This window comes from Massilia sp. CFBP9026 (genome assembly GCF_034045165.1).
GTDB classification, from domain to species: domain Bacteria; phylum Pseudomonadota; class Gammaproteobacteria; order Burkholderiales; family Burkholderiaceae_D; genus Telluria; species Telluria arenae.
Map to the genome: position 1 here is coordinate 282,783 of NZ_JAXCWH010000006.1, position 115,343 is coordinate 398,125.

General features: G+C 66.0%; 100 protein-coding genes, 1 tRNA gene and 1 riboswitch (2 of these 102 cut by a window edge). Of the genes, 67 read left to right on the forward strand and 34 right to left on the reverse strand.

Annotated elements, in window-relative coordinates:
• Nucleotides 1-408, reverse strand: partial view of an SDR family oxidoreductase gene (locus SOM28_RS16780; protein ID WP_320468781.1) — the 5' end (the start) only. It extends 423 nt beyond the left edge of the window; 408 of the gene's 831 nt are visible here — the first part of the coding sequence; the start codon lies at nt 406-408; the stop codon falls past the left edge of the window.
• Nucleotides 409-523: 115 nt separating this feature from the next.
• Between SOM28_RS16780 and SOM28_RS16785 the strand changes: the two genes are divergently transcribed.
• The 11 genes from SOM28_RS16785 (at nt 524) to SOM28_RS16835 (ending at nt 13,726) form a co-directional block, all read left to right on the forward strand.
• Complete coding sequence (locus tag SOM28_RS16785) at nt 524-1,423, forward strand: LysR family transcriptional regulator (protein WP_320468782.1); 900 nt, start codon at nt 524-526, stop codon at nt 1,421-1,423.
• Nucleotides 1,424-1,568: 145 nt separating this feature from the next.
• A complete protein-coding gene (locus SOM28_RS16790) occupies nt 1,569-1,904 on the forward strand; it encodes a DUF2946 family protein (RefSeq protein WP_123070697.1) in 336 nt (111 codons plus the stop codon).
• A gap of 81 nt (nt 1,905-1,985) precedes the next feature.
• Entirely contained in the window at nt 1,986-3,221 is a 1,236-nt protein-coding gene (locus SOM28_RS16795) for a TolC family protein (protein ID WP_320468783.1), read from the forward strand.
• On the forward strand, nt 3,218-4,408 hold the full coding sequence (locus SOM28_RS16800) for an efflux RND transporter periplasmic adaptor subunit (protein WP_320468784.1): 1,191 nt from the start codon (nt 3,218-3,220) through the stop codon (nt 4,406-4,408). Before SOM28_RS16795 ends, SOM28_RS16800 begins: the two co-directional genes overlap by 4 nt.
• Nucleotides 4,409-4,430: 22 nt before the next feature.
• The gene (locus tag SOM28_RS16805) at nt 4,431-7,616 is read left to right on the forward strand and encodes an efflux RND transporter permease subunit (protein ID WP_320468873.1); all 3,186 of its coding nucleotides are present in this window, start codon (nt 4,431-4,433) and stop codon (nt 7,614-7,616) included.
• Nucleotides 7,617-7,741: 125 nt separating this feature from the next.
• Nucleotides 7,742-8,605 (forward strand): STAS domain-containing protein, encoded by an 864-nt coding sequence (locus SOM28_RS16810; protein WP_320468785.1) that lies wholly within the window; start codon nt 7,742-7,744, stop codon nt 8,603-8,605.
• A 10-nt stretch (nt 8,606-8,615) separates the two neighbouring features.
• A complete protein-coding gene (locus SOM28_RS16815) occupies nt 8,616-8,972 on the forward strand; it encodes an STAS domain-containing protein (RefSeq protein ID WP_027867697.1) in 357 nt (118 codons plus the stop codon).
• Nucleotides 8,972-9,439, forward strand: a complete 468-nt coding sequence (locus SOM28_RS16820; protein ID WP_320468786.1) for an anti-sigma regulatory factor — start codon at nt 8,972-8,974, stop codon at nt 9,437-9,439. The genes SOM28_RS16815 and SOM28_RS16820 overlap by 1 nt, the downstream gene beginning before the upstream one ends.
• The gene (locus tag SOM28_RS16825) at nt 9,427-10,455 is read left to right on the forward strand and encodes an ATP-binding SpoIIE family protein phosphatase (RefSeq protein WP_320468787.1); all 1,029 of its coding nucleotides are present in this window, start codon (nt 9,427-9,429) and stop codon (nt 10,453-10,455) included. The genes SOM28_RS16820 and SOM28_RS16825 overlap by 13 nt, the downstream gene beginning before the upstream one ends.
• Nucleotides 10,452-11,825 carry a sensor histidine kinase gene (locus tag SOM28_RS16830; RefSeq protein ID WP_320468788.1) on the forward strand — a complete coding sequence of 458 codons (1,374 nt, stop codon included), beginning with the start codon at nt 10,452-10,454 and terminating at the stop codon, nt 11,823-11,825. The genes SOM28_RS16825 and SOM28_RS16830 overlap by 4 nt, the downstream gene beginning before the upstream one ends.
• The gene (locus SOM28_RS16835) at nt 11,822-13,726 is read left to right on the forward strand and encodes an ATP-binding response regulator (RefSeq protein WP_320468789.1); all 1,905 of its coding nucleotides are present in this window, start codon (nt 11,822-11,824) and stop codon (nt 13,724-13,726) included. Before SOM28_RS16830 ends, SOM28_RS16835 begins: the two co-directional genes overlap by 4 nt.
• Nucleotides 13,727-13,844: 118 nt before the next feature.
• Here SOM28_RS16835 and modC read toward each other — a convergent pair whose 3' ends face one another.
• From modC to modA, 3 genes are read right to left on the reverse strand one after another with little or no spacing between them, the layout of a single operon-like run.
• Nucleotides 13,845-14,921 (reverse strand): molybdenum ABC transporter ATP-binding protein, encoded by a 1,077-nt coding sequence (gene modC / locus SOM28_RS16840; protein ID WP_320468790.1) that lies wholly within the window; start codon nt 14,919-14,921, stop codon nt 13,845-13,847.
• Nucleotides 14,918-15,601, reverse strand: coding sequence for a molybdate ABC transporter permease subunit (modB, locus tag SOM28_RS16845; RefSeq protein WP_123067852.1), 684 nt, complete (start codon nt 15,599-15,601; stop codon nt 14,918-14,920). Before modB ends, modC begins: the two co-directional genes overlap by 4 nt.
• Nucleotide 15,602: 1 nt before the next feature.
• Nucleotides 15,603-16,346, reverse strand: coding sequence for a molybdate ABC transporter substrate-binding protein (gene modA, locus SOM28_RS16850; protein WP_320468791.1), 744 nt, complete (start codon nt 16,344-16,346; stop codon nt 15,603-15,605).
• Between the two features lie 100 nt (nt 16,347-16,446).
• Here modA and SOM28_RS16855 point away from each other — a divergent pair, with 100 nt between their 5' ends.
• Complete coding sequence (locus SOM28_RS16855; RefSeq protein WP_320468792.1) at nt 16,447-17,259, forward strand: TOBE domain-containing protein; 813 nt, start codon at nt 16,447-16,449, stop codon at nt 17,257-17,259.
• 114 nt (nt 17,260-17,373) lie between these two features.
• Here SOM28_RS16855 and SOM28_RS16860 read toward each other — a convergent pair whose 3' ends face one another.
• Nucleotides 17,374-18,504 (reverse strand): NADH-dependent flavin oxidoreductase, encoded by a 1,131-nt coding sequence (locus SOM28_RS16860; RefSeq protein WP_267876044.1) that lies wholly within the window; start codon nt 18,502-18,504, stop codon nt 17,374-17,376.
• Nucleotides 18,505-18,711: 207 nt separating this feature from the next.
• Nucleotides 18,712-19,764 carry an alpha/beta hydrolase gene (locus SOM28_RS16865; protein ID WP_123068063.1) on the reverse strand — a complete coding sequence of 351 codons (1,053 nt, stop codon included), beginning with the start codon at nt 19,762-19,764 and terminating at the stop codon, nt 18,712-18,714.
• Nucleotides 19,765-19,876: 112 nt separating this feature from the next.
• On the opposite strand from SOM28_RS16865, the gene SOM28_RS16870 reads away from it, so the two are divergent.
• Entirely contained in the window at nt 19,877-20,779 is a 903-nt protein-coding gene (locus tag SOM28_RS16870) for a LysR family transcriptional regulator (protein WP_312518510.1), read from the forward strand.
• Between the two features lie 255 nt (nt 20,780-21,034).
• Here the strand turns inward: SOM28_RS16870 and SOM28_RS16875 are convergent, their stop codons facing one another.
• From SOM28_RS16875 to SOM28_RS16885, 3 genes are all read right to left on the reverse strand, one after another.
• Nucleotides 21,035-21,316, reverse strand: coding sequence for a PAAR domain-containing protein (locus tag SOM28_RS16875; RefSeq protein ID WP_123067859.1), 282 nt, complete (start codon nt 21,314-21,316; stop codon nt 21,035-21,037).
• A gap of 118 nt (nt 21,317-21,434) precedes the next feature.
• Nucleotides 21,435-22,844 carry a M16 family metallopeptidase gene (locus tag SOM28_RS16880; RefSeq protein ID WP_123067860.1) on the reverse strand — a complete coding sequence of 470 codons (1,410 nt, stop codon included), beginning with the start codon at nt 22,842-22,844 and terminating at the stop codon, nt 21,435-21,437.
• Nucleotides 22,845-22,854: 10 nt separating this feature from the next.
• Entirely contained in the window at nt 22,855-24,240 is a 1,386-nt protein-coding gene (locus SOM28_RS16885) for a M16 family metallopeptidase (RefSeq protein ID WP_320468793.1), read from the reverse strand.
• Between the two features lie 291 nt (nt 24,241-24,531).
• Between SOM28_RS16885 and SOM28_RS16890 the strand changes: the two genes are divergently transcribed.
• Entirely contained in the window at nt 24,532-25,320 is a 789-nt protein-coding gene (locus SOM28_RS16890; RefSeq protein ID WP_123067862.1) for a GIN domain-containing protein, read from the forward strand.
• A gap of 24 nt (nt 25,321-25,344) precedes the next feature.
• Nucleotides 25,345-25,968, forward strand: a complete 624-nt coding sequence (locus SOM28_RS16895; RefSeq protein ID WP_320468794.1) for a tetratricopeptide repeat protein — start codon at nt 25,345-25,347, stop codon at nt 25,966-25,968.
• Nucleotides 25,969-25,972: 4 nt separating this feature from the next.
• On the opposite strand, the gene SOM28_RS16900 is transcribed toward SOM28_RS16895, so the two are convergent.
• The gene (locus tag SOM28_RS16900) at nt 25,973-27,154 is read right to left on the reverse strand and encodes a GDSL-type esterase/lipase family protein (protein WP_320468795.1); all 1,182 of its coding nucleotides are present in this window, start codon (nt 27,152-27,154) and stop codon (nt 25,973-25,975) included.
• Nucleotides 27,155-27,395: 241 nt separating this feature from the next.
• Here SOM28_RS16900 and SOM28_RS16905 point away from each other — a divergent pair, with 241 nt between their 5' ends.
• From SOM28_RS16905 to SOM28_RS17035, 27 genes are all read left to right on the forward strand, one after another.
• The gene (locus SOM28_RS16905; protein WP_320468796.1) at nt 27,396-27,914 is read left to right on the forward strand and encodes an Rv1443c family protein; all 519 of its coding nucleotides are present in this window, start codon (nt 27,396-27,398) and stop codon (nt 27,912-27,914) included.
• 72 nt (nt 27,915-27,986) lie between these two features.
• The gene (locus SOM28_RS16910) at nt 27,987-28,937 is read left to right on the forward strand and encodes an MYG1 family protein (RefSeq protein ID WP_320468797.1); all 951 of its coding nucleotides are present in this window, start codon (nt 27,987-27,989) and stop codon (nt 28,935-28,937) included.
• Between the two features lie 75 nt (nt 28,938-29,012).
• On the forward strand, nt 29,013-29,999 hold the full coding sequence (locus SOM28_RS16915; RefSeq protein WP_320468798.1) for an NAD(P)H-quinone oxidoreductase: 987 nt from the start codon (nt 29,013-29,015) through the stop codon (nt 29,997-29,999).
• 161 nt (nt 30,000-30,160) lie between these two features.
• Nucleotides 30,161-30,907, forward strand: a complete 747-nt coding sequence (tpiA, locus tag SOM28_RS16920; RefSeq protein ID WP_320468799.1) for a triose-phosphate isomerase — start codon at nt 30,161-30,163, stop codon at nt 30,905-30,907.
• Between the two features lie 101 nt (nt 30,908-31,008).
• Nucleotides 31,009-31,458: a preprotein translocase subunit SecG gene (gene secG, locus SOM28_RS16925; protein ID WP_123067869.1), complete on the forward strand. Its 450-nt coding sequence runs from the start codon at nt 31,009-31,011 to the stop codon at nt 31,456-31,458.
• Nucleotides 31,459-31,755: 297 nt separating this feature from the next.
• Nucleotides 31,756-31,840, forward strand: a tRNA-Leu gene (locus SOM28_RS16930).
• Nucleotides 31,841-32,011: 171 nt separating this feature from the next.
• Nucleotides 32,012-32,371: an NADH-quinone oxidoreductase subunit A gene (locus SOM28_RS16935; RefSeq protein ID WP_109347068.1), complete on the forward strand. Its 360-nt coding sequence runs from the start codon at nt 32,012-32,014 to the stop codon at nt 32,369-32,371.
• Between the two features lie 3 nt (nt 32,372-32,374).
• Nucleotides 32,375-32,851 (forward strand): NuoB/complex I 20 kDa subunit family protein, encoded by a 477-nt coding sequence (locus SOM28_RS16940; protein ID WP_005666428.1) that lies wholly within the window; start codon nt 32,375-32,377, stop codon nt 32,849-32,851.
• Nucleotides 32,852-32,869: 18 nt separating this feature from the next.
• On the forward strand, nt 32,870-33,463 hold the full coding sequence (locus tag SOM28_RS16945; RefSeq protein ID WP_320468800.1) for an NADH-quinone oxidoreductase subunit C: 594 nt from the start codon (nt 32,870-32,872) through the stop codon (nt 33,461-33,463).
• A complete protein-coding gene (locus SOM28_RS16950) occupies nt 33,463-34,716 on the forward strand; it encodes an NADH-quinone oxidoreductase subunit D (RefSeq protein WP_123067871.1) in 1,254 nt (417 codons plus the stop codon). Before SOM28_RS16945 ends, SOM28_RS16950 begins: the two co-directional genes overlap by 1 nt.
• 21 nt (nt 34,717-34,737) lie before the next feature.
• On the forward strand, nt 34,738-35,214 hold the full coding sequence (nuoE, locus tag SOM28_RS16955; RefSeq protein WP_147933134.1) for an NADH-quinone oxidoreductase subunit NuoE: 477 nt from the start codon (nt 34,738-34,740) through the stop codon (nt 35,212-35,214).
• A complete protein-coding gene (gene nuoF / locus SOM28_RS16960; RefSeq protein WP_123067873.1) occupies nt 35,211-36,506 on the forward strand; it encodes an NADH-quinone oxidoreductase subunit NuoF in 1,296 nt (431 codons plus the stop codon). The genes nuoE and nuoF overlap by 4 nt, the downstream gene beginning before the upstream one ends.
• 21 nt (nt 36,507-36,527) lie before the next feature.
• Nucleotides 36,528-38,870, forward strand: a complete 2,343-nt coding sequence (nuoG, locus tag SOM28_RS16965; protein ID WP_320468801.1) for an NADH-quinone oxidoreductase subunit NuoG — start codon at nt 36,528-36,530, stop codon at nt 38,868-38,870.
• A complete protein-coding gene (gene nuoH, locus SOM28_RS16970) occupies nt 38,870-39,961 on the forward strand; it encodes an NADH-quinone oxidoreductase subunit NuoH (RefSeq protein WP_123067875.1) in 1,092 nt (363 codons plus the stop codon). The genes nuoG and nuoH overlap by 1 nt, the downstream gene beginning before the upstream one ends.
• Nucleotides 39,962-39,970: 9 nt before the next feature.
• Entirely contained in the window at nt 39,971-40,459 is a 489-nt protein-coding gene (gene nuoI, locus SOM28_RS16975) for an NADH-quinone oxidoreductase subunit NuoI (protein WP_123067876.1), read from the forward strand.
• A gap of 23 nt (nt 40,460-40,482) precedes the next feature.
• Complete coding sequence (locus tag SOM28_RS16980) at nt 40,483-41,163, forward strand: NADH-quinone oxidoreductase subunit J (RefSeq protein WP_123067877.1); 681 nt, start codon at nt 40,483-40,485, stop codon at nt 41,161-41,163.
• Nucleotides 41,160-41,468 (forward strand): NADH-quinone oxidoreductase subunit NuoK, encoded by a 309-nt coding sequence (gene nuoK, locus SOM28_RS16985; protein ID WP_123067878.1) that lies wholly within the window; start codon nt 41,160-41,162, stop codon nt 41,466-41,468. The genes SOM28_RS16980 and nuoK overlap by 4 nt, the downstream gene beginning before the upstream one ends.
• 39 nt (nt 41,469-41,507) lie before the next feature.
• On the forward strand, nt 41,508-43,619 hold the full coding sequence (gene nuoL, locus SOM28_RS16990) for an NADH-quinone oxidoreductase subunit L (RefSeq protein WP_320468802.1): 2,112 nt from the start codon (nt 41,508-41,510) through the stop codon (nt 43,617-43,619).
• 22 nt (nt 43,620-43,641) lie between these two features.
• Nucleotides 43,642-45,144 (forward strand): NADH-quinone oxidoreductase subunit M, encoded by a 1,503-nt coding sequence (locus SOM28_RS16995; protein ID WP_320468803.1) that lies wholly within the window; start codon nt 43,642-43,644, stop codon nt 45,142-45,144.
• Nucleotides 45,145-45,150: 6 nt separating this feature from the next.
• Nucleotides 45,151-46,665 (forward strand): NADH-quinone oxidoreductase subunit NuoN, encoded by a 1,515-nt coding sequence (nuoN, locus tag SOM28_RS17000; RefSeq protein WP_183407308.1) that lies wholly within the window; start codon nt 45,151-45,153, stop codon nt 46,663-46,665.
• 3 nt (nt 46,666-46,668) lie between these two features.
• Nucleotides 46,669-46,995 (forward strand): DUF2818 family protein, encoded by a 327-nt coding sequence (locus tag SOM28_RS17005; RefSeq protein WP_320468804.1) that lies wholly within the window; start codon nt 46,669-46,671, stop codon nt 46,993-46,995.
• 190 nt (nt 46,996-47,185) lie between these two features.
• Entirely contained in the window at nt 47,186-47,740 is a 555-nt protein-coding gene (locus SOM28_RS17010; RefSeq protein ID WP_320468805.1) for an NUDIX hydrolase, read from the forward strand.
• Between the two features lie 29 nt (nt 47,741-47,769).
• Nucleotides 47,770-48,459: a hypothetical protein gene (locus tag SOM28_RS17015; RefSeq protein WP_320468806.1), complete on the forward strand. Its 690-nt coding sequence runs from the start codon at nt 47,770-47,772 to the stop codon at nt 48,457-48,459.
• Nucleotides 48,456-49,193 (forward strand): 2-C-methyl-D-erythritol 4-phosphate cytidylyltransferase, encoded by a 738-nt coding sequence (gene ispD, locus SOM28_RS17020; protein ID WP_320468807.1) that lies wholly within the window; start codon nt 48,456-48,458, stop codon nt 49,191-49,193. The genes SOM28_RS17015 and ispD overlap by 4 nt, the downstream gene beginning before the upstream one ends.
• A 19-nt stretch (nt 49,194-49,212) precedes the next feature.
• Nucleotides 49,213-49,731 (forward strand): 2-C-methyl-D-erythritol 2,4-cyclodiphosphate synthase, encoded by a 519-nt coding sequence (gene ispF, locus SOM28_RS17025; protein WP_123067886.1) that lies wholly within the window; start codon nt 49,213-49,215, stop codon nt 49,729-49,731.
• A 56-nt stretch (nt 49,732-49,787) separates the two neighbouring features.
• Nucleotides 49,788-51,053, forward strand: a complete 1,266-nt coding sequence (locus SOM28_RS17030) for an MFS transporter (protein ID WP_320468808.1) — start codon at nt 49,788-49,790, stop codon at nt 51,051-51,053.
• 2 nt (nt 51,054-51,055) lie between these two features.
• Nucleotides 51,056-51,364 carry a hypothetical protein gene (locus tag SOM28_RS17035; protein ID WP_320468809.1) on the forward strand — a complete coding sequence of 103 codons (309 nt, stop codon included), beginning with the start codon at nt 51,056-51,058 and terminating at the stop codon, nt 51,362-51,364.
• Between the two features lie 41 nt (nt 51,365-51,405).
• Here SOM28_RS17035 and SOM28_RS17040 read toward each other — a convergent pair whose 3' ends face one another.
• Nucleotides 51,406-51,591 (reverse strand): hypothetical protein, encoded by a 186-nt coding sequence (locus SOM28_RS17040; RefSeq protein WP_123067889.1) that lies wholly within the window; start codon nt 51,589-51,591, stop codon nt 51,406-51,408.
• 6 nt (nt 51,592-51,597) lie between these two features.
• Nucleotides 51,598-51,957: an NADH-quinone oxidoreductase subunit A gene (locus tag SOM28_RS17045; RefSeq protein WP_109347086.1), complete on the reverse strand. Its 360-nt coding sequence runs from the start codon at nt 51,955-51,957 to the stop codon at nt 51,598-51,600.
• Between the two features lie 238 nt (nt 51,958-52,195).
• Here SOM28_RS17045 and SOM28_RS17050 point away from each other — a divergent pair, with 238 nt between their 5' ends.
• The gene (locus SOM28_RS17050; RefSeq protein ID WP_320468810.1) at nt 52,196-52,750 is read left to right on the forward strand and encodes an NADPH-dependent FMN reductase; all 555 of its coding nucleotides are present in this window, start codon (nt 52,196-52,198) and stop codon (nt 52,748-52,750) included.
• A 33-nt stretch (nt 52,751-52,783) separates the two neighbouring features.
• Complete coding sequence (locus tag SOM28_RS17055; RefSeq protein ID WP_320468811.1) at nt 52,784-53,695, forward strand: ion transporter; 912 nt, start codon at nt 52,784-52,786, stop codon at nt 53,693-53,695.
• 58 nt (nt 53,696-53,753) lie between these two features.
• Here the strand turns inward: SOM28_RS17055 and SOM28_RS17060 are convergent, their stop codons facing one another.
• Nucleotides 53,754-54,566, reverse strand: a complete 813-nt coding sequence (locus SOM28_RS17060) for a hypothetical protein (protein WP_123067892.1) — start codon at nt 54,564-54,566, stop codon at nt 53,754-53,756.
• A gap of 192 nt (nt 54,567-54,758) precedes the next feature.
• Here SOM28_RS17060 and SOM28_RS17065 point away from each other — a divergent pair, with 192 nt between their 5' ends.
• The gene (locus tag SOM28_RS17065; RefSeq protein ID WP_320468812.1) at nt 54,759-55,346 is read left to right on the forward strand and encodes a phasin family protein; all 588 of its coding nucleotides are present in this window, start codon (nt 54,759-54,761) and stop codon (nt 55,344-55,346) included.
• A gap of 2 nt (nt 55,347-55,348) precedes the next feature.
• Here the strand turns inward: SOM28_RS17065 and SOM28_RS17070 are convergent, their stop codons facing one another.
• The 3 genes from SOM28_RS17070 to SOM28_RS17080 all read right to left on the reverse strand — a co-directional run bounded on the left by SOM28_RS17070 (nt 55,349) and on the right by SOM28_RS17080 (nt 58,432).
• Nucleotides 55,349-56,569, reverse strand: a complete 1,221-nt coding sequence (locus SOM28_RS17070) for an acyltransferase family protein (protein ID WP_320468813.1) — start codon at nt 56,567-56,569, stop codon at nt 55,349-55,351.
• A gap of 79 nt (nt 56,570-56,648) precedes the next feature.
• Entirely contained in the window at nt 56,649-57,374 is a 726-nt protein-coding gene (locus tag SOM28_RS17075; protein WP_123067895.1) for a LytR/AlgR family response regulator transcription factor, read from the reverse strand.
• On the reverse strand, nt 57,362-58,432 hold the full coding sequence (locus tag SOM28_RS17080; protein WP_320468814.1) for a sensor histidine kinase: 1,071 nt from the start codon (nt 58,430-58,432) through the stop codon (nt 57,362-57,364). Before SOM28_RS17080 ends, SOM28_RS17075 begins: the two co-directional genes overlap by 13 nt.
• Nucleotides 58,433-58,563: 131 nt before the next feature.
• Between SOM28_RS17080 and SOM28_RS17085 the strand changes: the two genes are divergently transcribed.
• Nucleotides 58,564-60,990 (forward strand): hybrid sensor histidine kinase/response regulator, encoded by a 2,427-nt coding sequence (locus tag SOM28_RS17085; RefSeq protein WP_320468815.1) that lies wholly within the window; start codon nt 58,564-58,566, stop codon nt 60,988-60,990.
• A gap of 5 nt (nt 60,991-60,995) precedes the next feature.
• Here SOM28_RS17085 and SOM28_RS17090 read toward each other — a convergent pair whose 3' ends face one another.
• The 3 genes from SOM28_RS17090 to ribA form a co-directional block, all read right to left on the reverse strand.
• Nucleotides 60,996-61,958: an FHA domain-containing protein gene (locus tag SOM28_RS17090; RefSeq protein ID WP_229415102.1), complete on the reverse strand. Its 963-nt coding sequence runs from the start codon at nt 61,956-61,958 to the stop codon at nt 60,996-60,998.
• Nucleotides 61,959-62,014: 56 nt separating this feature from the next.
• Complete coding sequence (locus SOM28_RS17095) at nt 62,015-63,490, reverse strand: S1 family peptidase (protein WP_123071988.1); 1,476 nt, start codon at nt 63,488-63,490, stop codon at nt 62,015-62,017.
• 83 nt (nt 63,491-63,573) lie between these two features.
• On the reverse strand, nt 63,574-64,263 hold the full coding sequence (ribA, locus tag SOM28_RS17100; RefSeq protein WP_320468816.1) for a GTP cyclohydrolase II: 690 nt from the start codon (nt 64,261-64,263) through the stop codon (nt 63,574-63,576).
• 241 nt (nt 64,264-64,504) lie between these two features.
• Between ribA and SOM28_RS17105 the strand changes: the two genes are divergently transcribed.
• Nucleotides 64,505-66,787 (forward strand): ATP-binding protein, encoded by a 2,283-nt coding sequence (locus SOM28_RS17105; RefSeq protein WP_320468817.1) that lies wholly within the window; start codon nt 64,505-64,507, stop codon nt 66,785-66,787.
• A 180-nt stretch (nt 66,788-66,967) separates the two neighbouring features.
• Here SOM28_RS17105 and SOM28_RS17110 read toward each other — a convergent pair whose 3' ends face one another.
• The 3 genes from SOM28_RS17110 to SOM28_RS17120 all read right to left on the reverse strand — a co-directional run bounded on the left by SOM28_RS17110 (nt 66,968) and on the right by SOM28_RS17120 (nt 69,040).
• Nucleotides 66,968-68,284, reverse strand: a complete 1,317-nt coding sequence (locus SOM28_RS17110) for a hypothetical protein (protein WP_320468818.1) — start codon at nt 68,282-68,284, stop codon at nt 66,968-66,970.
• A 62-nt stretch (nt 68,285-68,346) separates the two neighbouring features.
• Entirely contained in the window at nt 68,347-68,745 is a 399-nt protein-coding gene (locus SOM28_RS17115; RefSeq protein WP_123071992.1) for a response regulator transcription factor, read from the reverse strand.
• Nucleotides 68,746-68,818: 73 nt separating this feature from the next.
• Nucleotides 68,819-69,040, reverse strand: coding sequence for a DUF3820 family protein (locus tag SOM28_RS17120; RefSeq protein WP_320468819.1), 222 nt, complete (start codon nt 69,038-69,040; stop codon nt 68,819-68,821).
• A gap of 65 nt (nt 69,041-69,105) precedes the next feature.
• On the opposite strand from SOM28_RS17120, the gene SOM28_RS17125 reads away from it, so the two are divergent.
• Nucleotides 69,106-69,522, forward strand: a complete 417-nt coding sequence (locus SOM28_RS17125) for a DUF1810 domain-containing protein (RefSeq protein WP_320468820.1) — start codon at nt 69,106-69,108, stop codon at nt 69,520-69,522.
• Between the two features lie 19 nt (nt 69,523-69,541).
• Here the strand turns inward: SOM28_RS17125 and SOM28_RS17130 are convergent, their stop codons facing one another.
• Both SOM28_RS17130 and SOM28_RS17135 read right to left on the reverse strand, forming a co-directional pair.
• Complete coding sequence (locus tag SOM28_RS17130; RefSeq protein WP_147933159.1) at nt 69,542-69,967, reverse strand: DUF7684 family protein; 426 nt, start codon at nt 69,965-69,967, stop codon at nt 69,542-69,544.
• 61 nt (nt 69,968-70,028) lie between these two features.
• Complete coding sequence (locus SOM28_RS17135; protein ID WP_320468821.1) at nt 70,029-71,969, reverse strand: PAS domain-containing hybrid sensor histidine kinase/response regulator; 1,941 nt, start codon at nt 71,967-71,969, stop codon at nt 70,029-70,031.
• A gap of 212 nt (nt 71,970-72,181) precedes the next feature.
• Between SOM28_RS17135 and SOM28_RS17140 the strand changes: the two genes are divergently transcribed.
• The 10 genes from SOM28_RS17140 to SOM28_RS17185 all read left to right on the forward strand — a co-directional run bounded on the left by SOM28_RS17140 (nt 72,182) and on the right by SOM28_RS17185 (nt 89,067).
• Nucleotides 72,182-73,687, forward strand: a complete 1,506-nt coding sequence (locus tag SOM28_RS17140; RefSeq protein ID WP_320468822.1) for an NYN domain-containing protein — start codon at nt 72,182-72,184, stop codon at nt 73,685-73,687.
• 99 nt (nt 73,688-73,786) lie between these two features.
• A complete protein-coding gene (locus SOM28_RS17145) occupies nt 73,787-74,218 on the forward strand; it encodes a hypothetical protein (protein ID WP_320468823.1) in 432 nt (143 codons plus the stop codon).
• Nucleotides 74,219-74,298: 80 nt separating this feature from the next.
• Entirely contained in the window at nt 74,299-75,771 is a 1,473-nt protein-coding gene (locus SOM28_RS17150) for a sodium:solute symporter (RefSeq protein ID WP_320468824.1), read from the forward strand.
• 34 nt (nt 75,772-75,805) lie between these two features.
• The gene (gene sppA / locus SOM28_RS17155; RefSeq protein ID WP_320468825.1) at nt 75,806-77,662 is read left to right on the forward strand and encodes a signal peptide peptidase SppA; all 1,857 of its coding nucleotides are present in this window, start codon (nt 75,806-75,808) and stop codon (nt 77,660-77,662) included.
• 252 nt (nt 77,663-77,914) lie between these two features.
• Complete coding sequence (locus SOM28_RS17160) at nt 77,915-79,240, forward strand: efflux RND transporter periplasmic adaptor subunit (RefSeq protein ID WP_320468826.1); 1,326 nt, start codon at nt 77,915-77,917, stop codon at nt 79,238-79,240.
• A 160-nt stretch (nt 79,241-79,400) separates the two neighbouring features.
• Complete coding sequence (locus tag SOM28_RS17165) at nt 79,401-82,496, forward strand: efflux RND transporter permease subunit (protein ID WP_320468827.1); 3,096 nt, start codon at nt 79,401-79,403, stop codon at nt 82,494-82,496.
• Complete coding sequence (locus SOM28_RS17170; RefSeq protein ID WP_320468828.1) at nt 82,493-85,759, forward strand: efflux RND transporter permease subunit; 3,267 nt, start codon at nt 82,493-82,495, stop codon at nt 85,757-85,759. Before SOM28_RS17165 ends, SOM28_RS17170 begins: the two co-directional genes overlap by 4 nt.
• Nucleotides 85,756-87,189, forward strand: coding sequence for an efflux transporter outer membrane subunit (locus SOM28_RS17175; protein WP_320468829.1), 1,434 nt, complete (start codon nt 85,756-85,758; stop codon nt 87,187-87,189). The genes SOM28_RS17170 and SOM28_RS17175 overlap by 4 nt, the downstream gene beginning before the upstream one ends.
• A 51-nt stretch (nt 87,190-87,240) precedes the next feature.
• Nucleotides 87,241-88,215, forward strand: a complete 975-nt coding sequence (locus SOM28_RS17180) for an HDOD domain-containing protein (protein WP_320468830.1) — start codon at nt 87,241-87,243, stop codon at nt 88,213-88,215.
• Between the two features lie 39 nt (nt 88,216-88,254).
• Entirely contained in the window at nt 88,255-89,067 is an 813-nt protein-coding gene (locus tag SOM28_RS17185; protein ID WP_320468831.1) for an EcsC family protein, read from the forward strand.
• On the opposite strand, the gene SOM28_RS17190 is transcribed toward SOM28_RS17185, so the two are convergent.
• On the reverse strand, nt 89,060-90,361 hold the full coding sequence (locus SOM28_RS17190; protein WP_320468832.1) for a GGDEF domain-containing protein: 1,302 nt from the start codon (nt 90,359-90,361) through the stop codon (nt 89,060-89,062). The two genes, SOM28_RS17185 and SOM28_RS17190, sit on opposite strands and share 8 nt — an antisense overlap.
• Nucleotides 90,362-90,518: 157 nt before the next feature.
• On the opposite strand from SOM28_RS17190, the gene SOM28_RS17195 reads away from it, so the two are divergent.
• From SOM28_RS17195 to SOM28_RS17205, 3 genes are all read left to right on the forward strand, one after another.
• Nucleotides 90,519-92,657, forward strand: coding sequence for a S46 family peptidase (locus SOM28_RS17195; protein WP_320468833.1), 2,139 nt, complete (start codon nt 90,519-90,521; stop codon nt 92,655-92,657).
• 158 nt (nt 92,658-92,815) lie between these two features.
• Complete coding sequence (pnuC, locus tag SOM28_RS17200) at nt 92,816-93,409, forward strand: nicotinamide riboside transporter PnuC (protein WP_123070895.1); 594 nt, start codon at nt 92,816-92,818, stop codon at nt 93,407-93,409.
• Nucleotides 93,406-93,924, forward strand: a complete 519-nt coding sequence (locus SOM28_RS17205; RefSeq protein ID WP_320468834.1) for an ATP-binding protein — start codon at nt 93,406-93,408, stop codon at nt 93,922-93,924. The genes pnuC and SOM28_RS17205 overlap by 4 nt, the downstream gene beginning before the upstream one ends.
• A 3-nt stretch (nt 93,925-93,927) precedes the next feature.
• Here the strand turns inward: SOM28_RS17205 and SOM28_RS17210 are convergent, their stop codons facing one another.
• Nucleotides 93,928-95,067, reverse strand: coding sequence for a hemin-degrading factor (locus tag SOM28_RS17210; RefSeq protein ID WP_320468835.1), 1,140 nt, complete (start codon nt 95,065-95,067; stop codon nt 93,928-93,930).
• Nucleotides 95,068-95,322: 255 nt separating this feature from the next.
• Between SOM28_RS17210 and SOM28_RS17215 the strand changes: the two genes are divergently transcribed.
• Nucleotides 95,323-96,267, forward strand: a complete 945-nt coding sequence (locus SOM28_RS17215; RefSeq protein WP_229415027.1) for an HDOD domain-containing protein — start codon at nt 95,323-95,325, stop codon at nt 96,265-96,267.
• A 47-nt stretch (nt 96,268-96,314) separates the two neighbouring features.
• Here the strand turns inward: SOM28_RS17215 and SOM28_RS17220 are convergent, their stop codons facing one another.
• A complete protein-coding gene (locus tag SOM28_RS17220) occupies nt 96,315-98,441 on the reverse strand; it encodes a TonB-dependent siderophore receptor (protein WP_320468836.1) in 2,127 nt (708 codons plus the stop codon).
• An 81-nt stretch (nt 98,442-98,522) separates the two neighbouring features.
• Nucleotides 98,523-98,620: riboswitch (TPP riboswitch) on the reverse strand.
• 61 nt (nt 98,621-98,681) lie between these two features.
• Nucleotides 98,682-99,575, reverse strand: a complete 894-nt coding sequence (locus SOM28_RS17225) for a DUF535 family protein (protein ID WP_320468837.1) — start codon at nt 99,573-99,575, stop codon at nt 98,682-98,684.
• Between the two features lie 293 nt (nt 99,576-99,868).
• On the opposite strand from SOM28_RS17225, the gene SOM28_RS17230 reads away from it, so the two are divergent.
• Nucleotides 99,869-100,576, forward strand: a complete 708-nt coding sequence (locus SOM28_RS17230) for a glutathione S-transferase (protein ID WP_320468874.1) — start codon at nt 99,869-99,871, stop codon at nt 100,574-100,576.
• Here SOM28_RS17230 and dkgB read toward each other — a convergent pair whose 3' ends face one another.
• On the reverse strand, nt 100,577-101,377 hold the full coding sequence (gene dkgB / locus SOM28_RS17235) for a 2,5-didehydrogluconate reductase DkgB (protein ID WP_320468838.1): 801 nt from the start codon (nt 101,375-101,377) through the stop codon (nt 100,577-100,579).
• 21 nt (nt 101,378-101,398) lie between these two features.
• The gene (locus tag SOM28_RS17240) at nt 101,399-102,604 is read right to left on the reverse strand and encodes an MFS transporter (RefSeq protein ID WP_320468839.1); all 1,206 of its coding nucleotides are present in this window, start codon (nt 102,602-102,604) and stop codon (nt 101,399-101,401) included.
• 121 nt (nt 102,605-102,725) lie between these two features.
• Here SOM28_RS17240 and SOM28_RS17245 point away from each other — a divergent pair, with 121 nt between their 5' ends.
• Nucleotides 102,726-103,622: a LysR family transcriptional regulator gene (locus tag SOM28_RS17245; protein ID WP_123070903.1), complete on the forward strand. Its 897-nt coding sequence runs from the start codon at nt 102,726-102,728 to the stop codon at nt 103,620-103,622.
• Here SOM28_RS17245 and SOM28_RS17250 read toward each other — a convergent pair.
• Together SOM28_RS17250 and SOM28_RS17255 are read right to left on the reverse strand one after the other, a co-directional pair.
• A complete protein-coding gene (locus SOM28_RS17250) occupies nt 103,619-105,931 on the reverse strand; it encodes a putative bifunctional diguanylate cyclase/phosphodiesterase (RefSeq protein WP_341850609.1) in 2,313 nt (770 codons plus the stop codon). The two genes, SOM28_RS17245 and SOM28_RS17250, sit on opposite strands and share 4 nt — an antisense overlap.
• 168 nt (nt 105,932-106,099) lie before the next feature.
• The gene (locus SOM28_RS17255; RefSeq protein WP_123071245.1) at nt 106,100-108,595 is read right to left on the reverse strand and encodes a TonB-dependent receptor plug domain-containing protein; all 2,496 of its coding nucleotides are present in this window, start codon (nt 108,593-108,595) and stop codon (nt 106,100-106,102) included.
• 390 nt (nt 108,596-108,985) lie between these two features.
• On the opposite strand from SOM28_RS17255, the gene SOM28_RS17260 reads away from it, so the two are divergent.
• Nucleotides 108,986-109,876: an alpha/beta fold hydrolase gene (locus SOM28_RS17260; protein ID WP_320468841.1), complete on the forward strand. Its 891-nt coding sequence runs from the start codon at nt 108,986-108,988 to the stop codon at nt 109,874-109,876.
• Nucleotides 109,877-110,062: 186 nt separating this feature from the next.
• Here the strand turns inward: SOM28_RS17260 and SOM28_RS17265 are convergent, their stop codons facing one another.
• Entirely contained in the window at nt 110,063-111,445 is a 1,383-nt protein-coding gene (locus SOM28_RS17265) for an ATP-binding protein (RefSeq protein WP_320468842.1), read from the reverse strand.
• Nucleotides 111,438-112,088, reverse strand: a complete 651-nt coding sequence (locus SOM28_RS17270) for a response regulator transcription factor (RefSeq protein WP_307719559.1) — start codon at nt 112,086-112,088, stop codon at nt 111,438-111,440. Before SOM28_RS17270 ends, SOM28_RS17265 begins: the two co-directional genes overlap by 8 nt.
• A 159-nt stretch (nt 112,089-112,247) precedes the next feature.
• Between SOM28_RS17270 and SOM28_RS17275 the strand changes: the two genes are divergently transcribed.
• The gene (locus tag SOM28_RS17275; RefSeq protein WP_320468843.1) at nt 112,248-115,118 is read left to right on the forward strand and encodes a TonB-dependent receptor; all 2,871 of its coding nucleotides are present in this window, start codon (nt 112,248-112,250) and stop codon (nt 115,116-115,118) included.
• Between the two features lie 56 nt (nt 115,119-115,174).
• Nucleotides 115,175-115,343: the 5' end (the start) of a glycoside hydrolase family 97 protein gene (locus SOM28_RS17280; RefSeq protein ID WP_320468844.1), read on the forward strand. 1,886 nt of this gene lie beyond the right edge of the window; 169 of the gene's 2,055 nt are visible here — the first part of the coding sequence; it begins with the start codon at nt 115,175-115,177; its stop codon lies beyond the right edge, outside the window.

Consider the following 115,343-nt stretch of genomic DNA (forward strand, 5'->3'; position numbering starts at 1 on the left):
TTCCGACGAGACCTGGATCACCCGTCCGCCACCTTGCGCGCGCAGATGGGGCAGGGCGGCGCGGATCAACTGGATCGATCCGAGCAGATTGGTATCGAGCTGTCGCTTCACTTGCGCGTCGGTCAACTCCTCGGCCGCGCCGAACAGGCCATAGGCCGCATTGCTGACGACGACATCGATGCGCCCCAGTTCCGCGAAGGTGCGCGCCATCACGCTGCGGATCGCCGCATCGTCGGTGACGTCGAGCTGCGCTACCCACAGCTGCCCGGGATGCCGTTCCTGCAGCTCGGCCAGCACGGCAGGATTGCGCAGCGTGGCCGCAACGCGGTCGCCCCGCGCCAGCAATTGTTCGGTCATGATGCGGCCAAAGCCGGTCGAGGTGCCGGTGATGAACCAGGTGCGTTGCATGGTCGTTCTCCTTGTCTTGGTGGTCGCCGGATGGCTGCCTTGAAAACAGAATAGACGAACGCATTGCTGTTATCATCCATCCAATCTCGCATGCATTAGTGAAGGAGCGCCATCAATGTCCCAGCCCGACCTCGACAGCCTGCGCGCCTTCGTGGCCATCGTCCATCGCCGGAGCTTTCGCAAGGCCGCCGACGAACTCGGCGTATCTCCCTCGACCCTGAGCCACATGATGCGGGTGATGGAAGAAAAGCTGGGCGTGCGCCTCCTGAACCGCACCACCCGCAGCGTGGCGCCGACCGAGGCCGGTGAGCACTTCCTGCGCCGGCTCGAACCGGCGCTGCGCGAACTGGGCGCCACGCTGGAAGACGTCAACGGTTTTCGCGAGCGACCAGGCGGCAGCCTGCGCATCAACACGGCCGAACCGACGGCGCGCTGGCTGCTCCAGCATGCGGTGCCGGTGTTCCAGGAACGCTATCCGGAGGTGTCGCTCGACCTGTTCGTCGAGAATGGCCTGGTCGACATCGTCGCCGCCGGCTTCGATGCGGGCGTGCGATTGCTCGAGGCGGTCCCGCAGGACATGCACGTCGCTCCGTTCGGCGCGCCGGTGCGTTTCATGCCGGTCGCATCGCCCGCCTACCTGGCGGCGCGCGGCACGCCGCAGGTGCCAGACGATCTGCTGCAGCACCAATGCATCCGCATGCGCATGCAGAGCGGGAAGATCTATCGCTGGGAGTTCGCGCGCCACGGCCAGGCCTTCGCGCTGGACGTGCCGGGCACCCTGGTCCTGAACCAGGTCGGGCTGATGGCCGAGGCCGCCATCGCCGGACGTGGCATCGCCTACGTGCCGGACACGACCGTGCGCGATCATTTGCAGGAAGGCCGCCTGGTACCTTTGCTGGAGGACTGGTGCGAACCGTCGTCCGAGCTGGCGCTGTACTATCCGGGACATCGCCACGTGCCGGCGGCGCTGCGCGCCTTCGTCAAGGTGCTGCAGGAGGTGTACGCACCGGCGTGAATCCTGGATCGATTCCGTTACGCGATATGCGGGAATCGCAGCGAACGGTACGAATGTGCTTGACCCTGTAGCGGCTACAGGGTATTTAATAGCTGGTAGAAAAAATTGGCCGACCGGCCCTGCGCTACCTGACCACCCTGACGCGATGCGACGCCTGCTCCTGATACTCCTGCTGCTCATGATGCCACTCCAGGCCGCCTGGGCCGCCGGCGCGCCGTATTGCACTCATGACGAACAGACCATGCATCCGGGTCACCACGTTCACAAGCATCCGCCATCGAGTAACCAGGACGATGGCACACCGGGCGAGCATTGCGACGATTGCGACGCCTGCCACCACCTGACGGCGAGCGCCGTGCTGTCCGCACAACCCAATCTGCCGCTGCCCAAGGGCGCCCCGCATATGCGTGGTGAATTGCGGCGCTACGTCTCCCACGTCCCCGACCTGATTCCTCCGCCAGACCGCCCGCGCCGCGCCTGAGGCGGCGGGGACTTTCACAGAGCCGCGTGACGCGGCAACGCCATCGCACCCGCCGGACATCCACTCGTTCGGAGCATCATCATGAAACATCGTTTGACACCGCTGCTGGCGGCGTTCGCGCTCGTCTGCGCGTGCGTGCCCGCAGCGGCATGGTCATCACCATTGACCCTGGAAGCGGCCATCGACCTGGCCCTGCGCGCCAACCCGACCCTGCGCGCGGCCGGCAGCGAAGTGGCGGCGCAAGAGGGCGCGCTGACCCAGGCCGGGACGCTGCCCAATCCCGAGCTCGAGCTGCTGCGCGAAGGCGAGGGTAGTGGCAACCGCACCACGACCGCCACCCTGAACATTCCCATCGAACTGGGTGGCAAGCGCAGCGCGCGGGTCGATGCGGCACGTCAGGAAAGGCAACTGGCGACGATCGCACTGGAGACGGAACGGGACAAGGTCCGCGCCGATACCGCCGCCGCCTTCCACGACGTCGTCGCGGCGCAGGAACGCGAGCGCATGGCCCAGGAACTCGTCGCGCTCGCCGGCCGCGCGCTGGGCGCAGCCGGCAAACGGGTCGAGGCCGGGACCTTGTCGCCGGTGGAAGAGACCCGCGCCCGCGTGGCCCAGGGCAGCGCCCGGATCGAGGCGCTGCAGGCGGGGCGCGACCTGGAAGGCGCGCGCATCCGCCTGGCCGCCCTGTGGGCCGGCGATGCGCGCCAGCTCACCATCGTCGCGCCGCAAGCCGCCGCGCTGCCCCTGGCGCCGCCGCTGGACAAGCTGCTGGCGCAGCTCGACCAGGCGCCCGCGATGCGCCATGCGCGCACCGAGGTGGGCCACCGCGAGGCGCTGGCGCGGCTCGAGCGCGCGCGGCGCACGCCCGACGTCAACGTGATCGTCGGCGCCCAGCGCGAAGGGCCGGACACCCGCAACCGCGCGGTGCTAGGTTTGTCGGTGCCGCTGCCGCTATTCAACCGCAACGACGGCGCCGTGCTCGATGCGCTGCGCCGGGTCGACAAGGCGCGCAGTGAGGCAGATGCGGCAGGAGCGCGCCTGCGCGCCGAACTGGCCCAGGCGCATGCGCGGCTGACGGCAGCGCTGGCCGAATGCGCGCTGATTGCCGACGAGGTGCTGCCCGGCGCCGAAGATGCCCAGCGCGCTGCCAACCGCGGCTTCGAGCTGGGCAAATTCGGACTGATCGACGTGCTCGACGCCCAGCGCGTGCTGGCCCAATCGAAGAACCAATACCTGAACGCCGTCGCGGAGAGTCATCGCGCGGCGGCCGATATCGCACGGCTGCTGGGACATGCAGCCGTCCAGGAGAATCCATGAACAAGCAGCAAAGCAAGGTCATCGCCATCATGCTGGCGATCGCCATCTTCCTCGCCGCCATCGTGCTGTTGCGCGACCGCGCCCCAGGCGGTGCGGATGAACACGACCATCAAGAGAAGCAGGAACACACGGACGAACACGGCGAAGAAGGTCACGCGGACGACGGCGTGATCCGCTTCACCGAGCAGCAGGTCGGCGTGGCCGGCATCACGATCGCCAAGGCCGGCCCGGTCCACCTGGACACCTTCATCCGCATGCCCGGCCAGATCGCGCTCAATGAAGATCGCACCGCCCACGTGACGCCGCGCGCCGCCGGGGCGGTCAGCGAAGTCAATGCCACCCTCGGCGAGAAGGTGCGCAAGGATCAGGTGCTGGCCAGCGTCGCCAGCGCCGACGTGGCGGCCCAGCGCGGCGCGCTGACGACGGCCGAGCGCCGGCTCGCGTATGCGCGCAAGATCCATGCGTCCGAAAAAATGCTGTGGGAAGAGAAGATATCGGCGCGCCAGGACTTGCTGCGCGCCGAACAGGAATTGCACGAAGCGGAGATCGCCGTGCAGAGCGCGCGCCAGCAGTTGCAGGCGCTCGGCGCACGCGACGCCGGTTCGTCCAATCTCCTGAAAATCCGGGCGCCGTTCGATGGCGTCATCGTCGAAAAACACATCACGATGGGTGAAGTCGTGGGCGCCGATACCCGCGTGTTCACGCTTACCGACCTGTCGACCGTATGGGCCGACGTGGTGGTGCCGGCACGCGACCTGGACATCGTCCGGGTCGGCACCGATGCCGTGATCCGCTCGATCGCATCGAACACGACGGCGCCGGGCAAGGTGTCGTATGTGAGTTCGCTGGTAGGCGAGGAATCGCGCTCGGCCAAGGCGCGGGTGGTGCTCGACAATCCGGGCGCGGCCTGGCGTCCGGGGCTGGCGGTGAACATCGACATTGTCACCGGCTCGAGCGACGTGCCGGTGGCGGTGGCGCGCCAGGCGATCCAGACGGCGGACGGGCGGCAGGTCGTCTACAAGCGGGTCAAGGAAGGTTTTGTCGCGCAGCCGGTGGCCACCGGCCGCTCGGATGGACGCTTCATCGAGGTCACCTCCGGCTTGAACGCGGGCGACGCCTATGCGGCGGCCGGTAGTTTCGCGGTCAAGGCGGAGCAGGGCAAGGGGGAGGGCAGTCATGAACACTGAGCAGCCGAACCAATCTACAACCCTGTTCGACCGCCTGATCGCCACCGCGATCGCGCGCCGCTGGCTGGTGATGCTGGCCGTGCTGGCGATGGCCGGCATCGGCGTCTACAACTATGGCCGCCTGCCGATCGACGCGGTGCCGGACGTGACCAATGTCCAGGTGCAGATCAATACCGCGGCGCCGGGATATTCTCCGCTCGAGACCGAGCAGCGCATCACCTATCCGGTCGAGGCGGTGCTGTCGGGCCTCCCGCATCTTGAACAGTTCCGTTCCCTGTCGCGTTACGGCCTGTCGCAGGTGACGGTGGTGTTCGAGGAGGGCACCGACATCCAGTTCGCGCGCCAACTGGTCAGCCAGCGCCTGCAGGACGCGCGCGAAGGCCTGCCTGCCGGCGTGATCCCGACCCTCGGCCCGATCGCGACCGGCCTGTCCGAGATCTACCAGTGGACCGTGGAGACCGAGCCGGGCGCGAAGAAGCCGGACGGCACGCCGTACACGCCGACCGACCTGCGCGAGATCCAGGACTGGATCATCAAGCCGCAGCTGCGTACCGTGCCGGGCGTCACCGAGATCAACTCGATCGGCGGCTTCGACAAGGAATACCTGGTGGCGCCGAACACGGCCACTTTGTCGTCCTATGGGCTGGAACTGGCCGACATCGTGAATGCGCTGGAGCGCAACAACAGCAACGTCGGCGCCGGCTACATCGAGCGCGAAGGCGAGCAATACCTGGTGCGCGCGCCGGGCCAGGCCGCGTCGATCGACGACATCGGCAATATCGTCGTTACCAGCATTCGCGGCATCCCGGTGCGGGTGCGCGACGTGGCCGAGGTGACGATCGGCCAGGAGCTGCGCACCGGCGCCGCCACCGAGAACGGGGTCGAAGTGGTGCTCGGCACCGTGGTGATGCTGATCGGCGAGAACAGCCGCGCGGTGTCGAAGGCGGTCGACGCGCGCATGCTCGAGATCAACCGCAGCCTGCCGAAGGGCGTCAAGGCCGTCACGGTGTACGACCGGACGGTGCTGGTCGAACGGGCCATCGCCACGGTGCGCAAGAACCTGGTGGAGGGCGCGATCCTGGTGGTGGCGGTGCTGTTCTTCTTCCTGGGGAACCTGCGCGCTGCGCTGCTCACCGCCATGGTGATCCCGCTGGCGATGCTGTTCACCTTCAGCGGCATGGTCGGCAACAAGGTCAGCGCCAACCTGCTCAGCCTGGGGGCGCTGGACTTCGGCATCATCGTCGACGGCGCCGTGGTGATCGTCGAGAACTGCGTGCGGCGCCTGGCCGCGGCCCAGCACCGGCTGGGACGGGTCCTCACGCGCGAGGAGCGCTTTGCCGAGGTGTTCGAGGCGGCGCGCGAGGCGCGCCGGCCGCTGATCTACGGCCAGCTGATCATCATGATCGTCTACCTGCCGATCTTCGCCCTGACCGGCATCGAGGGCAAGATGTTCCACCCGATGGCCTTCACCGTCGTGTTCGCGCTGCTGGGCGCGATGATCCTGTCGGTGACCTTCGTGCCGGCCGCCGTGGCGCTGTTCATCGGCCGCTCTGTCGAAGAAAATGAAAGCCGCGTGATGGGCGCCGCGCGCCGCTGGTATGCGCCGGCGCTCGACTATGCGCTGGCCAACCGCGCCGTGATGCTGGTGTTCGCGGCCGTGGTGATCGCGCTTGCCGCCCTGATGGCTACGCGCCTGGGTACCGAGTTCGCGCCCAACCTCGACGAGGGCGATATGGCGGTGCTGACGATGCGCGTGCCCGGCACGAGCCTGACCCAGTCAGTGAAAATGCAGCAGCAGATCGAGACCACCCTGATGAGCGAATTCCCCGAGATCGCGCGCGTGTTCGCCCGCATCGGCACCGCCGAGATCGCGTCCGATCCGATGCCGCCCAATGTGGCCGACAGCTACATCATCTTCAAGCCCGAGAAGGAGTGGCCCAAGCCGAGGCGTTCGCGCGCTGAAGTGGAAAGCGCGATCCGCACGACGCTCGAGGGCCTGCCCGGCAATAATTATGAGTTCAGCCAGCCGATCCAACTGCGCGTGAACGAATTGATCTCGGGCGTGCGCAGCGACGTCGCCGTCAAGCTGTTCGGTGACGACCTGGGCGTGCTGGAGGCCACCGCGGGCGAGATTGCCGCCACCTTGCGCCGGGTTCCGGGCGCCAGCGAAGTGCAGGTGGAGCAGACCAGCGGGCTGCCGATGCTGCAGATTCGCGTGGACCGCGAGCGCGCCGCACGCATGGGCCTGAACATCGGCGACGTGCAGGAAATGATCGCGACCGCCACCGCCGGCCGCGCCGCCGGCACCCTGTTCGAGGGCGACCGCCGCTTCGACATCGTGGTGCGCCTGCCGGAATCCGTGCGCGGCGACATCGACGCGCTGCGCCGGCTGCCGGTGGCGCTTCCGGGCAGTGCGGAGGGAACCCGCAGCTTCATCGCCCTGGGCGAGATTGCCACCTTCGAGGTGGCGCCGGGCCCCAACCAGCTCAGTCGCGAGCAGGGCAAGCGCCGGGTGGTGGTCAGCGCCAATGTGCGCGGGCGCGACATCGGTTCCTTCGTCGCCGTGGCCCAGGAGCGCATCGCGCAGGAGGTGCGCATCGCGCCCGGCTACTGGATCGCCTGGGGCGGCCAGTTCGAGCACCTCGCGAAGGCGGCCGAGCGCCTGCAGCTGATCGTGCCGGCCTCGCTGCTGCTGGTCTTCGTCCTGCTCTACCTGGTGTTCAACAATGTGCGCGACGGCCTGCTGGTGTTTACCGGGATCCCGTTCGCACTGGCCGGCGGCGTGGCGGCCCTGTGGGCGCGCGGCATTCCGCTGTCGATTTCGGCTGCGGTGGGGTTCATCGCCCTGTCCGGGGTGGCGGTGCTCAACGGCCTGGTGCTGATTTCCTTCATCCGGGGGCTGCGCGAGGATGGGATGTCGGTGCCGGAGGCGGTGCGCCAGGGGGCGCTGGCGCGCCTGCGGCCGGTGCTGATGACGGCGCTGGTCGCTTCGCTCGGCTTCGTGCCGATGGCGCTGGCGGTCGGCACCGGGGCCGAGGTCCAGCGGCCACTGGCCACGGTGGTCATTGGCGGGGTGCTGTCGTCGACCGTCCTGACCCTGCTTTTGTTGCCGGTTTTGTATGAATGGACGCATCGGGAACGGCCTATACGGGTCGTTTCGCCATTCGTGCGTGGGTTTTTTCGCGGGGACAGCAAAAATATCCCATAGACAACCGTGCGCCACATATTGCTCTATTTGAAAATGGTATAGTTGGATGTTTAACAGAATTCGCCCGTGCCGGCGGCCAGCCGGCCCCGGCGCAGCGCCAATCACCATTACAAGGGATCAGACAGATGAGCATGAAGGATTACGCGGATCGCATCAGCCAGACAATCCTGGACCAGGAGGCCGCCATCGGCGCCGAATGGCTCGCCCAGCTCGAAGCGCTGAGCGTGCGCAGCAACGCCGCCGCGCGCGAGCAGCTGCGCTCGCACTGCAACCAGTTCCTGAAAGCGTTCGCCGCCGCCACCCGCAGCGGCGAACTCGAGAACATCCAACACCGCTCGTGGGATGAGGTGCGCGACCTGCTGGCCGAGATCTCGTCGACCCGCGCCAAGTCGGGCTCGACTCCGAGCGAGACCGCCACCTTCGTATTCTCGGTCAAGCAGCCGCTGTTCAGCCGCCTGCAGGAGGCGTTCGCGGACGATCCGGCGGGACTGGCCGCGGCGACGTGGATCACCACCAACCTGCTCGACAAGCTGGGCCTGTACACCATCGAGGTGTTCCAGAAGACCAAGGACCAGATCATCGTACGCCAGCAGCAGGAGCTGCTCGAGCTGTCCACGCCCGTGGTCAAGCTGTGGAACGGCATCCTGGCGCTGCCGCTGATCGGCACCCTGGATTCGGCCCGCACCCAGGTGGTGATGGAAAACATCCTGCAGAAGATCGTCGACACCGGCGCCATCATCGCCATCATCGACATCACCGGCGTGCCGACCGTCGACACCCTGGTGGCGCAGCACCTGATGAAGACCATCGCCGCCGCGCGCCTGATGGGCGCCGACTGCATCATCAGCGGCATCCGTCCGCAGATCGCGCAGACCATCGTGCACCTGGGCGTGAACCTGGAAGACGTGATCACCAAGGCCACCCTGGCCGACGCCTTCCTGGTGGCGCTCGAGCGCACCGGCGCCGCAATCACCATCAAGCAAGCCTGAGGTCCGCGCCATGGAACGCATCCCGATCCTGCGCATGGGCGACCTGCTCCTGGTGACGATCCAGGTCGACATGCACGACCGGCTCGCCATGCAGCTGCAGGACGACCTGACCGAGCGCATCGTGAGCGACGGCGCCAAGGGCGTCCTGATCGACATTTCGGCGCTCGACCTGGTCGACTCCTTCATCGGCCGCATGATCAGCAATACCGCCGCCATGGCGCGCGTGCTGGACGCGCGCACCGTGGTGGTGGGCATGCAGCCGGCGGTGGCGATCACGCTGGTCGAGCTGGGCCTGACCCTGCACGGCGTGAAAACCGCGCTGAACGTCGAGAAGGGCATGGCCCTGCTCGGAAAGAGCTATAAATAATGGTCGGCGCGCATACCGATGCGGTCCAGTTCGAGACGCATCTGCTCGACCATCACCGCCAGCAGCGCACGGCGCGCGTGACCCTGCCGTTGCGTTCGGACGTCGACGTGGTGGGCCTGCGCAAGCAGGTGCGCGAGCGCGCGGTGGCAATCGCGCTGTCGCTGGTCGACCAGACCAAGCTGGTGACGGCCGCCAGCGAACTGGCGCGCAACACGATCAAGTACGGCGGCGGCGGCGAAGTGCATTTCGATGCGCTCGACGACGGCCTGCGCAAGGGCATCGGCCTGCTGTTCGTCGATGCCGGGCAAGGCATTCCCGACATCGACAGTGCCTTGCGGGATGGTTTTACTACCGGAGGTGGCCTGGGCCTGGGCCTGGGCGGCTCCAAGCGCCTGGTCGACGAATTCGACATCGACAGCCGTCCGAAGGAGGGCACCGCGGTGCTGATCGTCAAATGGAAACGCTGATCAGTTCGCAGTCCCCGCAGTATGTCTTCGCCGTTTCCCACGCCAGCGACGTCGCCGCGGTGCGCCGCGCCGGACAGAAGGTGGCCGATTCGCTGGGTTTCAACGAAACCCGCGCCGGCCAGCTGGCCCTGATCATTACCGAAGCGGCCACCAATATCCTCAAGCACGCAGGCGAGGGCGAAATCCACGTCGGTCCCGCGCAGTCCCCTAGCGGCATCGGCGTCGACGTGCTGGCGCTCGATAAAGGTCCGGGCATCGCCGACCTCGCCAGCAGCCTGGTCGACGGCGTCTCGACCGCCGGCACCGCCGGCACCGGCCTGGGGGCCCTGCACCGCCTGTCCGACGAATTCGATGTGTATTCCACGCCCGGCGAGGGCTCCGTTTTCTTCATGCGCCTGTGGCGCGACGTGCCCGGCCCGACTCCTTGCGGGGTCGAGGTGGGCGCGCTGTGGACGCCGATCCGGGGCGAGGAGGCTTGCGGCGACGGCTGGGCGGTCGCCTGCGAGGCTTCCGGCGCGACGCTGCTCGCCGCCGATGGACTGGGACACGGTCCGGACGCGGCGCGCGCCGCCAACGCCGCCATCGGCGCCCTCGAGCGGCGCGGACCGGTCGGGGCGAGCGAGATGATGCACCTGGCGCACGAGGCCTTGCGGCCCACGCGCGGCGCGGCGCTGGCCGCCGCGCGCATCGATTTCGATGCCGACGAGCTGCGCTTCGCCGGTGTCGGCAATATCGGTGCGGTCGCGTTCGACCAGACGCGCCGCGCACTGGTGTCGCACAACGGCATCGTCGGCCACAATATGCGCAAGATACAGGAGTTCGCCGTGCCGTTCGGTCCCGGCGCGCTGTGCGTCCTGCATTCGGACGGCATCGAGACCCGCTGGGACCTGGACAAGTACCCGGGTCTGCAGGGACGGAGTCCGGCCCTGATCGCGGCGGTGCTGATGCGCGACTACATCCGCGGCCGCGACGATGCGATGGTGCTCGTGGTGCGGCGCCTGGCGGGGGCGGGATGACTGCCCAGCGCATCCTGAACGTCGGCCTGGACAGCGACCAGGACGTGGTGCTGGTGCGCCAGCGCGCGCGCCAGATCTCGGCGCTGCTGGGCTTTTCGCAGCAGGACCAGGTGCGCATCGGCACCGCCGTCTCGGAAGTCGCGCGCGGCGCCAGTCTCCAGGGCCGCGGCGGCAGGGCGCTGTTCCAGCTGGGCGAGAAGGATGGTCGCCAGTACCTGGAGGTGCTGCTCAGCGGCGGCGCGGGTAGTGGCAGCCCGGCCGCGACCGACGAGGTCGAATCGCTGCGCGAACTGGCGATCGTCACCGCACACCGCCTGATGGATGCCTGCGAGGTCGATCCCGGCGAGGCCGGCGCGTCGACCGTCACGGTACGCAAGATGCTGCCGCGTCACGAACATGTGACGGGCGCCAGGCTGGCCGAAATCGGCGCGCGCCTGGCCGACACCCCGGTATCGAACCCGGTGCACGAGCTGCAGCTGCAGAACCAGGAATTGTTGTCGACCCTGGCCGAATTGCGCGAGCGCCAGGACGACCTGATGTCGCTGACGCGCGAACTGGAAGACACCAATCGCGGTATCGTGGCCTTGTACGCCGAGATCGAGGACAAGGCCGAGCGCCTGCGCCGCGCCGACGAAATGAAGTCGCGCTTCCTGTCCAATACCAGCCATGAATTGCGCACACCGCTGTCGTCGATCCGCGCGCTGGCCCAGCTGCTGCTGGACCGCATGGATGGCGACCTGACCGACGAGCAGGAACGCCAGGTGAAGTTCATCTCCACCGCGGCGGCCGACCTGTCGGAGCTGGTCAACGACCTGCTCGACCTGGCCAAGATCGAGGCCGGGCGGGTCGAGACTCACGTCGAGCCGGTGGTGGTCGAGAACCTGTTCCGCGCCCTCAAGGGGATGCTGCGTCCGCTGGTGGACGAAGCACGCGTGGAGCTGATCTTCGAGCCGTCCGGCATCGAGGAGCCGTTCTATTCCGATGAAGGAAAAATCTCGCAGATCCTGCGCAACTTCATCTCTAACGCATTGAAATTCACCGAGCATGGCTCGGTGCTGGTATTCGCGGCTCACGATCCGGAAGCCGACACCATCGCCTTCGCGGTGGCCGACACCGGCATCGGCATCAGCCAGGACAATCTGCAGCTGATCTTCGAGGAGTTCAGCCAGATCGAGCATCCGCTCCAGCGCCGCAGCAAGGGCACGGGCCTCGGCCTGCCGCTGTGCCGCAAGCTGGCCGACCTGCTCGGGGGACGGGTCGACGTATCGAGCACGCCGGGCGTCGGCTCGACGTTTACACTGACCTTGCCGCGCACCTTGCCCAACACTACGCCGAAACCGCCCATGGATCCTGATGGAACCGCATCATGAATAGTCATCCGACCCAGATTCTCAACGTTGACGACAACGATGGGGCCCGCTACGCCAAGACCCGCATCCTGCAAAGCGCCGGTTTCGACGTCATCGAGGCCGCCAACGGCACCGATGCGCTCGACATGGTCAAGCGTCTGTCGCCGGCGCTGGTGCTGCTCGACGTCAAGCTCCCCGACATCAACGGCATCGAGGTGTGCCGCCGCATCAAGGCCGAATCGGACAGCAGCAGCGTGCTGGTGCTGCAGACCTCGGCCGCGCTGACCGGCCGCGCCGACAAGATCCGTGGCCTGGAGGGCGGCGCCGACAACTATCTGGCGGCGCCGATCGAGGCCGATGAGCTGATCGCCAACGTCAACGCGCTGCTGCGCATGCGCCGTATCCAGGTCGACCTGCGCGACAGCGAAGAGCGCTTTCGCCAACTGACCGACAATATCGACGACGTGTTCTGGATGTTCTCGGTGCCGGCACGCGCGCTGGTCTATGTCAGCCCGGCCTACGCCCCGATCTGGGGTCTCAGCGCCGAGTCGCTGCGTGACGATCCCGGCGGCTGGCTCGAGGCCGTGCACGCCGACGACCGCGCGCGCATGACGGCGCGCTGGGAGCGCCTGGCGCAAGAGCCTCACTACGACGACGAATTCCGCATCCATGGCGCCGACGGCCAGCTGCGCTGGGTGCGCGACCGCCTGTTCCCGGTGCGTAACTCGCGCGGCGAGGTGTACCGGGTGGCGCGCATGAGCAGCGACATCACGGCGCGCAAGGAGATGGAGGCGCTGCTGCGCACCGCCGACAGCAACAAGAACCAGTTCCTGGCCACGCTGGCGCACGAGCTGCGCAATCCCCTGAGCCCGATTCGCAACGCGGCAGCCCTGCTCGGCGCCAGCGGCGAGGGCGCGGCCGAGCGCCAGGCGCGCGCGCGCGACGTGATCACACGCCAGGTCGACCATCTGGCCCATCTGGTGGATGACCTGCTCGACGTGGCGCGCATTTCGGAAGGCAAGATCGTGCTGCGCAACGAAGAAGTGAACCTGAGGAGCGTGATTGCGCAGGCGATCGAGACCGCTGCCCCGCTGATCGCCAGCCGCGGACACGACCTGGACGTGCGTCAGCCGGACGAAGACCTGTGGGTGACGGGCGACCCGGTGCGCCTGGCCCAGTCGGTCGGCAACCTGCTGCACAACGCGGCCAAGTTCACGCCGGCCCGCGGCGTGATCATCCTGGGCGTGGAAGTGAGCGGCGAGGGAGAGGACCAACGGGTGCGCATCTCGGTGCGCGACAACGGGATCGGCATCGACGCCGACAACCTGCCGCGCATCTTCGGCATGTTCGCCCAGGCCGCGGTGCCGCCGGACCGCGCGCCGGAAGGGCTGGGCATCGGCCTGTCGCTGGTGTCGCACCTGGCCGAGCTGCATGGCGGCCGGCTCGAAGCGGCCAGCCCCGGCATCGGCCAGGGCAGCACCTTCACGATCGAACTGCCGCTACTGCACGCCGCGTCCGGCGCGCCCGCGGCCGCGCCGCAGGAAGCTGCGGACAGCAGCGACGCCGGCGGCATGCGCGTGCTGCTGGTGGACGACAACGTCGACGCGATGGAGATGATGGGCTTCCTGCTGGCCGAGATGGGCTACCAGCCGGTCACCACGGCCGACGCCAGCGAGCTCGAGGCGCTGGCGCTGCGCCACAAGCCGCAGGTGATCGTGCTCGACATCGGCCTGCCGGGCGTGGACGGCTACCAGGTCGCGCGCCGCATCAAGGGCAACCCGGACCTGGCGCACATCCGCCTGGTGGCGCACACCGGCTACGGCTCACCCGAAGACCGGCGCCGCGCGCAGGAGGCGGGTTTCGATGCGCACCTGGTCAAGCCGGCCGAGTTGTCCGATCTGGAAGCGGCGCTGCGGGGCTGACATCACCCGCAACGTCGTTCCCGCGGAGGCGGGAACCCAAGTGCGCTCGCAATTACGCTGCGCGCGACGTATCGACTACGCAGGCTAACTTGGGTACCCGCCTTCGCGGGTACGACGATTACGCTAGCAGCGCCACCGCCTTCACCTGCGCCCACAGCGCACACCCAGGTTCCACCCCCAGCTCGCGCCGCGAGCGCTCGGTGATGCGCGCCAGCAGCGTGGTCTCGCCGATCTTCAAACGCACCAGCACCTGGCCCGGCGCCGCCGCCGGACCCACAGCATCGACGACGGCCGGCAGGATGTTGGTGATGCTGCTGCCGCGCGGGCGCTCGAGCGCCAGGCTGACGTCGCGCGCATGGATGCGGCAGCGCACCCGGCTGCCAATGGCGGCGTCACGCCGGCCGACCAGCAGCACGCCGCCGGGGAAGGCCAGGTGCGACAGGCCGTCGTCATCGCGCCCGGTGAACACGGTCTCGATCATCACGCCGGCATCGTCCTCGAAGTTCGCGGCCAGGTCGAGCCGCGCCAGGGTGTCGGCCAGCGGACCGCTGGCCAGCACGCGGCCCTGTTCCAGCACCACCAGGTAGTCGGCCAGGCGCGCCACTTCGTCGGCCGAGTGGCTGACGTAGACCACCGGCAGCGCCAGCTCGTCGTGCAGGCGTTCGAGATAGGGCAGGATTTCCTGCTTGCGCTTCATGTCGAGCGCCGCCAGCGGTTCGTCCATCAGCAGCAGGCGCGGCGAGGCGAGCAGGGTGCGCGCGATCGCGGCGCGCTGGCGTTCGCCGCCGGACAGCGTCGCCGGGCGCTTGTCCAGCAGATGAGCGATGCCGAGCAACTCGGTGACTGGCCCGATTTCGAAGCGGCGCGCGCCCGGCGGCAGGCGCTTGAGGCCGAACTCCAGGTTGGCGCGCACGTCGAGATGGTCGAACAGGCTCGCCTCCTGGAACACGTAGCCGATGCCGCGCCGATGGGTCGGCACGTACACGCCGCGCGCATCGTCCTGCCAGGTTTCGTCGCCCACGGCGATGACGGCGCCGGGCGCGCGTTCCAGGCCGGCCAGGATGCGCAGCAGCGTGGTCTTGCCCGAGCCGGAATGGCCGAACAGGGCGCTCACGCCGTGGTCGGGCAGGTCGAGGTCGGCGTCGAGGGCGAATGCGCCCCGATCGAGTCTTACCTTGATGCGTATGCCGCTCATCGGCGTGTCCCCCTGACCGATTGTGGATACAGCGTGTACAGCACCAGCAGCACCACGAACGAGAACACCAGCATGCCGCCGGCCAGCCAGTGGGCTTGCGCGTACTCCATCGCTTCCACGTGGTCGTAGATCTGGGTCGAGACCACGCGTGTCTTGTCGGGGATGTTCCCGCCGATCATGAGCACCACGCCGAACTCGCCGATGGTGTGGGCGAAGCCGAGGATGGCGCCGGTAACGAAGCCGGGCCGCGCCAGCGGTACCACCACCGACCAGAAGGTGTCCCAGGGACTGGCGCGCAGGGTGGCCGCCACTTCCAGCGGCCGCGTGCCGACCGCCTCGAAGGCGTTCTGCAGTGGCTGCACCACGAAGGGCAGCGAATAGAAGACCGAACCGATCACGAGACCCGTGAAGGTGAACGACAGCGTGCCCAGGCCCAGCGCCGTGGTCAGCTGGCCGAGAGGGCCGTTGGGGCCCATCGCCAGCAGCAGGTAGAAGCCGATCACGGTCGGCGGCAGCACCAGCGGCAGGGCCACCACCGCCCCGACCGCGTGCCGCAGCCTGGAGTGCGTGCGCGCCAGCCACCAGGCCAGCGGCGTGCCGAATACCAGCAAGAGCAGGGTGACGACCGTGGCCAGCCTGAGGGTCAGCCAGATCGCGGCGAAGTCGGACGAATCGAGCACCTCAGACTTCGTAGCCGAAGGTACGGATCAGCGCTTTCGCCTTGTCGGTACGCAGGTATTGCAGCAGCGCCTGGGCAGCAGGATTCTTCGCGCCCTTGGCCAGCAGCGCGGCGTCCTGGCGGATCGGCTCATGCATATTGGCCGGGACGATCCAGCCCGAGCCCGAGGTGAACTTGCCGTCGCGCCAGACCTGGGCCTGGGCCACGAAGCCCAGTTCGGCGTTGCCGGTGCTGGCGAACTGCCATGCCTGGGCGATGTTCTCGCCCTGGACGATGCGCGGCTGCACGGTGTCGTACAGGCCGAGCTTTTGCAGGGTGGCGACGGCGGCGGCGCCATACGGCGCGGTCTTCGGGTTGGCGATCGCCAGGTGCTTGTAGCTGCCGGTCTTGAGGACGTTGCCGTTGGCATCGACGACGCCATCCTTCGCCGACCACAGCACCAGGCGGCCGGTGGCATAGGTAAAGCGGCTGCCGGCCACGACCTTGCCTTCGGTTTCCAGCTTGGCCGGGGTTTCGTCGTCGGCCGCCAGCAGCACCTCGAACGGCGCGCCGTTGCGGATCTGGGCGTAGAACTTGCCGGTGGCGCCGCTGGCGACGATGGCCTTGTGGCCGGTGTCGCGCTGGAACTCGGCGGCCAGCTTTTCCATCGGGCCTGCGAAGTTGGCGGCGACCGCGACCTGGACCTCGCCGGCATGCGCCGTCCCCGCGATGGTCAGTACGGCGAGCAGGCTGGCAAGGCGTTTCATGTGTTTTCTCCGGATAGGGATGGGACATCGTGGTAGCCTGCCGTATTGATGAGCAAGCGCTATGTATTAAAGTATATAGCGAAACTTCGGACGGCAACAGATGAGTACGGAAGACAAGGAAATCGCCCTCGAGGGCAAGGTCTGGATGACGGTCGGCGGCGAGAACCTCGGCGGCGGCAACCGGGTCGAACTGCTGGCCGCGATCGGGCAGCTCGGCTCCATCACGGGCGCGGCCAAGGCGGTGGGCCTGAGCTACAAGGCGGCCTGGGATGCGATCGACACGATGAACAATCTCGCGGGCGAGGCGCTGGTGGAGCGCGTCACTGGCGGCAAGGGCGGCGGCGGCACGCGGCTCACGGCGCGCGGCCAGCAGCTGGTGGACAATTTCAGGACGATCGAACAGGTGCACAATGATTTTCTCGAACGACTCAACCGCCAGGCCGGCGCCGTGGCCGACGACCTGGCACTGTTTACGAGGTTCAAGATGAGGACGAGCGCACGCAACCAGTTCTTCGGCACGGTGGCCCGGGTGGCGCGCGGCGCCGTCAATGACGAGGTCGAGCTCGGGATCGCGGGCGGGCAGACGATCGTCGCCATCGTCACGCGCGAAAGCGCCGAGAACCTCGGCTTGGCGCCAGGACGGCAGGCCTTTGCGCTGATCAAGTCGTCGTCGGTGATCGTGATGACGGCCGGCGAAGGCGCGCGGCTGTCGGCGCGCAATCAGCTCCAGGGCCAGGTCACGCGGCTGATGCGCGGTGCGGTCAATTCCGAAGTGGTGATCGAACTGGCGGGCGGCGGCAGCGTGGCGGCCACGATCACCAATGACAGCGCTGATGCGCTCGAACTGGCCGAGGGCGTGGCGGCGACCGCGCTGTTCAAGGCCTCGAGCGTGATCCTGGGTGTGCCGGAGTAACTGCGCTGAACAAAATCTGTAACTTGCTGTTTTACTGAAAATATCGAAGACTTAATCGTGCTGACGGTCTGGTTTCGGCCAAAAGCGGTCCTTCCTAGTGTCGCAATCCAAAGCCTAGGCTGGCGAGGCAACGACATTGAACCATCCAGGCGTGGCTTCAATGACAGCCCACAGCTTGTGAGGAATGCGTGCCGATGCCACGTCAGCGGCAGAAATGGCCAGGGGGATGTCGCTGTCGCGACCGGTGAGCGCATCAGCGACCCAGTCTGGGTTGATCACGAGGCCTTGACCCACGGCTACCAGCGATAGGCCCTGATTCAACGCGTTTTGAGCCTGCCGAGGCGTCTTGATTTGGCCTGCTGCCACTAGCGGAATGCGCCCGTCGATGTGGTCGTGCAGTATGCTGACAATCGTCGCATCGGGGCGGCTTTTGGCCGGTTTCTGATCTAACGCGCTACCTAGCGATACATGCAGGTAGTTAATACCGGCGTCGACCAGACTGGTTACCAGCTGGAGCGAATCAGCCAGCTGCAGGCCGCCTTCGAACTCTTCCTCGACCGTGATGCGATAGCCCAGCGCGAATGGCTTATGGGCGTGTTCGGCAATCTCTGCCTTGACTGCCGCAACCACCGCAAGGGGAAAGCGCATGCGGTTTTCCAGCGAACCGCCCCATTTGTCCGTGCGGACGTTGAAATGCGGAGAGAAGAAATTCTGTAGAAGGAAACCGTGGGCGCCGTGCAGCTCGATGCCATCGAAACCGGCGACGATGGCCCGGCGAGTGGCTGCGGCGAAAGCATCGATGACTTCCATGACTTCGTTGTCTTCCAGTGCCCGTGGGACGATGGCGCCCGCGAACGGTCCTGCATGGCCCGGCACTGCGCTGGCAGCGATAACATCGCCCACCAGCTCTGGCAGCGTTTTCACTCCTGCATGGAAAATCTGCAGGATGGCCGGAGCACCTCCGCTTTTGGCCGCCGTGGCCAACTTACGCAAGCTTGGAATGAAGGTGTCGTCATAGGCGGCAAACTCACCGGTGAATCCCACGCCATTTGACTGCACGTGAGTGCAGCCAGTGATGACGAGACCGACATCCTTTGCCCTGCAGCGATAGTACGTATCTTCTTCGTCGGAAATGGTACCGTCGTCGTTGCTGGCCCAGGTAGTCATCGGCGCCATCACAATCCGGTTGCGCAGGACGAGATCCGGCATGAGCGCCATTGGCGCGAATAGTTTTGGGTGTTTCAAAAAGTTGTACCTTGATATAGATGAGGCGCAATTTATGCGCGGCGCCCAGCGAATCAGATCGTGTAGTCGATCTTCACGTCATTAGCTGCGGTCAAGTGCAAGCGCTGAGCACCAAGGTTTCCGGCAGGTCAGCCTCGGTGCGCGTGCCTAGAAAGAACACGATGTACGGGCTCTGCGCTATTAGCCAGGCCAGCGCTACCTGCGACGTTAAGCGAGGGTGCGGGTAAAAAATGGGGTCAGTTTGGCCATCGCCAGGCCGACTCCCGGTCCGTCGTACAAGTCCATGTGCGTGGCACCCGGGATCAATGCCAGGTCTTTCTTCCCCGGAGCCTTCGCAAACAATGCCTTGCTGTGCCACAGCGAGCCGGCTTTAGTGCCGGCGACAATCATGATCGGCTGGGTCAGTGTTTCGACGCGGTCGAAGCCGGTAAAAGAAATCATGTAGTTGGCACTGGTAAGCAACATCTTGTTGGGTGCGTTCTTGTGCTGGCCGCGTGGAGTCAGGTAATAGTCGGCTGCTTGCTGGAGATCGTACGGGGCCGAACGATCGCCCACGGCAGGCACATAAGGGATATACACCGGAGCGGCGCCGCCCGCTTCAGCGGTGCGTTGTTGGGCTGCAGCGTCCAGGGTCTTGAGCTGGTCAGCGATCTTTCCCTTTCCATCCCAGCCCTGACGAAATGCCGCGCCGACGTCCACAGCACTGACAGTACCGATAGCCTTGATACGACGATCGGTCGACGCGGCCTTGACGCTCGCCCCACTGCCGGCGCAAATACCAAGTGCGCCGATGCGCGTGTCATCCACGTACGCGAGGGTCGTCATGTAGTCAACAGCGCTATAGATGTCACCCACGCGGCGCATTGGGTCGTCCAGGAAGCGTGGCATGCCGCCACTGGCGCCTTGGTGCGACGCATCGAACGCGAACGTGACGAAGCCCTGTTGCGCCAATGCCTTCGCATACACGCTGGCAGTCTGTTCCTTCACGCCGCCTCCTGGATGCACCACAACGATTGATGGGTATTTGACGCCCTCCTTGAATTTTTCCGGAAAGAACAGGATACCGGCCATCGTAATGTCATTGTTCTGGAACTGGACGTCCTGTGTCCGGATTCCACTAGCCGTTTCAGTCGTCGTCGGGGGAGTGGCAGCGAAGGCACCAATCGACAGCATGGCGGATGCAGTGGCAACTGCGCTACCGGCCAGAACCGAGCGGCGAGTTGCATCTGGTTTGTACATGTTCGTGGATTCATGTTTCATCGATTTTCCTTCGGCATCGCAGTAGAGTTGATCAGTGACATCCACTATAGCCGCGACTCGCTTGCTAGATTAGCCCCTATAATGTGTGTGAGCCTATAACGTGGAGTAATGAATGCGTCGGGAAGAAATGGCCGATTTGACGGTGTTTCTGGCGGTAGCCGAGGCGCGCAGTTTCACGCGTGCAGCTGCCAAGCTCGGGCTGTCGCAGTCGGCATTGAGCCAGATCGTGAGACGGCTGGAAGAGCGCCTCGGCATGCGTCTGCTGACCCGCACGACACGCAGTGTCGCGCCGACCGAGGCTGGTGAACGGTTGATCGACACGCTTGCCCCTGCGCTCGATCAACTTGATGCCAGCCTAGCCGCGCTCAGCGAGCTGGGTGGGAAGCCGACGGGCACCATTCGCATCACCTCGGTCGAGCACGCGACGAAAACTGTCCTCTGGCCGGTACTGAAAAATTTCTTAGCGCAGTACCCTGAAGTGAAAGCTGTCATTACCTCAGATTACGGCCTGGTCGACATCGTGGCCGAACGTTACGACGCCGGCGTTCGCATGGGCGAGCATGTCGACAAGGACATGATTGCCGTGCGCATCGCGCCGGACTTCCGCGCAGCCATCGTTGGATCACCTGCTTACTTCAAGAACCATCCGATACCGAAAACACCGCAAGAACTCATTGCGCATCAATGCATTAACCTGAGCCTGTCGGCATCACGGGGCCATTACGTCTGGCATTTCATCAAAGAGGAGCGCGAATTAAAGGTACGCGTGGATGGCGCCGTCGCCTTTAACAGCATCAGCATGTTGAAAGACGCAGCATTGGCTGGATTTGGCTTGGCATACCTTCCAGAGGACGAAGTCCAAATCTGCATTAAGGAAGGCAGCTTGGTAAGGGTGCTAGAAGACTGGTGCCCATTGTTTCCCGGCTATCATCTTTACTACCCTAGCCGCAGGCAGCAGGCGCCCGCATTTGCATTGTTTGTGGAAGCCCTTAGGCATAACGCCACGCAGAAATGAGCATTAACACCCTCTGAACGCTCAGATGGTCGCGGCAATGTCTGCTTTGGGTCGGATCCGGCCCTTCGTGAAAGCGTGTGACTTTTCGCTCGTGACAAGCTGCTATCCTGATCTCAACGGCCGCGGTGGCCAGCGCTAGCGTCGACGTCGCCGCCATGCTCGCACCTTCCGGTCCATCAGGCAATCGTTCCACTGTCTTGCTCACTCGTCTGCCTGCGCTATGCCGAACGGCTTCGTCGGGCGCTCCCTGGCCGGCTACTGGCCGCACAGTTGTTGCGCCGCCAGGAGGCGGGGCGGCGGATCGCAGCGGCACAGGCACAGGTCGCCGTCGAGCGCATATTGCCTGCCGTCGTGGCGCGCCGACAGGCGCGGGCCGTCGAGGCCGATGATGCCCGTTGTTCCGCAGACGGGGCAGGACACCTGGTCGCCTTCGAGCGCGACCTTCACGCCATCGAGCGCCAGCAGCGAGCTGGCGGAGGTGACGGTGCCGCCAGCCGTCGTGGATGCGCCGAGCGTGATGTAGTAGCGCGTTGCCATTGTCCACTCCTCGTATGCAAGGATCCAGCATAAGGATGGACCGGCTGGCCGTTTTTGACAACTCATAAAAAAAGCCCCGCCAACGACGCGGGGCTTTCGGGTCAGCATCTACGCTGGATCACTTGTCCGTCACCTTGAAGTCGCCATACGGTTTGAGCTGCTCCTCGAGCTTGGACGGATCGCCGACCACCACGATCGACTGGTTGTCGGGCGCGAAATACTTCTTCGCCACGGCGCGCACCTGCTCCGGCGTGACCTTCTGGATCTTCGGCACGTACTCGCCCAAAAATTCCGGCGGCAGGCCGACCAGCCAGTTGGCGGCGAGGGTATTGGCGACCGAACGCTGCAGCTGGTTGCTGAGCAGGTAGCCACCCGCGACATAGCGCTTGTTCATGTCCATCTCCTTGGCCGGCACCAGCTCCGAACCGAGGCGCTTGTACTCCTTGAAGTACTCCTCCAGCGAAGCGCCGGTGACTTCGTTGCGCACGTCGGCGCCGCCCACCATCATGCCGCCCGCGCGGCTCATGCGCGCGCCGGCCGAGGCGCCGTAGGTATATCCCTTTTCTTCGCGCAGATTGGTGTTGATGCGGCTCGAGAAGCCGCCGCCCAGGATGGTGCTGGTCAGGCGCAGCGGGATCTGGTCCGCCGCGCTGGCCGCGATGCCGGGACTGCCCAGGCGCAGGGTCGACTGCACGCTGCCGTCGCGCTTGAGCAGGATGCGGGCCGGCTTCACATTCGTCGCCGCCGCCGTGGTGTCGGGCAGGGCCGCGCCGCTGGCCTTCCAGTCGCCGAACGCCGCCTTGGCAAGCTTCATGGCCTCGGCTTCGGTGATGCGGCCGGTCACCACCAGCAGCGCGCGGTCGGGACGGAAGCGCTTCGCGTGCTCGGCGCGCAGCATGCCGGCGCTGACGGCGTTGATCGACTCGACCGTCGGGTCGGTGCGGCCATAAGGGTGGTCGGCATAGACCGCCTTCTTGATTGCGCGCTCGGCGCGAAAAGCCGGTTGGGTCTCGGACACGCGCAGCGACTGCAGCGCATTGGCCTTGGCCAGCGTCACTTCGTTCTCGGGGAAGGACGGCTGGCGCACGATCTCGGCCATCAGGTTCAGCATGCCGCTCGCCTGCGAGGCGAGGGCGTTGCCCGAGACGATGATGCCGTCGGCGGCCGGGCTGGCCGCCACTTCGCCGCCCATGCCCTGGGCCGCTTCGGCGATCGCGCGCGAATCGCGCTTGGCCGTGCCTTCGTTGAGCATGCCGGCCAGCATGGCGGCAAAGCCGCTCTGGTTCGGCGCGTCGGCCGCGAAGCCGGCGCCGCGCAACGCCAGCACATAGTCCACGCGCGGCAGGCCCTCGCGTGGAACGACCCATACGGTCAGGCCGTTGGACAGGGTCTCTTTGGCGATCCTGGGCGCCGGGATCGATTTTTCCTGGCCGTAGGCAGGCATGCCTGACGGCGGCTTGACGTCGGCGGAATATGCCGCCGGCGCAAATGCGAGAGAAACGGCGACTGCGAGCATCAGTTTGTTCATGATGCGCTCCTTATTTGGTGTTGGTGGCGGCCGAGGCAGTCTTGGCCGCCTCGATCATGGCGGCCGGCTTGCGGTCGATGACGGTGCGGTTGGCCGGCACCAGGTAGGTCTTGACCGCGCGCTGGATATCGCTCGAGGTCACGCCCTCGATCCAGCCCGGGATCTTGTTGACCACATTGGCGTCGCCCCACAAGACCTGCAGCTTGGCCATCGTGTCGGCGCGGTTGACGAAGCTTTCCAGCTTGTTGTTCCAGTCGGCCAGCATGCGCGTCTTGACGCGCTTCAGGGTCGCGTCATCGACGCCATCTTTCGCGATCTTGGCGATCTCTTCGTCCATCGCCTTGAGCACGGCGTCGGCGCTGCTGTCCGGCTTGTACAGCGCGAACACGGTCATCAGGGTCGGGCCGTTGTATTCCCACGGACTGGTCAGGCCGAACATGGTGTCGACGTTGAGGGCGATCTCGCGGCCCTTCACCAGGCCCTGGTAGAACAGCGAGGCGTCGCCGCCGCCCAGCAGCTCGGCCAGCACCGCGATCGGCGCCTGGTCGCGGCTGCCGCGCTCCGGCACCTTCCAGGCCGCCGCGACGGCAGGCACCTGGGCCAGGGCGTCGCTTTGCTCCAGCCGTTTTTCGGCGGTGCCCAGCGGCTCCGAGAAATCGGTGCCCTTCGGCACCGGGCGCGCCGCGATGCCGCCGAAGTATTTCTGGGCCAGGGCGAAGCCCTGCTGCGGCGTGATGTCGCCGGCGATCGCCAGCACCGCATTATTGGGGCCGTAGTAGTCGCGGTGGAAGGCGCGCACGTCGTCCAGGCTGGCGTTTTCCAGGTCTTCGAAGCTGCCGTAGCCGTCGTGGTTGTTTTCCCATTTCTGGAAGGCGTGCTGGCTGATGTCGATCCACATGAAGCCGCCGTAGGGCTGGTTCTTGACGTTGACGCGGATCTCTTCCTTGACCACGTCTTGCTGGTTCTTCAGCGTCGTGGGGTTGAAGTCGAGCGTCTTCATGCGGTCGGCTTCCAGCCACAGGATCGGTTCCAGGCTCGAGGCCGGGGCGGTCTCGATGTAGTTGGTGAAGTCGGGACGGGTCGAGCCGTTGTTCCAGCCGCCGCCGGCAGTGATGGTGGTGTCGAACACGCCCTTCGGTGCGTTCGGCGTGCCCTGGAACATCAGGTGCTCGAACAGGTGGGCGAAGCCGGTGCGGTTACGCGGCTCGAGGCGCATGCCGACGTGGTAGACCACCGAGACGCCGACGGTCGGCGAGCTGCGGTCTTCCGACACGATGACGGTCAGTCCGTTGTCGAGTTTCTTGGTATTGACCGGCAGGGTCCACTGGTCGCTTGGGGCGGCGAAGGCCGACATCGACAGGGTGAGCCCGGCCATCAGGACAGGTAATTGGCGCATGCGCATGGAAACCTCATGATGAATGGTAGGGCGATGGCGCCATGGCGCCACCGGCGGCTCATCTTAGCGCAATGGCATGTTGATAAGTGGTCTTTTTATTGTGCCATCGCACGGCTTATGCCTGTCCATGCCGATGTCATGCAGACGGCATCCATCCGCGGCGTGTGCATTTCGGGTGGCGATTCGTGCAGTTCGTCGCATGGGCCATCGACCCGCTTGGCTTTCAGGCTATAGTTGCAACATGACAAGTCCCGGCGCCAAGCCGGCGCAAGAATTTACTGGAGAGAATGGATGAACCACCTGATCAAGCTGGGCGCCGCCATTGCCGTGCCGTGCGCCTTGTTCTGGGCGGCGATCGGCGTTGCCGAGGCCGCCCCGGAGATGAGCACCGAGACCCGCCCGATCGACGCGCGGGTAGTGCGCGTCAAGCTTGAGGGGCTGGGCGACCTGAAGATCCGGCAGGGCGCGACCCCGGCCCTGGTGCTCACCGGCGATGCGCGCCTGCTGTCGCGGACCACGACGTCGCAGAAAGGGGATACCCTGAACATCGAGACCGAGGGCCGCAATTCCGGCTTCAGCTTCGGCCGCTCGTCCGGCCTGCAGGCCGAACTGGTGCTGCCGAACCTGCAGGCGGTGTCGTCGGAAAGCCTCGGTTCCACCACCGTGAGCGGCTTTGCCGGCGAAACGCTGAGCATCAACCTCGATGGCGCCGGCTCGATGTATGTATCATCGTCAGAATACCGCACCATCAAGGCCAGCCTGGGCGGCGTCGGCAACCTCAAGATCCAGGGCGTGAACAGCGAGCACGTCGACCTGAGCCTGGGCGGCGCCGGCTACGTGACCCTGAGCGGGCGCAGCAAGAACCTCAGGGCCGAGCTGGGCGGACTGGGAGGGCTGGACGCCCAGGCCTGCATGGTCGATTCGGTCACGCTGGATTTATCGGGCCTGGGCAACGCCACCGTCACTGCGCAGCGCAGCGCCAACCTCGCGCTGTCGGGCATGGGATCGGTGACGGTGTTCGGCAAGCCGGCCAACCGCAAGGTCGCCCTCGATGGCCTGGGCAAGGTCAACTGGAAATAACGATCCAGATTCTGTGCACGAGACATGAAAAAAATACTCCTTGTGACGCTGCTTGCCATCGGCCTGCAATTCGGCCTGCAGGCGAGCGCCCGGGCCGGCTTTGCGGAGGGCGCGAGCGCCTATAACGCCCGCAACTATGCGCTGGCACTGAAAGAAATCACTCCGCTGGCCAAGGCCGGCGATCCCGACGCCCAGCACCTGCTGGGCCTGATGTACTACATGGGCCGCGGCGTCACGCGCGACTACAAGCAGGCCTTCGCCTGGCACCTGAAGGCGGCCGGGCAGGGCAAGGCCGACGCCCAGTACGTGGTGGGCGCCATGTATTACACCGGCAACGCCGTGCCGCAAGACCAGAAGCATGCGGTGAGCTGGTTCCGCAAGGCGGCCGAGCAGGGCAATCCCGACGCCCAGCACGCGCTCGGGCTGATGTACCGCTACAGCGTGGCCGGCGTGCCGCAGGATCCGGTGCTGGCCTATATGCTGTACAACCTGGCCGCGGCCGGCGGCCACCGCAACGCGGTCGAACAGCGCGCCGCGATCGGCAAGAAGATGACGCCGGAACAGGTCGAGGAAGCGCAGGCCTTGTCGCGCACCTGGAAGGCGGGGACGGCCTTGCCGACCGCGTCGAAGACGGGCGCCAATCCGTAGGCGTTCAGCGGCGCGGCAGCGTCAGCGGCATCGCCTCGCCCAGCGCCTGGTAACCACGGTCGTTCGGATGCAGGTGGTCGCCGCTGTCATAGGCCGGCAACAGCCGGCTGGGGCGCGCCGGGTCGCGCAGCACGCGGTCGGCGTCGAATACCGCGTCGAACTCGCCGCTGCTGCGGATCCAGGCGTTCACCGCCTGGCGTAGCGCATCCTTTTCAATCGAGTAGCGGGCCGCGCCTTCGAACGGCGCCAGCGTGCCGCCGACCACGGCGATGCGCGCGGCATGGGCGCGCGCGATCAGCTGGCGATAGCCGGCCACCAACTCCTCCAGCGTGAGCGGATTGGCCGCCGAACTGTGGCCGATATCCTCGATGCCGATCATCAGCACCAGCTGGCGCACGCCGCTGGTGGCCAGCACGTCGCGTTCGAAGCGGGCCAGGGCGCTGCGTCCGGCCAGCGGGTTGGCCGGGTCGTCGCCCAGCAGGCGGTTGCCTTTGACGCCGCGGTCGATCACGCCAGGGCGCGTACCGGCATTGCGTTCGGTCTGCAGGCGCCGCGCCAGCACGTCGGTCCAGCGCCGGTCGGCGTCGCCCAGTACGACGACGGTGCCTTGCATGCCATCGACTTCCAGCGCCGTCAGGAAAGGCCAGGCCGCGATCGTGCGTTGGACCGGCAGGCTGGCGCTGGCGGTATGGTCGCCGCTCGAGGACACATAGCCGGTCTGGCGCGCCTGGACGTGCACGGTGGCCGCCTGCACGGCGCCCGGCAGGTACAGGCTGACGGCCACCTGCGCGAGCGGCGCCAGGTTCAGTTCGACGGGATCGGACAGCGCCGGCGCGCCGGCCGGGATCGTCACGCCGGCGCGCCCGCCAAAGGTCAGGGCGCGGTCGGTGCCGGGCGCCAGGTCCGAACCCTGGGCGCGCAGGCCGATGCGCGCCGCGCCGATCCGCAGCGGTGTCGACCCCAGCTCGTTCGACAGGCGGATGCGCACCCGGTTGCCGCCCACGCTGGACTGGACGATCAGGCGCAGGGTCTGGTTATTGAAGGCATGCAGGCTGGCGTCCGGCGGCGGTCCGGCCGGCGCCGCGCCCCAGCTCGCGGTCCAATGGCTGGTGTCCCATGATTGGGCCATTGCCGGCTGACAGGCCAGCGTGATGGTGACGGCCAGGGCGGACAGAAAACGGTTCATGTGCAGCTCCTCGGGCGCCCATGCGATAAGCATGAGCTCGTAATGACAATCTAGCGGCGATACAGGATGTGGAAAAGATGGCAAGCCGCCGCATCGTTGCGCGATATCGAAGCCCATTTTGATTGTGATTCCAACAAGAAAATTCCAGCCATCTAAAGTTAGCCGTAAGCGATCTGGCGAACTGAGCGGAGCGCCGATGGGGTCCAGCATGGTGCCTGGATACATCGATGAGGAGATGACGATGGCGGATGTTGAATTGACGATGACGACCCAGGTGCCGGTCTCGACGCAGGAGGCCTGGGCCTGGTCGACCTCGCTCCAGAGCGTGCGCGCCGAAATGCGGCCTTTGCTGAAGCTCGTCTTTCCGAAAGGGATGACGGATATCGGCGCCAATACCATGCTCGGCAAGTCGCTGGGCCGCTGCCAGTTCCTGCTGTTCGGTGTGTTTCCGGTCGATATGTCGAAGTTGACGTTCACCGAGATCGTGCCGGGCCATCGCTTCGTCGAGCAGTCGCAACTGCTCTCGATGCACGCCTGGCGGCACGAGCGCGTGATCACGCCGGCTGCCGACGGCCGCGGCGCCCTGATTACCGACCATCTGAAGTTCTCGCCCCGTTTCGCCACCCCGGTCGTGCGTGCCATGGTCAAGCTGCTGTTCGCGCACCGTCACAAGATGCTGGCGCGTGCGCTGGGTGCGCAAAGCCAGGAAATTGCCCAAAACAGAGATGGAAGGGCGCGCCGGGACAGGTCCGCGTGGTAGGCTTCGGCTTCGACTCACGCGCGCGCGCCTGTCAATACAGTGGCTATGGCGCGGCGACCATTTGGAGCATGTATGTTGATTGCCACTCACGGCGGCAAATTCCACGCAGATGATGCGTGGGCGGTCGCCGTCCTGAAGGTGCTGTTCCCCGAGGCGGACGTCGTCCGCACCCGCGAACAGGCCAGGATCGATGCCGCCGACTTCGCGGTCGACGTCGGCGGGGTCTGGGACCCGGCCACCGGCCGTTTCGACCACCACCAGAAGGAATTCGACGCCACCCGCGTGTCCGGCGTGCCCTATGCCAGCGCCGGCCTGGTCTGGCGCGATTACGGCGCGCGCTGCGTCGCCGCCCTGGCCGAGCGCCATACCGGCGAGCGGCTGAGCGACGACACGGCCCAGCAGATCGCCTACGCAATCGATGCCGACATCGTGCAATACCTCGACCTGTCGGACGTCGGCGTGGCCAAGAATGCGCCGGGCAGCTATGGCTTGTCGGCGGTGGTGTCGGGCTTTAATCCCGGCTGGCTCGACGAGCAGCGCCTGGGATATGGCGAGGCGGTCGAGGTCTACCGCATGGGGCAGTTCATGCGCGCCGTCGAGTTCCTGACCGACATCATGGGCAATGCCGTGCGCTACCGCGTCGGCGCGATGCTGGCGGTGACCCAGGTGCGCCAGGCCGAGGTGCTCGAAGACGGCAAGCTGCTGTTCCTCAAGAATGCCGCGCTGCCCTGGAGCAGTGTGGTGCGCAAGGAGATGCCGAAGATCCTGTTCGTCATCAGCCACAGCCTGACCGAGCAGCGCTACATGCTGCACACGGTGTCGGTCGACACCGAGAGCTTCGATGCGCGCGCCGACCTGCCGGAAGCCTGGGCCGGCCTGCGCGAAGCCGAGCTGGCGGCCGTCACCGGCGTCGAGGACGCCGTGTTCTGCCATACCGGCCGCTTCATCGCTGCCGCCCGCAGCTATGCCGGCGCCCTGACCATGGCGCGCCAGGCGCTGGCGGCGGTGGAGGCGGGCGCATAAGGCATTCACGGCGGCGCGCAAGCCGGGCCCGACTCCCGTACAATTACGGTTTTGCTAACACGGGAGCAATCAACCATGCGCGCCATCGAAATCACTCAGCCCGGCAAGCCGGAAGTCCTGCAGCTGTGCGAGCGCCCGACGCCGGTCCTGAAGGCCGGCGAAGTGCTCATCAAGGTTCACGCGGCCGGCATCAACCGGCCCGACGTGCTGCAGCGGATGGGTAAATACCCGGTGCCGCCCGGCGCCTCCGACCTGCCGGGCCTGGAAGTGGCGGGCGAGATCGTCGACGGCGACCTGGAAGGCAGTGACCTCAAAAAGGGCGACCTGGTGTGTGCGCTGGTGCAGGGCGGCGGCTATGCCGAATACTGCGCGGCGCCGCTCGAACAATGCCTGCCGGTGCCGCAAGGCCTGAGCGCGCTGGAAGCGGCGACCTTGCCGGAAACGTATTTCACCGTGTGGAGCAATGTATTCGACCGCGCCCGCCTGTCCGAGGGCGAGAGCCTGCTGGTGCAGGGCGGCAGCTCGGGCATCGGCGTGACCGCGATCCAGCTGGCCAAGGCCCTGGGTCACCGCGTGTTCGCCACCGCCGGCAGCGCCGACAAATGCCGCGCCGTCGAGGCGCTCGGCGCCGACCGCGGCATCAATTACCGCGACGAGGATTTCGTCGCCGTGGTCAAGGAACTCACGAACGGCAAAGGTGTCGACGTTATCCTGGACATGGTTGCGGGCGACTACGTGGCGCGCGAGATCGATTGCCTGGCCGACGACGGCCGCCTGGTCGTGATCGCGCTGCTGGGCGGCGCGCGCGCCAACGTCGACATGGGGCAGGTGCTGCGGCGCCGCCTGCACATCACCGGCTCTACCCTGCGGCCGCGTCCGGTGGAATTCAAGGCGGCGATCGCGCAACAGCTGCGCGAACATGCCTGGCCGCTGTTTGCTCAGGGCAAGATCAAGCCGGTGATCCACCAGGTTTTCGCCCTGGAGCAGGCGGCAGAGGCGCATGCGCTGATGGAATCGAGCACCCACGTCGGCAAGATCGTGCTGCAGGTGCAGCCTGGCTGAAGGGTAGGGAAAAGGGGCGTGCCGGCGGGGCCAGGACGGTCTCGCGGGGACGCAGTGGCGGCGGTTTCCAGGCAAAAAATCAACGAGCTGAGCAGCTCAGCCTGTGTTTGACCGCCATATGATCGACCGCTAGAATAGCGGGTTATTTGACATGGGGTAGTATGCGTCCCAAACTCGTCGTAGGTAACTGGAAGATGAACGGCAGCCGTGCAGCCAATGCACAGCTGCTGCAAGGTATTCTCGCTGGATTGGACGATACAGGCGCCGCGAGCGCCGTCTGCGTCCCCGCTCCCTACCTCTTTCAGTGTGAACAACTTCTCGCAGGCAGTTCGATGGCCTGGGGCGCGCAAGACGTCGCGACCGAGCCGTGCGGCGCCTTCACCGGCGAAGTCTGTTCCTCGATGCTGCAGGATTTCGGCTGTCGTTACGTGATCGTCGGTCATTCCGAGCGCCGCGCCTACCATGGCGAGTCGAATGCGCTGGTAGCGAGCAAGGCCAAGGCGGCGCTGGATGCCGGCCTGACCCCGATCGTGTGCGTCGGTGAAACGCTGGACCAGCGCGAAGCGGGCGCTACGCAGGACGTGGTCGGCGCCCAGCTGGATGCGGTGCTGGAAGCGGTCGGCGCCGATGCCGTGCCGAAGCTGGTGCTGGCCTACGAGCCGGTGTGGGCGATCGGCACCGGCAAGACGGCGACGCCGGCGATGGCCCAGGAAGTGCACGCCTTCTTGCGCCAAAAACTGCGCAACTGCAACGCCGAGGCGGCGGAGAACGTACAAATCCTTTACGGCGGCAGCATGAAGCCGGAGAATGCAGGCGATCTGATGGCGCAGCCGGATATCGATGGCGGCCTGATTGGTGGGGCGGCCTTAAAGTCGAGTGATTTCCTTGGGATTATTCGGGCCGCGTAAGCGCGCAGCATAAGATTTGGCTATAGGTATCACGAATTTTCGAATCTTTTGAAAATATAAGAAATTTAAAAACGTTGTTTTAAACTTGGAATGGAATTGCAATGATCTGGTTCAATTTGATTATCGTCGTGCAAGTTGTTTCGGCCCTGGCCATTATCGGCCTGGTCTTGATGCAGCACGGTAAGGGCGCCGATATGGGCGCGGCCTTCGGTTCGGGCGCCTCGGGCAGCCTGTTCGGCGCCTCGGGTTCGTCGAACTTCCTGTCGAAGTCGACCGCGGTCGCGGCCGCCATCTTCTTCGGTTCGACCCTGGCCCTGGCCTATATCGGCAACAGCGGCAGCGGCGAGAGCGGCGGCGGCGTCATGGGCCGTGTGACCGTGCCGTCGAGCCAGGCGCCAGCTACTGGCATCCCTGGCGGCGCTCCAGCCCAGACCGCACCGGCCGACGTGCCGACCCTGCCGGCCAACAGCGCCGCACCGGCCGCAGCCATTCCGGCAACCCCGGCAGCACCAGCGCCAGCCACGCCAGCGCCGGCCGCTCCAGCCAAGTAATGGGGTAGGGCGCGGCAATCGCGCCACACTTGTTGTTCATAAACGCGCCGTTCTACGGCGCGTTTGTGTTTTTAGGCGTAGAATGCTGCGGCGCGTGGCTAAAGTATCAAGCCACGTGGTACGTGACCCTGGAATATTGACACGTACCGTGTTTAGCAGTGCGGTCTGTTGGCGTAAATAATTGATGAGCCATCGATTATTCGGCGATGTGATTCAAAAAATTCGCAAATATCCTTGTGATTGCGCAATTTGAGCATTGATAAGTAATGCTAAGGCAGGGTAAAATACTGGTCTCCAGCCGACGTGGTGAAATTGGTAGACACGCTATCTTGAGGGGGTAGTGGCGCAAGCTGTGCGAGTTCGAGTCTCGCCGTCGGCACCAAAATTTAGAAAGAAAGCCAGCAAGGGCGCACGAGTTTTTCCTCATGCCTGAGCTGGCTTTTTTACGAGGATCGTCGTCCGGTCCTGGTGGCAGGCTTTAAGCCAGGTTCGCACGATTCGGTGCTGCATCCCCGCAGCATTTCATTAACCGATCGTTCAGGAAGCTTCAGCTGTGAACCTCGAAAATTATCTCCCCGTTCTTCTCTTTATCCTGGTTGGCATCGGTGTCGGTGTTGCCCCGCAGGTGCTCGGTCGCCTGCTCGGTCCGCACAAGCCCGACGATGCCAAGCTGTCCCCGTATGAATGCGGCTTCGAAGCGTTCGAAGACGCACGCATGAAGTTCGACGTCAGGTACTACCTGATCGCGATCTTGTTCATTTTGTTTGATCTGGAAACGGCATTCTTCTTCCCATGGGGCGTCTCGATGCGCGAGCTGGGTTGGACCGGTTTCATCACGATGATGGTGTTCATCGCCGAGTTCGTGGTCGGTTTCTGGTACATCTGGAAGAAAGGTGCCCTTGATTGGGAATAAGCCATGGCAATTGAAGGCGTATTAAACGAAGGTTTCATCACCACCACAGCCGACAAGCTGATCAACTGGGCGCGTACGGGATCGATGTTCCCGATGACGTTCGGTCTGGCCTGCTGCGCGGTCGAGATGATGCACGTGGGCGCGGCCCGCTATGACATGGACCGCTTCGGTATCGTGTTCCGTCCATCGCCGCGTCAGTCCGACGTGATGATCGTCGCCGGCACCCTGTGCAACAAGATGGCGCCGGCGCTGCGCAAGGTCTATGACCAGATGGCGGAACCGCGCTGGGTGATCTCGATGGGTTCCTGTGCCAACGGCGGCGGCTACTACCACTACTCGTATTCGGTGGTGCGCGGCTGCGATCGCATCGTCCCGGTCGATGTGTACGTGCCAGGCTGCCCGCCGACTGCCGAAGCTCTGCTGTACGGCATCATGCAGCTCCAGAACAAGATCAAGCGCACCAATACCATCGCGCGCTAAAAACGGACGGCGTACTCCATGACGACAAAACTCGAGACCCTTGAACTCGCCCTGAAAAATGCATTGGGCGAGGGCGCCGCTATTTCCGCGGCGCTGGGCGAAGTGACGGTGGTGGTCAAGGCCGCGGACTACATCAAGACGATGCAGCTGCTCCGCGACGACAGCACCCTGGCATTCGAACAGATGATCGACCTGTGCGGCGTCGACTATTCGACCTATGGCGAAGGCACCTATGAAGGCCCGCGCTTCGCGGTCGTGGTGCACCTGCTTTCCCTGGCGAAGAACTGGCGCGTCCGCGTGCGCGTGTTCTGCCCGGACGACGACATGCCGCTGGTCGAATCGATCACCGGCATCTGGCGCGCCGCCAACTGGTTCGAGCGCGAAGCGTTCGACATGTTCGGCATCCTGTTCGACGGCCACGGCGACCTGCGCCGCATCCTGACCGACTACGGCTTCATCGGCCACCCGTTCCGCAAGGACTTCCCGATCTCGGGCTATGTCGAAATGCGCTACGACCCGGAACAGAAACGCGTGATCTACCAACCCGTCACGATCGAGCCGCGCGAGAACATCCCGCGCGTGATTCGCGAAGAGACCTACGGGACGAAATAATGGCTGAGCTTAAGAACTACACCCTGAACTTTGGTCCGCAGCACCCGGCAGCGCACGGCGTGCTGCGCCTGGTGCTGGAACTGGACGGCGAAGTGATCCAGCGCGCCGACCCGCACATCGGCCTGCTGCACCGCGGCACCGAGAAGCTGGCCGAGACCCGCACCTACCTGCAGTCGGTGCCGTACATGGACCGCCTCGACTACGTGTCGATGATGTGCAACGAGCACGGCTATGTGCTGGCGATCGAAAAGCTGCTCGGCATCGAAGCGCCGATCCGCGCCCAGTACATCCGCACGATGTTCGACGAAGTCACCCGCATCCTGAACCACCTGATGTGGCTCGGCGCGCACGCGCTGGACATCGGCGCCATGGGCCCGTTCCTGTACTGCTTCCGCGACCGCGAAGACCTGTTCGACGTCTATGAAGCGGTGTCGGGCGCGCGCATGCACGCGGCCTACTACCGCCCGGGCGGCGTGTATCGCGACCTGCCGGACACCATGCCGCAGCACAAGCAATCGCCGATCCGCAGCGCCAAGGCGATCGCCGAGCTGAACGAACACCGCCAGGGTTCGGTCATCGACTTCCTGGACGCGTTCACCAAGCGTTTCGATGGTTATGTCGACGAGTACGAGACCCTGCTGACCGACAACCGTATCTGGAAACAGCGCACCGTCGGCATCGGCGTTGTGTCGCCGGAAGACGCGAAAGCCATGGGCTTCACCGGCGCCATGCTGCGCGGTTCGGGCATCGCCTGGGATCTGCGCAAGCACCAGCCTTACGCCGCCTACGACAAGGTCGAGTTCGACATCCCGGTCGGCACCAACGGCGACTCCTACGACCGCTACCTGGTGCGCGTGGAAGAACTGCGCCAGTCGAACCGCATCATCAAGCAGTGCCTGACCTGGCTGCGCGCCAACCCGGGCCCGGTGATGATCGACAATAACAAGATTGCGCCGCCGAACCGGATGGACATGAAGTCCAATATGGAATCGCTGATCCACCACTTCAAGCTGTTCACCGAAGGCTTCCACGTCCCAGAGGGCGAGGCGTATGCCGCGGTCGAGCACCCGAAGGGCGAGTTCGGCATCTATATCGTCTCCGACGGCGCCAACAAGCCATACCGCCTGAAAATCCGCACTCCGGACTATGTCCACCTGCAGAGCCTCGACGAGATGGCACGCGGCCACATGATCGCTGACGCGGTGGCCATCATCGGTACCCAGGACATCGTGTTCGGTAGTATCGACCGGTAAGAGGAAGGGCAGAGAAAAACTATGTTATCCGCGCAGTGCTATCAAAAAATCGATCGCGAGCTGGCCAAGTACCCAGCCGATCAACGCCAGTCGGCCGTGATGGCTTCGCTGGCCCATGCCCAGGTCGAACTGGGCTGGTTGTCGCCTGAAACCATGCAAGAGATTGCCGACTACATCGGCATGCCGGCCATCGCCGTGCAGGAAGTGGCGACTTTCTACAATATGTTCAACATCAAGCCGGTCGGCCAGCACAAGATCACCGTGTGCACCAACCTGCCATGCGCCCTGTCGGGCGGCGAACGCGCGGCCCAGCGCATCAAGGACGCGCTCGGCATCGACTTCCGCGACACCACCGCCGACGGCAAGTTCACGCTGATGGAAGGCGAGTGCATGGGCGCCTGCGGCGACGCACCGGTGATGCTGGTGAACAACCACCGTATGTGTTCGTTCATGAGCGACGCCAAGATCGACGCCCTGCTTGAGGACCTGAACAAATGACCAGCCTGCACGACCGTCACATCAAACCGCTGATCCTCGCCAACCTGAACGGCGAAAACTGGCACCTGGCCGACTACGTCAATCGTGGCGGCTATTCGGCGCTGCGCCGCATCATCGAAGAAAAGATCACCCCTGAGCAGATCATCGCCGACATGAAGGCCTCGGGCCTGCGTGGCCGCGGCGGTGCGGGCTTCCCGACCGGCCTGAAGTGGAGCTTCATGCCGCGCCAGTTCCCGGGCCAGAAATACCTCGTCTGCAATACAGATGAGGGCGAACCGGGCACGTTCAAGGACCGCGACATCATCCGCTACAACCCGCATGCGCTGATCGAAGGCATGGCCATCGGCGCCTACGCGATGGGCATCACCGTGGGTTACAACTACATCCACGGCGAGATCTTCGAAGACTACCTGCGTTTCGAAGAAGCGCTGGAAGAAGCGCGCGCGGCGGGTTTCCTGGGCAATAACATCCTGGGTTCGGAGTTCAGCTTCCAGCTGCACGCCCACCACGGCTACGGCGCCTACATCTGCGGCGAAGAAACCGCGCTGCTCGAATCGCTGGAAGGCAAAAAAGGCCAGCCGCGCTTCAAGCCGCCGTTCCCGGCCTCGTTCGGCCTGTACGGCAAGCCGACCACGATCAACAACACCGAGACCTTCGCGGCCGTCCCGTTCATCCTGAACATCGGCGCCGAGAACTACATGGCGTTGGGCAAGCCGAACAACGGCGGCACCAAGATCTTCTCGATCTCGGGCGACGTCGAGCGTCCAGGCAACTACGAAGTCCCGCTGGGCACGCCATTCGCGACCCTGATGGAACTGGCTGGCGGCATGCGCGGCGGCAAGAAGATCAAGGCCGTCATTCCTGGCGGTTCGTCGGCGCCGGTCGTTCCTGGCGATCTGATGATGCAGACCGACCTCGACTACGATTCGATCGCGAAAGCCGGTTCGATGCTGGGTTCGGGCGCCGTCATCGTCATGGACGAGACCCGCTGCATGGTCAAGTCGCTGCTGCGCCTGTCGTACTTCTATTATGAAGAATCGTGTGGCCAGTGCACCCCGTGCCGTGAAGGCACCGGCTGGATGTACCGCATGGTCCATCGCATCGAGAACGGCCAGGGTCGTCCGGAAGACATGGATCTGCTGAACAACATCGCCGACAACATCAAGGGCCGCACCATCTGCGCGCTCGGCGATGCGGCTGCGATGCCAGTCCAGGCGATGATCAAGCACTTCCGCCAGGAATTTGAATATCACATCGAGCACAAGCACTGCCTCGTGCCCGCATACCTTTAAACCAGGTCAGGTAACGATCAAATGGTTGAAATCGAATTAGACGGCAAGAAAGTCGAAGTCCCACCGGGTTCCATGGTGATGGACGCCGCAAACAAACTCGGCACCTATATTCCACACTTCTGCTATCACAAGAAATTGTCGATCGCAGCGAACTGCCGCATGTGCCTGGTCGAAGTGGAGAAGGCGCCCAAGCCCCTGCCAGCATGCGCCACGCCCGTGTCGCCAGGCATGATCGTGCGCAGCCACAGCGACAAGGCCGTGCAGGCCCAGAAGTCGGTGATGGAATTCCTGCTCATTAACCACCCGCTGGATTGCCCGATCTGCGACCAGGGCGGCGAATGCCAGCTGCAGGATCTGGCCGTCGGCTACGGCAAGAGCGGCTCGCGCTACGAAGAAGAAAAACGCGTGGTGGCTCCGAAAGAAGCGGGCCCGCTGATCTCGATGGAAGAGATGTCGCGCTGCATCCAGTGCACCCGTTGCGTGCGTTTCGGCCAGGAAGTGGCCGGCGTCATGGAATTCGGCATGCTGGGCCGCGGCGAACACTCCGAGATCACCACCTTCGTCGGCAAGACCGTCGACTCGGAAGTGTCCGGCAACATGATCGACCTGTGCCCGGTCGGCGCGCTGACCAGCAAGCCGTTCCGCTACTCGGCACGTCCTTGGGAACTGCAGCGCCGCAAGTCGGTGTCGCCGCACGATTCGCTGGGCGCCAACCTGATCGTCCAGGTCAAGGGCGGCAAAGTCATGCGCGTGCTGCCGCTCGAGAACGAAGCGGTCAACGAGTGCTGGCTGTCGGACAAAGAGCGTTTCTCGTACGAGGCGCTGGACAATGCCGATCGGTTGACCCGCCCGATGATCAAGCAGGACAACAGGTGGATCGAGACCGAGTGGTCGACCGCCCTTGAATATGTTGCTCACGGCCTGCGCAATATCCGCCACGAGCACGGCGCCGACAGCCTCGCGGCCGTCGCCACCGCTCACTCGACGGTGGAAGAACTGTACCTGCTGAACAAGGCCTTCCGTGGCTTCGGTTCGGAGAACATCGACTTCCGCCTGCGCCAGAGCGATTTCGCGCTGGACGGCCAGGTGACCCCATGGCTGGGCATGCCGATCGCGCAACTGTCGACCCTGAAGCGCGCCCTGGTCATCGGCTCCTTCCTGCGCAAGGATCACCCGCTGGTCACCACCCGCCTGCGCGCCGCCAGCAAGGCCGGCCTGCGCCTGTCGGTGCTGGGTGGCAGCGATGAAGAACTGCTGATGAAGGTCGCCCACAAGCTGGTCGCCGCACCGAGCGATTGGCTGGTCGCCCTGTCGGAAGTCGTGGTCGCCATCGCCGCCGACAAGAACATCGCCGTGCCGGCCGGTTTCGAAGGCATCGAAGCGTCGGAGCACGCGCGTGCCATCGCCGCCTCGCTGGTCGTCGTCGGTGACGTCGAAGTCCCAGGCGCTATCCTGCTGGGCAACGCCGCTGCACAACACCCGCAAGCTTCGCAGATCCACGCCGCCGCGCAGTGGATCGCCGAGCAGACCGGTTGCTCGTTCGGCTACCTGGTCGACGCCGCCAACACCGTCGGCGGCCACCTGGTGGGCGCTGTCTCGGGCAAGAAGGAATCGCTGTTCGCCACGCCGAAGAAAGCCTATGTGCTGCTGAACGCGGAACCGGAACTGGATGCGGCCAACCCGCAACAAGCCGTCGCCGCCCTGAAGGGCGCCGAGATGGTGGTCGCGATGTCGGCCTTCAAGCACGGCATGGATTACGCCGACGTGCTGCTGCCGATCGCGCCGTTCTCGGAAACCTCGGGCACCTTCGTCAACTGCGAAGGCCGTGCACAGAGCTTCAACGGCACCGTGCGTCCACTGGGCGATGCGCGTCCGGCCTGGAAAGTGCTGCGCGTGCTGGGCAACCTGCTGGGCCTGACCGGCTTCGACTACGAGACCTCGGAATCGATCCGCGACGAAGCCTTCGGCAAGGGCAATACCGATCTGTCGGCCAAGCTGAACAACGTGGCGAGCCTGGTCCCGACCGCGGGCAGCTATGCCCCGGCCGGCCAGCTCGAGCGCCTGACCGACGTGCCGGTGTACTTCACCGACGCGCTGGCCCGCCGTTCCGAGCCGCTGCAGCGCACCGCCGACGCGAATGCGCCGCTGGTCACGCTGTCGACGTCGGTCGCCGAATCGATCGGCGTCACTGCCGGCGACAAGGTCAAGGTCACGCAAGGCAACGGTTCGGCCGTCCTGGTCGCCAGCGTCGACAAGACCCTGCCGTCGAACGCGGTGCGTGTCGCCGCCGGCCATCCGGCCGTCGCCACGCTCGGCGCGATGTTCGGTTCCATCCAAGTTGAAAAAGCAGGGGAGGGCAAGTAATGGCAACGCCCGGTTACATCGATTCATTCAACGCCGGCGGCGCCGACCTGCTCGGCCCGGTCTGGCCCCTGGTCTGGACCATCATCAAGATCGTCGCGGTGGTCGCACCGCTGATGATCGCGATCGCCTACGCCACCCTGTGGGAACGTAAATTCATCGGCTGGATCCAGATCCGTATCGGCCCGAACCGCGTCGGTCCTGGCGGCCTGCTGCAGCCGATGGCCGATGGCCTGAAGCTCTTGATCAAGGAAATCGTGATCCCGGCCAAGGCGAACCGCAACCTGTTCATCATCGGCCCGATCATGACCATCATGCCGGCGCTGGCCGCCTGGTCGGTGGTGCCGTTCGGCCCGCAATTCGCGCTGGCCGACGTCAACGCCGGCGTGCTGCTGCTGCTGGCGATCACCTCGGTCGAAGTCTACGGCATCATCATCGCCGGCTGGGCCTCGAACTCGAAGTACTCGTTCATGGGCGCGATGCGCGCCTCGGCACAGATGATCTCGTACGAAATCCCGATGGGCTTCGTGCTGGTGGTCGTGCTGATGGTCTCGGGCACCCTGAACCTGTCGGGCATCGTCGCCGGCCAGCAAGTGGGCATGTTCGCCGACATGGGCATCAACTTCCTGTCGTGGAACTGGCTGCCGCTGTTCCCGCTGTTCATCATCTATCTCGTGTCGGGCCTGGCCGAGTGCGGTCGTCACCCGTTCGACGTGATCGAAGGCGAATCGGAAATCGTGGCCGGCCACATGGTCGAGTACTCGGGCATGTCGTACGCGATGTTCATGCTGGCCGAATACGGCAACATGATCCTGATCGGTACCCTGGCTTCGCTGTTCTTCATGGGCGGCTGGTCGGCGCCGTTCGCCTTCCTGGAAGTGGGCGGCACCATTGGCGGCTTCATCGGCTTCTTCTGGCTGTTCCTGAAAGCCTTCCTGTTCGTGACCTTCTTCATCTGGGTCCGCGGTACCTTCCCACGCTACCGCTACGACCAGATCATGCGCCTGGGCTGGAAAGTGTTCATCCCGCTGACCCTGATCTGGCTGGTCGTCGTTGCCGTCTGGATGCAGACGCCGTGGAATATTTGGAAGTAAGGAACGGACATGTCTCGAATGAAAGAAATCCTCGGCAGCTTGATGCTGACCGAGTTGATCAAGGGCCTTGCCCTGACCGGGAAATATGCGCTGTCGCGCAAGATCACGGTCCAGTACCCGGAAGAAAAGACTCCCATGTCGAACCGCTTCCGCGGCCTGCACGCGCTGCGTCGCTACCCCAACGGGGAAGAGCGCTGCATCGCCTGCAAGCTGTGCGAAGCAGTGTGCCCGGCCATGGCCATCACGATCGAATCGTCGCAGCGCGATGACGGCACCCGCCGCACCACGCGCTACGACATCGACCTGACCAAGTGCATCTTCTGCGGCTTCTGCGAAGAATCGTGCCCGGTCGACTCGATCGTGGAAACCAGCATCTTCGAGTATCACGGCGAAAAACGCGGCGATCTCTACTACACCAAAGAGATGCTGCTCGCCGTGGGCGACCGCTACGAAGCCGACATCGCCGCCGCCCGCGAGGCGGACGCGAAGTACCGCTAAAACATAAGGGTCCTGGGTAAGTCATGACATTTACAACTGTTCTGTTTTACGTGTTCGCGGCCATCATGGTGCTGGCCTCGCTGCGCGTTATCACCGCCAAGAATCCGGTCCACGCCGCGCTGTTCCTGGTGCTGGCCTTCTTCAACGCGGCCGGCATCTGGCTGCTGCTGAAGGCCGAATTCCTCGCCATCGTGCTGGTGCTGGTCTATGTGGGCGCCGTCATGGTGCTGTTCCTCTTCGTCGTCATGATGCTCGACATTAATATCGACCGCATGCGCGAAGGCTTCTGGGGCTACCTGCCCGTGGCGGCCGGCGTCGGCGGCCTGATCGTGCTCGAGATGGGCGCTGTCCTGTGGCATGGCTACAGCAACTTCCAGCAAACGCCGGAAGCTGCCGCGCTGAACATCGGCGGCACCAAGGAACTGGGCCTGCAGATCTACACCCGCTATATCTACGGCTTCGAAATCGCCGCCGTGGTGCTGCTGGTGGCGATCATCGCCGCCGTCGCCCTGACCCTGCGCCGCCGCAAGGACACCAAAGCCATCGACCCGGGCCAAGCGGTTCGCGTCAAGCGTAACGACCGTCTGAAGATCGTCAAGGTCGAGACGGTCAACCAGCGCGCCATCGACGCAGCGAACGTCGAGAAGGCCGCAGCAGCCGCAGCCGCTGCCGCCGCCGCCGCCGAACCGAAGGAGCCAAAATGACTTTGACGCTCGCACACTACCTGATCCTGGGCGCGATCCTGTTCGCGATCTCGGTGGTCGGCATCTTCCTGAACCGGAAGAACATCATCATTCTGCTGATGGCCATCGAATTGATGCTGCTGGCAGTGAACCTGAACTTCATCGCGTTCTCGCATTACCTGGGCGACGCGGCGGGGCAGATCTTCGTGTTCTTCATTTTGACCGTCGCGGCCGCCGAATCTGCAATCGGCCTGGCGATCCTGGTGGTCCTGTTCCGTAACCTGGACACGATCAACGTGGAAGACCTCGACAGCCTCAAAGGCTGATGAGCTCGGCTCGATAACTAATAACGAATAAGGTTCAACATGGCGGGGCAAATTTCAACCTCACTCTTACTGGCGGTGCCTCTGGCGCCGTTGGCAGGCTCGGCGATTGCCGGCCTGCTCGGTACCAAGTTCCTGGGCAATGTGGTCGGTCGCAAGGTTTCGCATACGGCGACCATCCTCGGCGTGCTGATCGCGCTGATCATCTCGGTGCAAACCCTGATGGCCACGCTCGACGGCTTCAAGCTGAATGAAGATCTCTACACCTGGATGACGGTCGGCACGCTCAAGCTGGCGGTCGGCTTCCAGATCGATACCCTGACCGCGATGATGATGTGCGTCGTGACCTCGGTGTCGCTGATGGTCCACATCTACACGATCGGCTACATGGCCGAAGACGACGGCTACAACCGCTTCTTCTCGTACATCTCGCTGTTCACCTTCGCGATGCTGATGCTGGTCATGTCCAACAACTTCCTGCAGCTGTTCTTCGGCTGGGAAGCGGTGGGCCTGGTCTCGTATTTGCTGATCGGTTTCTGGTACACCCGTCCGACCGCGATCTTCGCGAACATGAAGGCTTTCCTGGTCAACCGCGTGGGCGACTTCGGCTTCATCCTCGGTATCGGCCTGATCCTGGCCAGTGCCGGCACGATGAACTACGCCGAAGTGTTCGAAAAAGCCGACCAACTGGCCCTGATGACCGTGCCTGGCACCGACTGGCCGCTGCTGACCGCCGCCTGTATCTGCCTGTTCATCGGCGCGATGGGTAAATCGGCGCAGTTCCCGCTGCACGTCTGGCTGCCTGACTCGATGGAAGGCCCAACCCCGATCTCGGCACTGATCCACGCTGCGACCATGGTTACCGCCGGCATCTTCATGGTGTCGCGCATGTCGCCGCTGTTCGAGCTGTCGGATGGCGCCTTGAGCTTCATCATCGTCATCGGTTCGATCACCGCGCTGTTCATGGGCTTCCTGGGCATCATCCAGAACGACATCAAGCGCGTGGTCGCTTACTCGACGCTGTCGCAGCTGGGTTACATGACGGTTGCACTGGGCGTGTCGGCTTACTCGGTCGCCGCCTTCCACCTGATGACCCACGCCTTCTTCAAGGCGCTGCTGTTCCTTGGCGCGGGTTCCGTCATCATCGGCATGCACCACGACCAGGACATGCGCAACATGGGCGGCCTGCGCAAGTACATGCCGATCACCTGGATCACCTCGCTGATCGGTTCGCTGGCCCTGATCGGTACCCCATTGTTCTCGGGCTTCTACTCGAAGGATTCGATCATCGAAGCGGTGCACGCAAGCACGCTGCCGGGTTCGGGCTTCGCCAACTTCGCGGTGCTGGCCGGCGTGTTCGTCACGGCGTTCTACTCGTTCCGTATGTATTTCCTGGTGTTCCATGGCGAAGAGCGTTTTGGTAAAGCACATGCACACGATCATCATGACGATCACGCGCATACCAAAGCTGCTGCGCACGATCACTCGGATCCGCACGCCAAGCACGATTCGGACGCGCACCACGAAGAAGAACACGATGACCACGGCCACCACGGCCTGGCCCCAGGCCAGAAGCCGCACGAGTCGCCATGGGTCGTGACCCTGCCGCTGATCCTGCTGGCAATCCCGTCGGTCGTCATCGGCTACCTGGCGATCGGTCCTATGTTGCACGGTAACTTCTTCGATGGCGTGATCACGGTCAATCCTGCTCACCCTGCGATGGCGGAACTGGGCGAGATGTTCCATGGCGCCGGCGCGATGGCCCTGCACGGCCTGCAGACCGCACCGTTCTGGCTGGCACTGGCAGGCGTCGTTGCCGCCTACTACTGCTATATGGTCAATCCGCGCGTTCCGGCCTGGTTCTATGCCAAGCTCAAGCCGCTGCACACCCTGCTGGACAACAAGTACTACATGGATGCGTTCAACCAGAAGTTCTTCGCTGGCGGCGCATTGGGCGTGGGCAAGGGCCTGTGGAATGTCGGCGACCGCGGCCTGATCGACGGCCTGGTCGTCAACGGCAGCGCCAAAGTGGTGGCCTGGTTCTCGACCGTCACCAAGCGCGCGCAGACCGGTTACATCTATCACTATGCATTCGTGATGATCGTCGGCGTACTGGCAGCGATGCTGTACTTCTTCCCGTTCTGGCGCGGTTAATCACAGGCAGAGATAAAGAAAAATGATGCAGTCAACAATTTCTACGTTTCCACCGTACCTGAGCCTGGCAATCTGGCTCCCGATCCTGTTCGGCGTGCTGGTCCTGGCCATCGGCCGCGACAAGAACGCCGGGATGGTGCGCATGATGTCGCTGGTCGGCGCCGTCGTCAGCCTGCTGCCGACGATCCCGCTGATCGCCAATTTCGACAACGCCGCCCACGGCATGCAGTTCTATGAACAGGCGGCCTGGATCGATCGCTTCAACGTCTTCTACCGCCTCGGCGTGGACGGCCTGTCGCTGTGGTTCGTGCCGCTGACCGCCTTCATCACCATCATCGTGGTGCTGGCGGCGTGGCAGGTGATCGAAGAGCGCGTGGCCCAGTACATGGGCTCGTTCCTGATCCTGTCGGGCCTGATGATCGGCGTGTTCTGCGCGCTGGACGGCCTGCTGTTCTACTTCTTCTTCGAAGCCACCCTGATCCCGATGTATATCATCATCGGTGTGTTCGGCGGCCCGAACCGGGTGTATGCGGCATTCAAGTTCTTCCTGTACACCTTCTTCGGTTCGCTGCTGACCCTGGTCGCGATCGTCTACCTGTACACCCAGTCGCAATCGTTCGACATCCTGGCCTGGCATCAGTTGCCGCTGACGATGAAAGAGCAGGTTTTGATCTTCATCGCCTTCTTCATGGCCTTCGCCGTGAAAGTGCCGATGTGGCCGGTGCACACCTGGCTGCCGGACGCCCACGTCGAAGCGCCAACCGGCGGTTCGGTCGTGCTGGCCGCGATCATGCTGAAGCTGGGCGCCTATGGTTTCCTGCGCTTCTCGCTGCCGATCACCCCGGACGCGAGCCAGTACCTGGCGCCGGTCGTCATCGGCCTGTCGCTGGTGGCCGTGATCTACATCGGCCTGGTGGCTTTGGTGCAGAAAGACATGAAGAAACTGGTCGCCTATTCGTCGATCGCGCACATGGGCTTCGTGACCCTGGGCTTCTTCATGTTCAACGACCTGGGCGTGCAGGGCGGCCTGATGCAGGCGATCTCGCACGGCTTCGTGTCGGGCGCGATGTTCCTGTGTATCGGCGTGCTGTACGACCGTGTGCACTCGCGTGAAATCGCCGACTACGGTGGCGTCGTGAACACGATGCCGAAGTTCGCTGCCTTCGTCGTGCTGTTCTCGATGGCCAATGCCGGCCTGCCGGCGACCTCGGGCTTCATCGGTGAGTTCATGGTGATCCTGGGCGCGGTCGAGTTCAACTTCTGGACCGGTGTCGCATCGGGTACCGCCCTGATCCTGGGCGCGGCCTACTCGCTGTGGATGGTCAAGCGCGTCATCTTCGGGCCAGTGGCCAACAAGAAAGTCGCCGCGTTGACCGACCTGAACGGCCGTGAGTTCGCCATCCTGTCGGTGCTGGCAATCGCCACCCTGGCGATGGGCCTGTACCCGGCGCCGATCGCCGAGACGCTGCAAGTCTCGGTCACCGACCTGCTCCAGCACGTCGCAGTCAGCAAAGTGCCTCAATAAAACGCCATGAATGAAATGAACTCGACCCTGTTATCGGCTGCCGACACCAATCTGGCGCCGGTCTATGCCGAAATCTTCCTGCTGATCGCGACGTCGGCGATCCTGCTGATCGACCTGTTCCTGAAAGAGGGCAAGCGCAACCTGACCTATGGCCTGTCGCTGCTGGCGATCGGCGGCTGCGCGATCTTCTCCTTCATGGATTTCGACTCGGGCGCGACCGTGTACACCTTCAGTGGCATGTACGTGTCGGATCCGATGTCGAACCTGCTCAAGATGTTCACCTACCTGGCCACGGCCATGACCATCGTCTACTCGCGCCAGTACGCCGGCGAGCGCGGCATGATGTCGGGCAACCTGGGCGGTGAGTTCTACACGCTCGCGCTGTTCTCGATGCTCGGTCAGATGATCATGATCTCGGGTAACAGCATGCTGTCGATCTACCTGGGCCTGGAACTGATGTCGCTGTCGCTGTATGCGCTGGTGGCTCTGCGCCGCGACCACGCGATCTCGACCGAAGCCGCGATGAAGTACTTCATCCTGGGCGCCCTGGCATCGGGCTTCCTGCTGTACGGCATCTCGATGATCTATGGCGCGACCGGTTCGCTCGACATCAATACCATCGCGCAAGTGACCGCTCTTGATACCGCCAACCGCACCATCCTGGTGTTCGGCCTGGTGTTCGTGGTGGCCGGCCTGGCCTTCAAGCTGGGCGTGGTGCCATTCCACATGTGGGTGCCGGACGTGGTGCAGGGCGCCCCGACCGCCGTGACCCTGCTGCTGGGCGGCGCGCCGAAGATCGCCACCTTCGCCATCGTGATCCGCCTGCTGGCCGAAGCGCTGCCGTCGATGGCCTTCGACTGGCAGCAGATGCTGCTGGTGGTCGCCGTGCTGTCGCTGGCCTTCGGTAACGTCACCGCGATCGCGCAGACCAATATCAAGCGCATGCTGGCTTACTCGACGATCGCGCAGATGGGCTTCGTGGTGCTGGCCCTGGTGGTCGGCAACGTCGATGGCGACACCACCAATGCCGCAGCCGCCTACAGCGCCGCGATGTACTACACCATCATCTACGTGCTGACCACGGTGGGTACCTTCGGCCTGATCATGATGCTGGCGCGCGCCGGCCATGAGGCGGAACTGATCAGCGACTTCAAGGGTCTCGGCAAGCGCAGCCCATGGTTCGCGATCGTCGCCACGATCCTGATGTTCTCGCTGGCCGGTGTGCCGCCGATGGTGGGCTTCATCGCCAAGTATGCCGTGATCCAGGCCGTCGCCGACGCCGGCATGGTGTGGCTGGCCGTCGTGGCCGTGATGTTCTCGCTGATCGGCGCGTTCTACTACCTGCGCATCGTCAAGACCATCTGGTTCGACGAAGCGGTGGACACTGCAGCGATTTCGACCCCGACCGATATGCGCGTCATCATGTCGCTCAACGGCGTCGCCATCGTCGCGCTGGGCGTGGTGCCGGGCGGCCTGCTGGCGATCTGCTACAGCGCCATGCAGGCGACCCTGGCGAATTAAGCCATGGATAGCTCGCTGGCCGCATTGCTGGTGATTGCCCTCGCGCTGGCGGGGGCCAATCTGCCGTTCGTGAACGAGCGCCTGTTCGGCTTCGTGCCGGTCCCGGCCGGCAAGGCGGCAGCGGGGGAGCTCCGCAACAAGGCTTTCGCGCTGCGCCTGCTCGAGCTGGTGGTCTTGTACTTCATCGTCGGACTGGTCGCGAAGCTGCTGGAATCGCGTATCGGCTCGGTGTTCGTGCAGACCTGGGAGTTTTATGCGGTCACTGGCTGCATGTTCCTGGTGCTGGCGTTTCCCGGGTTCGTGATGCGGTATATGCGCAAGCGTCGTTAAGTTCATTAGTTAAAGCAGGCACGTCGTTCCCGCGCAGGCGGGAACCCAAGTTTGTCAGCGTATCGATAACGCGAGCACACTTGGGTTCCCGCCTCCGCGGGAACGACGTTTTTGGGCTAACAATATCTCGTGCGGCGCGGGTTTCGCTTATGATTCTTACCATTGCAGTCTCAACTAACTGGAGTGAAAAGTGCCGGATCTGAAAGAAACCCGCATCGACGGCGGCGTCGTCTACGACGGCCATTTTTTGAAAGTCGAGAAAGACCGCATCCGCCTGCCGGACGGCTCGGAGAGTCAGCGCGAGTTCTTCCGCCATCCTGGCGCCGTCGTGATCCTGCCGCTGCTGCCCGATGGCCGCGTGCTGCTCGAGCGCCAGTTCCGCTATCCGAACGGGCAGGTGTTCATTGAATTCCCGGCCGGGAAGATCGATCCGGGCGAAGACCACCTCGAATGCGCCAAGCGCGAGCTGAAGGAAGAAACCGGCTACACGGCGGGACGCTGGCGCTTCGTCTGCACCATCCATAACGCGATCGCCTATTCGGACGAGCACCTCGAGATCTTCCTGGCTGAAGACCTGACCGCGGGCGAGCAGCAGCTCGACGCCGGCGAGTTCCTGGAGATCTTCAGCGCCACCGTGCCCGAGCTGCTCGAGATGGTGCGCAAGGGCGAGATCACCGACGTCAAGACCATCATCGGCACCTTCTGGCTCGAGAAGATCCTGGCCGGCGACTGGACGCCTGCCTGACGATCATGCGGCCGTGTCGGAGCCTGTCCTTGCTGTCGGCTGCATTGGCGATTCTAGCCGCCGCCCCGGCCGCAGCCCAGGCCCGCACCCCGTTCCAGGCCCAATGCGAGGACACCATCGGCGAGACGATCTCGGTGCTGTCCAGCCGTGGCGAAGGCTACCGCATCGACAATACGCGTTCCTACTATGACCTGACGCGCCTGAAAGGCAGCGTGCGCCGGGGTTCCTGGGTGCTGGGCCTGACGCATACCGAGGCGCGGGTGAGCATCAAGGTCGGCGGACGCATGTTGACGGATCGCGCCAGCGGCCATGAATGCGTGGCGCCGCGCATCGACGTCAACCTGTATTACGCGCCCATCGTGATTTATGTCAGCCGCGAATTCCCGCCGGGATCGTGTGCCTACCGCGAAGTGCTGGCCCACGAGATGCGCCACCTGCAGACCTACCAGGATTTTTTGCCGAAGGCCGAAGCCATCGTCCGCGCCCGGCTGGCGGCGCGCTTCGCCGGCAAGCCGCTGTATGCGCCGATTGGACAAGCGCGATCCCTGCTCCAGCGCGAAGTCGACCGCAGCTGGATGCCCTACATTAAACGTGAGATGGAAAAGGTCGAAGTATTGCAGGCGGCCATTGATACGCCGCAGGAATACGCTCGCCTGGGCAAGGTTTGCGCAGGTGAGGTACAGTCTTTGCTTAGACAGGCAACACGAAGCAGTTCATGACCACCGAGCAAGCAAACGAAACGAACACGGCAGCGCGGCAGCACGTCGCCCTCATTCCGGCGGCCGGCGTCGGCGCCCGCATGGCGGCCGGCAGCCCCAAGCAATATCTGGCCATCGGCGCCAAGCCCATGTTGCGCCACACGGTCGACGCCTTCCTTTCCAGCCCGCTGATCGCCCACACCTATGTGGTGGTGAGCGCGGACGATCCCTTCATCGACGGCGTGCTGCCCGACGCAAACGAACAGGGCAGCCGCGTCACCGTGCTGCGCTGCGGCGGCGCGACCCGCATGGAGTCGATCCGCAACGGCCTGCATGCGCTGCGCGATGTGATCGGTGCACAAGACCGCGTGCTGGTCCACGACGCCGCCCGGCCGGGCCTGAATGCCGCGCTGATCGAACGCCTGATTGTCGAGACCGGCGACCATGCGGCCGGCGGTCTGCTGGCACTGCCGGTGGTCGATACCGTCAAGCGCCGGGACGCCGACCGTGTCGCGACCGTCCCGCGCGACGGGCTGTGGCTGGCCCAGACCCCGCAAATGTTTTCCTACGCGCTGCTGTGCCGCGCGCTCGACGCGGCCCTTGACCCGGCCGCGATCACCGACGACGCCAGCGCGGTCGAGGCGCTGGGCCTGGCCCCGAGACTGGTCGAAGGCCATCCGTGCAACCTGAAAGTCACGCTGCCATCCGACATCCGCATCGCCGAGATGTACCTGGCGCTCGATTCCACCATTTGAACGACACGAACCACACACCATGGCACTCGCATCCTATAATCCTCATCCTCCGTTTCGCATCGGCACCGGCTACGACAACCACGCGCTGGTCGAAGGCCGCAAGCTGATCGTCGGCGGCGTTACCATTCCGCACCGCCTGGGCCTCCTGGGCCATTCCGACGCCGACGTGCTGCTGCATGCGATCATCGATTCGCTGCTGGGCGCGGCCGCGCTGGGCGACATCGGCAAGCACTTCCCGGACACCGACCCGATGTTCGCCGGCGCCGATTCGCGCACCCTGCTGCGCGAAGTCGCGCACCGCGTGCTGAACTCGGGCTATACCATCGGCAATATCGACGCCACCATCATCGCCCAGCAGCCGAAGATGGCGCCGCACATCCCGCTGATGGTCTCGCGCATCGCCGAAGACCTGGGCGTGTCGCCGCAGCAGGTGAACATCAAGGCCAAGACCAACGAGAAGCTGGGCTACCTGGGCCGCGAAGAGGGCATGGCGGCGCACTCGACGGCGCTCTTGATCCGGGCCGCGACGGAGTCGTAGCAGAGTAGTATTGACGGGGTTCGGCAAAGGTCGAAAAGGCAATCTATAATTGCCTGATGACCAACGCCAACCCGACACTGTCGCCGCGCGCGGCCTGGACCCTGATCCTGGTCGCCAGCGCCATCATGATGATCACGATGGGCGCGCGGCTGACCAGCGGCCTGTTCCTGTCGCCGCTGAATACCGCGACCGGGCTCGGCGTGGCCAGCATCAGCTTCGTGATGGCGGTGGCCCAGCTGATGTGGGGCGCGGCCCAGCCGGTGTTCGGCGCCGTCGCCGACAAGTACGGGCCGGGCAGGGTGATCGCCCTCGGCGGCCTGATGCTGGCGGTGGGCACCGCCGCCACGCCCTTCGTCGATTCGCAGTGGGCGCTGCTGCTCACGATGGGCTTTTTGTCGGCGGCCGGGGCAGGCGCCGGCAGCTTCTCGATCCTGATCGGCGCCACCGCCCAGCGCCTGCCCGCCGAGCGGCGCGCCTTTGCTTCGGGCTTCATCAACGCCGGCGGCTCCTTTGGCCAGTTCGTGTTTGCGCCGCTGATGGGCGCCATCATCGCCGGCGCCGGCTGGATCTGGGCCATGCTCACCATGGCGGCGGCCACCTTGCTGACCATTCCGCTGGCCTGGCCGCTGCGCGGCAGGAAAGCCGCCGCCGTCCCTGTTACTACTCCTGCCGCTGCGCCTGCCGTGTCCCAGCCGGCCGCGCCCACGATCGCGCTCGGCCAGCAGCTGCGCCAGGCCATGCGCGACCGCAGTTATATCTGCCTGCACCTGGGCTTTTTCACCTGTGGCTTCCACATCGCCTTCCTGGTCACCCACCTGCCGGGAGAAGTCGCGATGTGCGGCCTGCCGGCCAGCGTCTCGGCCACGGCCCTGGCGCTGATCGGCCTGTTCAACATCGCCGGCAGCCTGGGCGCCGGGATGCTGGCCTCGCGCTACCGCATGAAGTCGCTGCTGTTCTGGATCTATGCCAGCCGCGCGGTGTTGGTGGGCATCTACCTGCTGGCGCCGAAGACCGAGTGGACCTTCTATCTGTTCGCCGCCGCGCTCGGCGCCACCTGGCTGGCCACCGTCCCGCCGACGGCCGGCCTGGTAGGCAAGCTGTTCGGCGTGCGCTACCTGGCGACCCTGTTCGGCATGACCCTGCTGTCGCACCAGATCGGCGGCTTCTTCGGCGCCTGGCTGGGCGGACTGGCCGTGGTGCACACGGGCGACTACAGCTGGATGTGGTATGCCGACATGATGCTCGCGCTGGCAGCGGCGCTGGTGAACCTGCCGATCCGCGAAGCCGCCGTGGTGCGCGCGCCCAAGCTGGCGCGAGCCTGATCATGGCGCGCGACGCCTGGGCCTACCGTGAGGTGGCGGTCGAATCGGCGCTTGACCCGCGCAGCGGCAAGCCGCGCATCCGGCCGGTGTCGGGGCAGGCCTTTGCGACCGATATGCGGGTGCAGTGTTCGCGCAGCCTGCTCGACACGGCGCGCTATCCCGTGGGCACGCGTTTCCTGCTGTCCGTACGGATCAGCGACCGCCAGGGTGGCGAACCGTTCCTGTACGCCTGGCATGGCGACCCGGTGACAGTCATGAGCAAGGCAAAGGTGGCGAGCTTCTTGCAGATGTACCGGCGCTTGCGGCTGTAAACGGGACGAAAAAAAAGGCCGCGAATTGCGGCCTTCGATATTCAGTCGATGGTGGGAGGAGGGACGCCGACCCCGGTGGCCAGCACGAACAGGCTCAGGGCGATCCCGGTGCCTGCGATGGTCGCCAGCAGCGCCGCGGTGCGCGGCTTGGCGTTCTTGTGTGAGCGCCAGGCGGCATCGAGCAGGCCGATGCCGATCACCAGGTTCACGAACAGCATGGCGTCCATCGCGGCTTAATCCCAGTCCAGCGCGCCTTTTTTCCACTCGTAGGCCAGGCCGATCGTCAGCAGGCCCAGGAACACCATCATGGCCCAGAAACCGGTCGAGCCGATGTCGGTCACGACGACCGCCCAAGGCACCAGGAAGGCCACTTCCAGGTCGAACAGGATGAACAGGATCGCGACCAGGTAGAAGCGCACGTCGAACTGCATGCGCGCATCGCCGAAGGCTTCGAAACCGCACTCGTACTGCGACAGCTTCTCGGGATCGGGACGGTGCGGACCCAGCACGCGGCCCAGCACCTGGGGCGCGACGCCGACCAGGATGCCGATGATGATGAACATGAGTACGGGGAAGTATTCTTCGAGATTCATGGTTCTGCTGCGCGGTGATGCGCGTGGGTTGATAAAGGAATGATGCGGCCTCGACAGGCAAAGTTGGGCTCGATTCTAACCGCATATAACCCTGTTGCCAACCAGGCATTTTGCGTGCAATTACTGTGTTTACGTCGGTATTTACGCGTAACTGGCATCGATCCGCTCCGTGCGCGAAGCAAACTGGTTATCATCAGGGGTTGGCAAATCGACCTCATCCAAAACCAAAAGGAGCACCATGGCCTCGAAAAAAATCGCCGTCCTCGTCGGCAGCCTGCGCAAGGATTCGTACACCCGCCGCGTCGCCCATAGCCTGATCGAATCGGCGCCGGAAGGACTCGAACTGACGATCGTCGAACTGCGCGACCTGCCGCTGTATAACGAGGACGACGAGACCGATCCGCCTCCTAGCACGTTCGCGGCCTTCCGCGATGCCATCCGCCAGGCCGACGGCATCCTGTTCTGCACCCCGGAATACAACCGCTCGGTGCCGGGCGCGCTGAAAAACGCGATTGACGTCGGCTCGCGTCCCTACGGCAAGGCGGCCTTCGCCGACAAGCCCTGCGCCATCGTCAGCGTCTCGCCGGGCGCGCTGGGCGGCTTCGGCGCCAACCACCACCTGCGCCAGATGCTGCCTTTCCTGAACATGCCGACCATGCCGGCGCCGGAAGCCTATGTTGGCGGCGTCGCCGGCAAGTACGAGGGAGACAAGCTGGTCGACGAATCGTCGCGCGCCTTCTTCCAGAAATTCATGGCCGCCTTTGGCGCCTGGGTGGAGCAGCATGCCAAATAATGGCCTGGCTGCGCCGGCGGGAAACTACTACAGATGATTCGCGCGACCGACAGCAAGATCGATAGCAAGTTCGTGCCAACCCCGCCGCGCGACCTTCCCACGCTGCTGGGCCGCCCGCCGGACGGCTGGCGCGCGCGCATGTTCGATGTCATCTTCGGCAACGACACGCCGGCCGGTCGACGCTTCGACATCGTGCTGGTGATCCTGATCCTGCTCAGCATCCTGGTGGTGATCCTCGACAGCGTGCCCTCGATCTACAGCCAGTATTCCGGCGTGACCTCGGTGCTCGAATGGGGCTTCACGATCCTGTTCACGATCGAATACATCGCGCGCCTGGTGTGCATCCAGCGCCCGGTGCGCTATGCGCGCAGCTTCTACGGCATCATCGACCTGGTGTCGGTGCTGCCGACCTATCTGTCGCTGCTGCTGCCCGGCAGCCAGGTGTTCCTCGACGTGCGCATCCTGCGCCTGCTGCGGGTGTTCCGCATCTTCAAGCTGACCTTGTATATCGAGGAATACACGCGCCTCGGCGAAGCCCTGGTCGCCAGCCGGCGCAAGATCATGGTGTTCCTGTCGGTGGTGCTGATGCTGATCCTGATCCTCGGCACCGTGATGTACGTGGTCGAGGGGCCGGACAACGGCTTCACCAGCATCCCGATGTCGATGTACTGGGCCACGGTGACCATCACCACGGTGGGCTACGGCGACATCGTGCCGCACACGCCGGTGGGCAAGGCGATCGCCTCGTTCATGGTGCTGCTGGGCTGGGGCATCCTGGCGGTGCCGACCGGGATCGTCTCAGCCGAGATGACGTCGCAGAAGATGTCACGCCACGCCCCGCGCGGCACGCCGCGCCAGTGTGGCGCCTGCGGCAGCGGCGACCACGACCCGCGCGCCCACTTCTGCAAGGATTGCGGCGCGCCGCTGGCGCCGGCGGAAGGGTAGTACAACCTTACTGCGCGCGCACCGCGCACCATGATGGCGAGCGGTGCACCGCGAACGCTCAGGCCATTGCAGCGTGCATCGTGTACCGCGACGGTGCGTGTACTGGTGCATGCACCGGCGCGCGCGGCGGCGCAGGGCGCGCCAGCGTGACCGGCGGCGGCACGGCTGCGTCGCGCTCGAGCCAGTAGTTGAACTGGCCGAAGCTGGGCTGCGCGCCGGCGTCGACGTCCTGGAAGAAATCCTCGAGCATCTGGCGATAGGCGGCGCGGCGCGAGAAGCCGTCGTTGCTGGCGGCATAGCGCGCGGCGGCGGCGCGGAAGATCGCACGCATCCGTTCATCGGCATTGGTGCCGGTGCCCGCGCCCTTGCGCGGACGGCCGCGCTTGATGCCGGCCGTGACTGCGCGGGTGCGGCCCGGGGCGCCCGAATTGCCGTAGTCCGGCAGCAGGGCGTCGGGCGTCTGGCCGCGCTCCCAGTAACGGCGCAGGTAGCGCAGGATGCTCGATTTCGACATGCCGTGGGCGGCGGCGTAGCCGGCCATCAGCGTGGCGCGCTGGCGCGGATCGTACAGCGCCTGGCGGTCGGTGTGCAGGGCGCGCACGGCCGACCAGGCCTTGGCCTGTAAGTTCAGATAGCCCTGCGGCACCGGTTCGCGCGGGGGCGCCGCGGCGAACGGGTCGACCAGCAGGCGCCGCGCACGGCCGGATGCCAGCGCTTCTTCCAGCGTTGCCACCGGCGTCGGTTCGGGCATGGCGGCATGGCTGCCCAGTTGATAGGTCCAGGCCAGCGCCTGCGGCTGGTCGATCCACAGTACGCGGACCGTGCAGCCCGGCATGCCCGCGAATTCGACTACATCGTTCTGTCCAATCATCTTTACCTCCCACAAAGCCCTTGGAATCCAGGGTGCTTTCTGACATGCAAGGATCGGGCCAGCCCGGTTTGTGGGGGAGCCTGCACGTTTGGTGCACCTCAACTGTGCACGAGTGGGAGACCTTTAGTCTGGTTGTTCGTGCCCAGGCACGCCAATTTACATTCGATCTCATTCATCCACAGAGAGGCATGCATGTATCCGTTTCCGCAATCCGTGACGCCGGCCGTGCGCACCCATATGGACGCCCAGACCGCCTTCGTCAACGAGATGTCCAAATCCCTGTTCCGTTCCTTCCAGCAGATGTGTGAGCTCAACATCCAGCTGGCCCAGACCATGCTGGAGGAAACCACGCTGGCCAGCCAGCACGTGCTGAGCGTCGACCGCCAGTCCGAACTGCTGGGCGCGGCCTCGGCGCGGGCCCAGCCGGCCACCGAGAAGCTGCGCGCCTACCAGCAGCACATCTCGCGCCTGGCCACCGACGCCCAGGTCGAGCTGGCGCGCGTGACCGAGCAGCACGTGCAGAACACCACCCGCACCGCGCGCGCCGTGGTCGACGAAGTGGCGCGCACCTCGGCCGAGGAAGCCGAGCGCGGCATCCGCAGCCAGCAGGAAGCGCTGCGCACCATGACCGATCCGTTCACGCGCGCCGATGGTGCGATCCATGCCCGTGGCGATGGCGCGCTGCAGCCGGCCCAGTCGCCACAGCAGGCCAGCCAGCAGGCGGCCCAGCAGGCTGCACAGGCCAGCCAGCAGGTGCGTCAAGCGGGCGCGACGCACTGAGATCAGCGCGGCGCCAGCCCCTGGCCGTGCGTCGCTGCCGGCAGGCGCGCCGTCCTTGCCCGCGGCGCCAGGCCGAACAGCGGCCGCGCCCAGGGCAGGCGGCGCACGATCTCGTACAGCGCGAAGCTGCCGGTGGCGGTGAGCACCATCAGCAGCAGCGCCTCGACGCCGGGCGCCAGGTTCAGCGGCTTGAAGGCGTGCGCCATGACCACGATCAGGGTCTGGTGCGCGATATAGACCGGGAATACCGCATCGGTGAGGTAGCGCCGCGCCGGCCCGTCGCGGTCCAGGTGGCGGCGCGCGAAACCGCAAGCCGCGACGATGGCGCTCCAGGCGCACAGCGTGTACACGCAGCGCATGATGGGAACCCAGGTCGACATCATCTGCGCGCTGTGCTCATGGTGGGGCGCGGCGTACCAGGCCACGATGGCGGCCCAGCCGGCCAGCGCGATGCCGAGCGCGATCCAGCGCACGCCCTCCATGCGTTCCCACACGGGGCAGCTGCCTGCCACCAGGGCACCCAGCAGGAACATCGGCAGGTAGGTGGCGTGGTTGAACCAGTCGTCGACCAGGGCGTGGGTGCTCGGGAAGCGGTCGGCCAGCAGGATGCGCACCACGGCGAGGAACAGCGCCGGCAGCACCAGCAGCTTCCAGCCTTTCAATATGGCGGCGGTGCGCCGGGCCAGCGCCTCGATGCGGGCATTGCCCAGCAACGCCGTGCAGGCGGCCAGCACCAGCGTGTAGACCCACAGGTAGGCAACGAACCACAGGTGGTTCCAGGTCGGCAGGACCAGGCAGCCGTCCTGGCAGAAGCCGCCGTAGCCGACGAGGTAGAGGCGCATGAAGGCCACGAAGCCGTCGGCATAGCCGAGTTTTTCGACCACTTCGAGCCAGGGCTGGGGCGGCACGATGACCAGCATGCCGAACAGCAGTGGCAGCAGCAGGCGCAGGCTGCGCCGGAGCACGAAGGCGCCGGGAGCGGTCTTGTGCAGCATGAAGTGTGAGGCCGCGCCGGCCACGAAGAACAGCAGGCTCAGACGCCAGGGAGAGGACAGCAGCATGAACGGTTCCGGGCCGGTCCCGGCATGCGGGCTTTTCACATGCCAGCCCCAGCTCACGTAGTACATGCCCACGTGATAGGCGATCAGCACGAAGAAGGCCAGGATACGGACCCAGTCGAGGAAGTACAGGCGTTGATTGCCGGCGGAAGTGGTTGGCTGCATGGCGCGCTCTTGTCATGATGGAGGCGCCAGCATCGCGCGCAGGAGGGCAAGAGGCCAGCGCCAGGGGGCGAACCGGGCCTTACATGGGGCGAACAGGGTCCAGGCGTTCCAGCAGCGCGGGACGATACTGGCGGCTGCACGGCACCCGCGCGCCGCTGCGCAGCACCAGTTCGCAATCGCCCTTGTCGAGCGGCTCGATGCGCGCGACGGCCGACAGGCGCACCGCTGCACGCCGGTGGCAGCGCACGAAGGCGGGACCGAGCTGGCCGAGCAGGGCGCCGAGGGTCTGGCGCAGCAACGGGGCGCCAGCGGAGGTGTGCAGCGCCACGTAGTTATCGGCCGTCTCGAGCCATTCGATATCGGCCACCTGCACCACGCGCGTCGCACCGCGTTCGCTCACCAGCAGCTGGCGGGGAGGACTGGGCGGCGCCGGAGGCGCCTGCATCGGCGCCGCCAGGCGCGCGCGCAGCCGTTCGAGCGCCCGCTGCAGGCGGGCCTGGTCGAAGGGCTTGAGCAGATAGTCGACCGCCTCGCTGTCGAAGGCGCGCAGCGCATAATCCTCGTGGGCGGTGACGAATACCACCAGCGGCGCCGGCGCCGGCAGCGAGGCGGCCAGGTCGATGCCCGACAGTTCCGGCATCTCGATATCGAGCAGCAGCGCATCCGGTCGCTCGCTCTCGACCATGCGCAAGGCCTCGACGCCGTCGGCCGCTTCGCGCACCGAGCCGATGCCCGGTGCCAAAGCCAGCATACGGCGCAGCCGGTCGCGCGCCGGGCGTTCGTCGTCGACGATCAGCAGGTGCATGGCAGCCTCATCTCCGCGCGCACGCCGGCGGGCGCCAGGGCGATCAAGGCCAGGCTCGCGTTTTCTCCGTGCAGGGCCGTCAGCCGCGTGCGCAGGTTCGTCACCGTGATGCCGGGCGTGCCTGACTCGTCCAGCACGCCGCCATCGTCCTCGACCCGCACTATTACGGTGTCGCCATCGACGGCGGCCGCGACCCGGATCGCGGTCGCTTCACGCCGGCGGCCGACCGTGTGCTTGAACACGTTCTCGAGCAGCGGTTGCAGGCTGATGGCGGGCAGCATGACGTCCAGCGTGGCGGGATCGACGTCCCAGGCCAGCGTCACCCGTCCCTCGAAGCGCTCGGCCATCACCGCCGCATAACCCTGGGCCAGGCGCAGCTCGTCGCGCAGGCGCGCCTGCGGCCGTTCGCCCAGGGCCAGGGTGGCGCGCAGCACGTCGGCTAGCCGCACCAGCGTGGCGTCGGCGCGCGCCACGTCGGTATGCATCAGGGAGGAAATCGTGTTCAGCGCATTGAACAGGAAGTGCGGTTGCATCTGGCGCGTCAGGCGTTCGAGCTGGGCTTCGCGCAGCAGGGCGCCGGCCTGCTCGGCGCGCACCCTTTCCTTCATCATCTCGCGGTAGGACAAGAGGCCGAATCCGATCGTCGTGAACAGGCCGAAGAACACCGAGATCTTGAGCGCCTCGTAGACGAATACGTCGGACCAGGGTTGGTGCTCGTAGCGGGCGCCGGCCAGCGCATAGATGCCGTGGCGGATCGCGAACACGATCGGCGTGAAGCCGAACCAGTACAGCGGCAGCCAGCGCAGTTGCCGGCCGAACCAGCGCCGGGGCGTGGCGACCAGCGCATCGTCGCCACGGCTGAAGCGGCGCTGGACCAGGAACAGGACAGTCGCCACCACCGCCGACGAGGTCTCCCACAACATCGGCTGCCACAGTGCGGTGCCGCCGTCGCGCCGGTAATCCTCCATCGCGACCAGCACCATCAAGGACCAGAACAGGGCCCAGGCGATGCCGGCGACGACGAGGCTGCGGTTTGCGCGCTGTGAAGAAGTGGGCACGGATGGCGTTCCGTCTGAGAAAGATTCGATCATCGTGCATCGGCCGGCGATTGTCAAAACGCCATATTGTGGCAAATGTGACAATTCGTGACGATTGCCGTCCGTGCAAGTCCATCGTGCGACAATGGGCCATGAACATTCTTGGCTACCACAGCGACGATTCCGATCACCCGCAGCGGATGCGGGCACTGCTTGCCGCCCACGACTGGTCTGCCACTCCCATGGGCGATCCGGACACCTGGCCGGTCGAGCTGCGGGTGGCGCTCGACCTGATGCTCGATGCGCCCCATCCGACCCTGGTGTGCTGGAGCGGGCGCTACCTGATGCTGTACAACGACGCCTATGCGGCGCTGCTCGGCGCGGCGCACCCCGCCGCGCTCGGCAAGCCGCTGAGCGAAGTCATGCCGAGCATGTGGCCCGAGGTCAGGCCGCTGGCCGACGCCGCCATGGCGGGGCAGCCCGGCCACGTCCAGGACCTGTGCGTGACGCTGCCGCCAGGAGACGAGGAATGCGAGCGCTGGTTCAGCGCATCCTACGTGCCCTTGCGCGGCCTCGACGGCAACGTAGGAGGCTTCGTCCATACCGCGTTCGAGACCACCGGGCAGGTGCTCGAGGCGCGCCGCGCCGACCAGGCGCGGCTGGCCAGCGAAGCGCGTCTGTCGGCGGTGTTCGACAGCCTGCCGGTGGGTGTCGCCGTCAGCGACGCCAGCGGCGCGATCGTGCTGGCGAACGACGCGATGCGGCGTTACCTGCCGACCGGCCAACTGCCGTCGCTGGACGAACGGCGGTTCGAACGCTGGACCCTGCTCGATGCTGCGGGCAGGCCGGTGGCGCGGGCCGACTTCCCTGGCATGCGGGCGCTGCGCGGCGAGCGCGTCGTGCCGGGCGTGGAGGCCAGGTACCGCGAGGACGACGGCCCCGAAATCTGGACCCACATCAGCTCGGTGCCGATCGTCGATGCCGACGGCAGGATCGGCGGCCAGGTCTCGGCCGTGACCGACATCGACCGCGTCAAGCGCACCGAGGCCGCCTTGCGCGAGTCCGAGGAAAAATACCGCAAGCTGTTCGAGGAGGTCGACGAGGCCTTCTGCATCCTCGAGGTGACGTTCGATGCCGGCGGCGCGCCTATCGACCTGGTGTTCCTGGAAGTGAATCCGATGTTCGCGATCCAGAGCGGCATTCCCGACGCCCGCGGACGCTCGGTGCACGAGCTGGCGCCCGGTCTCGAATCGGTCTGGCTGGAGCGCTACGGCGCGGTGGCGCGCACTGGCGAATCGATCCTGTTCGAGGAATATTCGCCGAAGCTCGAACGCTGGTTCGAGGTCAATGCCTCGCGCATCGGCGCGCCCGAGGCGCGCCAGGTGGCGCTGGTGTTCCGCGACACCAGCGAGCGCAAGCGCATCGAAGAAGACATGCGGCGCCTGGCCCGCGAGGCCTCGGAAGCGAGCCGGCGCAAGAGCGAGTTCCTGGCGGTGCTGGCGCACGAGCTGCGCAATCCGATGGCGACCATCCGCACCGGCCTCGAGATCATGCGCCTGCGCGCCGACAGTCCCGACACCATGGCGCGCGTGCGCGAAATGCTCGAACGCCAGACCCACCAGCTGTCGCACCTGGTCGACGACCTGCTCGATGTCGCCCGCGTCAGCAGCGGCAAGATCGAGATCCGCAAGCAGCTGGTCGACCTCAACCGGGTAGTGACGAGCGCGGTGGAGACCAGCACGGCGGTGATCCAGGGCGCGCGCCACCGGCTCGAGGTCGCCCTATGGCCGGAAGCGCTGCTGCTCGACGTCGATCCGACCCGCATCGCCCAGGTGGTGAGCAACCTCTTGACCAATGCCGCCAAGTACACCGCGCCCGGCGGCGACATCCGCCTGGAAGTGCGCAAGGACGCGGGCGAGGCGGTGATCGGGGTGAGCGACAGCGGCGTCGGCATCCTGCCCGAGCACCAGGAGGCGATCTTCGAGATGTTCAGCCAGGTCGGCGACCATGGCGGCCTGGCCCAGGGCGGGCTGGGCATCGGCCTGTCGCTGGTGCGCCAGCTGGTGGCCCTGCACGGCGGCGCCATCGCGGTGCACAGCGCCGGCGCCGGCCAGGGCAGCACCTTCACGGTGCGCCTGCCGCTCGGTGCGCGGCTGGACGCCGGGCCGGACGAGGCCGTGCAGGAGCTGCGGCAAGAGCAGCGTGCGCTCCCGCGCCGGAGCTTCCGCATCCTGGTGGTGGACGACAATACCGATGCCGCCGAGAGCCTGTCGCTGCTGCTGCAGATGAACGCCCACGAGATCCGTACCGCGACCAATGGCCGCGACGCGCTGGCGCTGGTAAGCGAGTTCACGCCCGACATCGCCTTCCTCGACATCGGCATGCCGGGCATGACCGGCTACGAGCTGGCGACCCGGCTGCGCGCCATGTCGACGCTGGCGCACACGACCCTCGTCGCCGTCACCGGCTGGGGTTCGGAAGAAGACCAGGCGCGCTCGCGCGAAGCCGGTTTCGACCACCACTTCACCAAGCCGATCGCGGCCGAGTCGGTGAGCCGGCTGCTGCGCCAGCTGGGCTAGCGCGCTCAGTTGCCGCTATTGCGCTCGGCGTCGATCTCTTTCTTCATCGCCCCGACCTGATCGATGTAATCGGCCACCGGCACGTCCGGGCTGGCGCGCAGCTCGGGCGGCAGTAGCACCGGCATGTACAGCTCGTCTGCGGTGCGGCCGTGGCGCTGCATGTTCCCGGCCAGGATCAGACCCGACACCAGGAGCGCCAGCGCGCCGCAGGCCAGGCGCAGGCGGCGCCGGTACTGCGGCGTGACGGTGGCGAGGTGGAAGTAGACCGCCACCGCCACCGTCGCCACCGCGGCGTGCGAGGCATAGGCGGTCAGCCACTCGAACGACCAGGCATAGGCCACGACGCTGGCCAGCAGGCGCACGCCCACCAGCGCCGTCAGCGCGCAGCCATAGATGAACAGGTGGCGCCCGAGGCGCGCGCGGCGTCCGAACAGGCGGTTGCCGAAGGCCCACAGGCCGGCCCATGCCAGGCCGATGCCGCCGGCCGCGGCCGGGAACAGGGCGTAGCGTTCCAGGTCGTTGCTGTCGTCGGTCAGCCAGGCCACCAGTAGCGCCGCCAGCACGGCCAGCACGATGCCGGCGCCGCCCGGCAGCATGCCCTCCCAGCCGTGCATGGTGCGGTCGACCAGCTCCGGCGCGACCCGGTGCGCGGCGCCGCGGATGCGCAGCGAGGTGTGGCCCATGCGCACCACGGTGTCGCCGTCGATCGCCAGTTCGTCCTTGATGCGCCGGCTCTTGTGCACGATGCCGTTGCGGCTGCCCAAGTCGCGCAGCCGCAGCCGTCCGTCCGGCCCGGCCTCGACCACGGCGTGGTGGGCGGCCGCATAATCGTCGTCGACGATGAAGTCGTTGTCGTAGGCGCGGCCCATGCGGATCGGCAGCGCCGCCACGCGATGGCGGTGCAGCACCTCGCCGTTGCGCGCCAGGGTCTCGATGGTCCACGGACCGCGCAGCGACTCGGTGCTCATTGTCCCGCCCCTTGGCGCGCCGCTCGTCTGGGCCAATGGCTGGCTGGTGTGCTCGCTCATCGCCGGCCACTACGCCCGAAGGCGCCCAGGTAGGCGCGCGTGACGCGCAGGCCGTTTTCGTAGGAGACGCCAGACACGTCCAGGCGGCTCTGCAGGCTCGATTGCGAGGCGTCGGTGCTGGCGGTGAGCAGGGTGAAGTTGTACAGGCCCTCGAACTTGCGGTAGGCGCGCACGCAGGTGACGGCCCGCATCGGCAGGCTGCGGGTGTGCACGAAGCGCTCGGTGCAGAACGGCTTGGTCAGGCGCGGATCGCCCGTGCTGCCCAGGTTGTTGACCTGGAAGGTGTCGCTGGCGAGCGTCGCGAAGCGCATCGGATCCATGGTGCCGCTGCGGATGTACTGGTGGGTCATGGCTACGTTGCCGGTCTGCTGCACGTCCGACACGAACACCGCCGACTGCATCACGCAGCTCATCGAGTCGGTGCTGTAGACCGCGCCGCGGGCATTCGATCGTCCCCAGCAGCGCACCTCGCCCGATTCGCGCACCGGCACCAGGTACTGGCCCATGCCCTTGAGCGTGAGGGGTTCCTCGAGCAGCTTGTCGACCATGCTGCCCTGGTGCGCCAGCAGCTGCTTGCCGATCAGGGGATTGAAGTCGGCCGGCGGGGCGGCCTGCTCGGCCACCTTGCGCAGCAGCTCCTGCGCGTGCTTCACCGGCACCAGGAAGCTGACCGATTCGCCGTCGCGCCGGCGCGAGACGTTGATGCCGGCCACGGTGCCGCTGGCGGTCACGCTCGGCCCGCCGCTCATGCCCGAGTTGATCGGGCCGGAAAAGATCAGGCGGTCGTAGAAGCTGCGCGTGAGCACGCCGTTATAGGCGCCTTCCGAGATCGCGAAGCCCAGGTCGAGTGGATTGCCGAGCGAGTACAGGCGCTGCCCCTGGCGCAGCCGCACCGGCTGCTCGGGCACCTTGAAGAAGCCGCTGCCGTTGCGGTTGATGCGCACCACGGCCAGGTCGTGCAGCACGTCGACCGCCATCAGCTCGACCGGGCCGGTATTGCCGTCGGTGTCGATGTACTCGGCCGTATAGATGCCAGGGTCGAGCGCCATCTGCGACACCACGTGGTAATTGGTCAGCGCCAGGTTGCTGGTGCCGACCAGGAAGCCCGAGCCGACCGTCGACTGGGTGCGGCCGTTCTTGAGCAGCATGCGGATCTGCAGCAGGTCGCCGCGCGCGGAGTCGTACAGGTCCTGGGCCGCCAGCGACGGTTCGGGCAGGGCGTCCTGGGTCTCGGTCTCGCCCGGCAGCGGCGCGTTCGGCGTGGCCGCCGGCGCGGTATCCACCGGCATCTGCGGCGCGCCGACGGCGGCCCCGGCGCCGGCCGTGTTCTGGGACGCGCGCGGGGCGGGTTGCGTAAGATTCTGGGCCAGGTTCTGCGGCTGGGGCTGGGCAGCGGCCGGCGGCGACGTCGCCTCGAGGGCGGCGCCGATGGCGGTGCAGGTCAGCAGGAGTACCAGGACAGCTCGTTTCATGCAATAGTTTGATGGCAGTATGAGATGCTATCTTGCCACCGGATCAACGAGCGTTGCGCGCGTTAGCGCACGTTTGCACGCAATTACGATGCCGATGACGGCGTCTTGGCGGGTTCGACCAGGGCTTGCTCTCCCTGTTCGACGGCGGTCAGCGGGGCCATCATGTGGCCCAGCTTGGCCTGCTTGGTGTTCAGGTAGCTGTTGTTGTAGGCATTGCGGTTGACCAGCAGCGGCACGCGTTCGGCGACCGTGACGCCGATGCGGTTCAGGGCGTCGATCTTGCGCGGGTTATTGGTCATCAGGCGCACCGACTTGATGCCGAACTGCTCCAGCATCGGCCGGCACAGCTCGTAGTTGCGGGCATCGGCATGGAAGCCCAGCTGCAGGTTGGCCTCGACCGTGTCGGCGCCGGCTTCCTGCAGGCGGTAGGCGCGGATCTTGTTGACCAGGCCGATACCGCGGCCTTCCTGGCGCAGGTAGAGCAGGATGCCGCGGCCTTCTTCGGCGATGCGCTGCAGCGCACCTTCGAGCTGGGCGCCGCAGTCGCAGCGCTGCGAGAACATCACGTCGCCGGTGAGGCATTCGGAGTGCACCCGCGCCAGCACCGGCTCGCCGGTCGACAGGTCGCCCAGGGCCATCGCCAGGTGTTCCTTGCCGGTGGCCGGCTCGACCCAGGCGTGCAGCGTGAACTGGGCCCACGGCGTCGGCAGCGCGCACGAGGTGGCATAGTCCAGCAGGGAAGGCGGGGTGAGTGCGGCGGCGGTGGCTTGCATGACGGCGTTTCCAATCGATGGCGTGTACTTATCGCCGTCAAGTTTACCGGAAATCGGGCATGGCCGTGTGGAATCACCCGCTTTTCGGCCCAAGCCGCCGGACCCTCTGCCGTAAGGAGGACCAACACTTTTCATGCACGCTGGATGGAATGCGGTCGTGACGCGCGATTGACCAAGTCTCCTCTTGCCGGGGAGCGGGAGGCGCGTGATACGCTGGCAAAAAAATAATTTCAGGTACCGCATGCCGAATCTTCCTCGCTTCTCCGCCAGCCTGACCCCGCGTGGCCTCGGCGCCTGGCTGGCGCTCGCGTTCTCGCTGCTGACCGTGGTCCTGACCCTGCTGCTGGTCGAGGTGGTCGAGCGCTTTGCGACCGCCCAGGTCAAGAGCAGCATCGGCGCCGGGCTGGGCGAGATGGCGATGCAGACCGCCGACAAGCTCGATCGCGGCATGTACGAGCGCTATCGCGAGGTGCGGCTGATGGCGCGCCGCGGCGACCTGGTGGCCCCCGACGCCTCGCATGCCGAACGGCGCCGGATCCTGAACGACATGCAGTCGACCTACGGCTACTACGAATGGATCGGCATGACGTCGCTCGACGGCACGGTGCTGGCCGAGGCGCGCGGCCTGCTGGAAGGGAAGAACGTGGCCAAGCGGCCGTGGTTCATCAATGCCCTCGCGGGCACCTACGTCGGCGACGTGCACGAGGCGGTGCTGCTGGCCAAGCTGCTGCCGGTGCAGGAAGGCGAGCCGCGCCGCTTCGTCGACGTCGCCTTTCCCTGGCTGGATGCGGACGGCAAGCCGGCCGGGGTGCTGGGCACCCACCTGTCGTGGGAGTGGGCGCGCGACGTCGAACGGTCGATCATCGTGCCGGTGCAGGCGCGTAACCGGGTGCAGGCCCTGATCGTCAGCGCCGAAGGCGTGGTGCTGCTTGGGCCCGAAGGCCTGCAGGACAACAAGGTCGACCTGGCCAGCCTGGGCCAGGCGCGCCAGGGCCGCACCGGGTACGCGGTCGAGCGCTGGCAGGATGGGCGCGACTACCTGGTCGGCTACGCCGCCACCCGCGCGGTGGGCGACTATCCGGGCCTGGGCTGGCACGTGCTGGTGCGCCAGGACCTCGAGGATGCCTATCGCCCGGTGCGCGAGCTGCGCGCACGCGCGCTATGGAGCGGCGCCGCGCTGGCGCTGCTGTTCTCGCTGGCCGGCCTGCTGCTGGCGCGCCGCATCACGCGTCCCTTGCAGGCCCTGGCCGCGTCGGCCGACCGCCTGCGCCGCGGCGACAGCCAGGAGCTGGTACCGGCGCGGCGCGGCTACACCGAGGTGCGCCAGCTGTCGGGCGCGCTCAATGCGCTGGTGACGGCGCTGGTGGACCGGCGCGCCGAACTGCAGACGCTGAACGACACCCTGGAACAGCGGGTCGAGCAGCGCACCCTGGAACTGGAACGCGCGCTGGCCGCGGTGCGCGCCAGCGAGCAGCGCATGGCCACCATCGTCGGGGCGGCGCAGGACGCCTTCATCGCGGCCGACCAGCGCGGCATGATCCTCGACTGGAATCCGGCCGCCGAACGCATGTTCGGCTGGAGCCGTCACGACGCGGTGGGCTGGCCGCTGGCCGAGATGATCCTGCCGGAGCGTTACCGCGCCAGCATCGCCAAGGCGCTGCGCGGCTTCCACCAGGGCGGCGAGTTTGCGTACGACCGGCGCCTGGAGCGGATCGTGGTCAATCGCCAGGGCACGGAATTCACGGTCGAGACCACGGTGGCGCTGGCGGGCGAAGGCGTCGACGCCTTCTTCAGCATCTTCCTGCACGATATCTCCGAGCGCAAGAAGGTCGACCGCATGAAGAGCGAATTCGTGTCCACCGTCTCGCACGAGCTGCGCACGCCGCTCACCTCGATCCACGCCTCGCTGTCGCTGCTCGACACCGGCATGGCCGGCGAGCTGCCGCCGGACGTGGCCAAGCTGATCCACATCGCCAGCCAGAGCTGCGAGCGCCTGATGCGGATGGTGAACGACCTGCTCGACATCCAGAAGATCGAGGCGGGCCAGATGGAATACCAGCGCAGCGTGCAGCCGCTGGCGCCGGTGCTGCGGCACGCGGCCGAGACGATGGAGGGCCAGGCGCGCCAGGCCGGCATCGCGCTGCGCCTCGACCTGCCGCCGGGCGCCGAAGGGGTACAGGCCGCGATCGACCACGACCGCCTGGTGCAGGTGCTGAGCAACCTGCTATCGAACGCGATCAAGTTCACGCCGTCCGGCAAGACAGTGACGGTGGGACTGGCGCAGCGGCCCGGGTGGGCGCGCGTGAGCGTGACCGACGAGGGACCGGGCATCCCGCCCGTATTCCAGGGCCGCGTGTTCGAACGCTTCGCCCAGGCCGACGGCGCCGACTCGCGCCGCCGCAGCGGCACCGGGCTGGGGCTGAGCATCAGCAAGGCGATCGTCGAGGAGCATGGCGGCACGATCGGTTTCGAGACCCGGGCCGGGATGGGGACGCGGTTTACGGTGGAATTGCCGCTGGGGTAAATGCAAAGCGGGGTCACAAAGCGGGGTCAGGTCTGACATTCGGACACGGCCTCTGCAATGGGCTTCCGTAGAACAGTTCAGGTCGTGTCCAAATGTCAGACCTGACCCCGATTTTAGCGTCGGCAACAAAGCTGCCGACCCTACGGCCCAGAGCAGTTTGTGCGCCACCATTGCGCCGATCTAGCGCAGCTCGTGCACCGCCATCCCGCCAAAGCTCTTCCACGCGCCAAAGGATTGCTCCAACTGCGGCAGCAGGCGCATCAGCGCCGGCTTGTCGAAGTGGAAGGTGGTGGCCGAGCCGGCGATGCCGCGCCGGTCGGCCAGCGCATAGGCTTGCGCCTCATCCTGGGCCGCGGGCACCTTCAGCAGCATCAGCACCTTCTGCCCGGCCAGGTCGAACATCAGCAGGTCGCCCTTGTCGCCAGGCCCCACACGCCGGTAGTGGCGTTCCACGCCGGTGCCGGCCGGTCCGGCCTCGAGCGCGATGCGCACCCGCTTGCCGTGCCTGACGCCCCAGTCCAGGAAGGGCGCCGCGTGGCGCTGTATTTCATCGGGGGCGGTGCGGTAGTTGCGCACCGTCAGCGCGTCCACATGGCGTGCCAGGCCGCGCAGCAGCGCGTCCTCTTCGCTCCAGGCGGCCGGCGCCACGGCTTCGAGCCGCATCTTGCCTGCCGCCTTGCGCAGCGCGGCAAGCAGGTCGAGGTAATGGCCGTCGCGCGCCGCCACCGGCAGCTTGTCGGGATCGAGCAGCTGCGGCTGGACGTCGAACTGGACGCCCTTCAGGCTTTCTTTTGCGCCGGCCTGCGCGTTGTAGGCGGCGTAGGCGCGCATGCGGCCGACGGCGTCGGCGCGCACGGTCGGCAGGATCAGGTCCGGCCCCTCCTCGAAGGCGGTCACCGCGATGCCGCGGCTGTGCGCCTGGCGCACGAAGGCCGCCAATGCCCGCGGCTCGGCGACTTCGCCGGCGCGTACCGGCACATTGATGAACAACTCGCCCAGCCCTTCGCCGGCGGCCCAGTCGAGCATGTCGTCGGCGCGTTCACGCCAGGCGTTCGGGCTCCAGGCCCAGGTGGCGCGCGGCGCGCGCAGGCGCACGTCGGCCGCGTCCTCGAGGCCTTGCGTGGCCAGGCCCGGCTCGGGAGCGGGCGGCGGCGGCTCCGCGCCCAGCGTGTGGCCGGTGACGGTGAATTCCTTGTCGCGTTGTTCGCCGCGCAGCAGGATCGTGTCGCCCGGCGCAGCATCTCGTGGCAGGAAGTACAGGGCCTGGACGCCGCTGGCGGCCACCCTGAGCGGCATGGCGCGGCAGCCGGGATCGGGCTTGCCTGGCGCCTCGGTAACGATGGCGCGCATACGCACGCCCATGGTGGTGGTGTAGTCCTCGGTCACGGCGCCGGGCGAGGCGAGCGGGGCGCCGGGGCACAGCAGCAAGGTGGCTGCCTGGGCCGGCAAGGACAGCGATGACAGCAGAAGCGGAAGCAGAAAATTAGAGCGCGACATGCCCCGAGTGTAAGCGAGCCGGGCGATTCGCAGCGCCCGTTTCGGGACGCCTCGGGATCGCTTCAGTCGGCCGGCAGCAGCAGGCGCCGCACGCGCGCCAGCAATTCGTTCGGCTGGAAGGGCTTGCTGACGAAGTCGGTGGCGCCGGCGTCGAGCGCGCGCACGGTGTCGCGCTCGGTGTTCTTGGCGGTCAGCATGAGGATCGGCACCGCCGCCCATCCGGCGCGCGCGCGGGCCAAGGCGACGATCTCGAAGCCGTCGAGATGGGGCAGCATCACGTCCAGCAGCACCAGATCGGGAATCTCGGGACTGGCGGCGACGTACTCGCCCGCGGCGCGCCCGTCGGCCAGGTGCGTGACACGGTAGCCCTGGCGTTCGAGCATGAAACGCAATACCTGGGCAATGTGGTCGTCATCTTCGACCACCAGTACCAGGGGCGCGGGAGCGTGTTCGTTGAGCATGGTAGATTCTTCGTTGAATGTTCGATTATACCGATGCCCAGCAGGATTTTGGCGGGTGTGTTGCTAGAGGGAATCAACTAGTCGAGGTCCTGCGCAGCGGATCGAGCAGGCTGCGCAAATCATTATGGTCGAGTTCGTACATCAGGGCCAGTAACTGGCCCAGTTCGCCACGCGGGAAGCCTTCGCGCGCGAACCAGCCCAGGTAATGGCCCGGCAGGTCGGCAAGCTTACGCCCTTTATATTTCCCGTAGGGCATTTCGCGGACGAGGAGGAGGGAGAGGTGTTCGGCGTTCATCGTGCGGCACTTTAGCAAACAACGACGGCGTTGTAGCATTTCGATGACAAGGGGAGGGAAACGTCATGGATGACTTCAACCTGACGCGCTTCGTCGAGGCGCAGGAGCCGGTCTACGCCGGTGTGCTGGCCGAATTGCGGGCGGGGCACAAGCGCCGCCACTGGATGTGGTTCGTCTTTCCGCAGTTTAAGGGGCTGGGCAGCAGCGAGATGGCGCAACGCTATGCCATCGGCTCCGAGGACGAGGCCGCCGCCTACCTGGCCCATCCGGTGCTGGGCCGGCGCCTGCGCGAATGCGCCGGCATCGTCGCCGCGCTCGACGGGCCGTCGGCGCATGAGATCTTCGGCTATCCGGACGAGCTGAAATTCCGCTCGTCGATGACGCTGTTCGCCGACGTGGCGCCGGACGAGGCCGTGTTCCAGGCCTGCATCGACAAGTATTTCGACGGCGAGGCCGACCCGGAAACGCTGGCGCGGGTGTGAATTTGCGCGAAACGGCGGTTCAGGCGTCGGCGAACTGCGCCAGCAATTCGTCGGGCCGGCCGCGCATGGCCACGTGCAGGATCACCGCGGTGGAAAAGCGCAGCGCCGGATGACTGGCGCGGTGGCGGGCGTACCAGAACACTTCGTCGAGGTCGTCGTCCTCGTGCGCCGTCGTCAGCACCGTCTGTTCCGGCGCGACGTCTTCGTAGTCGAACGCTTCCAGGGCGGCATCCTCGACCGCCTCGTTCCAGCTCGCGCACTCCTTGCCCCAGGCCAGCATGTAGCGGCAGCCAGAATCGACCAGCCAGCGCGCGACGTCCCAGCGCCACATCTCGTCGCTGTCGTCGTCGATCACGACCACGGCCATGAACGGCGCCAGGTGCGTCAGGTCGGGCAGGGCGTCGTGAGGACGCAGCTGCAGGTAATGGGCTTTGTGTGCTTGCATGGTGTCGATGCCGGAAAAGGTTGGCGGCATTATCGCCGCCCTGCGCCGATCGTGCCAAGGTCTAGCTGACCGAGGCTGCCGGCGTGTGACAGCAGGCGCCGAGCAGCGCGTACAGCCGCCCGGTATCGATCGGCTTGACCAGGTGATGGTCGAAGCCGGCCGCCAGGATCTGGTCGCGGTCGCGCGCCTGGCCGTAGCCGGTGACGGCGACCAGCATCGCCTCCGCCGTTTCCGGCAGCGCGCGCAGGCGGCGCGCGAGCTCCAGCCCGTCGATCCCGGGCAGGCCGATGTCGAGCAGGCAGGCCTGGGGCCTGAACTGGCGCGCGCAGTCCAGCGCCCGCAGCGCGTCGTGCTCCACGGCGACCCGGTGGCCGCCCGACTCGAGCAGCATCGACAGGGTGACGGCCGCGTCGACGTTGTCGTCCACGACCATCACGCGCAGCGGTTCCGGCTGCGCGGGGCTGTGCAGCTCTGCGCGGGGCGGGGTGGCGGCGGTCTGCGGCTCCGGTAGCGGCAGGCAGACCGAGAAACGGCTGCCGCGGCCCTGGCCGGCGCTGTCGCAGGACACCGTGCCGCCATGCAGCTCGACCAGGCTTTTCACCAGCGCCAGGCCCAGCCCCAGGCCGCCCGAAGAGCGGTCGGACGAGCGCTCGGCCTGGGCGAACAGCTCGAAGGCGCGCGCCGCCAGCTCGGGCGCCATGCCGATGCCGTTGTCGAGAACGTGGACGCACAGGCGCCGTTCGGCGTCGACGGTCGATGTGACCTCGAGGCGCCCGTCTTCCGGCGTGTATTTGGCGGCGTTGTTGAGCAGGTTGGCGATCACCTGCACCAGGCGCTTGCGGTCGCCCGCAACCAGCGTGCCCGCCGGCGGCAGGCGCAGCGCCAGGTCGTGGCGGCGCGCCTGGATCAGCGGCATGACCTGTTCCACCGCCTCGTGCAGGACGGCGCCGACGTCGAGCGGTTCGGTGTCCAGTTCGACCAGGCCGCGCGTGACGCGCGAGACGTCCAGCAGATCGTCGATCAGCCCCGTCATGTGGCCGACCTGGCGCCCGATGATCTGGCTGGTGCGCTTGATGATCGTCTCGTCCAGCTTCATGCGCTGCAGCAGCTCGGCCGCGGCGCCGATCGGCGCCAGGGGATTCCTCAGCTCGTGCGCCAGCATGGCCAGGAATTCGTCCTTGCGGCGGTCGGCCTCGCGCAGCTTTTCTTCCGCCGCCTTGCGCTCGGTGATGTCGCTGGCGGCGCCGATCCATTCATAGATCGCCCCGCTGGCGTCGACCATCGGCACCGCGCGCGACTGGGTCCAGCCAAAGCTGCCGTCGGCGCGCCGCACCCGGTGCTCGAGTTCGAACACCGAGCCGTCGCGGATGGCGCGCGCGATCGCCTGGTGCAGCCGGCCATGGTCCTCGGGCGGGATGTACTCTTCGAGCCAGAAGCGGTTGGTGTCGGCCGTGTCCTTCAGGAAGCCGCGCCCTTCGAGATGGCGCAGCTGGGTCCAGTCGGGGCTCATGCGATAGATGACTTCGGCCGTCGCATTGGTCAGCGCGCGGAAGCGCTTCTCGCTTTCGCGCACGGCGGCCTCCGAGCGTACCTGGGCGGTGACGTCGCTGTTGCTGTGCGAGATGCAGACCAGTTCCCCGCCGGGGCCGAAGATCGGGGTGCTGGTCGAGGTCCAGAAGCGTTCCTCGAACACCGTCTGGCCGTTGGGCAGCACCACGGGAATCGGGTAGCGCACTGCCGGCAGGGTGTCGGGCAGGCCGGTCGCGCGCACCTTGTCGAGCGAGGCGCGCAGGTCCGCTTCGCCTGTGTCGTCCGGATCGTCGGGGTTGGCGGGGAAGGCCTGGAACAGGCTGACCCCTACCAGTTCCTCGCGGGTGCGCGACGAGGCCTTGAGGAAGGCATCGTTGACGGCAAGGATGATCGCGTCAGGCGTGGGCGACAGCAGGTAGTGCCCGAAGGGCGAGCTGTTGAAAGCCGACTCGAACAGGGTAGCTGGGAGCATCGTCGAAGTCCGGTTGCAGGAGCCGGAATTATAGGGCAGAAGTAGAGGTGTAAAACGGACAATTGAAGCAGTCACAATCCCTGTGTGCACGATCGCTAATTTAAAAACAACTGAGCCGATCAGCCGGCGGCGCGAGCGGGACGGCGGAAAGCATCGGCGGTTGCGTATAATCGACCTTAGCTTGTCCACTTATTACCAGAAAACAACAACTCATGGCCTCATCTTCCGACAACATCAGCATGGCGGTGTTCTGCGACTTCGAAAACGTCGCACTGGGCGTGCGCGACGCCAACTACGAGAAATTCGACATCCGGCCGGTGCTGGAACGCCTGCTGCTCAAAGGCAGCATCGTGGTCAAGAAGTCGTACTGCGACTGGGACCGCTACAAGGCCTTCAAGGCGCCGATGCATGAGGCGAACTTCGAGCTGATCGAGATCCCGCATGTGCGCCAGTCAGGCAAGAATTCGGCCGACATCCGCCTGGTGGTCGACGCCCTCGACCTGTGCTACACCAAGTCGCACGTCAATACCTTCGTCATCATCAGCGGCGATTCCGACTTTTCGCCGCTGGTCTCCAAGCTGCGCGAGAACAACAAGCAGGTGATCGGCGTGGGCGTCAAGCAATCGACCTCCGACCTCCTGGTGGCCAACTGCGACGAATTCATCTTCTACGACGATCTGGTCCGCGAACAGCGCCGCACCGCGGCCAAGCGCGACGAGCGCAAGGCCCAACCGCAGTCGCGCCGCTCGAATGCGAACGCGGGCGACGACAAGCGCAAGGAAGAACTCGAGACGCGCAAACTGCAGGCACTCGACATGGTGGTCGAGACCTTCGACGCGCTGGTGTCCGAGCGCGGCGATACCGGCAAGATCTGGGCCTCGCTGTTGAAAGATACGCTCAAGCGCCGCCGTCCGGATTTCTCCGAAACCTATTATGGCTTCCGCACCTTTGGCAACCTGCTCGAAGAAGCCCAGACCCGCGGCCTGTTCGAGTTCGGCCGTGACGAGAAGTCGGGCACCTTTGTGTACCGCAGCGCGAATGCGCCGGCCACGCCGGCCGGCGTCGAGTCCGTGATCCAGGATGGCGCCCAGGCCACCGAGGCTGTGGTCCAGGACATGCTCGATGCCGCCGCGCCGGTCGAAGGCGCGCCGGACGAGCAGGCCAAGCCCGACACCCGCCGTGGGCGTGGCCGCGGTGGCCGCAAGGGCGGTGCTCGTGGCGAAACGGCGAAGATTCCAGCCCTGCTGGAACCTGTTGTCACCGACACCGAATCGCAGGTTGACGAGGTAGTCGAACAGCAGGTCGAACAGCAGGTCGAACAGCAGGCCGAGCTTGAGGCCATCGAGCAGCCGGCATCGCAGCCGACGCTGTTCGCGGTCGAGGCGGACGCCACGCAAGTGGAGGCACAGGCCGAGACGCCGGCACCGAAAGAGCGCCGCGGCGCCCCACGCAAACCATCGGCCAAGAAGCTCGCCGAGCAGGCAGCGCTGGAAGCCGCTGCCGCTGCTGAGCAGGCAGCAGCGCCGGCCGTGGCCGAGACGCCCGATGAGCCGCAGCTTCACGACGACGAAGAGTCGGACGAGGCGATCGACGCTGCTGCCGCGGCCAAGCTGGCGCGTTACAATCCCGCTCGTCCAGCCGCCAAGGCGCCGGCGCGCAAGGCTGCACCCCGCAGCCGCCGCCCGGCCAAGCCGAAGGCAGGTAGCGAGAAGGGCTGAGTCGCAGCGCGTGCGCCTGCCCGCGACAGGCGATGCAATAATCGCATCGCCTGTCCGATTCCGTGCAGGCACCGTCCGGTTGCGACCAAGGAGCCCGCCATGCGCGCCATGATCAGCCTGTTGCTGTTGTCCCTCCTGGGCGCCGTCATGCCGGCGCTGGCGCAGGATGCCCCGGCGTCCGATCACCCGATCCTGGGGATCTGGCGTCTCGAGGTGCCAGATACCAACTGCTCGGAAACCTACCGCTTCCGCGCCGACGGCACCACGCTGGTCACCAGCGCCGCCGAGATTTCCGAGAGCGTCTACACGATCCCCAACGAACCCGATTCCGAGGGTTTCTACCGCCTGACCGACCGTATCACCAAGGACAACGGCAAGCCCGACTGCTCCGGCAACGTCATGAAGCCGGGCGCCAATGTCACCCACTTCGTGCGCTTTCATCCGTCCGGCAAGCTGTTCCTGCTGTGCGCCGAAGCCTCGATCGAGGCCTGCATCGGCCCCTTCACGCGGGTGCGCGGCGAAGAAATCTGAAGGCGAGCCGGGGCGCCGGCCCTTGGGCCGGCCTGGCGTAAGGTGTATATTGCTGAGCGAAACATCAACCTCGGCACCCCATGTCCCCGCTACTTCTCTTCTGCATCCTCATCGCGTATTTCGCACTGCTGCTCGGCGTCGCCTGGGCCACTTCGAAAGGCGCCAACAACGACAGCTTCTTCATCGGTAACAAGAGCAGCAACTGGATGCTGGTCGCCTTCGGCATGGTCGGTACTACCCTGTCCGGCGTGACGTTTGTCAGCGTGCCGGGCGCGGTCGGCGTCGACGGGTTTGGCTATGCCCAGATCGTGATCGGCTACGTGATCGGCTATATCGCCGTGACCTATATACTGCTGCCGCTGTACTACCGCCTGCAGCTGACCTCGATCTACCACTATCTCGACGTGCGCCTCGGTCGGCGCGCCTATCAGAGCGGGGCCGGCTTCTTCATTATTTCGCGCCTGCTCGGCGCCACCGCGCGCCTCTACCTGGTGGTGAACATCCTGCAAGCCATCATCCTCGACAGCCTGGGCGTGCCGTTCTGGCTCAGCACCCTGGTCGTGCTGGGCATGATCCTGCTCTACACCTACCAGGGCGGCGTCAAGACCATCGTCTGGACCGACACCCTGCAGACCAGCTGCATGCTGTTCGGCCTGTTCGCCTGCGTCTGGATCCTGCTGGGCGAGTTGAATATGTCGATTCCGGAAAGCCTGAACCAGATGCAGGCGCAGGGCCTGGCCACGATCTTCACCCTTGACGTCGACAGCCCCAATTTCTGGCTCAAGCAGATCATCGCCGGCGCCCTGATCACGATCACCATGACCGGCATGGACCAGGAAATGATGCAGAAGACCATCTCGGTCAAGACCCTGAAGGATTCGCAAAAGAATATGCTGACCCTGACCGCGGTGCTGGTGGTGGTGCTGCTGTCCTTCGTGTTTCTGGGCGGCCTGCTATACCTGTATGCGCCGACGGTCGGCGTGACGGCCACGGGCGACAAGATCTTCCCGGCGGTGGTGATGGGTCATCTGCCGGCGGCCCTGCAAATCATCTTTTTGATTGCGCTGATCTCGGCCCTGTTCCCCAGCGCCGACGGGGCGATTACGGCGCTGACCTCGTCCACCTGCATCGACCTGCTCGGCATCAAGCGCCGCACCGACCTGACCCAGGCCCAGGCCGAAAGCCTGCGCCGCCGCGTGCACCTGGGCTTCGCCTTCCTGTTCCTGCTGCTGGTGCTGGGCTTCAAGGCGGCCGACAACCCGAGCATGATCGGCGTGATCCTCAAGCTGGCGGCCTACACTTACGGCCCCTTGCTCGGCCTGTTCGCCTTCGGCATGCTCACCGCGCGCACGCCGAACGACAGGCTTGTCCCGCTGGTGACGATCGGCGCACCCGTCCTGTGCGCGATCCTTGAGTACAATCAGGCTTACCTGCTCGGCGCTTACCGCCTCGGGCTGGAATTACTGTTGATTAACGGCATACTGGTGTTTGCCGGCTTGTATGCGATCTCGCGCCGGGCCCCTGGCGTTGCCGGGGCCGGGCAGGTCGCCTGACCGCTACGTTTCATTGACCTTGACTGGAGTTTCGATGGCCTTCAAGCCCCTCTATGCCTTGCGGCGCGGCTTCGTGTTCCTCTGGACCGCGCTCGACGTGACCCGCCGCACCTTCTTCAACCTGCTGTTCCTGCTGATCCTCATCCTGATCATCGCGATGTTCTTCGGCGGCGGCGTCAAGCCGCTGTCTGAAAAGACCGCGCTGGTGGTCGAGGTCAAGGGCGACCTGGTCGAGCAGTACGAGACCACCTTGCGCGACACGGTGCTCGACAACGTGGGCGGCGACAGCAAGCGCACCGTGCGCCTGCGCGACGTGATCACGGTGCTGGACAATGCCGCGCGCGACCCCAACATCACCAGCGTGGTGCTGCTGCTGGACGAGATGAACGGCGGCGGCATGGCCATGCTGCGCGAGTTCGGCGCCGCGGTGGACCGCGTCAAGAAGGCCGGCAAGACGGTCGTGGCCTGGAGCGGCCAGTACGACCAGAAGCGCTACCTGGTCGCCTCGCATGCCAACGAGGTCTATGTGCACCCGATGGGCATGGTGCTGATCGAAGGCTTCGGCGGGCGCCGCAACTACTACCGCGACGCGCTCGACAAGGTCGGCGTGACGGTCAACCTGGTCAAGGTCGGCACCTACAAGAGCGCGGCCGAGCCGTATATCGCCAACGGCCCGTCGGACGCCGCGCGCGAGGCCGACGCCTTCCTGTACAACGCGATGTGGTCCGGCTACACCGGCCTGGTCGAAAAGAACCGCAAGCTGCCCGACGGGGCGCTGGCCAGCATGATCGACACGCTGCCCGAGCGCATGGAAGCGGCCGGCGGCAGCGCCGCCAAGGTCGCGTTGCAGGCTAAATTGGTCGACGGCCTCAAGACCCGCGACGAGTTGCGCGCGCTGATGACCAAGCGCGGCGTCTACGAGGAAGACATCAAGTCGTTCCGCCAGATCGGCTTCCATGAATACCTGGCGCGCCACCCGCAGAAAGCCTTTGGCGACGCGGTCGGCGTGATCGTCGCCTCCGGCACCATCACCGACGGCGCGGGCGGTCCCGGCGTGATCGGTGGCCGCAGCACGGCCAACCTGATCCGCCAGGCGCGCGAGGACGATTCGATGAAGGCCCTGGTGCTGCGCGTCGATTCGCCCGGCGGCAGCGCCTATGGCTCCGAGTTGATCCGGCGCGAGCTGGAACTGACGCGCGCCGCCGGGAAGCCGGTGGTGGTCTCGATGGGCAGCGTGGCGGCGTCGGGCGGCTACTGGATCTCGATGGCGTCCGACGAAGTCATCGCCGACCCGGCCACCATCACCGGATCGATCGGCGTGTTCGCGCTGCTGCCGACCGCCGACAAGGTGGCCGACAAGCTGGGCGTGCGCACCGACGGCGTGACCACCACCTGGCTGGCCGATGCCTACAATCCGCTGCGTCCGCTCGACCCGCGCTTCCAGAAGCTGGTCCAGCAAAGCATCAACAACGTCTATGCCGACTTCACCAGCAAGGCAGCGGCGGCGCGCAAGACTACCCAGGCGAAGATCGACGAAGTGGGGCAGGGCCGCGTCTGGACCGGCGCCCAGGCCAAGGAACGCGGCCTGGTCGATCGCCTGGGCAGCTACAACGACGCCCTGGCCTCGGCCGCCGGCCGCGCCAAGCTGGCCAAGGATTACCGCGTGGTCTATGTCGAGCGTCCGGTGACGCGCGTGGAGCGCTTCCTGCAAATGGCCGGCGCCTCGGCGGCGCAGGCGATGACGATCCAGGTCAAACTGGGCCTGGTCGAGCAGGCGATTCCGGCAGGCCCGGTCGGGCAGGTGGCAGAAGACATGGCCTTCCTGTCCGAACTGACGCAGGAGCGCAAGCCGTTCGCGGCGGTGGCCCATTGCTTCTGCGGCAACTGGTGATCGATCATGTAAGTAGTTTGTAACTGATTAATACAGTGTTTCAGCGGGCGCGAGTGGAATCTCGCGCCCGTTTTTCGTTTACGTCGCCTAAATAGGGGCGAACTGTGTAAATCGGCGTTAAGGCAGGCGCTCGGGCGTCGATTCTAAGGAAGAGCAATGTACGTTACGAAACATTGTGAGTGAAACGCCCATGCTAAAGTCATTGTGACCCGTATTGTGCAATTAGCAAAACTATATAAAACAAGGACAAGCATGGACCAGCACCTCCCGCCCCATCCAACCACCGACCGTCCCGCCCGCACCCGGCGCGCCCGCCTCATCGGCGGCGTGATCGCCGTGCTGTCGATGGTGGCGCTGGGCGGCCTCGCCTGGTGGCTCACCCACCAGCCGGCGGGCGGCCCCGGTGGGGCGGGTGGGCCGGGGATGGCGGCCGGCGGCCCAGGTGGGCCGGGCGGCGCGCGTGGTCCGGGCGGACGGGGCGGCCCGGCCACCACGGTCGGCGTCGCGCGCGCCGAGCAGGCCGATATCCCGGTGACCCTGGAGGCGCTCGGCACCGTGGTCGCCGCGGCCACCGTCACCGTGCGTCCGCAGGTGTCGGGCGTGGTCCAGAAGATCCATTTCACCGAGGGCCAACTGGTCAAGCAAGGCCAGGTGCTGGCGACGATCGACCCGCGTCCGTTCGAGATGGCCTTGCTGCAGGCGCGCGGCCAGCGCCAGCGCGATGAAGCCCAGTTAGAGAGCGCGCGCCTGATCCTGTCGCGCTACCGCACCCTGCTCGAGCAGGATTCGATCGCGCGCCAGGAAGTCGATACCCAGGCCGCGCTGGTCAAGCAGCTCGAAGGCACCGGCATGACGAACAAGGCGGCCGAAGGCACGGCCCAGCTGAACCTGGATTACGCGACGGTGCGCGCGCCGATCGGCGGCCGGGTGGGCCTGCGCACGGTGGACGTCGGCAACCTGGTCGGCAGCGGCGATGCGGCCGGCATCGCCGTCATCACCCAGCTGTCGCCGATCGACGTCGAATTCGCCGTCCCGCAAGACCACCTGCCGGCGCTGCAGGGACGCATCGCGCAAGACGTGAAACTGCCGGCCACCGCGCTGGACCGCACCCGCACCGAGGCGCTGGCCACCGGCAGCTTCATCGCGCTCGACAACCAGGTCGACACCCAGACCGGCACCGTGCGCGCCAAGGCCCGCTTCGCCAATACCGACAACAAGCTGTTCCCCAGCCAGTTCGTCAACCTGCGCCTGACCGTCAATACCTTGAAGGACGCGGTGGTGGTGCCGGTGACGGCGCTGCGCCACGGCGCCAACGGCGACTTCGTCTACGTGCTCGATCCCGAGGCGCGCACCGTCGCGCTGCGCACTGTCAAGCGCGGCCAGGCGACCGTCGACAAGGTGCAGATCGCCAGCGGCCTGAAGGTGGGCGAGCAGGTGATCACAGAAGGCGCCGACCGCTTGCGCGATGGCGCCAGCGTGGTGTTGCCGGGGGATCGCCCGGCCGGTGCGCGTGGCCAGGGGCAAGGTCAGGGACGTGGCCAGGGACAAGGTCGTCCGGCCCAGGGAGCGCAGCAATGATGGTGGCTTCGGCGACCCGCGCCCCCCGCCCGTCGTTCCCGCGCAGGCGGGAACCTAAGTTAGCCCGCATCTCGACTGCGCACGCAGCACTTGGGTTCCCGCCGGGCTGCCGCCGAGGCCGGGAACGACGTGGTGGCTGTGCTGGCGTGTGGGGGCAAGCATGAGTCCCTCCACTCCCTTCATCAACCGCCCGGTCGCCACCGCCTTGCTGATGCTGGCGATCGTGCTCTCGGGCCTGGTCGGCTACCGCTTCCTGCCGCTGTCGGCGCTGCCGCAGGTGGACTTCCCGACCATCCAGGTGCAGACCCTGTACCCGGGCGCCAGTCCCGAAGTCATGGCGCGCACCGTCACCGCGCCGCTGGAGCGCCAGTTCGGCCAGATGGCCGGCCTGACCCGCATGAGTTCCACCAGCGCCGCCGGGGTCTCGATCGTCACCCTGCAGTTCGCGCTGGGCGAGACGCTCGACGTGGCCGAGCAGGAAGTGCAGGCCGCGATCAATGCCGGCGGCTCGCTGCTGCCGACCGACTTGCCGGCGCCGCCGGTCTACGCCAAGGTCAACCCGGCCGATGCGCCGGTGCTGACCCTGGCCATCACCTCGGATACGATGCCGCTGACCGAGGTGCAGAACCTGGTCAACACGCGCCTTGCGCTCAAGATCAGCCAGGTCTCGGGCGTGGGCCAGGTCTCGCTGTCGGGCGGCCAGCGGCCTGCGGTGCGGATCCAGGCCGATACCGAGGCGCTGGCGTCGTATGGCCTGGGGCTGGACACGCTGCGCACCGCGATCACCTCCGCCAACGCCAACAGCGCCAAGGGCAGCTTCGATGGCCCGACCCGCTCATATGCGATCAATGCCAACGACCAGCTGGTCACCGTCCCCGATTACCAGAACCTGATCGTCGCCTACCGCAACGGCGCCCCAGTCAAATTGCTCGACGTGGCCAAGGTGGTCGACAGCGCCGAGAACGTGCGCCTGGGCGCCTGGGCCAATATGAAGCCGGCGATCATCCTCAACGTCCAGCGCCAGCCGGGCGCCAACGTGATCGCCACCGTCGATGCGATCAAGGCGCGCCTGCCCGAGCTGCAGGCCGGCCTGCCGACGGCGCTGCGCATGGACGTGCTGAGCGACCGCACGACCGGCATCCGCTCCTCGGTCAAGCACGTGCAGATCGAGCTGCTGCTGGCCGTGGTGCTGGTGGTGCTGGTGATCTTCGCTTTCCTCCACAGCCTGCGTGCGACGATCATCGCCAGCCTCGCCGTGCCGATCTCGCTGATCGGCAGCTTCGGCGTGATGTACCTGCTCGGCTACAGCCTCAATAACCTCTCCCTGATGGCGCTGACGATCGCCACCGGCTTCGTGGTCGACGATGCGATCGTCATGATCGAGAACATCGCCCGCTACATCGAGAAGGGCGAAAAGCCGATGGCCGCCGCGATCAAGGGGGCGACCCAGATCGGCTTCACTATCATCTCGCTGACCGTGTCCCTGATCGCGGTGCTGATTCCGCTGCTGTTCATGGGCGACGTGGTCGGCCGCCTGTTCCGCGAATTCGCGGTGACGCTGGCGATCACGATCCTGATCTCGGGCGTGGTATCCCTGACGCTGGTGCCGATGATGTCGGCGCGCTGGTTGCGCAGCCACGAGGAAGAAAAGCCGAGCAAATTCGCCATCAAATTCCAGGCATTCTTCGACCGCGTGATCGAGCGCTACGACGTGATGCTCGGCTGGGTGCTGAAGCGCCAGGGCCTGACCCTGCTGGTGGCGCTGGGCACCCTGGTGCTGACGGCGCTGCTGTGGATGATCATCCCGAAAGGCCTGTTCCCGACCCAGGACACCGGCCAGTTGCAAGCGCGGGTGCAGGCGCGCCAGTCGATCTCGTACGCCGACATGGCCAAGCTGCAGCAGGAAGCGGCGCGCCAGATCATGGCCGACCCCGAGGTCGCCTCGGTGGCGTCCTATGTCGGCGTCGACGCGGCCAACAACACCATGCTGCATACCGGGACCATGTTGATCAACCTGAAGGCCGACCGCGGCGACCAGCGTGAGACCATGTTGCGCCTGCGCCAGCGGGTGGCCAATGTGGCGGGCCTGCAGCTGTTCCTGCAGCCGACCCAGGATCTGACCATCGACGCCGAGAGCGGCCCGACCCAGTACCGGCTGTCGATCGAAGGCTCCGATGAAGCGACCGTCAACGAGTGGGCGCGCCGGCTGACGCAAAAGATCGGCAGCCTGCCCGAACTGCGCACCGCGATCACCGATGCCGGCGCCACCGGCGCCGCCGCCTTCATCGACATCGACCGCGACACCGCGTCGCGCCTGTCGATCACGGCGGCCTCGATCGACGACGCGCTGTACAGCGCCTTCGGCCAGCGCATCGTGTCCACCATCTTCACCGAGACCAATCAGTACCGCGTGATCCTGGAGGCGCAGCAGGACGAGGCGATGTCGATCGCCGCGCTCGGCCGCCTGCAGCTGCGCACCGGTTCCGGCCAGCCGACGCCGCTGTCGGCGATCGCCACCATCAGCGAGCGCCAGGCGCCGCTGCAGGTGATCCACGTGGCCCAGTACCCGGCGGCGACGGTCGGCTTCGACACTGCTTCCGGCGCTTCGCTGGGCCAGGCGGTGAGCGCGATCCGCGCCGCCGCCGAGGAGATCGGCATGCCGGCCTCGGTCAGCATGACCTTCCTCGGCGCGTCCGGCGCCTACGAGGCTTCGCTGTCGAACCAGCTGTGGCTGATCCTGGCCGCCGTCGTCTGCGTCTACATTGTGCTGGGCGTGCTCTACGAGAGCTATATCCACCCGCTGACGATCCTGTCGACCCTGCCGTCGGCCGGCGTCGGCGCGCTGCTGGCGCTGTGGGTCAGCGGGCAAGGGCTGGGCGTGATCGGCATCATCGGCATCATCCTCCTGATCGGCATCGTCAAGAAGAACGCGATCATGATGATCGACTTCGCGATCGAGGCCGAGCGCGAGGAGGGCAAGTCGCCGCTGGTGGCAATCAGGCAGGCCGCGCTACTGCGCTTCCGCCCGATCCTGATGACGACCCTGGCGGCGCTGTTCGCGGCCGTCCCGCTGATGCTGGGCACCGGAGAAGGCGCCGAGTTGCGCCGGCCGCTGGGTCTGGCCATCTTCGGCGGCCTGATCCTGAGCCAGTTGCTCACGCTGTTCACCACCCCGGTGATCTACCTGGCCTTCGACCGTACCGCGCGGCGCTGGACCGGCAAAGCACCGCACAAGACCGAAGGGGCGGGCGCATGAATCTGTCGCGCCCCTTCGTCGAGCGCCCGATCGCCACGGTCCTGCTGACGATCGGCCTGGCGCTGGCCGGCATCGGCGCCTATTTCGTGCTGCCGGTGGCGCCGCTGCCCCAGGTCGACTATCCGACCGTCTCGGTGTCGGCCTCGCTGCCGGGCGCCAGCCCGGAGACGATGGCGTCGAGCGTGGCCACGCCGCTCGAGCGGCGCCTGGGCGTGATCGCCGGCGTCAACGAGATGACTTCGAGCAGCAGCACCGGCTCGACCCGCATTAACCTGCAGTTCGAACTGAACCGCCAGATCGACGCCGCCGCGCGCGAGGTGCAGGCGGCGATCAGCGCCTCGCGCGCCGACCTGCCGGCGACCCTGCGCAGCAACCCGACCTATCGCAAGGCCAATCCTTCGGACGCGCCGGTGATCATCCTGGCGCTGACCTCGAAGACCAAATCCCCGGCCCAGATCTACGATTCGGTGTCGAACCTGGTCCAGCAGCGGCTGGCCCAGGTAAAGGGCGTGGGCGAAGTGGAGATCGGCGGCGGCTCGCTGCCGGCGGTGCGGGTCGAGCTGGTGCCGTATGCGATGAACCGCTATGGCGTCTCGAGCGAGGACGTGCGCGCCGCGATCCAGGCCAGCAATCCGAACCGCCCCAAGGGCGAGATCGAGGGCAATGGCAATCGCCTGCAGATCTATTCGCAGCCGGCCGGCGGCGATGGCCGCAGCGCCAGCGACTACAAGGACCTGATCGTCGCCTGGCGCGACGGCGCCGCCGTGCGCCTGTCGGACGTGGCCACCGTGTTCGACGGCCCCGAGAACGTGTACACGCTGGGCCTGTTCAACGGCCAGCCGGCGGTGATCGTGCTGGTCACGCGCCAGCCCGAGGCCAATGTGATCGAGACCGTGGACGGCATCCGCGACCTGCTGCCGTCGCTGCAGGCGCAGCTGCCGGGCGACATCAGCCTGGCGGTGGCCTCGGACCGCACCAACTCGATCCGCGCCTCGCTGCACGAGATCGAGTTCACCCTGGTGCTGTCGATCGTGCTGGTGGTGGGGGTGGTCAGCGTGTTCCTGCGGTCCTTGCGCGCCACCGTGGTGCCGGCGGTGGCCACCGTGGTGTCCCTGCTGGGCACCTTCGGCGTGATGTACGCACTTGGTTTCTCGCTCAACAACCTGTCGCTGATGGCCTTGACGGTGGCCGCCGGCTTCGTCGTCGACGACGCCATCGTGGTGCTGGAAAATACCGCGCGCCATATCGAGAACGGCATGGACCGCATGCAGGCCGCGCTGCTGGGTGCGCGCGAGGTGGGCTTTACCGTGCTGTCGATCTCGCTGTCGCTGGTGGCGGTGTTCATTCCGCTGCTGTTCATGGGCGGGCAGGTGGGTCGCCTGTTCCGCGAATTCGCGGTGACGCTCTCGGCGGCGGTGCTGATCTCGCTGGTGATCTCGCTGACCACGACGCCGATGATGTGCGCCTGGCTGCTGCGCAAGGAAGACCCGGACAAGAAGCCGGGCCGTCTGGCGCGCTGGTCCGAGAACGGCTTTGCGCGCGTGCTGCGCGTCTATGAACACGCGCTCGACTGGGCGCTGGACAGCAAGCTGCTGGTGATGATCATCCTGCTGTTCACGGTGGCGCTGAACGTCTATCTGTTCTCCAGCGCCCCGAAGGGCTTCTTCCCGCAGCAGGACTCGGGCCAGATGAATGGCGGCATCCGCGCCGACCAGAGCATCTCGTCGCAGGCCATGCAGCAAAAGATCTACCAGCTGGTGGAGATCATCCGCAAGGATCCGGCGGTCGACACGGTCGTCGCCTTCACCGGCGGCGGGCGCGCCGGCGGCGGCTTCATGTTCGTCAACCTCAAACCCGTGGGTGAGCGCGATGTCGCGGCCCAGGCCGTGATCGCGCGCCTGCGCCCGCAGATGGCCAAGGTCACAGGCATCACGATCTTCCTCAATCCGGTGCAGGACTTGCGCATGGGCGGGCGCTCCAGCAACTCGACCTATCAGTACACGCTCAAGAGCGACAACGCCGAAGACCTCAAGGTATGGGCCACGCGCCTGGCCGAGTCCATGAAGGCGCAGCCGGCGCTGGTCGACGTCGACACCGACCAGGCCGAGAACGGCGTCGAAACCTACGTCACCATCGACAAGGAATCGGCGGCGCGCATGGGCATCAGCACGCGCGACGTCACCAATGCGCTGTACAACGCCTTCGGACAGCGCCAGGTGGCGAACATCTACGATGAGCTGAACCAGTACCACGTGGTGATGGGCGTGGCCCAGAAGTACGCGCAGTCGCCCGAAGCGCTGAAGGACGTCTATGTCCCGGCGCGGCCGACCGGCGGAGCGTCCAGCGCGGCCTCCACCGGCACCGGCACGGCCGCCGCGACTGGCGCCGCCGGGGCCTCGACCTCGACCACGGCGAACCTGACCGCGGCGCGTGACCCGTCCGGCGGGCAGGCCCTGGCCAGCGCCGCCGCCACCATGGTGCCGCTGTCGGCGATCGCGCGGTTTGCCGAAAGCGCCACGCCGACCTCGGTCAGCCACCAGGACGGGGAACTGGCTACCACGGTGTCTTACAACCTGAACCCGGGCTTCACCCTGGACGATGGCCAGGCCGCGGTGCGCCAGGCCGAGGCCGACATCGGCATGCCGAGCAATGTGCGCGGCAGCTTCCAGGGCACGGCGGCTGCGGCGCAAGAGTCGAGCAAGGAGCAGCCGCTGCTGATCCTGGCCGCGATCATCGTGATCTATATCGTCCTGGGCATCCTCTACGAGAGCCTGATCCACCCGGTGACCGTGCTGTCGACGCTGCCGTCTGCCGGCGTCGGCGCGGTGCTGGCGCTGCTGCTGTTCAAGATGGAGTTTTCGATCATCGCCCTGATCGGGGTCTTCCTCCTGATCGGCATCGTCAAGAAGAACGCGATCCTGATCATCGACTTCGCGCTGGAGGCCGAGCGTGCACGCGGGCTCACCGCGATGGAGGCGGTGCGCGAGGCCTGCATGCTGCGCTTCCGCCCGATCTTGATGACGACCCTGGCCGCGGCCCTGGGCGCGCTGCCGCTGGCGATCGGCTTCGGCGAAGGCTCGGAGTTGCGCCGCCCGCTTGGCATCGCCATCATCGGCGGCCTGATCGCGAGCCAGCTCCTGACCCTGCTCACCACGCCGGTGGTCTACGTCCTGCTCGACAAACTGCGCACGCGCAAACCCGATGAACACAATCTGACCCGCCATCCTCACGACGAGGGTGGCCCGTCCCTGGCCAAACCATGACCACTATGCGACAACAGCTTCCATTCCGTCTTTCCCTGCTCGCTCTTGCCCTGGCCCTGGCCGGCTGCGCCGTCGGCCCGGCCTATGAACGACCGGAGCCGCTTGCCGCCGGTGCGGCGCTGCCGGGAACCTACAAGGAGGCCGAAGGCTGGGTGCCGGCCGCGCCGGCCGACGCGCTCGAACGCGGCCCCTGGTGGACCCTGTTCGAAGACCCCGAGCTCGATCGCCTGGCCAAGCAGGTGGAGGCCGCGAACCAGAACGTGGCGGTGGCGGTCGCCAACTACGCCCAGGCGCGCGCGCTGGTGGCGCAGCAGCGCGCCTCGCTGTTCCCGGTGGTGACGCTGGGCGCCGGCGCCGACCGCGCCGGTGGGGGAGAACGCAGTGCGGATAATGCCTACCGCCTGCAGATCGGCGCCAGCTGGGAACCCGACGTGTTCGGCCGCCTCAAGAACGCAGTGACCGGCGCCGAGGCCAGCGCCCAGGCCACCGCCGCCGACCTGGCCAACGCCGTCCTCGCGGCCCAGGGCGAGCTGGCGATCAACTACTTCTCGCTGCGCCAGACCGACGCCCAGCGCGAGATGCTGGCCTCGACCATCGAAGGCTACGAGCGCGTGCTGCAGATCACCTCGAACCGATTCGAGGCCGGCATCGCGGCGCGCTCCGACGTGCTGCAGGCCCAGACCCAACTGGCCAATGCGCGCAGCGAGGCGCTCGGCCTGCAGAACCAGCGCGCCCAGCTCGAGCATGCGATCGCGGTGCTGGTCGGCCAGACCCCCTCAAGCTTCTCCCTGCCGCCGGCGCCATGGCATGTGTCGGTGCCGGACGTGCCGGTCGGTGTGCCCTCGACTTTGCTGCAGCGCCGTCCCGACATCGCCGCCGCCGAACGCGACGTGGCGGCGGCCAATGCCGACATCGGCATCGCGCGCTCGGCCTATTTCCCCAATTTCGGCCTATCCGCCTCTTACGGCAACAATACGAGCCGCGTGGGCGACCTGTTCTCGGCGTCCGCTGCGGCCTGGTCGTTCGGCCTGTCGGCGGCCCAGACCATCTTCAATGCCGGCGCCACCCGCGCCAGCGTCGAAGGCGCAGAGGCGCGCCACCAGGCGACCGTGGCGCGCTACCGCCAGGTGGCCCTGGACGCCTTCGCCACCGTCGAGAACGGCCTGTCCGCCACCCGCGTGCTGGAGCAGCAGCAGCAATTGCGGGCCGAGGCGGCCGAGGCGGCCGGGCTGGTCGAAGAGCAGATCCTGAACCGCTACAAGGCGGGGCAGGTGAGTTATACCGAGGTGGTGCAGGCCCAGGTGACGGCCCTGAATGCGCGCCGCTCGCTGGTACAGGTGCAGGCCGACCGCCAGACGGCGGCGGTGTCGCTGATCCAGGCGCTGGGCGGCGGGTGGCAGGAAGACAGGCTGGCAGACGCCGCGCAATAATCATGCGTCAGGCATTACAATGCTGCGATTATCGATAGTCAGGCACACGCCATGAAAAACTGGATTAATCGCATGTTGAGCGGCGCCGATAAGGCGCCTGACGCCGCTGGCACCGCTGGCTCATCGCAGCAGGCGGACGAGCTGGGAGACGACCACGGCGTCCAGGTCGATGCCGCCTATTACCGCTGGCTGACCGCATCCGGCGGCTACCAGGCAGGAGCGGACGTCGAGGAACACATCCTCGACCTGGTGCGCACGCTGGCGGCCGACCCGCAGGCCGCCAGCGGCCTGGTGCCGCGCATCCCCGAGCTGATACCCAAACTGCTGCGCGACCTGGCCGACGACGATGTCTCGACCGGCGACCTGGCGCGTCAGGTCGAGCAGGACCTGGTGCTGGTGGCCGAGGTCATCCGCGAGGCGAACAGCGCCTATTACCGGCCGCTGCAGGCGGTGAAGTCGCTCGACGCCGCTCTCATGATGATCGGCCAGAACGGCCTGCGCATGCTGCTGGCCCGGATCGCTTTCCGGCCCCTGATCAAAATGGCCGACCAGGGCTTTGCGCGCCAGGCGGCGCCGCTGGTCTGGAACCAGTCCGAGAAGTGCGCGCTGGCCTCGAGCCTGATGGCGCCGGGCCTGGGCGCCGGCGTGTTCGAAGCCTACCTGGCCGGTCTGATGCAGAACCTGGGTCTGGTGGTGGCCTTCCGCCTGGCGGAGCGGGCTGTCGAAAATGGCAAGATTCCCGGCTCCAGCGAATTCGGCCGGCGCCTGTTCGACGTCAGCCGCGGCCTGTCGTCGACCATTGCCGCCCACTGGGAATTCCCGCCTGACGTGGTGGAAGCCATCGCCGGGGTCGGCCAGCCGGATGCATCGCCGCTGGCGCAGACGCTGGAACGCGGCGACCGGATCGCCAAGCTGCGGCTGCTGCTCGACGCCCACGTGGTGCTGGAAGACGATGCGCTCGTGACCGAAGGCCTGGACAGTTTCGAGCGCCGCTGCCTGGGCAAGCTGACCGATTTGCCGGGCTGACCGCCGTATTGCGTCACCTTTTCTCAAGAGGAGACTGCTATGAAGATGAACGCCGAACACCTGGCCGAGCTGCACGAGGCCAAGCGCCTGCTGGAGAACCCCGGCCTGGCGGCGCGCATCAGCAACCTGGTCGGCTCGCCGATCGAGGCCGCCATCGAGCGCCTGCCGGCGCCGTGGCGAAAGAAGGTGGGAGGAGCGACCGAGCACGCGCTGCAGTATGCGCTGACGGGGGCGCTGTCGACCATGCCCGACGGCGGCAAGGAGGCATCCTACCCGCGCCTGCACAAGTTCGCGGCGAGCCTGTCGGGCGGCGTGGGCGGCGTGTTCGGCCTTCCGGGACTGCTGGTCGACCTGCCGCTATCCACCGTCATCATGCTGCGTTCGATCGCCGAGATCGCGCGCGCCAATGGCGAGCGTCCGCAAGATGTGGAGACCCGGCTGGAATGCCTGCGCGTGCTGGCCATGGGCGGACCGAGCGGGGGTGACGACGCTGCTGACTCGGGCTATTTCGCGATGCGCATCGCGCTGGCGCGGGCCGTGAGCGAAGCCGCCCAGGCGCTGGCGGCCAAGTCGGTGAATGCCGCCACGACGCCGGCCCTGCTGCGCCTGATCGCCACGGTGGCGGCGCGCTTCCAGGTGCACGTGACCCAGAAGGCGGCCGCGATGCTGGTGCCGGCCCTGGGCGCGGTGGGCGGCGCGACCATCAACCTGCTGTTCGTCGACCATTTCCAGAACATGAGCCGCGGCCACTTCACGGTGCGGCGGCTGGAGCGCCTGTATGGCGAGGGAGCGGTGCGCCAGCAGTACGAGACGATCGTCCTGGCCGACGAGCCGGTTGGCTTGCTCACGTAGGGCAAATCCTGTTACGCCCGCTCTCCTTGGCGGTATATAACATCGCATCCGCCCGCAGGAACAACGCGTTCTCGCTGCGATGCTCGGGGAAGGCGGCCAGGCCGCCGCTGAACGAAAAACGCCGCAGGTCTCCGCGCGCGACCTGGAACTCGATCGCGCCGAAGGCCTGGCGCAGCGCATCGAGCCGGCGCCACGCCACGTCGGGCGTGCAATCCCAGAACACGAGCACGAATTCCTCGCCGCCGAAGCGCGCCAGCAGGTCGCGCTCGCCCATCTGCGGCGCCAGGCACAGGCACAGGCGCTTGATGACGACGTCGCCGAAGTGGTGGCCCCAGGTGTCGTTGATGGTCTTGAACTTGTCGATGTCGATCACGCCGAAGGCGAGCGGCTTGTCCTCGAGCGTGGCTTGCCGGATCAGGTCTTGCGTCTTGCGCTGCAGGCCAACCTTGTTCAATAGGCCAGTGGCGCGGTCCTTGCCGATCAGGTCCTTGCTGACGCGGATCCTGGCCGCGCGGTTGGCCAACTGGGCCTCGACCAGACCGGCGGTGGCCTGCAGGACGGTATCGAAGCCGTCGCCGAGCGCGCGCCGCGCCAGCGCGTCGTCGGGGCGGCGCTGGAGCAGCACGATCTCGCGCACCGGATCGGCCTCGATGTTTTTCTTCATGACCCGCGCCAGCGCGTCCAGGCGCCGGTACTCGTCGTCGGCAATCACGACCAGATCGGGTTGCAGCTCTTTTACACGCAGGTGCAGGGTGGTCGGGTCGAGATGGTGGACGACTTCGACCTGCTGCGCCAGCAGTGCCGCCGTATCGAGATCCCCGGGCGGGCCGAGGTGGACCACCGACACCAGGTCGCCGCGTTTGGTGCGGACGAACAGGTTGAACAGCTTGTCGACCAGGACGTCGTTGGCGATCGGCTTCTCGGCATATGCCAGGCAGTTGCTGTCCACCAGCCGCTGCTGGAGCAGGAAGCGGCTTCCCTGGCGGCCCGACTGCAGATAGACATACGCGTGCTCGCGCGGCAGGCGTTCGAGCAGCTCGCCCAGCATCAGGGTCTTGCGGCTGTCGTGCAGGTCGGCCTGCATATTGTGCAGGGCGTCGAGGTCGATCACGAACAGGCTGGCGCCACGGTCGGCGGCGACGGCGGCGGTGAATTCGGCCACTTCGCTGAAAAAACGGATGTCAAAATCGTATTTGTGCGCGTGCAGCAGCAGTTCGGCGCGGTTGTCCTTGATGAAGAAGCTCTGGGAGAGGAAGAGGACCTGGTGTCGGTACAAGGGGGCCTCGGTGCTCATGTCTGCCTGCCTTTTTCTGCATAATGTGACATCTTGCCACGCCAATATGACGCGATGTTGACGCCACCGGGACCGCCGTCGATCCCTTATAAACCACACGGCCATCACCCAACGGGGATATACTCGCGCATTGCTTTTTTCATCTCAGGGACTTGTCTTGTTCAAATCGATCGTCCTGCCCGTCGCCCTTCTCGGCGCGGCGAGCGCCGCCTTCGCCGACGAAGGCCAGTGGCAACCGCACCAGCTGCCGCAACTGAAATCCGAACTGAAACGCATCGGCATCACCATGCCGGCCGAGAAGCTGGCCGACCTGGGCAAGCATCCGATGAGTGCGATCGTCTCGCTGGGCGGCTGCTCGGCGTCCTTCGTGTCGCCCGACGGCCTGGTGGTGACCAACCACCACTGCGCCTATGGCGCCATCCAGCGCAACGCCACGCCCGAGAAGAACTACATCGTCGACGGCTTCCTGGCCAAGACCCGCGCCGCCGAACTGCCGGGCGGCCCGAACACGCTGGTGTACGTGACCGAGAAGGTCGAGAACGTGACCGCGCGCGTGCTCGAAGGCTTGACGCCAACCATGTCGGGCAGCGAGCGCCATGCGCTGGTCCAGTCGCGCATCAAGGCCCTGGTGGCCGAGTGCGAAACCGACAAGTCGACGCGCTGCTCGGTGCCGGCCTTCCACCGCGGCCTGGAGTACTACCGCATCAAGCAGCTGATGATCCGCGACGTGCGCCTGGTGTACGCGCCGTCCGACCGCATCGGCAACTATGGTGGCGACATCGACAACTACGAGTGGCCGCGCCATGTCGGCGACTACGCCTTCTACCGCGCCTACGTCGGCAAGGATGGCCGTCCGGCCGACCCGTCGCCAGAGAATGTGCCCTACAAGTCGAAGGATTTCCTCGTTGTCTCGGCCGAGGGGCTGAAGAACGGCGACCCGATCCTGCTGGCCGGCTATCCGGGCCGCACCAGCCGCTACAAGCTGCCGAGCGAGATCCGCTTCGCGCGCGACGTCGACCTGCCGGCCAAGGCCGCGACCATCACCGCCGACCTGTCGGTGATCGCCGCCGCAACCCAGGGCAATCCGGCCTGGAATGTGGCGTATGCGAGCGTCGACAAGGGCCTGAACAACGTGCTCAAGAAGACCAAGGGCCTGCTCGACGGCTTTGCGCGCAAGGACATCGCGGCCATCAAGGACGTGCAGGATGCCGAGTTCCGCGCCTGGCAGAAGTCGCATGCGGATGGAAACGCTGGCCTGCTGTCCGAACTGGACGCGGTGATCGCCGAGGACATGGCGCTGCAGCGCCAGGAAGCCGCCTGGCTCGAGGCCACCCACAGCGACCTGCTCAAGAGCGCGCGGACCCTGTACCGCCTGGCGCTGGAACGCGGCAAGCCCGACGCCGAGCGTGAGAGCGGCTACCAGGAACGCGACCTCGGCTTCATCAAGGCGCGCCTGGCCCGCCTGGAACAGTCGCTCGTGCCGGGCGTCGACCAGGCGCGCTACGCCGCGGCGCTGGCGCGCTACGCCGGCATCGACGCCAAGGTGCGTCCGCAAGGCGTGGACGCGCTGCTGCCGGCGCAGGATGCACTGGCGGGCATGTATAAAGCCAGCACGCTGTCGGACACCGCCACGCGCCTGGCCTGGATCGGCAAGGACGTCGACGCCTTCCGCAAGTCGAACGATCCGTTCATCGCGCTCGCGGTGCGCCTGCATGATGCCGGCATGGCGTTGGAAGAGCGCCGTAATGAGATCGACGGCAACCTGGAACGCGTGATCCCGCAATACATGGCGGCCGTGATCGCGTGGAAGAAATCGCAGGGCAAACCGGTCTACCCGGACGCCAACTCGACCCTGCGCGTGACCTACGGCACCGTGTCGCCGTTCTCGCCGCGCGATGGCCTGGTCAAGGGGCCGTTCACCACCGTCGAAGGCATCCTGGAGAAGGAAACCGGCAAGGATCCGTTCATCGTGCCGGCGCCGCTCAAGCAGGCGATCGAGGCCAAGCGCTATGGCGTGTTCAAGGACCGGGCGCTGGGTACGGTGCCGGTCAACTTCCTGTCGAGCGCCGACACCACCGGCGGCAACTCGGGGTCGGCCGTGATGAACAAGCGTGGCGAATTGATCGGCCTGAACTTCGATTCGACTTATGAATCGATCACCAAGGACTGGTACTTCGACACCGCCATCACGCGCGCGATCCACGTCGACATCCGCTACATGCTGTGGGTGATGAAGGAAGTCGACCATGCCGACAACCTGCTCAAGGAAATGACGATCAAGTATCCGAAGAAGTAATTTCGGCCACAATCATCTGCACGTCGTTCCCGCGCAGGCGGGAACCCAAGTTTGCAAGCGTTACGATTGCGCCGAGAGCACTTGGGTTCCCGCCTTCGCGGGAACGACGGTTTTGAGCAAAAAATATTCGCGCGCGTTTCATCATCATTGTCGACCGAATGAACGAACCCCTTATCCTCGCCGGCCTCACGACCTCGCCGCTGGAACTGATCTCCTTCCTGCTGGCCGTCACCACCGTCGTGCTCAACATCCGCCAGAAGCACTGGGCCTGGCTGTTCTCGATCGCCTCGTCCGCGACCTATGCGGTGGTGTTCTACGATGCGCGCCTGTACGGCGACATGGGGCTGCAGTTCGTGTTCATCGCGGCCTCGGTCTGGGGCTGGTACCAGTGGTTGCATGGCAGCGGCAATACGCCGTTGGTGCCCAGCTTCCTCAAGGCCAGCGGGCGCGCCTGGTCGCTGGCGGCCTGGCTGACGGGTTTCGTGCTGCTGTCGACCTTCCTCGACAACTTCACCGACACCGACGTGCCGCACGCCGACGGCTTCCTGACCGCCGGCAGCCTGGTCGGCCAGCTGCTGCTGGCGAAGAAGAAGGTCGAGAACTGGCATGTGTGGATCGCGGTCGACATCCTGTACGTCGGCCTCTACCTGTACAAGGGCCTGGTGCTGACCGCCGTGCTGTACGGGGTATTCGTGCTGCTGGCGATCGCCGGCCTGCGCACCTGGTCGGCGCTGGCGCGCAAGGCAGCATGAGCGGCGTGCAAAGAATCGCCATCCTCGGCGCCGAGTCGTCCGGCAAGTCGACCTTGTCCGAAGCCCTGGCGCGCCATTACGGCACCGTGTGGGTGCCCGAATACCTGCGCGAGTTCGTCGATACGCTGGGAAGGGTGCCGCACGAGGAAGACCAGTACGGCATCGCGCTGACCCAACGCGCGCGCGAGGATGCCGCGGCGGTGGCAGCCAGCAGCTTCCTGTTTTGCGACACCACGCCTCTGATGACGGCGTTGTACAGCCGCGTGTATTGGGGCAGGGTGGATGCGCAGCTGGCGCGGCTCGATGCACGCCACGACTACGCCTGGACCTTCGTCACCGCGCCTGACACCCCGTGGGAACCGGACGGCCTGCAGCGCGAATCGGAAGAGGTGCGCCAGATGGTGCACCGGATGCTGGTGGAGACGCTGGCCGCGCGCGGCATCGGCTACACCTTGCTGGCCGGCGACCTGCCGCACCGGATGCGGCAGGTCCAGGGGCTGCTCGGCCAGCGCTGAAAACTAAGCCTTCGGCAGTCCTGCCGCCAGGTCGGTCCACGACTGCGGCTGCGGCTTGCCGCGCTCGCGGACGCCGAAGAAAGTCACCACCAGCTCGCCCTGGTCGTCGAAGAACTCGACCGAGGTGACGCCGGCGCGGCGCACCACGTAGCCGCTGCGCAGTGCGCTGTCGCGCAGGTGCAGGTTGAAGTCCGGATCGAGCACATTGAACCAGCCGTCGGCCGCCGTCACCTTGTTCACCTTGCCGCTGTAGATCTGGGTCAGCGCCCCATTGCCGAGGAAGGCCATGATCGCGACCCCGTCCCTGGCGGCATCCTCGAGCAGCTTGCGCACTGCTTGCGGCGCGATTTTCTGCACCACGCCGCCAGGGGCCAGGCGCAACGCCTGTTCGCGCGTCAGGCCGAATTCCGACACTATGCGGTTGAACTGGTGGACGTCGGTCATCTCTTGCCAGGCGGTCTGGAATTCCTTGACGTCGATCGCGCTGTCGGGTTTTTCGGCAGGCTTCGGTGCGGCGGCCACCACGTCCAGCTGCGCGTTCTGGCTCGGATTGCGGAAGTCGGCCACCAGCTTGTCGAAGACCGGAATGTTGGCGTCGTCGCGCAGGTAGAGCTTATGCACGGCGTTGCCGCTGGCGTCGAAGAACTGCAGGCTGCGATTGACTTTGCCGTCGCGGCCGGGCTGGGTCACGGCGAAGGCGTATTTCCACTTGGCGAACTGGAAGCGCAGGTCGATCGGGCCACCCAGGTAGCCGCCGGCGATGTTCAGGTTGCGCGCTTCGCGTTCGGCCTCGTCGTCGCTGCCTTTCTCGGCCTGCTTCGGAATGCGCATGGCCACGCCGGTGGTCTCGATCACGCCGTTCTCGTTGTGCGTGAGCGCCATCACCTTGCCCAGGTCGAGGGCGCGACGCATGATCTCGCGCGGCGCGTGGTCGGTTTCCTTCAGGCGCACCACGGTGCTGCCGATGCCGGTGGCGAGCAGTTCGGCTTCGGATACCTTCAGCTGGCGCGCGGCGTCGTGCGTCTGCAGGCGCGGTTCCTTGGCCTTCAGTTCGGCCCACTGCTGCGCAAGTTGCGGGGCGGCCTGCGCCGGGATCAGGGCCAGGGCGATGGCTGCGGCCAGGAGGTGACGGGTGAGTTTCATGGATGTGTACTCCTTGTTTTGCGAATGCGATCAGGCATACTAAATGATAATCATTATCATTTGCAACATGCTCGTCCGACTTTTTGACAGGGCTTTCTTGACCGGGCGCACAGCGCGCCGATGCGAATCAGTGTTGGATGTCGTTACAAACAATAAATCTTTACATCCTGATGACTATTTGTTTCTAGAAGGCATTACAATCATCGGATTTCGAACGTACGGCGGGACGCTATGAAAAACTGGATAGGACGCTTTTTGGGCAGTTCAGATAAAGAGACACAAGCCGCGGCCAGCGTCGGCACGACGGCAACGATCGAACACGACGAGGACATGGCGAACGACGTCCATGCCACCTTCTATCGCTGGCTTACCGCGTCCAGCGGCTTCAACGCCCAGCCCGAGCAGGAAGCGCAGATCCTGGCCGAAGTGCGTTCGCTGGCGGCTGACCCGGTCTGCGCGTCCGGCCTGGTGCCGCGCATCCCGGAACTGGTGTCGCAACTGCTCACCGCGCTGTCCGACGAGAACATCTCGACCGGCGCGCTGTCGGCCCAGGTCGGTCGCGACCTGGTGCTGGTGGCTGAAGTGATCCGCGAAGCCAATAGCGCCTATTACCGGCCGGTGACCCCGATCGAAACCCTGGAAGGCGCGGTGACGATGCTCGGCCTGAACGGTTTGCGCATGCTGCTGGCGCGCATCGCGTTTCGGCCGCTGGTGCGGGTCAAGGTCCAGGGCGTGGCGCGCCAGGTGGCGCCCAACGTGTGGAAGCATTCCGAACGCTGTGCGTTCGCCGCCAGCGTGATGGCGCCGGGCCTGTCGGCCGGCGTGTTCGAATCCTACCTGGCCGGCCTGATGCAGAATCTAGGGCTGCAGGTCGCGTTCCAGGTGGCCGACCGCATCTGCGAAGGCAGGGTGCCCGGTTCCAGCGAATTCGGCATCGAACTGTTCGCGGCCAGCCGCCAGCTGTCGTCGGTGATCGCCAACCACTGGGACTTCCCGCCCGAGGTGGTGGAGGCGATCGAGCAGGCCGGCGAAGCGGATGGTTCGCACCTGGCGCAGGCGTTGGACCAGGGCGACCGCATCGCCAAGCTGCGCCTGCTGCTCGATGCCGAGGTGATCGAAGAGGATGATGAGCTCATTACCCGCGGGCTCAATGGTTTCCAGCGGCGCTGCCTGGGCAAGCTGGTGGATTTGTCGGATTGATGCATGACGCCTGCCACGGCGCGCGTGGCAGGTGAAACGGGGGATACTTAGAAGTCGATCTGCGCCGACAACCTGAACGTGCGCGGCGCCCCCGGCAGCAAATACCCTCCCAACGACTGCGTCACGTCACGCCAGTAGAACTTGTCGAAGGCATTGTCCACCCGCGCGCGGATGATCGTGTTCAGCCCACTCGCGCGCAGCAGATAGGACGCGCCAAACCCCGCCACGTGATAGCCCGGCACCTTCACACGGTTGGCCGGATCGAACACCTTGTTGCCCGAGTACTGCCACTGTGCGTCGAGCTTCAGGCCCGCCACTTGCGGCACCGCGTACTCGACCCAGGCGGTGGTGCGCAGTTCCGGCACATTGGTCACGCGCTTGCCTTCGGTCGACGCGTCGCCCGTATCCTTCTGGTCGGTATCGAGCGCCATCAGCGACAGGCTGTAGTTCAGGTCGGGCGTGGCGCGGCCCATCGCCGACAGCTCGACGCCGCGGTGGGTCTGCTCGCCGGCGCGCACGAAGGTGTTGGCCGCGTTCGTGTATTCCAGGCCCTGGCGGATCTCGAACAGCGCGCCCGACAGCGCCAACTGCTCGTTGACGTTGCGCTTGACGCCGAACTCCAGCTGCTTCGAACGGCTCGGCGGCAGGGCGGTGTTCTGGTTGGTGGTCTCCATCGGGGCGATGCCGCCGTATTGCAGGCCGTGGCTGATCGAGCCGTAGACGCGCCAGTCGCGCGCCGGCGCGTACACCAGCGCCACGTTCGGCAGCGCGAACGAGTCCTTGGTGTGCACCCAGCCGCCCTCGATTTCTTCCAGCGCGTCGAGCTTGAGCTTCACGTAGCGTACGCCGGCGTGCAGGGTGAATTGGGGCGACAGGGTCATCACGTCCTGCACGAACAGCGAGCGCTCTTCGGTACTGCGGCGCTCCATCACGGGGCCGGTCACGCGGTCGCTGGAGACTGGCGGCACGACGGTCGGATTCCAGATATTGCTGGAGCCGACGTAGTCGTAGACGTATTCGCCGAAGCTGTCGTGGCGCTCGGCATACGAGCCGCCGACGGTCAACGAGTGGCGCACCGCGCCGGTGTCGAAGCGGCCCTGCAGCATCGCCTGCAGGCCCCACGGCGTCTTGCGCTCGCCCGTGCTCTGGAAGTCGTACACGTCGTAGTCGCCGTTGGAGCAGTAGCCCGGATAGTAGCCGTCGTCCTCGTTGCTGCAGCCGTAAGGGAAGGCCGTAAAGTCATCGCGCTTGAACCAGTGCTTGTTGGCGCTGACGGTGGCGTTCCAGGTGTCGTTGATGCGGTACTCGAAACGCAGGCCCAGATTGCTGCTGTCGGTATCGACCGGCTTGGTCCATGGCTGGTCGTTAAGCAGGGTCTTGGCCGAGATCCCGGTCGGCAGCGCTTCATTGCGGATCAGCTGGTAGCCCGGCGCCGTGACCTGCGACTTGTGCTGGTGGTCGAGGTCGATCTGGAACAGCGCGTCCGGCGTGATCTGCCAGTCGAAGGCAGCCGACACGAACTGGCGCTCGCCATCGGCGCCGCGCACGTAGGATTTCAGGTCCTCGGCGGCGGCGTTGATGCGGTAACCGACGCGGCGGTCTTCGAAACGGCCACCCAGGTCGACCGCGCCGTACACGGTGCCGCGCTCGCGCACCTCCACCGTCGCCTGGCGCAGCGGCGTGTTGGTCGGCCGCTTGGTGACGAAGTTGATCATCCCGCCTGGCGCTGCGACGCCGGCCTGCAGGCCGGCCAGGCCGCGCAAGACCTCGATGCGTTCCTTGTTCTCGAGCGGGATCTGCGTGTCGCCCGAGATCGCGATCATGTCCTTGCGGTAGCTGGTGGCGTTGTCGAGCGCGAAGCCGCGGATCGAGAACTGCTCGGCATAGCCGATCGCATTGTAGGCGTCGCCGATCGAGGCGTCGTAGCGGGCGGCATCGGTGGCGCTGCGGATCGACAGGTCCTGCATCTGGCTCTGGCTGATCGAGGTGATCGAGGCTGGGGATTCCAGCAGCGGCACGTCGGCGAAGCCGCCGACGCTGGCGCGGTCGAGGGCGATCCACTTGCTGCCGGTGACGACGACGGACGGCGTCTCCTGTGCGAAAGCCTGGGACGACAGGGAGAACGCCTGCACGATGGCGCAGGCAAGGACGGTGTGCTTCGAGGTGAATGTCATGGTTTGCTCGTTTTCGCGCGCTACGCGGCGCGCCGCTTTTATCAAAGCCGGAGCCAACGTGGGGGAAGGGCAAACGAATGGGGATGCTGCTTTGCGCTTTCCTTCGCTGGCATTATCCAGATCAGGTACGAAGGGTATCTCTCACCCGGAACAACGTTCCAGGACCCCTAGCGAGTCGCGAGTGTATCACGGCCCCGCGCGGCCGTGGTGAATCTGTCAAGCCGGATTGATCGGCGCCGCTCAGGCTTTCGCGGTCGATGGCGCCTCGGCCACCGTTGGCTGGGTAGCGGTCGGCGTCACCATATGGCGCAGCAGCACGGCGCGCGCCGCGTCGCCGATGGCGCGCCAGTGTTCGCGCCGCTGCGCCGCGCGCTTGCGGTGCTTCGATGGCATGTCCTGCAATGGCTTGAGGTAGAACGGCAGCGGAACCAGGAAGCTGCGCGCGTCCAGTTCAGTGCCGCCCAGGATGCGCCAGAAGCCGTCGTAGGCGTTCTCGAAGGCCTTGTCTTGCGCCGCTTCATAGGCAACGTGCGCGCTGCCGCGCACCGCGACCACCCGGTTAAAGCCCAGCGCCTGGGCCGCGCCCTGCAGGGCGGCGAAGCAGAAGAAGCTTGGCGAATTGTTGGGGAAGACGCGCTCGAAAGCCTCGAAGGCGCCGCCGGCATCGCGCCACAGGCCGGCGTTGCGGGTGACGAAGGGAACGATCGGCAGGTCGACGCCCACCACCGCGCCCTCGACCCAGGTCCAGGACAGGCGGTGCAGCACGGTGTCGTCGACGACCAGGGACAGCGTCAGTTCGCCTTCCGGGTCGATGCGGGGAGCGTGCTCGAGTCGCATGACGAAACTGCCACTGTCGTCCTCATGCTGCCACAGCACCAGGCCGCCGTGGTGCGCGGCCTGCCGGTAGGAGGCGTTGAAGGTGGCTTCTTCGAAGCGGTAGTGGGACAGCACGCAGCGCATGCGCTCGCGCACTTTCATGCCGCGGGCCAGGTAGTCGCGGCCGCTCACATGGCGGAACAGGTCGTCGTCCGGCGCGTTTTCGAGGCGGCGCACCAGCTTGAGACGGGACAGGGACTGGTGCTCGCGCCAGTAGCGCAGCGCATGCCAGCGTTGGGTGAGACGAGCGAAGATCATCGAGCGCTCCATTCGGCGTAGAAGGTCTTTGTCTTGCGGGGGCATGCCCGGCAATGACAAGAAATAATTCCGTTCTGCAATTATGTGCCGAATTGCTAGCTCGTGCCCGGACGAAGTGCAAACAGTGCTTGGGAACCAAGGCGGGCGTGATCTGTCATGGGACTCTCTCTGGACGTGTTGACTTATGGTTTTTTTTAGACATGCACGACAAGACTACCATGTTTGCGGCGCGCCACGCTTCTTCATTCATCATCGATAATGCGCCGGAACCAACCAGCAATGGAGGAAGCAAGATGGCGTATGAATTGTTTTATTGGCCGAGCATCCAGGGACGCGGCGAATTCGTCCGCCTGGCGCTGGAAGAAGCGGGCGCCGACTATGTCGACGTGGCGCGCCGCGACGGCGGCGTCGACCTGTTGATGGCGGCGCTCGACGTCGAGGAGTATCCGGCCTTCGCGCCGCCCTTCCTGAAGGCGGGCGAGCTGGTCATCGGCCAGGTGGCCAACATCCTGCTCTACCTGGGCGAGCAGCAAGGCCTGGCGCCGCGCACCGACCCGGGCCGTCTGTGGGTGCACCAGCTGCAGCTGACCATCGCCGACCTGGTGACCGAGGCGCACGACACCCATCACCCGATCGCGTCCGCGCTGTACTACGAAGACCAGAAACCCGAGGCGCTGCGCCGCTCGGCCGATTTCGTCGAGTCGCGCATCCCCAAGTTCATGGCTTATTTTGCGCGCCTGCTGTCCAATCCCGAGTCGCGCGACTATCTCACCGGCGACAAGGTCACCTATGCCGACCTGTCGCTGTTCCAGGTGATCGAAGGCTTGCGCTATGCCTTCCCGAATGCGATGAAGAAGATCGAGCAGGAGCATCCGGTGCTCACCGGCCTGCGCGACCGGGTGGCCGCGCGGCCGAACATCGCCGCCTACCTGGCGTCCGAACGGCGCATTCCGTTCAACGAGGAAGGCATTTTCCGTCGCTATCCCGAGCTCGATCAGTAATCAATCCCAGGCCGGGGCGAAATGCGGGCTGACCAGGCGCCCGCCATTGTCGAGCGCATCGATGGCGGCGCTGTCGTCCCGGTCCAGCACGAGTTCTAGCGCCCGCAAGTTGCCGGCCAGGTTCTCGCGTTTGGTCGACGACGGGATCACGGCATAACCCTTGGCCAGAAGCCAGGCCAGCGTCACCTGGGCCGGCGTGGCTCCGTGGTGGCGTGCGATTTCCCCGATCACCGGATCGCTCATCACCTTGCCATAGGCCAGCGGCATATAGGCGGTGACGTGGATGCCGGCCGCGCGCGCGAAGTCCGCCACGCTGCGGTTCTGCAGATAGGGATGCAGCTCGACCTGGTTGGTGGCAATATTGTCCGCGCCGACGGCGGCGATCGCCTCGCGCATCAGGGCCACCGGGAAGTTCGAGATGCCGATCGCGCCCGTCAAACCGGCGTCGCGCGCCGCCAGCAGGGCCTGCATCGATTCGGCCACCGGAACGGCGGCGCCGGGCGAGGGCCAGTGGATCAGGGTCAGGTCGACCTGCTCGACGCGCAGCTTGCGCAGGCTGTCCTTCAGGCTGGTGGCCAGTTTGTCGGCAGCCAGGTGCTCGGTCCAGATCTTGGTGGTCAGGTAGACCTCGCGGCGCGCCACGCCGGAGTCGAGCAGCGCCTGGCCGACCTCTGTTTCATTGCCATAGATCTGGGCAGTGTCGATGTGGCGGTAGCCCAGTTCCAGGCCGTTGGCGACCGAGTCGATCGCGGCTTGTCCTTGCAGGCGGAAGGTCCCCAGACCGAGTTGTGGCATGTTCATGGTATTTCCTTTTTCGTTAAATTAGTGAGTGGAGACGGCGCTGCGCACGGCCGCCTTGGCCGGCACGCCGTCGCGCCGGTCGAGCCAGCCGGCCAGGGTGGTGAGCAACAGGGCGCCGACCACCACCAGGGCGCCGATCCACGGCGTCGCCATCAGGCCGAGATGGGCGACGATCAGGCCGCCGCCCCAGGCGCCCAGCGCGATGCCGACATTGAAGGCGGCGATGTTCAGGCCCGAGGCGACGTCCACCGCCTGCGGCGCATCGCGTTCGGCGCGCTGCACCACATAGACTTGCAGGCCGGGCACGTTGCCGAAGGCGACCGCGCCCCAGGCCAGCACCGTGATCAGCACGAGCGTTTTGCTCGGCGCGGTGAAGGTCAATACCAGCAGCACCACGGCCAGCAGGGCGAACACGATCTGCAGCGCGGGCACCGGACCATGGCGGTCGGCCAGCTTGCCGCCCCAGATATTCCCGGCCGCGACCGAGACGCCGTACACCAGCATCACCAGGCTGACGGTCGACGCCGCGAAGCCCGAGACTTCCTGCAGGATCGGCGCCAGATAGGTGAAAGCGATGAAGGTGCCGCCGTAGCCGAGCGTGGTCATGGCATACACCAGCAGCAGGCGCGGTTTCTTGAGCACCGCGAGCTGGGTGAGCAAACTCGACGGCTTGCTGCCCGCGATATCCGACGGCACCAGGATGGCGCTGCCGATCACGGCGATCACGCCCAGCAGCGACACGGCCAGGAAGGTGGCCTGCCAGCCGAAATGCTGGCCAATGAACGTCCCGAGCGGCACGCCGGTGACCAGCGCCACGGTGAGACCCGTGAACATCAGCGCGATGGCGCTGGCGGCTTTTTCCTTCGGCACCAGGCTGGTGGCGATGGTCGAACCGATCGAGAAGAACACGCCGTGCGCCAGGCCCGTGAGCACGCGCGCGGCCATCAGCGCTTCGTAGTTCGGCGCCATCCAGGCCACCAGGTTACCGAGGGTGAACAGGACCATGAGGCCGAGCAGCAGGTGCTTGCGCGGTACCTTGCCGGTGAGGGCCGTGAGCACCGGCGCGCCGATGGCCACGCCCAGCGCGTACAGGCTGACCAGCAGGCCGGCCGAGGGCACCGATACGCCCAGGCTGGCGGCGATGGTGGGGATCAGGCCGACGATCACGAATTCAGTCGTCCCGATGGCGAAGGCGCTCAATGTGAGCGCCCAGAGTGCGAGTGGCATGCGATTCTCCTTGTTGCTTGTGTATTTACATGGCAGGGTTGAGGCAGGCATGCAGTGTGCCGTGCCTGGATGCAAGGAAAAATAGATCGCTATACAATGGACTTTTGAGTTGGAGTCAACAATGATCGATGTGGATGGCCTGATTGTATTTGTCGCCGTCATAGATTCCGGCTCATTCTCGGCCGCCGCCGAGCGCCTGGGGCAGACCCCGTCGGGGGTGTCGCGCACCATCTCGCGGCTGGAGGATGGCCTCGGGATGACGCTGATGCGCCGCACGACGCGGCGCCTGCAGCTGACCGAGGAAGGCGCCTGGCTGCTCGAGCGCGCCCGCGCCATCCTGCGCGACCTGGCCAATACCGAGGCCGAGGCGCAGGCGCGCCGTTCGCAGCCTTCGGGCCTGGTGCGGGTGAATGCTTCGACACCGGCCTTCGACCATCTGCTGGCGCCGCTGCTGCCCGATTTCCTGGAGGCGTATCCGCTGGTCCAGCTGGAACTGACCAGCGGCGAGACCTACGTCGACCTGATCGAGGAGCGGGCCGACCTGGCGATCCGCATCGGCGCGCTGCCCGATTCGACGCTCAATGCGCGGCGCCTGGGGACCGGCAAGCTGAGGGTGGTGGCGGCGCCTGGCTATATCGACAAATACGGCGTGCCGCGCGAGCCGGCCGAACTGGCGCTGCACCGCACCGTGGGCTTCACGGCGCCGGCCTCGCTCAATACCTGGCCGCTGCTGCATGCCGGCGGCGAGGGCTGGACCGTCACGCCGCAGGTGCTGGCCTCGAGCGGCGAGACGGTGCGCCACCTGGCCTTGCACGGGGCGGGCATCGGGTCGATGGGGGAGTTCCTGGTGCGCGCCGACATCGAGGCGGGGCGCCTGGTGCCGGTGCTGGAGGAGCACACCCTGCCGTGGACCCAGCCCGTATGGGCCGTGTTCTACAAGCAGGGCGCGCTGGCGCCGCGGGTGGCGGCGCTGGTGGATTACCTCGCCCGCAGGCTGGGCGAGGTGCTGGAACGCTAGACCACGGCGGCGTCGGCCTCGGCCTCGGCGCTTGCGAGACGTTCGATCAGGTCCGCCAGCGGCATCGGACGGCAGAACAGGTAGCCCTGCATGAACGGCTGCCCGTGTTCGGCCAGGAAGCGCGCCTGCTCCGAGGTTTCGATGCCTTCGGCCACGACCCGCAGGCCGAGCTGGCCCGCCATCGCCAGGATCGATTGCACGAGTGCCGTGCCGTTGCTGTCGTCGGGCATGTCACGGATGAAGCCCTTGTCGATCTTGAGCTCGTACAGCGGCATCTTGCGCAGGTAGGCCAGGTTCGAGTAGCCGGTGCCGAAGTCGTCGATCGAGAAGCGGATCCCCAGTTGCGCCAGTTCCTGCATGCGGCTCACCGTGTCGTCGATGTCGTCCACCAGCAGGCCTTCGGTCACTTCGAAGATCAGCTGCTGCGCAGGCACGCCCGTTTCATGAACCACCGCGCGCACCATGGCGACGAAATCGGGCTGGCGGAACTGGCGCGGGCTGACGTTGATCGACAGCGGCAGCGCGTGGCCGGCGCGTTCCAGCTCGCGCCAGGCCAGGCAGGCCTGGCGCAGGACCCAGGCGCCGAGCGGCACGATCAGGCCGGTTTCTTCGGCGACCGGGATGAAGGCGTCGGGCGGCACCAGCACCCCGTCCGCGCGGCGCCAGCGCAGCAGCACTTCGGCGCCGACCGGCGCGCCGGCGGGATCGACCTGCAGCTGCAGGTGCAGCGCCAGCTCGTTGCGCTCCAGTGCATTGGCCAGGTCGCGCTCGAGCGTCAGCACGTTCTCGGCCGCCGCCAGCATCGTGGTTTCGAACAGCGCGACGCCGTTGCGGCCCGCCGCCTTGGCGTGGTACATCGCGGTATCGGCTTCGCGCAGCAGGTCGTGCATCGTCTGCCCGGGGCGCAGCGGCAGCGCGACGCCGATGCTGCCCGATGAATGATAAACCTGGTTGTCGATGGTGGCCGGGCGGCGCAGCGCCTTGCCCACCTGCTGCGCCAGGGCCAGGGCGGCGGCGGTGGCGGCCGCGTCGTCGCTGCCCAGATGCGCAGCCAGGATGACGAACTCGTCGCCGCCGAGGCGGGCCACGGTGTCGCCTTCGCGCACCGCGTCGACCAGCTGGGCGGCCACGTGCTTGAGCAGCGCGTCGCCGGTGGCATGGCCGCGCGCATCGTTGACGCTCTTGAAGTTATCGAGGTCGATGTACAGCACCGCGCCGAGCCCGCGGCCCGCGTGCGCGCCTTCCACCAGCGCGTGCAGGCGCTCCATCAGCAGGCGCCGGTTCGGCAGGCCGGTGAGCACGTCGAAGAAGGCCAGTTGCTCGATCGCGTCGGCCGAGCGGCGGCGCTCGGTGATGTCGCGTCCCACCACCACCAGGTGCGTGATCGGCCCGCCTGCGCCGGCGAACGGCACCATGTCGATCTCGACCCAGTACGGTTCGCCCGACTTCGAATAGTTCACCAGTTCGGCCGATACCGGCTCGCGCCTGCCCATGGCCTCGACGATGCGCGCCACCACTGCCGGATCGGTGTCGGGCCCGTCCAGCATGCGCATGCTGCTCCCGACGATCTCGTCGGCGCGATAACCGCTGCGGCGCTCGAAGGCACGGTTGGCGAAGATGATGGGCTGGATGGCGCCGGGACGGTCGTCCACCTTGACGATCAACACCATCTCGTTGAGGCCCGCCAGCGCGGCGGAGGTCAGACGCAGCTCGCCGTTCATCGCGCGCAGCAGGCTCTGGCCTTCTTCGAGCGAGCCGGCGAAAGTGCGCACGTCCTTCAGCGAGCCGGCCAGGCCCTTGAGCAGGGTGCCGCAGCTCAGGGTGATCAGGCCGCCCACGCAGGTGAAGTTCAGGGTCAGGATCAGCACGCTGGGAAGCGAATCGTGTGCATAGTGGCCGACCGGGATGTCGGTCTGTCCCGTCAGGCCGAGCACCATGAGCGTGGCGGCGCTGAGCGCCAGCGCGGCGATCGCCTGCCGCGTACCCAGCAGGACGGCGGCCAGCGCGGGCGCCGCCAGCAGGTAGAACAGGCCGATCGCACCGGCCGCCAGCATCGAACCGATGCCCACGCCGTACAGCATGGCCAGGAAGTTCAGGACGCGGGTCCGGTAGGCCAGACGATCCATGCGCCAGATCGCCAGGATCCACGCCAGCGCGGCGGTGTCCATCAGGGCCACCGCCGGGATGTCGCGGTAGACCGCCAGCGCCGCGCTGGGCACCGCGGCGATCAGGGCCAGCACCAGGACGACGGACATCAATGACGTGAAAACACGTGCGCGCCACTGCGCGACATCGTCGTGAGCCAGCATGATTACTTTCGCTTGAGAGGGGATGATTTCATTATGACAATGAGAATTGTCTTATGGAAACATCATACCAGCTCTGCCGCTGCTGGGGCGTTCAATTGAACAACGGCGCGGTTTTCAACACATGGGCGGCGGGGCCGCGAGCGGCTGCCGCCCATGCCGTGCCGGTGGTCAGAAGGCGTAGGTCGCGCGCCCGTAGATATACCGACCCGAGCGGCCGAACGGCGCGTAGGTCGAGAACGGCGTATTGCCCGTGGTGTTGAGCGCCGGCGGCAGCGTTTCCGGGTACTGGTCGAAGACGTTGTCCGCGCCCAGGGCCAGGGTCAGCTTCGGCGTGACGGCGAAGCGTCCTTCCAGGTCAACCACGGTCTTCGCGCCCAGCTCGAAGTCGAAGGCCGCCGTGGTGCCCGGCGACAGCACCTCGCCATAGCGCGTGGCGCGCAGGGTCGCGCCCCACTGGCCCAGCTTCCAGTTGACGTTGGCGCTGATCTTGTTCTTCGGCTGGCCCTTCTCGAGCGACAGCACGTTGACGCGGTCGAACAGGATCGGGGAAGGGCTCAGGCTCGACAGCTGTTCGGTCACCGGCACCTTGGTCACCTCGGTGTCGGTGTAGTTGCCGGCCAGCGTAAAGTCGAAGCGGCCCGCCGCGCCGGCGTTGTGCGCCCAGTTGATCACCACGTCCACACCCTTGGTCGTGGTGTCCACGCCATTGATGAAGAAGCGCCCGCCGCCCACGCCGATGAAGCCCTGGCTGGCGATGTAGTTGCGCACATTGGTTTGTGTGAGATTCTCGGACAGGATGATGCGGTCGTCGATGTCGATGCGGTAGGCGTCGACCGTCACGCTCACGCCGCCCAGGCGCAGCACGGCGCCGAGCGAGGCGTTGACCGATTCCTCGGCGTCGAGAGGCTTGGCGCCGAGGGCCACCGCGACCGGGTCGGACGGCTTGAAGGTCGTGATCTCGTAGGGGATGCCGTTGATGAAGTTGGTGGACGTCGCGGTGAAGTGCTGCTGCTGCGGCGACGGCGCGCGGAAGCCGTTCTGGATCGCGCCGCGCAGCGCGAACGCCTTGTTGAAGTCGTAGCGCAGCGCCAGTTTGCCGGCCACGCTATTGCCGAAGTCGGAATATTTTTCGGCGCGCACCGCAGCCGATGCCAGCAGCTCGGGCGTGACGTTCGCTTCCAGGTCGATGAAGGCGCCGACCGCGTTGCGGTGGGCGTCGACCTCGTTGGCCGGACGGAAGCCCGGGAACACCTGGGCGCCCGGCGCGGCCGGCGTCCCGTTGGGCAGCACCTCGCCGCCATAGCTCCACGACTGCTCTTCGCCGGCGAACAGCTCATAGCCTTCGCGGCGCGCCTCGACGCCCACCGCCACGTTCAGCGGCGACGATAGCGATGCCAGCTCGATGCTGCGCACCCCGGTCAGGTTGAACACGGCCTGGTCATACGAATAACCGCCGGCATAGAACTCGGTCTTGCTGCTGGCGCCCAGCGAGCGGTTCAGTGTGTTCTCGATCGTGTATTCCATCTTGTTCTTGCCGTAGCCGAGCGAGGCGTCCATGTCCCACTGGCCCGCTTGCCAGGTCACGCCGCCCGTCATCGAGAAGTCCTTGACGGTGGGGGAGATCAGCGGCAGGAAGCCGTCCGGATAGATCGACAGGACGTTGCGCGCATCCTGCGGCGGGCGGAAGTAGCCGGACGAGGTGGCGTCGCGGTCCTGGTAGCTCGCCCAGCCATAGACCTTGACGCCGCCGCCCAGGTTGTTGCCGGCGTTGGCGAACAGGGTGGCCTGGTCGAGGTCCGGTTCGCCGGTCCAGGCGTTGAAGCGATCGATCGTGTTCTCGCGCGGATCGAAGCCGCCATTCACCCGCGGGTATTGCTGGCGCATATCGTAGCCGCCACGCTCGGTGCGGTTCTGGTCGCGGTACTCGGCCGCGATGGTCAGGAAGCCGGATTCGCCCAGGGCCAGGCCCTTCCACAGGCTGACGGTGGCGGTCTGGCCGTCGGTGCGCTTGCGCGAATCCGGGCCGCTCCAGGTGCCGCCGGCGGGAGCGACGTCGTTCCACAAATCGTATTCGGACTTGCGCGCGCCATAGGTGACGCTCGCCTCGCCGCCATCGCGGTCGGTGCGCAGGCGCATATTGACCACGCCCGAGATGGCGTCCGAGCCGTATTGCGCCGCAGCGCCGTCGCGCAGCACCTCGACCGATTTCACGATCGCGGTCGGGATCGTGTTCAGGTCGACCGCCGCCGAACCGCGGCCGATCGAGCCGTTGACGTTGACCAGCGAGGAAGCGTGGCGGCGCTTGGAATTGATCAGCACCAGGGTCTGGTCCGGCGCCATGCCGCGCAGGGTGGCGGGACGGATGGTGTCGGTGCCGTCGGTCAGCGAGGGCCGGGGAAAGTTCAGCGAAGGCAGGGCCATCGACAGCGCCTGGTTCATCTCGGTGCTGCCGGCATTCTTGAGCGTCTCGGACGAGATGATGTCGACCGGCGCGGCGGTGTCGAGCGCCGTGCGGTTGGCCACGCGGGTGCCGGTGACCACGACCGTGGCGGCATTGCTGGCCGTCTCGGCCTGTGGTGCGGCCTCCTGGGCATGGGCGGCGCCCGCGCACAGCGCGGCGATGGCGAGGGCTAGTGCTGTTTTTTCCGTCCTGGCTTTCTGCATGGTGCTGATTCCTTTTTTTGTTCTACGGCGGTGGTCTTGGGAAAGGGCGAGGCGATTGCCTCTGGCTCATACTGCGCAGCACCATTCGTGGTGTCAATTCGTTAAAACCGCCACAGTGCGTCTTTACAACAATTATCGAAATGTCAGGTCTATGTAAGAACATGCGGGAGGCATAAACAAAGCTCATGCGAAGCGATATCGGGAATATTGCGCCGTTGCCGGAGCGAGGGCGTGGCCGGCGGTGCGTGCTACAGTAGCCGCTCATGCGCACCCAACCGTCCCTCGAGCCCACCTTCCCGCCGGACCCGCAATTCCAGCCGCTGATGGGCTGGCTCCTGAGCCTGTTCGCGGTCGGCGTGCAGCCCCCATCCAATCCATGAAGGAGCGTCCATGACCGCGCTGTTTCCACACTTTCGTCCACTGCAGGTCGAGGTGGCGCCATCGATCGCGATCAATGCCATCGCCGGTGGCGAGGGCCCGCCCTTGCTGCTCCTGCACGGCCACCCGCAAACCCACGCCATCTGGCACAAGGTCGCGCCCCGGCTTGCCGAGCGTTTCACGGTAGTGGCCTGCGACCTGCGCGGCTATGGCGACTCGGGCAAGCCGCAGGGGGACGCCGACCACGCCAACTACAGCAAGCGCACGATGGCGCTCGATGCGCTGGCCGTCATGCGTTCGCTCGGCTTCGAACGATTCCGCGTGCTGGCCCACGACCGCGGCGCGCGCGTGGCGCACCGGCTGGCGCTGGACCATCCCCAGGCGGTCGAACGGATGGCATTGCTGGATATCGCGCCGACCCTGGCGATGTACGAGCAGACCTCGGAAGCGTTCGCGCGCGCCTACTGGCACTGGTTCTTCCTGATCCAGCCGGCGCCCATGCCCGAGCGCCTGATCGAGGCCGACCCGGCTGCCTATGTGCGCGATGTGATGGGCAAGCGCAGCGCTGGCCTGGCGCCGTTCGATCCGCGCGCGCTGAGCGAATACCAGCGCTGCCTGGCGCTGCCGGGCGCGGCGCACGGCATCTGCGAGGATTACCGTGCCGCCGCCGGCATCGATCTCGAACACGACCGGCTCGATCGCAAGGAAGGGCGAAAGCTCGAGATGCCGCTATTGGCGCTGTGGGGCGAGCAGGGCGTGGTGGGGCGCTGCTTCGATCCGCTCAAGGAGTGGAAACTGGTGGCGGACGACGTGCAGGGCGGGGCGCTGCCCTGCGGTCACTACATCGCGGAAGAAGCGCCCGAGCTGCTGCTCGAGCGCGTGCTGCCGTTTTTCGCCGGCTGAAAACGTCAATCCACAGCCCGCACCCTTGAAACGTCGTTCCCGCGCAGGCGGGAACCCAAGCCTGCATGATCCGCCGGCAAGGTCCACGCAGCCGGCTGCGTGAAGGACTTGGGTTCCCGCCTGCGCGGGAACGACGTGCGAGAGGCGCGGGGACGACGTGTTAGAGGCGCGGGCTGAATCACATGATCAAGCCGCAGCGCCCGCGAACTCGATCGTCGCCGTCAACCCGCGTCCACCTTCGCCGTCCGACAGCACGATGATGCCGCCATTGCGCGCGGCGCCCCGTTCCGCGATCGCCAGTCCCAGGCCGCTGCCCGATTGTTCCTGTCCCGGCACCCGGTAGAAGCGTTCGAAGACCTTGTCGCGCAGGTCCGGGTTGACGCCCGGGCCCTGGTCGGCGATCGCCAGCCGATAGATGTGGCCGATGCGGCAAAGGCGCACCGCAATGCGGCTGTCCTGCGGCGAATACTTGATCGCGTTGCTGATCAGGTTATCGACGGCTGACGCCATGCTTTCCAAGTGCAGCGGCAGGCTGCCGTCGGCATCGGCGTGGAACTCGATCTCGATATTGCGCTGCACCGCCAGGTGGGCCGCCGCCGCCACGCGGTCGCGCACGAACTCGGCGACGTCGGTCTGCGGGCGGGGGTGGTCGACCTGCGGCTCGGCGCGCGCCCGCTCGAGGGCCAGCAGCTGGTGCACGGTGTGGGTGGCGCGCGCCACGCCGCTCCGCAGGCCCGCCGCCGGCTCGGCGCAGCGCTCGGCCATCTCGCTGCCGGCGCGGCTGAGCAGCACGTGGGCATTGATCTGGATGGCCGCCAGCGGCGTCTTGAGTTCATGAGCGGCGTCGGTCAGGAATTCATGCTCGTGCTCGATGCGCTGCGACAGGCGCGCCATCAGGCCGTTGATCGCGTCCACCAGCGGCGACAGTTCGCGGTAGGTGGAATCCGGCAGGGGCGTCAGGTCGCCGTCCGAACGCTGGGCGATGCTCGACGCGATCGAACGCAGCGGGCGCAGGCCGATGCCGACGATCAGCCAGGCGGGAATCAGCAGTAGCGGCAGGCTGAAGATGGTCGAAGACAGCAGGAATCCCACGCCGCCGATCGAGAACATCCATTCGTCATCGACTTCGTGGCTGCGCTCGACCACGATGTCCTGGAGCTTGTCCTGCGCTTCCCAGCGCACCCAGGAGTAGGCGTCGCGGGTGGCGACTTCCGGCAGCCGGTCGGGCCACTGGGGCGCCGAGTTGTAGACCAGGCGGCCGTGCAGCCAGACGCGCACCCTCACGTGCGAATGGTAGTCGAGTTCCTGGAACATGCGCACGCGGTTGGCCTCGATCTCCTCCAACACCGGCAGCATGCGCTGCACATCGGGCCCGACGTCGGACAGGTGGGCCTGGATATTGGCGGTGTGCGCCTTGTTTTCGCTGAAGGTGCGGCTGCGTTGGGTCGCCTTGGCCTCGAGGAATACCCACACCAGCCCGATGATCGCCACGACGACGATCACGCCCGTGAAGCTGAACATCAGGCGCTGGAACAGCGACGACGGCCGGTTCGCCAGCCGCCTAAGCATCCTGCTGCACCATATAGCCGACGCCGCGCACGGTGCGGATCACGCCTTCGCCGATCTTCTTGCGCAGGTTGAAGATGTGCACGTCCAGGGTCTGGCTCTGGCCCTCGCCGGCGGGCAGCGCGCGCCGTTCCAGCTCCACCCGGGTCAATACCCGGTTGGCCTGCTTCATGAGCGTCAGCAGCAGGGCGAACTCGGTCTTCGACAGGGTCACCGGCTGGCCGCCGCGCGTCACCGCCATGCGGTTTTCGTCGAGCACGATGTCGCCCGACGTCCACAGGTTTTCTTCCAGTGTGCCGTGGCTGCGGCGCACGAGGGCGCGCAGGCGCACCAGCAGTTCGGGGATCTCGAACGGTTTGATCAGGTAGTCGTCGGCGCCCAGGTCGAAGCCCTTCAGGCGGTCTTGCAGGCTGTCGCGCGCGCTGATGATCAATACCGGCAGGCGCACGCCGTCGGCGCGCAGGGCGCGCAGCACGTCGTTGCCGTCGCCGTCGGGCAGGCCGAGGTCGAGCACCACCGCGTCGAAGGCCTCGCCGCGGATGCGCGCCCCGGCATCGGCCGCGAGGCGCAGCCAGACCGCCGTGTGGCCCTCGTCCTGGAATACCGACAACAGCGCCTGGCCGATGGCGAGATCGTCTTCGATCATGAGAATTTTCATTGCGCGAGTTTACCAGTGTGGCGTAGCGTCAGGGCTTTGGTGAATCTTCAGATTCGCTTCAGCTCATGCGTTGACCCCGCCCGCGCGATATCGGACCATCGCACCCAACCAGCAAAAAGCTGGAATAAATATAATCAGGAGACAGACATGACGACACGTCGGGACGGCGCGCGGCGCCAGCGCTTTCAGTCACATTTCCAGTTACATCCTATTGCAGGCGCCTGCGCGCTGCTGTTGATGGTAACTCCGCTGCACGCGCAGGAAGCCGGCGCCCAGGATCCCGAGGACGCGGTCCGGCCCGCGGCGACGGTCACGGGAGAAGCGCCGCTCGCCACCGTCAATGTGTCCGGCATCCGGCGCGGCATCGAGGCCGCCATCGAGATCAAGCGCAACGCGACGTCCATCGTCGAAGCCGTCTCCGCCGAAGACATCGGCAAGCTCCCCGACACCACCGTCGCCCAGTCGATCTCACGCCTGTCGGGCGTGACCACCCAGCGAAGCAAGATCAACGGCAAGGCGACCGAGGTCAGCGTGCGCGGCATGTCGCCGACCTTCAATGGATCGTTGCTCAACGGCCGCGAACAGGCCTCGACCAGCGATGCGCGCAGCCCCGAATTCGACCTGTTCCCGTCCGAGCTGACCGGCAGCGTGCTGGTCTACAAGACGCCGGACGCGAGCCTGATCGGCCAGGGCCTGGCCTCGACCATCGACCTGCGCACCCTGCGCCCGCTCGATTTCGGCAAGCGCATGTTCGCCGCCAATGCGCGCAAGGAGCGCATCGGCTTCGGTTCCGGTTCCGACCTCGGCTCGGGCCACCGCAAGACGCTGACCTACGTCGACCAGTACTTCGGCCGCAAGCTGGGCCTGTCGGTCGGCCTGACCTCGTTCAAGCAGGACAACGGCGGCGAACTCAAATTCGACAGCTGGGGCGCCAACACCGCCGACATCGACTACAACGGCCAGACCGTCAAGGCGATCAACGGCTTCATGGCCGAGACCTCGCGCCGCAAGGCCGAACGCGACGGTGCTTCGGTGACCCTGCAGTTCCGCCCCAACGACAAATTCCGCTCGACTTTCGACGCGTTCTATTCGCGCGGCGAAGAGGCGACCAAGAAGACCGGCCTCGAAGGCGCGATCGTCGGAGGCACCGGCATCTACGATCCCAATGCGGTGCTGACCGACGCCACCATCGAGAACGGCATCGTCACCGCCGGCACCTTCAGCAACTACAAGGGCGACGTGCGCAACCACCTGTTCTCGAACAAGGACAGCCTGCTGTCGCTCGGCGTGAACAATGAGCTCAAGGTGGGCGAATGGCGCATCGTGAACGACCTGTCGTACTCGAAGGGCACCAAGCGCATCAGCAATTTCGAGACCATGGCCGGCCAGCCGGGCAACACGCCCGAAAGCCAGCTCGGCTCGATCAGCTATAGCGGCTTCAATGGCAGCAACTTCGCCGACGTGCGCTATAACCCGAGCCTGAACTATGCCGACCGCAACGTGGCCGTGCTGACCGACGTCGCCGGCTGGGGTGGCGGCCCGCTGTCGCCGCAGGCCGGCTACCTGGCGCTGCCGACCATCGACGACAAGGTGCAGGCGGTGCGCCTGTCGGCCGAACGCGATACCGACTGGGGCCCGCTGGCCACCGTGCGCTTCGGCGTCAACTACACCAAGCGCGACAAGTCCCGCCTGGGCGAAGAGGGCCGGCTGTCGGTGCGCGGCGGCGACGGCTATGCCGCGATCGCCATGCCGGGCAGCGGCACTGAGGTCGCCGGCCCGACCGGCATCCCGGTGGCCTCGTTCGACCCGACCGGGAGCCTGGGCTCGCTGTACGAATTGAACCGCTGGGTCGACGCCACCGTGCTGGCGCGCGACTGGAGGGTAGGCGAAAAGGTCAGCACCGCCTACCTGATGGGCGAACTCGATGGCACCCTGATGTCGCTGCCGTACAGCGGCAATATCGGTGTGCAGGTGGTCGACACCCGCCAGCGCGCCAGCGGCAACCAGGTCGACCTGGCCAACTGCACCGGCATCACTACCGACACCTGCCCGGCGGTCGTCAAGACCGGCGGCATCGATTACACCAAGGTCTTGCCCAGCCTGAACCTGACCTTCGACCTGGGCAACGACCAGCTGCTGCGCCTCGGCGCCGGCAAGCAGGTCTCGCGCGCCAACCTGGACAACCTGAAGGCCAGCATGAACTTCGGCCTGCAGAGCGCCACCGCCGACGACCCGGCGCTGACCGGCTTCGCCGGCAATCCGGAACTCAAGCCCTATGAGGCGCGCGCGCTCGACCTGTCGTACGAAAAATACTTCGGCAAGAAAGGGTATATCAGCGCCGCGCTGTTCTACAAGAAGCTCGACAACTACGTGATCAATGCGCCGCAGATGTTCGACTTCGCCCAGTACACCAGCGCCAGCACGCCGCTGCCGGCCACCGGCCAGTATGCCGGCTCGACGATCGGCTTCCTGACCATGCCGCAGAACGGGGAGGGCGGCATCATGCGCGGCATCGAGCTGTCGGCCAACCTGCCGTTCGGGCTGGTGGTCAATGCGCTGGACGGCTTCGGCGTGCAGGTGAACCATTCGCATACCGATTCCTCGGTGCGCCTGCCGACCAGCGCCTTCGTCACCGGCAGCAATGCGCCGGTGTTCAATGGCGCGGTGTCCGAGATCGGCCTGCCTGGCCTGTCGCGCAACGTGACCAGCCTGCGCCTGTACTACGAGAAGCACGGCCTGCAGGTGTCGCTGGCGGCCTACCGCCGCTCGAGCTTCATCGGCCAGATCCTCGACTACCGCAGCGAATCGCAGTTCACCTTCATCAAGGGCGAGACGATCGCCGACGCCCAGGTGTCCTACGATTTCCAGGGCGGCATGCTGCAGGGCTGGTCGGTGTTCCTGCAAGGGCATAACCTGACCAACGAACCGTTCCGCGAGTACACCAGCGATCCGAAGGTGTACACCAACACCGTCAATTTCGGCCGCACCTATTCGGCGGGTATCAACTACAAGTTTTGAGCAGTAATCAAAGCAGTAATCAAAGCAGTAATCAAAGCAGTAAACAAGGGAGAAATATGGTTTCCAGATTCATGAATGCCAGCCTGGCCACGCATTGCTGCGTGGTGCTGGGCATGGTGGTGAGCAGCAGCGCCTTCGCGGCCGAGGCGATGAGCGCGAGCGTCGAGTCGCCGGGCAAGGTGCTGAACGTGTCGGTGCAGGTCGCGCCGGACGGGCGCCTGTCGT

Coding starts and splice junctions, on each gene's coding strand:
- SOM28_RS16785 (WP_320468782.1), top strand. CDS start 524: ATGTCCCAGCCCGACCTCGACAGCCTGCGCGCCTTCGTGGCCATCGTC.
- SOM28_RS16790 (WP_123070697.1), top strand. CDS start 1,569: ATGCGACGCCTGCTCCTGATACTCCTGCTGCTCATGATGCCACTCCAG.
- SOM28_RS16795 (WP_320468783.1), top strand. CDS start 1,986: ATGAAACATCGTTTGACACCGCTGCTGGCGGCGTTCGCGCTCGTCTGC.
- SOM28_RS16800 (WP_320468784.1), top strand. CDS start 3,218: ATGAACAAGCAGCAAAGCAAGGTCATCGCCATCATGCTGGCGATCGCC.
- SOM28_RS16810 (WP_320468785.1), top strand. CDS start 7,742: ATGAGCATGAAGGATTACGCGGATCGCATCAGCCAGACAATCCTGGAC.
- SOM28_RS16815 (WP_027867697.1), top strand. CDS start 8,616: ATGGAACGCATCCCGATCCTGCGCATGGGCGACCTGCTCCTGGTGACG.
- SOM28_RS16820 (WP_320468786.1), top strand. CDS start 8,972: ATGGTCGGCGCGCATACCGATGCGGTCCAGTTCGAGACGCATCTGCTC.
- SOM28_RS16825 (WP_320468787.1), top strand. CDS start 9,427: ATGGAAACGCTGATCAGTTCGCAGTCCCCGCAGTATGTCTTCGCCGTT.
- SOM28_RS16830 (WP_320468788.1), top strand. CDS start 10,452: ATGACTGCCCAGCGCATCCTGAACGTCGGCCTGGACAGCGACCAGGAC.
- SOM28_RS16835 (WP_320468789.1), top strand. CDS start 11,822: ATGAATAGTCATCCGACCCAGATTCTCAACGTTGACGACAACGATGGG.
- modC (WP_320468790.1), bottom strand. CDS start 14,921: ATGAGCGGCATACGCATCAAGGTAAGACTCGATCGGGGCGCATTCGCC.
- modA (WP_320468791.1), bottom strand. CDS start 16,346: ATGAAACGCCTTGCCAGCCTGCTCGCCGTACTGACCATCGCGGGGACG.
- SOM28_RS16855 (WP_320468792.1), top strand. CDS start 16,447: ATGAGTACGGAAGACAAGGAAATCGCCCTCGAGGGCAAGGTCTGGATG.
- SOM28_RS16865 (WP_123068063.1), bottom strand. CDS start 19,764: ATGAAACATGAATCCACGAACATGTACAAACCAGATGCAACTCGCCGC.
- SOM28_RS16870 (WP_312518510.1), top strand. CDS start 19,877: ATGCGTCGGGAAGAAATGGCCGATTTGACGGTGTTTCTGGCGGTAGCC.
- SOM28_RS16875 (WP_123067859.1), bottom strand. CDS start 21,316: ATGGCAACGCGCTACTACATCACGCTCGGCGCATCCACGACGGCTGGC.
- SOM28_RS16880 (WP_123067860.1), bottom strand. CDS start 22,844: ATGAACAAACTGATGCTCGCAGTCGCCGTTTCTCTCGCATTTGCGCCG.
- SOM28_RS16885 (WP_320468793.1), bottom strand. CDS start 24,240: ATGCGCCAATTACCTGTCCTGATGGCCGGGCTCACCCTGTCGATGTCG.
- SOM28_RS16890 (WP_123067862.1), top strand. CDS start 24,532: ATGAACCACCTGATCAAGCTGGGCGCCGCCATTGCCGTGCCGTGCGCC.
- SOM28_RS16895 (WP_320468794.1), top strand. CDS start 25,345: ATGAAAAAAATACTCCTTGTGACGCTGCTTGCCATCGGCCTGCAATTC.
- SOM28_RS16900 (WP_320468795.1), bottom strand. CDS start 27,154: ATGAACCGTTTTCTGTCCGCCCTGGCCGTCACCATCACGCTGGCCTGT.
- SOM28_RS16905 (WP_320468796.1), top strand. CDS start 27,396: ATGGCGGATGTTGAATTGACGATGACGACCCAGGTGCCGGTCTCGACG.
- SOM28_RS16910 (WP_320468797.1), top strand. CDS start 27,987: ATGTTGATTGCCACTCACGGCGGCAAATTCCACGCAGATGATGCGTGG.
- SOM28_RS16915 (WP_320468798.1), top strand. CDS start 29,013: ATGCGCGCCATCGAAATCACTCAGCCCGGCAAGCCGGAAGTCCTGCAG.
- tpiA (WP_320468799.1), top strand. CDS start 30,161: ATGCGTCCCAAACTCGTCGTAGGTAACTGGAAGATGAACGGCAGCCGT.
- secG (WP_123067869.1), top strand. CDS start 31,009: ATGATCTGGTTCAATTTGATTATCGTCGTGCAAGTTGTTTCGGCCCTG.
- SOM28_RS16940 (WP_005666428.1), top strand. CDS start 32,375: ATGGCAATTGAAGGCGTATTAAACGAAGGTTTCATCACCACCACAGCC.
- SOM28_RS16945 (WP_320468800.1), top strand. CDS start 32,870: ATGACGACAAAACTCGAGACCCTTGAACTCGCCCTGAAAAATGCATTG.
- SOM28_RS16950 (WP_123067871.1), top strand. CDS start 33,463: ATGGCTGAGCTTAAGAACTACACCCTGAACTTTGGTCCGCAGCACCCG.
- nuoE (WP_147933134.1), top strand. CDS start 34,738: ATGTTATCCGCGCAGTGCTATCAAAAAATCGATCGCGAGCTGGCCAAG.
- nuoF (WP_123067873.1), top strand. CDS start 35,211: ATGACCAGCCTGCACGACCGTCACATCAAACCGCTGATCCTCGCCAAC.
- nuoG (WP_320468801.1), top strand. CDS start 36,528: ATGGTTGAAATCGAATTAGACGGCAAGAAAGTCGAAGTCCCACCGGGT.
- nuoH (WP_123067875.1), top strand. CDS start 38,870: ATGGCAACGCCCGGTTACATCGATTCATTCAACGCCGGCGGCGCCGAC.
- nuoI (WP_123067876.1), top strand. CDS start 39,971: ATGTCTCGAATGAAAGAAATCCTCGGCAGCTTGATGCTGACCGAGTTG.
- SOM28_RS16980 (WP_123067877.1), top strand. CDS start 40,483: ATGACATTTACAACTGTTCTGTTTTACGTGTTCGCGGCCATCATGGTG.
- nuoK (WP_123067878.1), top strand. CDS start 41,160: ATGACTTTGACGCTCGCACACTACCTGATCCTGGGCGCGATCCTGTTC.
- nuoL (WP_320468802.1), top strand. CDS start 41,508: ATGGCGGGGCAAATTTCAACCTCACTCTTACTGGCGGTGCCTCTGGCG.
- SOM28_RS16995 (WP_320468803.1), top strand. CDS start 43,642: ATGATGCAGTCAACAATTTCTACGTTTCCACCGTACCTGAGCCTGGCA.
- nuoN (WP_183407308.1), top strand. CDS start 45,151: ATGAATGAAATGAACTCGACCCTGTTATCGGCTGCCGACACCAATCTG.
- SOM28_RS17005 (WP_320468804.1), top strand. CDS start 46,669: ATGGATAGCTCGCTGGCCGCATTGCTGGTGATTGCCCTCGCGCTGGCG.
- ispD (WP_320468807.1), top strand. CDS start 48,456: ATGACCACCGAGCAAGCAAACGAAACGAACACGGCAGCGCGGCAGCAC.
- ispF (WP_123067886.1), top strand. CDS start 49,213: ATGGCACTCGCATCCTATAATCCTCATCCTCCGTTTCGCATCGGCACC.
- SOM28_RS17030 (WP_320468808.1), top strand. CDS start 49,788: ATGACCAACGCCAACCCGACACTGTCGCCGCGCGCGGCCTGGACCCTG.
- SOM28_RS17035 (WP_320468809.1), top strand. CDS start 51,056: ATGGCGCGCGACGCCTGGGCCTACCGTGAGGTGGCGGTCGAATCGGCG.
- SOM28_RS17040 (WP_123067889.1), bottom strand. CDS start 51,591: ATGGACGCCATGCTGTTCGTGAACCTGGTGATCGGCATCGGCCTGCTC.
- SOM28_RS17045 (WP_109347086.1), bottom strand. CDS start 51,957: ATGAATCTCGAAGAATACTTCCCCGTACTCATGTTCATCATCATCGGC.
- SOM28_RS17050 (WP_320468810.1), top strand. CDS start 52,196: ATGGCCTCGAAAAAAATCGCCGTCCTCGTCGGCAGCCTGCGCAAGGAT.
- SOM28_RS17055 (WP_320468811.1), top strand. CDS start 52,784: ATGATTCGCGCGACCGACAGCAAGATCGATAGCAAGTTCGTGCCAACC.
- SOM28_RS17060 (WP_123067892.1), bottom strand. CDS start 54,566: ATGATTGGACAGAACGATGTAGTCGAATTCGCGGGCATGCCGGGCTGC.
- SOM28_RS17065 (WP_320468812.1), top strand. CDS start 54,759: ATGTATCCGTTTCCGCAATCCGTGACGCCGGCCGTGCGCACCCATATG.
- SOM28_RS17070 (WP_320468813.1), bottom strand. CDS start 56,569: ATGCAGCCAACCACTTCCGCCGGCAATCAACGCCTGTACTTCCTCGAC.
- SOM28_RS17075 (WP_123067895.1), bottom strand. CDS start 57,374: ATGCACCTGCTGATCGTCGACGACGAACGCCCGGCGCGCGACCGGCTG.
- SOM28_RS17085 (WP_320468815.1), top strand. CDS start 58,564: ATGAACATTCTTGGCTACCACAGCGACGATTCCGATCACCCGCAGCGG.
- SOM28_RS17090 (WP_229415102.1), bottom strand. CDS start 61,958: ATGAGCACCGAGTCGCTGCGCGGTCCGTGGACCATCGAGACCCTGGCG.
- SOM28_RS17095 (WP_123071988.1), bottom strand. CDS start 63,490: ATGAAACGAGCTGTCCTGGTACTCCTGCTGACCTGCACCGCCATCGGC.
- ribA (WP_320468816.1), bottom strand. CDS start 64,263: ATGCAAGCCACCGCCGCCGCACTCACCCCGCCTTCCCTGCTGGACTAT.
- SOM28_RS17105 (WP_320468817.1), top strand. CDS start 64,505: ATGCCGAATCTTCCTCGCTTCTCCGCCAGCCTGACCCCGCGTGGCCTC.
- SOM28_RS17110 (WP_320468818.1), bottom strand. CDS start 68,284: ATGTCGCGCTCTAATTTTCTGCTTCCGCTTCTGCTGTCATCGCTGTCC.
- SOM28_RS17115 (WP_123071992.1), bottom strand. CDS start 68,745: ATGCTCAACGAACACGCTCCCGCGCCCCTGGTACTGGTGGTCGAAGAT.
- SOM28_RS17120 (WP_320468819.1), bottom strand. CDS start 69,040: ATGAACGCCGAACACCTCTCCCTCCTCCTCGTCCGCGAAATGCCCTAC.
- SOM28_RS17125 (WP_320468820.1), top strand. CDS start 69,106: ATGGATGACTTCAACCTGACGCGCTTCGTCGAGGCGCAGGAGCCGGTC.
- SOM28_RS17130 (WP_147933159.1), bottom strand. CDS start 69,967: ATGCAAGCACACAAAGCCCATTACCTGCAGCTGCGTCCTCACGACGCC.
- SOM28_RS17135 (WP_320468821.1), bottom strand. CDS start 71,969: ATGCTCCCAGCTACCCTGTTCGAGTCGGCTTTCAACAGCTCGCCCTTC.
- SOM28_RS17140 (WP_320468822.1), top strand. CDS start 72,182: ATGGCCTCATCTTCCGACAACATCAGCATGGCGGTGTTCTGCGACTTC.
- SOM28_RS17145 (WP_320468823.1), top strand. CDS start 73,787: ATGCGCGCCATGATCAGCCTGTTGCTGTTGTCCCTCCTGGGCGCCGTC.
- SOM28_RS17150 (WP_320468824.1), top strand. CDS start 74,299: ATGTCCCCGCTACTTCTCTTCTGCATCCTCATCGCGTATTTCGCACTG.
- sppA (WP_320468825.1), top strand. CDS start 75,806: ATGGCCTTCAAGCCCCTCTATGCCTTGCGGCGCGGCTTCGTGTTCCTC.
- SOM28_RS17160 (WP_320468826.1), top strand. CDS start 77,915: ATGGACCAGCACCTCCCGCCCCATCCAACCACCGACCGTCCCGCCCGC.
- SOM28_RS17165 (WP_320468827.1), top strand. CDS start 79,401: ATGAGTCCCTCCACTCCCTTCATCAACCGCCCGGTCGCCACCGCCTTG.
- SOM28_RS17170 (WP_320468828.1), top strand. CDS start 82,493: ATGAATCTGTCGCGCCCCTTCGTCGAGCGCCCGATCGCCACGGTCCTG.
- SOM28_RS17175 (WP_320468829.1), top strand. CDS start 85,756: ATGACCACTATGCGACAACAGCTTCCATTCCGTCTTTCCCTGCTCGCT.
- SOM28_RS17180 (WP_320468830.1), top strand. CDS start 87,241: ATGAAAAACTGGATTAATCGCATGTTGAGCGGCGCCGATAAGGCGCCT.
- SOM28_RS17185 (WP_320468831.1), top strand. CDS start 88,255: ATGAAGATGAACGCCGAACACCTGGCCGAGCTGCACGAGGCCAAGCGC.
- SOM28_RS17190 (WP_320468832.1), bottom strand. CDS start 90,361: ATGAGCACCGAGGCCCCCTTGTACCGACACCAGGTCCTCTTCCTCTCC.
- pnuC (WP_123070895.1), top strand. CDS start 92,816: ATGAACGAACCCCTTATCCTCGCCGGCCTCACGACCTCGCCGCTGGAA.
- SOM28_RS17205 (WP_320468834.1), top strand. CDS start 93,406: ATGAGCGGCGTGCAAAGAATCGCCATCCTCGGCGCCGAGTCGTCCGGC.
- SOM28_RS17210 (WP_320468835.1), bottom strand. CDS start 95,067: ATGAAACTCACCCGTCACCTCCTGGCCGCAGCCATCGCCCTGGCCCTG.
- SOM28_RS17220 (WP_320468836.1), bottom strand. CDS start 98,441: ATGACATTCACCTCGAAGCACACCGTCCTTGCCTGCGCCATCGTGCAG.
- SOM28_RS17225 (WP_320468837.1), bottom strand. CDS start 99,575: ATGATCTTCGCTCGTCTCACCCAACGCTGGCATGCGCTGCGCTACTGG.
- SOM28_RS17230 (WP_320468874.1), top strand. CDS start 99,869: ATGGCGTATGAATTGTTTTATTGGCCGAGCATCCAGGGACGCGGCGAA.
- dkgB (WP_320468838.1), bottom strand. CDS start 101,377: ATGAACATGCCACAACTCGGTCTGGGGACCTTCCGCCTGCAAGGACAA.
- SOM28_RS17240 (WP_320468839.1), bottom strand. CDS start 102,604: ATGCCACTCGCACTCTGGGCGCTCACATTGAGCGCCTTCGCCATCGGG.
- SOM28_RS17245 (WP_123070903.1), top strand. CDS start 102,726: ATGATCGATGTGGATGGCCTGATTGTATTTGTCGCCGTCATAGATTCC.
- SOM28_RS17250 (WP_341850609.1), bottom strand. CDS start 105,931: ATGCTGGCTCACGACGATGTCGCGCAGTGGCGCGCACGTGTTTTCACG.
- SOM28_RS17255 (WP_123071245.1), bottom strand. CDS start 108,595: ATGCAGAAAGCCAGGACGGAAAAAACAGCACTAGCCCTCGCCATCGCC.
- SOM28_RS17260 (WP_320468841.1), top strand. CDS start 108,986: ATGACCGCGCTGTTTCCACACTTTCGTCCACTGCAGGTCGAGGTGGCG.
- SOM28_RS17265 (WP_320468842.1), bottom strand. CDS start 111,445: ATGCTTAGGCGGCTGGCGAACCGGCCGTCGTCGCTGTTCCAGCGCCTG.
- SOM28_RS17270 (WP_307719559.1), bottom strand. CDS start 112,088: ATGATCGAAGACGATCTCGCCATCGGCCAGGCGCTGTTGTCGGTATTC.
- SOM28_RS17275 (WP_320468843.1), top strand. CDS start 112,248: ATGACGACACGTCGGGACGGCGCGCGGCGCCAGCGCTTTCAGTCACAT.